This window comes from Thiomicrorhabdus indica (assembly GCF_004293625.1).
GTDB lineage: Bacteria > Pseudomonadota > Gammaproteobacteria > Thiomicrospirales > Thiomicrospiraceae > Thiomicrorhabdus > Thiomicrorhabdus indica.
Genome location: NZ_CP033040.1, coordinates 173,015 through 288,357 on the forward strand (window position 1 = coordinate 173,015; position 115,343 = coordinate 288,357).

98 protein-coding genes and 1 pseudogene (2 of these 99 running past the window's edge) are annotated in these 115,343 nt (G+C 42.4%); 41 read left to right on the forward strand and 58 right to left on the reverse strand.

Annotation, left to right across the window (positions count from 1 at the left end):
* A protein-coding gene (locus D9T12_RS00675) for a methyltransferase domain-containing protein (protein WP_130536367.1) crosses the window boundary here: on the forward strand, positions 1–454 show its 3' portion. 338 nt of this gene lie to the left of the window's left edge; 454 of the gene's 792 nt are visible here — the last part of the coding sequence; the start codon falls outside the window, past its left edge; the stop codon is at positions 452–454.
* 184 nt (positions 455–638) lie between these two features.
* Here D9T12_RS00675 and D9T12_RS00680 read toward each other — a convergent pair whose 3' ends face one another.
* From D9T12_RS00680 to D9T12_RS00690, 3 genes are read right to left on the reverse strand one after another with little or no spacing between them, the layout of a single operon-like run.
* The gene (locus D9T12_RS00680; protein ID WP_206199110.1) at positions 639–965 is read right to left on the reverse strand and encodes a c-type cytochrome; all 327 of its coding nucleotides are present in this window, start codon (positions 963–965) and stop codon (positions 639–641) included.
* A 25-nt stretch (positions 966–990) separates the two neighbouring features.
* Complete coding sequence (locus D9T12_RS00685; protein WP_206199111.1) at positions 991–2,223, reverse strand: hypothetical protein; 1,233 nt, start codon at positions 2,221–2,223, stop codon at positions 991–993.
* Complete coding sequence (locus tag D9T12_RS00690; RefSeq protein ID WP_206199112.1) at positions 2,223–3,626, reverse strand: cytochrome c; 1,404 nt, start codon at positions 3,624–3,626, stop codon at positions 2,223–2,225. Before D9T12_RS00690 ends, D9T12_RS00685 begins: the two co-directional genes overlap by 1 nt.
* 301 nt (positions 3,627–3,927) lie before the next feature.
* On the opposite strand from D9T12_RS00690, the gene D9T12_RS00695 reads away from it, so the two are divergent.
* Positions 3,928–5,334: a sensor histidine kinase gene (locus D9T12_RS00695; RefSeq protein WP_130536368.1), complete on the forward strand. Its 1,407-nt coding sequence runs from the start codon at positions 3,928–3,930 to the stop codon at positions 5,332–5,334.
* The gene (locus tag D9T12_RS00700; protein WP_130536369.1) at positions 5,322–5,948 is read left to right on the forward strand and encodes a response regulator transcription factor; all 627 of its coding nucleotides are present in this window, start codon (positions 5,322–5,324) and stop codon (positions 5,946–5,948) included. Before D9T12_RS00695 ends, D9T12_RS00700 begins: the two co-directional genes overlap by 13 nt.
* A gap of 227 nt (positions 5,949–6,175) precedes the next feature.
* On the opposite strand, the gene D9T12_RS00705 is transcribed toward D9T12_RS00700, so the two are convergent.
* From D9T12_RS00705 to D9T12_RS00725, 5 genes are all read right to left on the reverse strand, one after another.
* The gene (locus tag D9T12_RS00705) at positions 6,176–6,358 is read right to left on the reverse strand and encodes a hypothetical protein (RefSeq protein ID WP_130536370.1); all 183 of its coding nucleotides are present in this window, start codon (positions 6,356–6,358) and stop codon (positions 6,176–6,178) included.
* Positions 6,359–6,488: 130 nt separating this feature from the next.
* Positions 6,489–7,721 (reverse strand): hypothetical protein, encoded by a 1,233-nt coding sequence (locus D9T12_RS00710; RefSeq protein WP_130536371.1) that lies wholly within the window; start codon positions 7,719–7,721, stop codon positions 6,489–6,491.
* Positions 7,690–8,871, reverse strand: a complete 1,182-nt coding sequence (locus D9T12_RS00715; RefSeq protein WP_130536372.1) for a methanobactin export MATE transporter MbnM — start codon at positions 8,869–8,871, stop codon at positions 7,690–7,692. Before D9T12_RS00715 ends, D9T12_RS00710 begins: the two co-directional genes overlap by 32 nt.
* Positions 8,864–10,102 carry a methanobactin export MATE transporter MbnM gene (locus D9T12_RS00720; protein WP_130536373.1) on the reverse strand — a complete coding sequence of 413 codons (1,239 nt, stop codon included), beginning with the start codon at positions 10,100–10,102 and terminating at the stop codon, positions 8,864–8,866. Before D9T12_RS00720 ends, D9T12_RS00715 begins: the two co-directional genes overlap by 8 nt.
* 14 nt (positions 10,103–10,116) lie before the next feature.
* The gene (locus D9T12_RS00725) at positions 10,117–11,742 is read right to left on the reverse strand and encodes an MbnP family copper-binding protein (protein ID WP_130536374.1); all 1,626 of its coding nucleotides are present in this window, start codon (positions 11,740–11,742) and stop codon (positions 10,117–10,119) included.
* A 257-nt stretch (positions 11,743–11,999) separates the two neighbouring features.
* Here D9T12_RS00725 and D9T12_RS00730 point away from each other — a divergent pair, with 257 nt between their 5' ends.
* A complete protein-coding gene (locus D9T12_RS00730) occupies positions 12,000–12,509 on the forward strand; it encodes a copper chaperone PCu(A)C (RefSeq protein ID WP_206199113.1) in 510 nt (169 codons plus the stop codon).
* 15 nt (positions 12,510–12,524) lie between these two features.
* Here the strand turns inward: D9T12_RS00730 and D9T12_RS00735 are convergent, their stop codons facing one another.
* The 3 genes from D9T12_RS00735 to D9T12_RS00745 all read right to left on the reverse strand — a co-directional run bounded on the left by D9T12_RS00735 (position 12,525) and on the right by D9T12_RS00745 (position 15,716).
* Positions 12,525–12,713, reverse strand: coding sequence for a hypothetical protein (locus tag D9T12_RS00735; RefSeq protein WP_130536375.1), 189 nt, complete (start codon positions 12,711–12,713; stop codon positions 12,525–12,527).
* A gap of 188 nt (positions 12,714–12,901) precedes the next feature.
* Entirely contained in the window at positions 12,902–15,178 is a 2,277-nt protein-coding gene (locus tag D9T12_RS00740) for a bifunctional diguanylate cyclase/phosphodiesterase (RefSeq protein WP_130536376.1), read from the reverse strand.
* A 355-nt stretch (positions 15,179–15,533) separates the two neighbouring features.
* Positions 15,534–15,716 carry a hypothetical protein gene (locus tag D9T12_RS00745; protein WP_130536377.1) on the reverse strand — a complete coding sequence of 61 codons (183 nt, stop codon included), beginning with the start codon at positions 15,714–15,716 and terminating at the stop codon, positions 15,534–15,536.
* 247 nt (positions 15,717–15,963) lie between these two features.
* Between D9T12_RS00745 and D9T12_RS00750 the strand changes: the two genes are divergently transcribed.
* The 4 genes from D9T12_RS00750 to D9T12_RS00765 all read left to right on the forward strand — a co-directional run bounded on the left by D9T12_RS00750 (position 15,964) and on the right by D9T12_RS00765 (position 22,019).
* Positions 15,964–16,833 (forward strand): DNA/RNA non-specific endonuclease, encoded by an 870-nt coding sequence (locus D9T12_RS00750; protein WP_130536378.1) that lies wholly within the window; start codon positions 15,964–15,966, stop codon positions 16,831–16,833.
* A gap of 21 nt (positions 16,834–16,854) precedes the next feature.
* Positions 16,855–17,598, forward strand: a complete 744-nt coding sequence (gene cmoA, locus D9T12_RS00755; protein WP_130536379.1) for a carboxy-S-adenosyl-L-methionine synthase CmoA — start codon at positions 16,855–16,857, stop codon at positions 17,596–17,598.
* A gap of 12 nt (positions 17,599–17,610) precedes the next feature.
* A complete protein-coding gene (cmoB, locus tag D9T12_RS00760) occupies positions 17,611–18,630 on the forward strand; it encodes a tRNA 5-methoxyuridine(34)/uridine 5-oxyacetic acid(34) synthase CmoB (protein ID WP_130536380.1) in 1,020 nt (339 codons plus the stop codon).
* Between the two features lie 362 nt (positions 18,631–18,992).
* The gene (locus D9T12_RS00765) at positions 18,993–22,019 is read left to right on the forward strand and encodes an HD domain-containing phosphohydrolase (protein ID WP_130536381.1); all 3,027 of its coding nucleotides are present in this window, start codon (positions 18,993–18,995) and stop codon (positions 22,017–22,019) included.
* Positions 22,020–22,446: 427 nt separating this feature from the next.
* On the opposite strand, the gene D9T12_RS00770 is transcribed toward D9T12_RS00765, so the two are convergent.
* Complete coding sequence (locus tag D9T12_RS00770) at positions 22,447–23,796, reverse strand: OprD family outer membrane porin (protein WP_130536382.1); 1,350 nt, start codon at positions 23,794–23,796, stop codon at positions 22,447–22,449.
* A 275-nt stretch (positions 23,797–24,071) separates the two neighbouring features.
* Between D9T12_RS00770 and D9T12_RS00775 the strand changes: the two genes are divergently transcribed.
* The 7 genes from D9T12_RS00775 to D9T12_RS00805 all read left to right on the forward strand — a co-directional run bounded on the left by D9T12_RS00775 (position 24,072) and on the right by D9T12_RS00805 (position 31,431).
* Positions 24,072–25,046 (forward strand): AAA family ATPase, encoded by a 975-nt coding sequence (locus D9T12_RS00775; protein ID WP_130536383.1) that lies wholly within the window; start codon positions 24,072–24,074, stop codon positions 25,044–25,046.
* On the forward strand, positions 25,030–26,109 hold the full coding sequence (locus D9T12_RS00780; protein WP_130536384.1) for a DUF58 domain-containing protein: 1,080 nt from the start codon (positions 25,030–25,032) through the stop codon (positions 26,107–26,109). Before D9T12_RS00775 ends, D9T12_RS00780 begins: the two co-directional genes overlap by 17 nt.
* Complete coding sequence (locus D9T12_RS00785; protein WP_130536385.1) at positions 26,106–26,633, forward strand: hypothetical protein; 528 nt, start codon at positions 26,106–26,108, stop codon at positions 26,631–26,633. Before D9T12_RS00780 ends, D9T12_RS00785 begins: the two co-directional genes overlap by 4 nt.
* Before the next feature lie 22 nt (positions 26,634–26,655).
* The gene (locus D9T12_RS00790; protein ID WP_130536386.1) at positions 26,656–27,849 is read left to right on the forward strand and encodes a vWA domain-containing protein; all 1,194 of its coding nucleotides are present in this window, start codon (positions 26,656–26,658) and stop codon (positions 27,847–27,849) included.
* Positions 27,846–28,997 carry a VWA domain-containing protein gene (locus D9T12_RS00795; protein WP_130536387.1) on the forward strand — a complete coding sequence of 384 codons (1,152 nt, stop codon included), beginning with the start codon at positions 27,846–27,848 and terminating at the stop codon, positions 28,995–28,997. The genes D9T12_RS00790 and D9T12_RS00795 overlap by 4 nt, the downstream gene beginning before the upstream one ends.
* A gap of 83 nt (positions 28,998–29,080) precedes the next feature.
* Complete coding sequence (locus tag D9T12_RS00800; protein WP_165395016.1) at positions 29,081–29,896, forward strand: tetratricopeptide repeat protein; 816 nt, start codon at positions 29,081–29,083, stop codon at positions 29,894–29,896.
* Positions 29,890–31,431 carry a hypothetical protein gene (locus D9T12_RS00805; protein WP_130536389.1) on the forward strand — a complete coding sequence of 514 codons (1,542 nt, stop codon included), beginning with the start codon at positions 29,890–29,892 and terminating at the stop codon, positions 31,429–31,431. The genes D9T12_RS00800 and D9T12_RS00805 overlap by 7 nt, the downstream gene beginning before the upstream one ends.
* Positions 31,432–31,462: 31 nt before the next feature.
* Here the strand turns inward: D9T12_RS00805 and D9T12_RS00810 are convergent, their stop codons facing one another.
* The 5 genes from D9T12_RS00810 to D9T12_RS00830 form a co-directional block, all read right to left on the reverse strand.
* A complete protein-coding gene (locus D9T12_RS00810; RefSeq protein WP_130536390.1) occupies positions 31,463–31,729 on the reverse strand; it encodes a hypothetical protein in 267 nt (88 codons plus the stop codon).
* Positions 31,730–31,890: 161 nt separating this feature from the next.
* Positions 31,891–32,763 (reverse strand): LysR family transcriptional regulator, encoded by an 873-nt coding sequence (locus tag D9T12_RS00815; protein WP_130536391.1) that lies wholly within the window; start codon positions 32,761–32,763, stop codon positions 31,891–31,893.
* A gap of 101 nt (positions 32,764–32,864) precedes the next feature.
* Complete coding sequence (gene trxC, locus D9T12_RS00820; RefSeq protein ID WP_130536392.1) at positions 32,865–33,287, reverse strand: thioredoxin TrxC; 423 nt, start codon at positions 33,285–33,287, stop codon at positions 32,865–32,867.
* Positions 33,288–33,362: 75 nt separating this feature from the next.
* Positions 33,363–33,812: a hypothetical protein gene (locus tag D9T12_RS00825; RefSeq protein ID WP_130536393.1), complete on the reverse strand. Its 450-nt coding sequence runs from the start codon at positions 33,810–33,812 to the stop codon at positions 33,363–33,365.
* 720 nt (positions 33,813–34,532) lie between these two features.
* Positions 34,533–34,919: a hypothetical protein gene (locus D9T12_RS00830; RefSeq protein WP_130536394.1), complete on the reverse strand. Its 387-nt coding sequence runs from the start codon at positions 34,917–34,919 to the stop codon at positions 34,533–34,535.
* A gap of 218 nt (positions 34,920–35,137) precedes the next feature.
* On the opposite strand from D9T12_RS00830, the gene D9T12_RS00835 reads away from it, so the two are divergent.
* Entirely contained in the window at positions 35,138–36,790 is a 1,653-nt protein-coding gene (locus tag D9T12_RS00835; protein WP_240693264.1) for a Sel1-like repeat-containing protein kinase family protein, read from the forward strand.
* 48 nt (positions 36,791–36,838) lie between these two features.
* On the opposite strand, the gene D9T12_RS00840 is transcribed toward D9T12_RS00835, so the two are convergent.
* Positions 36,839–37,243: a hypothetical protein gene (locus D9T12_RS00840; protein ID WP_130536396.1), complete on the reverse strand. Its 405-nt coding sequence runs from the start codon at positions 37,241–37,243 to the stop codon at positions 36,839–36,841.
* Positions 37,244–37,419: 176 nt separating this feature from the next.
* On the opposite strand from D9T12_RS00840, the gene D9T12_RS00845 reads away from it, so the two are divergent.
* Positions 37,420–37,947 carry an adenine phosphoribosyltransferase gene (locus D9T12_RS00845; protein ID WP_130536397.1) on the forward strand — a complete coding sequence of 176 codons (528 nt, stop codon included), beginning with the start codon at positions 37,420–37,422 and terminating at the stop codon, positions 37,945–37,947.
* Between the two features lie 106 nt (positions 37,948–38,053).
* On the opposite strand, the gene argH is transcribed toward D9T12_RS00845, so the two are convergent.
* Together argH and D9T12_RS00855 are read right to left on the reverse strand one after the other, a co-directional pair.
* Complete coding sequence (gene argH, locus D9T12_RS00850) at positions 38,054–39,448, reverse strand: argininosuccinate lyase (protein ID WP_130536398.1); 1,395 nt, start codon at positions 39,446–39,448, stop codon at positions 38,054–38,056.
* 73 nt (positions 39,449–39,521) lie between these two features.
* Positions 39,522–40,148: a thioredoxin family protein gene (locus D9T12_RS00855; RefSeq protein ID WP_130536399.1), complete on the reverse strand. Its 627-nt coding sequence runs from the start codon at positions 40,146–40,148 to the stop codon at positions 39,522–39,524.
* 265 nt (positions 40,149–40,413) lie between these two features.
* On the opposite strand from D9T12_RS00855, the pseudogene hemC reads away from it, so the two are divergent.
* The 4 genes and pseudogenes from hemC to D9T12_RS00875 all read left to right on the forward strand — a co-directional run.
* Positions 40,414–41,337: pseudogene (hemC, locus tag D9T12_RS00860) on the forward strand (hydroxymethylbilane synthase); the annotation flags it as partial.
* 182 nt (positions 41,338–41,519) lie between these two features.
* Positions 41,520–42,413 carry a uroporphyrinogen-III synthase gene (locus tag D9T12_RS00865; protein WP_165395017.1) on the forward strand — a complete coding sequence of 298 codons (894 nt, stop codon included), beginning with the start codon at positions 41,520–41,522 and terminating at the stop codon, positions 42,411–42,413.
* A 129-nt stretch (positions 42,414–42,542) separates the two neighbouring features.
* Positions 42,543–44,018: a hypothetical protein gene (locus D9T12_RS00870; protein WP_130536402.1), complete on the forward strand. Its 1,476-nt coding sequence runs from the start codon at positions 42,543–42,545 to the stop codon at positions 44,016–44,018.
* 11 nt (positions 44,019–44,029) lie between these two features.
* Positions 44,030–45,223: a heme biosynthesis HemY N-terminal domain-containing protein gene (locus D9T12_RS00875; protein ID WP_130536403.1), complete on the forward strand. Its 1,194-nt coding sequence runs from the start codon at positions 44,030–44,032 to the stop codon at positions 45,221–45,223.
* Positions 45,224–45,270: 47 nt separating this feature from the next.
* Here D9T12_RS00875 and D9T12_RS00880 read toward each other — a convergent pair whose 3' ends face one another.
* The 3 genes from D9T12_RS00880 to xthA all read right to left on the reverse strand — a co-directional run bounded on the left by D9T12_RS00880 (position 45,271) and on the right by xthA (position 47,941).
* Entirely contained in the window at positions 45,271–46,305 is a 1,035-nt protein-coding gene (locus D9T12_RS00880) for a phospholipase A (protein ID WP_130536404.1), read from the reverse strand.
* Between the two features lie 112 nt (positions 46,306–46,417).
* On the reverse strand, positions 46,418–47,098 hold the full coding sequence (locus D9T12_RS00885) for an FAD-binding oxidoreductase (protein ID WP_130536405.1): 681 nt from the start codon (positions 47,096–47,098) through the stop codon (positions 46,418–46,420).
* Positions 47,099–47,122: 24 nt separating this feature from the next.
* A complete protein-coding gene (xthA, locus tag D9T12_RS00890) occupies positions 47,123–47,941 on the reverse strand; it encodes an exodeoxyribonuclease III (RefSeq protein ID WP_130536406.1) in 819 nt (272 codons plus the stop codon).
* 279 nt (positions 47,942–48,220) lie between these two features.
* On the opposite strand from xthA, the gene D9T12_RS00895 reads away from it, so the two are divergent.
* From D9T12_RS00895 to D9T12_RS00905, 3 genes are all read left to right on the forward strand, one after another.
* Positions 48,221–48,646: a rhodanese-like domain-containing protein gene (locus D9T12_RS00895; protein ID WP_130536407.1), complete on the forward strand. Its 426-nt coding sequence runs from the start codon at positions 48,221–48,223 to the stop codon at positions 48,644–48,646.
* Positions 48,647–48,767: 121 nt separating this feature from the next.
* Positions 48,768–49,622, forward strand: coding sequence for a formyltetrahydrofolate deformylase (gene purU / locus D9T12_RS00900; RefSeq protein ID WP_130536408.1), 855 nt, complete (start codon positions 48,768–48,770; stop codon positions 49,620–49,622).
* Between the two features lie 106 nt (positions 49,623–49,728).
* Positions 49,729–52,020, forward strand: a complete 2,292-nt coding sequence (locus D9T12_RS00905; protein ID WP_130536409.1) for a primosomal protein N' — start codon at positions 49,729–49,731, stop codon at positions 52,018–52,020.
* Positions 52,021–52,023: 3 nt separating this feature from the next.
* Here D9T12_RS00905 and bioC read toward each other — a convergent pair whose 3' ends face one another.
* The 3 genes from bioC to D9T12_RS00920 form a co-directional block, all read right to left on the reverse strand.
* Entirely contained in the window at positions 52,024–52,998 is a 975-nt protein-coding gene (gene bioC / locus D9T12_RS00910; protein WP_130536410.1) for a malonyl-ACP O-methyltransferase BioC, read from the reverse strand.
* Between the two features lie 13 nt (positions 52,999–53,011).
* A complete protein-coding gene (gene bioH, locus D9T12_RS00915) occupies positions 53,012–53,800 on the reverse strand; it encodes a pimeloyl-ACP methyl ester esterase BioH (RefSeq protein WP_130536411.1) in 789 nt (262 codons plus the stop codon).
* A gap of 78 nt (positions 53,801–53,878) precedes the next feature.
* Complete coding sequence (locus tag D9T12_RS00920) at positions 53,879–57,154, reverse strand: DUF748 domain-containing protein (protein WP_130536412.1); 3,276 nt, start codon at positions 57,152–57,154, stop codon at positions 53,879–53,881.
* 549 nt (positions 57,155–57,703) lie between these two features.
* On the opposite strand from D9T12_RS00920, the gene D9T12_RS00925 reads away from it, so the two are divergent.
* Positions 57,704–59,056, forward strand: a complete 1,353-nt coding sequence (locus tag D9T12_RS00925; RefSeq protein WP_130536413.1) for an alanine/glycine:cation symporter family protein — start codon at positions 57,704–57,706, stop codon at positions 59,054–59,056.
* 97 nt (positions 59,057–59,153) lie between these two features.
* Here D9T12_RS00925 and D9T12_RS00930 read toward each other — a convergent pair whose 3' ends face one another.
* The 8 genes from D9T12_RS00930 to D9T12_RS00965 form a co-directional block, all read right to left on the reverse strand.
* Positions 59,154–61,292, reverse strand: a complete 2,139-nt coding sequence (locus tag D9T12_RS00930; RefSeq protein WP_130536414.1) for a putative bifunctional diguanylate cyclase/phosphodiesterase — start codon at positions 61,290–61,292, stop codon at positions 59,154–59,156.
* 7 nt (positions 61,293–61,299) lie between these two features.
* Positions 61,300–61,827 carry a histidine phosphatase family protein gene (locus tag D9T12_RS00935; RefSeq protein ID WP_130536415.1) on the reverse strand — a complete coding sequence of 176 codons (528 nt, stop codon included), beginning with the start codon at positions 61,825–61,827 and terminating at the stop codon, positions 61,300–61,302.
* Between the two features lie 365 nt (positions 61,828–62,192).
* Positions 62,193–62,720, reverse strand: coding sequence for a TIGR00645 family protein (locus tag D9T12_RS00940; RefSeq protein WP_130536416.1), 528 nt, complete (start codon positions 62,718–62,720; stop codon positions 62,193–62,195).
* Positions 62,721–62,872: 152 nt separating this feature from the next.
* The gene (locus D9T12_RS00945; protein ID WP_130536417.1) at positions 62,873–63,367 is read right to left on the reverse strand and encodes a hypothetical protein; all 495 of its coding nucleotides are present in this window, start codon (positions 63,365–63,367) and stop codon (positions 62,873–62,875) included.
* Between the two features lie 2 nt (positions 63,368–63,369).
* A complete protein-coding gene (locus D9T12_RS00950; protein ID WP_130536418.1) occupies positions 63,370–64,032 on the reverse strand; it encodes a ribonuclease T2 family protein in 663 nt (220 codons plus the stop codon).
* Positions 64,025–64,309 (reverse strand): hypothetical protein, encoded by a 285-nt coding sequence (locus D9T12_RS00955; RefSeq protein WP_130536419.1) that lies wholly within the window; start codon positions 64,307–64,309, stop codon positions 64,025–64,027. The genes D9T12_RS00950 and D9T12_RS00955 overlap by 8 nt, the downstream gene beginning before the upstream one ends.
* Positions 64,310–64,459: 150 nt before the next feature.
* Positions 64,460–65,017 (reverse strand): DUF2058 domain-containing protein, encoded by a 558-nt coding sequence (locus D9T12_RS00960; protein WP_130536420.1) that lies wholly within the window; start codon positions 65,015–65,017, stop codon positions 64,460–64,462.
* A 182-nt stretch (positions 65,018–65,199) separates the two neighbouring features.
* Positions 65,200–66,717 (reverse strand): diguanylate cyclase, encoded by a 1,518-nt coding sequence (locus tag D9T12_RS00965; RefSeq protein WP_130536421.1) that lies wholly within the window; start codon positions 66,715–66,717, stop codon positions 65,200–65,202.
* 97 nt (positions 66,718–66,814) lie between these two features.
* On the opposite strand from D9T12_RS00965, the gene D9T12_RS00970 reads away from it, so the two are divergent.
* Positions 66,815–68,023: a malic enzyme-like NAD(P)-binding protein gene (locus D9T12_RS00970; RefSeq protein ID WP_130536422.1), complete on the forward strand. Its 1,209-nt coding sequence runs from the start codon at positions 66,815–66,817 to the stop codon at positions 68,021–68,023.
* Positions 68,024–68,145: 122 nt separating this feature from the next.
* Positions 68,146–68,373, forward strand: coding sequence for a DUF2798 domain-containing protein (locus D9T12_RS00975; protein ID WP_130536423.1), 228 nt, complete (start codon positions 68,146–68,148; stop codon positions 68,371–68,373).
* 6 nt (positions 68,374–68,379) lie between these two features.
* Here the strand turns inward: D9T12_RS00975 and D9T12_RS00980 are convergent, their stop codons facing one another.
* The 5 genes from D9T12_RS00980 to dbpA form a co-directional block, all read right to left on the reverse strand.
* Positions 68,380–68,565 (reverse strand): hypothetical protein, encoded by a 186-nt coding sequence (locus tag D9T12_RS00980; RefSeq protein ID WP_130536424.1) that lies wholly within the window; start codon positions 68,563–68,565, stop codon positions 68,380–68,382.
* 56 nt (positions 68,566–68,621) lie between these two features.
* Entirely contained in the window at positions 68,622–68,918 is a 297-nt protein-coding gene (locus D9T12_RS00985) for a DUF1840 domain-containing protein (RefSeq protein WP_130536425.1), read from the reverse strand.
* Between the two features lie 135 nt (positions 68,919–69,053).
* Complete coding sequence (locus D9T12_RS00990) at positions 69,054–69,989, reverse strand: DMT family transporter (RefSeq protein WP_240693203.1); 936 nt, start codon at positions 69,987–69,989, stop codon at positions 69,054–69,056.
* Between the two features lie 142 nt (positions 69,990–70,131).
* A complete protein-coding gene (locus D9T12_RS00995) occupies positions 70,132–70,653 on the reverse strand; it encodes a cytochrome b (RefSeq protein WP_130536426.1) in 522 nt (173 codons plus the stop codon).
* Positions 70,654–70,873: 220 nt separating this feature from the next.
* Positions 70,874–72,277: an ATP-dependent RNA helicase DbpA gene (dbpA, locus tag D9T12_RS01000; RefSeq protein WP_130536427.1), complete on the reverse strand. Its 1,404-nt coding sequence runs from the start codon at positions 72,275–72,277 to the stop codon at positions 70,874–70,876.
* Positions 72,278–72,472: 195 nt separating this feature from the next.
* Here dbpA and D9T12_RS01005 point away from each other — a divergent pair, with 195 nt between their 5' ends.
* From D9T12_RS01005 to D9T12_RS01015, 3 genes are all read left to right on the forward strand, one after another.
* Positions 72,473–73,051, forward strand: a complete 579-nt coding sequence (locus D9T12_RS01005; RefSeq protein WP_130536428.1) for a hypothetical protein — start codon at positions 72,473–72,475, stop codon at positions 73,049–73,051.
* A 98-nt stretch (positions 73,052–73,149) separates the two neighbouring features.
* A complete protein-coding gene (locus tag D9T12_RS01010) occupies positions 73,150–73,689 on the forward strand; it encodes a YaeQ family protein (RefSeq protein ID WP_130536429.1) in 540 nt (179 codons plus the stop codon).
* Between the two features lie 41 nt (positions 73,690–73,730).
* Positions 73,731–74,066, forward strand: a complete 336-nt coding sequence (locus tag D9T12_RS01015) for a VF530 family protein (protein WP_206199114.1) — start codon at positions 73,731–73,733, stop codon at positions 74,064–74,066.
* Positions 74,067–74,113: 47 nt separating this feature from the next.
* Here the strand turns inward: D9T12_RS01015 and D9T12_RS01020 are convergent, their stop codons facing one another.
* The 5 genes from D9T12_RS01020 to D9T12_RS01040 form a co-directional block, all read right to left on the reverse strand.
* Positions 74,114–75,253, reverse strand: coding sequence for an aminomethyl transferase family protein (locus D9T12_RS01020; RefSeq protein ID WP_130536430.1), 1,140 nt, complete (start codon positions 75,251–75,253; stop codon positions 74,114–74,116).
* Positions 75,254–75,864: 611 nt separating this feature from the next.
* Entirely contained in the window at positions 75,865–76,557 is a 693-nt protein-coding gene (locus D9T12_RS01025) for an HIRAN domain-containing protein (RefSeq protein WP_130536431.1), read from the reverse strand.
* Positions 76,544–77,482 (reverse strand): HipA domain-containing protein, encoded by a 939-nt coding sequence (locus D9T12_RS01030; protein ID WP_130536432.1) that lies wholly within the window; start codon positions 77,480–77,482, stop codon positions 76,544–76,546. Before D9T12_RS01030 ends, D9T12_RS01025 begins: the two co-directional genes overlap by 14 nt.
* A gap of 55 nt (positions 77,483–77,537) precedes the next feature.
* Complete coding sequence (metH, locus tag D9T12_RS01035) at positions 77,538–81,377, reverse strand: methionine synthase (protein ID WP_130536433.1); 3,840 nt, start codon at positions 81,375–81,377, stop codon at positions 77,538–77,540.
* Between the two features lie 186 nt (positions 81,378–81,563).
* Entirely contained in the window at positions 81,564–82,826 is a 1,263-nt protein-coding gene (locus tag D9T12_RS01040; protein WP_130536434.1) for a diguanylate cyclase, read from the reverse strand.
* Positions 82,827–83,016: 190 nt separating this feature from the next.
* On the opposite strand from D9T12_RS01040, the gene trmA reads away from it, so the two are divergent.
* The gene (gene trmA / locus D9T12_RS01045; RefSeq protein WP_130536435.1) at positions 83,017–84,099 is read left to right on the forward strand and encodes a tRNA (uridine(54)-C5)-methyltransferase TrmA; all 1,083 of its coding nucleotides are present in this window, start codon (positions 83,017–83,019) and stop codon (positions 84,097–84,099) included.
* A 199-nt stretch (positions 84,100–84,298) separates the two neighbouring features.
* Positions 84,299–85,063 carry a sulfite exporter TauE/SafE family protein gene (locus tag D9T12_RS01050; protein WP_130536436.1) on the forward strand — a complete coding sequence of 255 codons (765 nt, stop codon included), beginning with the start codon at positions 84,299–84,301 and terminating at the stop codon, positions 85,061–85,063.
* Positions 85,064–85,149: 86 nt separating this feature from the next.
* Here the strand turns inward: D9T12_RS01050 and D9T12_RS01055 are convergent, their stop codons facing one another.
* Positions 85,150–85,512: a hypothetical protein gene (locus D9T12_RS01055; protein ID WP_130536437.1), complete on the reverse strand. Its 363-nt coding sequence runs from the start codon at positions 85,510–85,512 to the stop codon at positions 85,150–85,152.
* A gap of 183 nt (positions 85,513–85,695) precedes the next feature.
* On the opposite strand from D9T12_RS01055, the gene D9T12_RS01060 reads away from it, so the two are divergent.
* Both D9T12_RS01060 and D9T12_RS01065 read left to right on the forward strand, forming a co-directional pair.
* On the forward strand, positions 85,696–86,022 hold the full coding sequence (locus D9T12_RS01060) for a hypothetical protein (protein ID WP_240693204.1): 327 nt from the start codon (positions 85,696–85,698) through the stop codon (positions 86,020–86,022).
* Between the two features lie 242 nt (positions 86,023–86,264).
* On the forward strand, positions 86,265–89,150 hold the full coding sequence (locus D9T12_RS01065) for a diguanylate cyclase (RefSeq protein ID WP_130536438.1): 2,886 nt from the start codon (positions 86,265–86,267) through the stop codon (positions 89,148–89,150).
* Between the two features lie 133 nt (positions 89,151–89,283).
* On the opposite strand, the gene D9T12_RS01070 is transcribed toward D9T12_RS01065, so the two are convergent.
* Positions 89,284–89,514 (reverse strand): hypothetical protein, encoded by a 231-nt coding sequence (locus tag D9T12_RS01070; RefSeq protein WP_130536439.1) that lies wholly within the window; start codon positions 89,512–89,514, stop codon positions 89,284–89,286.
* Positions 89,515–89,761: 247 nt separating this feature from the next.
* On the opposite strand from D9T12_RS01070, the gene D9T12_RS01075 reads away from it, so the two are divergent.
* The gene (locus D9T12_RS01075) at positions 89,762–92,329 is read left to right on the forward strand and encodes a methyl-accepting chemotaxis protein (protein WP_130536440.1); all 2,568 of its coding nucleotides are present in this window, start codon (positions 89,762–89,764) and stop codon (positions 92,327–92,329) included.
* Between the two features lie 54 nt (positions 92,330–92,383).
* Here D9T12_RS01075 and D9T12_RS01080 read toward each other — a convergent pair whose 3' ends face one another.
* Positions 92,384–92,956, reverse strand: coding sequence for a TetR/AcrR family transcriptional regulator (locus tag D9T12_RS01080; protein WP_130536441.1), 573 nt, complete (start codon positions 92,954–92,956; stop codon positions 92,384–92,386).
* Between the two features lie 75 nt (positions 92,957–93,031).
* Positions 93,032–94,135, reverse strand: coding sequence for an MBL fold metallo-hydrolase (locus D9T12_RS01085; RefSeq protein ID WP_130536442.1), 1,104 nt, complete (start codon positions 94,133–94,135; stop codon positions 93,032–93,034).
* 284 nt (positions 94,136–94,419) lie between these two features.
* Here D9T12_RS01085 and D9T12_RS01090 point away from each other — a divergent pair, with 284 nt between their 5' ends.
* Positions 94,420–95,229 carry a tRNA 2-thiocytidine biosynthesis TtcA family protein gene (locus D9T12_RS01090; protein WP_130538473.1) on the forward strand — a complete coding sequence of 270 codons (810 nt, stop codon included), beginning with the start codon at positions 94,420–94,422 and terminating at the stop codon, positions 95,227–95,229.
* On the forward strand, positions 95,219–96,133 hold the full coding sequence (locus D9T12_RS01095; RefSeq protein ID WP_130536443.1) for a lysophospholipid acyltransferase family protein: 915 nt from the start codon (positions 95,219–95,221) through the stop codon (positions 96,131–96,133). Before D9T12_RS01090 ends, D9T12_RS01095 begins: the two co-directional genes overlap by 11 nt.
* Positions 96,134–96,182: 49 nt before the next feature.
* Here D9T12_RS01095 and D9T12_RS01100 read toward each other — a convergent pair whose 3' ends face one another.
* The 9 genes from D9T12_RS01100 to def form a co-directional block, all read right to left on the reverse strand.
* Positions 96,183–96,779 carry a class I SAM-dependent methyltransferase gene (locus D9T12_RS01100; protein WP_130536444.1) on the reverse strand — a complete coding sequence of 199 codons (597 nt, stop codon included), beginning with the start codon at positions 96,777–96,779 and terminating at the stop codon, positions 96,183–96,185.
* Between the two features lie 16 nt (positions 96,780–96,795).
* The gene (locus tag D9T12_RS01105; protein ID WP_130536445.1) at positions 96,796–98,247 is read right to left on the reverse strand and encodes a TrkH family potassium uptake protein; all 1,452 of its coding nucleotides are present in this window, start codon (positions 98,245–98,247) and stop codon (positions 96,796–96,798) included.
* 43 nt (positions 98,248–98,290) lie between these two features.
* The gene (gene trkA / locus D9T12_RS01110; protein ID WP_130536446.1) at positions 98,291–99,688 is read right to left on the reverse strand and encodes a Trk system potassium transporter TrkA; all 1,398 of its coding nucleotides are present in this window, start codon (positions 99,686–99,688) and stop codon (positions 98,291–98,293) included.
* A gap of 130 nt (positions 99,689–99,818) precedes the next feature.
* Complete coding sequence (locus D9T12_RS01115) at positions 99,819–101,153, reverse strand: sigma-54-dependent transcriptional regulator (protein ID WP_130536447.1); 1,335 nt, start codon at positions 101,151–101,153, stop codon at positions 99,819–99,821.
* On the reverse strand, positions 101,150–103,354 hold the full coding sequence (locus tag D9T12_RS01120) for an ATP-binding protein (RefSeq protein WP_130536448.1): 2,205 nt from the start codon (positions 103,352–103,354) through the stop codon (positions 101,150–101,152). The genes D9T12_RS01115 and D9T12_RS01120 overlap by 4 nt, the downstream gene beginning before the upstream one ends.
* 15 nt (positions 103,355–103,369) lie before the next feature.
* Positions 103,370–104,326 (reverse strand): DUF4390 domain-containing protein, encoded by a 957-nt coding sequence (locus D9T12_RS01125; RefSeq protein ID WP_130536449.1) that lies wholly within the window; start codon positions 104,324–104,326, stop codon positions 103,370–103,372.
* A 36-nt stretch (positions 104,327–104,362) separates the two neighbouring features.
* Positions 104,363–105,694 (reverse strand): 16S rRNA (cytosine(967)-C(5))-methyltransferase RsmB, encoded by a 1,332-nt coding sequence (rsmB, locus tag D9T12_RS01130; protein WP_130536450.1) that lies wholly within the window; start codon positions 105,692–105,694, stop codon positions 104,363–104,365.
* Positions 105,695–105,720: 26 nt separating this feature from the next.
* Positions 105,721–106,668, reverse strand: a complete 948-nt coding sequence (fmt, locus tag D9T12_RS01135; protein WP_130536451.1) for a methionyl-tRNA formyltransferase — start codon at positions 106,666–106,668, stop codon at positions 105,721–105,723.
* A gap of 141 nt (positions 106,669–106,809) precedes the next feature.
* Positions 106,810–107,313 (reverse strand): peptide deformylase, encoded by a 504-nt coding sequence (def, locus tag D9T12_RS01140; RefSeq protein WP_130536452.1) that lies wholly within the window; start codon positions 107,311–107,313, stop codon positions 106,810–106,812.
* Between the two features lie 61 nt (positions 107,314–107,374).
* Between def and dprA the strand changes: the two genes are divergently transcribed.
* A complete protein-coding gene (gene dprA / locus D9T12_RS01145; protein WP_130538474.1) occupies positions 107,375–108,517 on the forward strand; it encodes a DNA-processing protein DprA in 1,143 nt (380 codons plus the stop codon).
* 163 nt (positions 108,518–108,680) lie between these two features.
* Here the strand turns inward: dprA and D9T12_RS01150 are convergent, their stop codons facing one another.
* Positions 108,681–109,613: an ATP-binding protein gene (locus tag D9T12_RS01150; protein WP_130536453.1), complete on the reverse strand. Its 933-nt coding sequence runs from the start codon at positions 109,611–109,613 to the stop codon at positions 108,681–108,683.
* Between the two features lie 288 nt (positions 109,614–109,901).
* Between D9T12_RS01150 and topA the strand changes: the two genes are divergently transcribed.
* From topA to D9T12_RS01165, 3 genes are all read left to right on the forward strand, one after another.
* Positions 109,902–112,406 carry a type I DNA topoisomerase gene (gene topA / locus D9T12_RS01155; RefSeq protein ID WP_130536454.1) on the forward strand — a complete coding sequence of 835 codons (2,505 nt, stop codon included), beginning with the start codon at positions 109,902–109,904 and terminating at the stop codon, positions 112,404–112,406.
* A gap of 254 nt (positions 112,407–112,660) precedes the next feature.
* Complete coding sequence (argS, locus tag D9T12_RS01160; protein WP_130536455.1) at positions 112,661–114,421, forward strand: arginine--tRNA ligase; 1,761 nt, start codon at positions 112,661–112,663, stop codon at positions 114,419–114,421.
* 132 nt (positions 114,422–114,553) lie between these two features.
* Positions 114,554–115,343, forward strand: partial view of an SPOR domain-containing protein gene (locus D9T12_RS01165; protein WP_130536456.1) — the 5' portion only. Its footprint extends 38 nt past the window's final position; only the first 790 of its 828 coding nucleotides appear in the window; it begins with the start codon at positions 114,554–114,556; its stop codon lies off the right edge, out of view.

Here is a 115,343-nt window from a genome sequence, read left to right on the forward strand (position 1 = left end):
TGAGACGTTAGAATCGTTTGACTTGGTCTTGTTTCATGCGGTTTTAGAATGGTTGGCAGAGCCTAAACAGACATTAAAGGCTGTAGCCGATAAAGTGTCACCGGCCGGTTACTTTTCGCTACTGTTTTACAATCGAAATTCGGTCGTGATCCGTAATACGTTAAAAGGCGGCTGGCGTCTGCCTTATTTAATGAATGATGAGTATTTGGGCAAAGGTAAAAAACTCACGCCGCCAAATCCGCAAATTCCGGAAGAGGTCTGTTCGTGGTTAGAAGAATGGGGTTTCGAAATTCAGGTTCATACAGGTATTCGAGTGTTTCATGATTACATGACCCCAGAAGTGATAGAACAAAGTAGTATTGATGAGCTGTTAGACTTGGAATATCGTTATTGCCGAGAGCCGACCTATCGTAATATGGCGCGTTATATTCATATTTTGGCCAAAAAACCATAGACCTGCGTATGAAAATTGCTAGCAAAAAGATCGACTGCCGTGACAATATGCAAAAAATTCTCACCGCCGAGCAGTTTGAAAAACTCGCTTCAATCTACCCAATGATGTAATTTTTTATCCCTCGAAAAACAAAAACGCCGCAAAGATGTTCTCTGCGGCGTTTTTTATTGCTTTTGGAAAGTGCTTATTTCAGCGAACCAAAATAGGCGCTAATATTGGCAATATCTTGATCGCTTAAAACTTTTGCCATAGGTGCCATCATTAGATCGTTACGACTACCGTTTTTGTAGGCTTTGAGTGCAATTTCCAAGTATTGTGCACTTTGACCATTTAGATTTGGGTAGGTTGGCAAAATCGCTTGGCCATTTTCACCATGACAGGAAAAACACATTTTGGCTTTTTCTTTTCCCATTTGAATGTCTGCCGCATTGGCAACTTGCCCGACAGCTAAGGCGGCATAGACTCCCGCACCTAAAACAACACTCGATAAACGTAAGTTCATTCGGTTCATATTCATTCCTTTATTTTCAATTTATTTACAGTGCGTGGCGCAACCATGTCCAGATGCCGACGAGGAAGAAAACGGCAATCCAAGCAATCATGACTGCGACTGCGGAATCGGCTAATTTAGCCACTTGCAGCGAGGCGGTGTACATGCCTTTGGTGCGCCCGGCTTTATAGAGTGCGGTTAAGAAGAATCCGCCAACCAAGCCACCGACACCAAGTAAAGTCAGGAAGAACAAGATGGTACTCGGAATATCTTCCATCACTTTGTAGTCCATAATGGTGTAGTCAAACGGCAGCATATATTGCACACGAAGTACTTCGCGGAAAATCGCGATCAGTAGCCCCATGATGATGGCCATCATCAAGGTTTTATAGCCGGTTTTCGTATCGCCTTTACCATAGAAAAGCATTGCCGCAAATCCCACCATAAAAGCAAATAACAACCATGTCATCGGATTTAGCCAAGTGAGCATGTCGTGGGGCATATCCAATATCCACCAAGTAAAGGTGAGAATTTGCAGAATAATCCCGACCAGTGCGACCTTATCTCCAACACCTTTAACAAACAGACTGTATTCCAGTGAGTAGTCTTCACGCACCTTGTAATAGTGCGCATAAGCTTGTAAAAAGATACCGACTACGGTCACGCTCATTGCCATAAAGAAGAGAAAACGACTCAGTTGCCAAGCGTGTAAGGCGCTGCCGCTCATATCAACTTGTCCGTTTGGCGCGTACCAATCCATCCACTGCTCAGGAAGCAAAGATTGATATGAAAGCACGTGCATAATAAAACCATCCAGCAGCAACATAGCTAAGCCAAAATAGCCCCACCAAACTACACCGCCACCCGCATTCGGTTTATTTTTGTAGTAGAAAATAAACCAAGCCGAATAGCCAAGAATCAAGGTAAAGATAAAGCCAATCGCCCAAGAGGCCGATAGAATATTGGAGACATACCACAGCGGATCATAAATGACCTGTGTAAACAGTAACGGCGCGACGCCTAATACAATCAGCATACTAACGCTGACTTTGGCCGCCTTGGTCATGCCTATCGACAGTCTTTGCCAAAATGGATTATCACGTTTGCTAAAGCCGTAAAGTGCTATACCGGCACTGCCCAAAGTGATATTGACGAATAAAATATGACTGACCCATGTCAGCACCATTAAAAATTGAAACACCACCGGATGCGCCGGAATCCCAGCCGGATCACGTAACACCTGCAAAGTGGTGGCAATGCTATGAGAATCCATTTCCATTACTGTTCTCCTTTGGCAACAATATAGTCTGAACCAAACTTGGTACTCGCTGTTTGCGTATTCTCTTTGGATAAAGAAGCAAGATATTCGGCAACCAACTGCTGCTCATGTTCCGGTAATGGAATCCGCGGCATATAAGGCACCAGACCGTGATAAAGCGCGCCGCCCAAATAAGCTTTAATTTGCGCCACATCGGTCGAACCATGCAGCTTTTTGACCATTGGTCGTAACCCTGTATCTTCCATACTATGACAGTTCGCACACATTGCCTTAGCGACAAACTCGCCTGCTTGCAAACGATTGGCATCGGTGTAGTTTTTTAATTCTTCCGGCACAAAGGGATGAGTTGCCAGAATGCCTTTCTGCGCCACCATTGGTAAGTTCGATTCAATCTGTTTCCCCGGCACATCACGAGAAATAAGCTGATTGGAGTAAACATATTGCCCTGCGACATAAGGTTTACGAATTGACTCACGCGAACGCTCTTCCGGCCATAGACCGGCAATCGCGATTACCGCTGTCATTGCCCAAGCAAAGCTTTGTTTTAGATAGAGCGGCTTCCAAGCGGTTAGGGCAAAATACAGAATAGTTGCCCCCAATACCGCAAATAATGTTGGGGCGATATAGCCTGGTAGCTGGGTCTGCATAATAATTTTGGCATTTTCAGGTAGCGTTTGGATGTACCACATCCACATAATCATCCCTAAGAAAACGCCTGCCAACCCCATCTTAGAAAGGAAACGTGTGATTTCAATACGAACCGCTTCGTTTTTCATTGTGGATGCCAAAATACCGCCCACAGCACCGGCAATCGCAAACATAAAGGCGGTTCTCAGCCCTAAATGCGCAAAAAAGTTTAGGTTAAAAAACGCATCCATGGTAGACCCCGTTTGATACCAAGAATCATTACCCGGCCACATCATGAAAGACAAAATGCCAACAATCAGCAACATGGTCGCCCATGAAGCCAATGCAAAAACCCACGTTAATTTTAAATGCGTTTTCGGATCGACCTTGCCAATCAAATAAACCAGTGCATAAACACCGATCACTTCCACAGTAAAATAGACCCATTCAGCCGCCCAAACCCAAACAAAGTTATGAATTAAGCCACCCACACCTTTGGGTGAAGCAACGGTAATGGCGTACCAAATACCCGGCCCGGTAATCGAACCGATAATGTAGGAAAACACTAATAAGAAAACACCGTACTTTTTGATGTATTCCATCAGCTCTGGTTTATTTTCCCGAACCGCTTTGGTTTCCAGTAAGGCAAACAGCCAAGAGGCACCAACCGATGTGTGCGATGAGAGCACATGGATGGTACCGATTATCCCCATTACCCAAGCGGAACCGATCACCGGCACATACCAACTTGGATAAAGCCCAAGGGTTTCTAACATGCTTTTTTACTCCTATATAAGATTTTTCTTATTGATATAAAATGAACTTATATCTAGTTGTTTTTATTGAACTTTTTCAGCTCGCGAAAAATCATAGAACAAAAAAACAGGTCAAATATGCGGCAAAATGTCACATGTGGCAAAATGCCGCAGAATTAATGAAGAAAACTTGAATTAATTATTTAGAAAATATGAATCTGTTTAATTCATATAATCATTTTCATGAATTTTTAAGTAATATTAATTTGCAAAAAAGTCGCAAAAAAGTACTTTCACCCACAAACCACATAAACGGCAAGCTATGCTCAAATTCCCCCTCCCACAACGAGAACACCTTCGTTACTACTCCAGCATGCTTATGTTCTTAGGTCTTATCTGGACAGTTACGCTAGGTTGGTTTATCGGGCATTTGAAAATGCAGTTTTCAATCGGCTGGGTATTGTTTTGGTTTTCAACACTTTTATTAACACTTTTAGTAAGCCTATTTCTAAGCAAAACCAATAGCAAAAAACCAAAACAAGAAGGTCGGCGAGATAGCTGGCTCTGGATGTTATTACTGATGTGGGTAATGTTGTTGAATAGCGCTTTACTATATGAAACCGGCGGCACGATAAATCCCCTGATTCACCTGTTATTGCTACCGCTAGCTCTTGGAATGTTACTACTTCCTTCACCGTATTTTATGATTTTAGCGGTCTTTTCAGGGCTCTTATACCTCGTATTAAATTTTTACTACGTACCGATAATGTCCTTGAAAGTACATAGCTTACAAGCTTTTTTCGCGTGGCATTTACACGGTTCTATGCTGGTTTTTATGTTGCTAGTGTTATTTTTAGCACTTTTTATTCTGCCCATGAAAATGCGATTAGATAAACAACAGAGCATATTGCAACAACATCAACGTAATGCACTCGAAAGCGAATACCTTCTTTCAGTGGCTAGTATTGCCTCAGCTTCAGCACATCAATTGAGTACCCCCTTAAATACACTGACACTGCTACAAGATTTACTAAAACAAGAAGTTCACAGTGTAACTGGCCGAGATTATTTAAAAACCATGCAAGAACAATTGAATGTCTGTACTCAAGCACTACAAAACTTGCAAATTCGTGCTGACTACGCGAATAAAAAAACTGCGCAAAGCATTCCTTTTTCGCGTTTTCTCAAAGAATTGAAACAAGAATTTGCACTACTCAACCCACAAAGCTCTCTAAAGTTAACTCCTGAAAATGTCAACCTTGCCCAAGGTTGCATCCTTGCTGATCCAAGTTTGAAACTGGCACTGATGAACTTGCTGGACAATGCCGCACGCCACAGTCCTCATTTTATAGGGCTAGATTGGCAAGTCTTACCGAAAGCCAATCATGGTAACAAGCGCTATACGCAGCTGGTTTTAATTGTGCGCGATCAAGGTGGCGGAATACCGCCCGAACAACTGGATTATTTAGGAAAAGAACCTGTTAAATCCAGTTATGGTCTGGGAATGGGAATATTTTTAACGCGAATGATTGTGCAGCGATTTCAGGGAAAGATTACGTTCAAAAACTATGATTCTCAGCAAATTCCTATTGAAAACCATATTGAAAGCCAAAACGACTTAGACGCTTCAAACAGCGCCTCACCGGTTCTAAACCCATGCGGCTTGTACATCGAGATTCAATTTTCCAATATCATTGTCTCTGAGGAAACTAACCAATGCGAAAACTAGACACGTCCATTTTAGTGGTCGATGATGATGCGACTTTTCTAAGAATTCTTGGTAATGCACTTAAGCAGCAGAAATGTCAAACGGTTTTAGGGGAGTCTCCTGAGCAAGCTAAGAAGATTTACACGTCTCAGCCCATTGAGTATGCGATTTTGGATTTAAACATAGATGGCCAAAGTGGGTTAAACGTTTTACAAGACTTACTGACCCACCAGCCCGATTGCCAAGCTCTGATTCTCACAGGCTATGCCAGCATTACCACAGCGGTAGAAGCCATGCGCTTGGGCGCGATTGACTATTTATGCAAACCTGCTTCAGTGACAGAGATTTTAACTAAACTCAATACTTTCACTCCTGTCGCAGCTATGCATGCTAAAGCACAACCACCTGAAGAACCTCATAAAACCTCAAACACCTCTCAGAGTCAAGGCACTGCGCCAACCAAGCAGACTGAAGTGCCTGAATTTCAAGCCATGTCAGTCAAACGCATGGAATGGGAGCACATTCAGAAAGTTTTAGCAGAACATGAGGGCAATATTAGTGCCACGGCAAAAGCCTTGAATATGCACCGGCGCACCTTACAGAGAAAATTACAAAAGCGACCAAGTCTCAAATAACTACAACATTAAAGAACCTCTGACTGAAGCAAAAGTATTAACTGAAATGGCGCCTATTGCAGATTCTTTCTCAGTTTTAGGCGTGTATTCAAAAATACACCCTTACTTTTTACTTCAATATCCTGTTTTTAGAGAGATTAATCACTTATAGCCAACCTTGCGATAACCGAACTGACATTTGATCATGCGAAATAGGTGTTCAACTCGTGCTCATACATTTGATTGTTTCACTTACGTTGTTTTCCACTTAAGTTGTCATGTTTGGGTTTACGCTTGTCTTTGACTTTCCAGTGCATCGCAAAGGCGCTTGCGCCCCGTTTGTAGCTGTCACTGTTATAGCTCGCATCCCCCAACAACCACTTCATCACTTTCTCGAAGTAGTTCGTGCAGTTGATTGATTTCTGCTTCATCAAGAACCTGTTTTCCTTCAGCGTTCTTGGTGGAAATTAATGCGGCAGTTAGTGTTGCATCAATCAAATTCCTAATAACAGTGACTTTGTATGTTTCTACTTGATATCGAGTGGTTCGATCAGAGATTCCTTATAAAATGTTGTAATTTAAGTGGTAACGTACCAATAAAACTCGGTTTTGATAATCATCCATTTTTTCAACATGGGTTTCTGCAGAAACAAAATGTGCTTTACCTGCTTGATAAGCGAAGGCAACGCCGATAGCGCTTAGAGGATTGTCCGAGTCTATAATTTTCGCTTGCTCAGAAATCAATTGTGCGTTGGTTCCGTTGATCTGGTGATTGGTTTGGTTATATTGCAGACGTAACAATGTCGACAAACGCGAGTTGATCTGCCAGCCAAAATCTAACCAAGAGCCAAAATATTCGCTTTGATAATCCGGTACACCATAAAAGCTGTCAAGCTCCCCTTGCTCTTTTTTGTAGAAAACCTCACTACTTAGCCAGTAATCTCCTCGTTTCCATTTGGCAGAGCCTGTTACTAAATGCACTTCTCCGGCAAAACAAACCCGGTTTTCATCAATCGTTTCACAGGAGGGTAAACTGTGAGTATGACGTTCCGCGCCTATGGTTGAAAGGGCTCGACCCAGCACATCCAAATTGGCATAACCGATTTCATATTGGCTCGCCAATGCCCCTTGCCGCCCTTGCCATCCGAGCTTTGCCGTATAAGTATTTATGGCGGTTTGCGGAATCTCTCCGCCCGGTACAAAACGGTTTGCCCATGCACCTACGCCGAAATACCAAGGTGAATCACTGTCAAAATGCAGATTTATACCGTCACTACGCCAAGAGTCATTGAGCACCGCTCGCATTGCAATCGGCGCAACCCCCATCAACCAAGCGTGTTTTTCTTGCTGGTTTAAAAGTCCAATCGGAACTTGCTGGCGTCCTAATTGAACATCCAAGCGAAAATCTTTTAAGTCGATGCCTTGATACTCAACATAAGCCGCCTCGATTTCCGGTTTTAATCTTAAATCGTGCTTGGCAATGTTAAACACCGCTTTTGCCTGCGGATTAAACACATAACTGGCACCGAGCTCAATATAGGAAAAACGTAAGGTGCGCTCATCTTCACGTTCGCTGCCGGCTTCCAATACACCTGGCAAGCGCGCGATCGGCCAAGGCTTATCTGCGGTCACCCACTGCAAACCGATACCAAAATCAAGATGAAAACCAGTTTTCGAAGGGTGATGATGCTCATGCGTACCATCGGCGAATGCGCTAGTGCCGATACACAGGCTAGCCATCAATGTCAGTGGTAGGGTAGAACTACTCGGCAAAAGGGTTGGAAAAACGTTCATCGCTTAATAATCTCTCGTCAGTTAAGGTGCGTAAAAAAGCGACTAAATCGGCTTTGTCTTGCTCACTTAAATTAATCAAACCAATCAAATCACTCTTGTAAGGGTTCTTGCGACCATCGCCTGCGTACTCACCCTCGGTGATATTTCGGCCTCCGTCGGCATAAAAATCCAAAACCTCTTCCAAGGTAGCAATCGAGCCGTCATGCATATAAGGCGCAGTCACCCCTACATTCCATAAGCTCTGCGCACGAAACAATCCTTTATCGGTTTCTAGCTCGGTAAATGCAAATAACCCCTGATTATCGGGCGGAAAATCACCATGATCGCCGATGTTATAAAGACCAGTGTTATGGAAAAAATTGGGTTCAACTCGAGAGCCGGCAAAAGTTACTTGGTCGTTGAAGTTAAAACTGCCATGACAGTGGAAACACTCTGCTTGCTCGGAATTAAACAACACCCTCCCTCTATCCTCCGAAGGCGACAGTCGAACAATACCCTGCTGATATTGCTCAAACTTAGAATGCCCGGTTAATAACGCCCGTTGAAAAGTCGCGATTGCCTTAATTATCAATTCAAAGTCAATCGCATCTCCGGCCCCGGGAAAGGCGGTGGTAAACATCCGTTGATAGTCTTCGTCTTGACGAAAACGCAACAAAACTTCTTCACGATTAGTATCGTTAATACCCATTTCTACCGTTTTGGTTGCAAACAGTGGCGTTAACATTTGTGCTTCGAGAGTCATTAAATTTGGGTCAACCCAAGTATAGGTACTGTGGTATGCGCTGTTCACCAACGAAGGTGAATTTCGGGTTAAAACATCGCCAGTCGAGCCGATAGAAAAGGCCTTGCCGTCGGTAAAAGCCTTATCTTGGTGATGGCAACTGGCGCAGGAAAAAGTCTGATTACCGGAGAGCCGCTTATCGTAAAACAGGTGACGACCAAGCTGAAACTTAGCCTCACTCATCGGATTATCCTCGGGAACTGCCGGGGTCGGAAAATTCGGCGGCAGCTCCCAACGCCATTCGGCTGTCGCGACATCGGTATCGGTTACCTCGGTACCACCGCCTACACAACCCTGCATGAGCGGAATGCTTAGCGCCAAAAAAGCCATCGGGGAAGCAAAAATCGCTTTAAATGAAAATTTACTCATAAAAATCTGCTTTTGATGAAGTGAAGTCAAGGTGCGTCGTCTCGGTCTGAAAAGGGTTGCTAAAGCGTGCATTCGTGGCAATCGTCGGATCGGTTAAGGTATGTAAAAAGGCCAGCAAATCTTGCTGTTCTGCTGCAGTCAGGTCAATGCGGTTCAATAATGGGTCTTTAAATGGGTTTTCTCGACCATCTCCGGCGAGTTTACCAGCGCTAATTTCCCGTCCACCGGCGGTATAATGGGCAATCACTTCTTCTAAAGTGGCCACCGAACCGTCATGCATATAGGGCGCGGTTAAGGCGATATTACGCAAAGTCGGCACGCGGAATTTACCCATATTGGATTTTTGCGGCATGACTTCAATCAATCCTTGCTGATGCTCGGGATAAGCGCCTTGTCCGTCTAGGTTATATAAACCGGTATTGTGATAACTGCGCTTCACTCGATGGCTGTTGGCATTAAAACTATGGTTGCTAAAGTGAAAACCGCTGTGGCACTGAACGCACTGTGCTTTACCGTAAAACAATTGCTTGCCGCGTTGCTCGGTTGGACTAAACAGCTCCTCGCCGCGCTCGACTCGATCAAACTTGCTGTTAACCGACAACAGACCGCGTTGGAATGCTGCTAAAGCCTTTACCACCGTATCGAAATTAATCGCCTGTGGATAATCAGGAAAAACTGAGGGAAACGCCTGCACATAATAGGCGTCCTCCTGCAAACGAGCCAAGACTTGCGTTTTATTGTTCTCGTTCACCCCCATTTCTACTCCGACATCTTCCACAAATAGGGGCACCATCGCTTGACGCTCTAGGGACGACAGCGCTGGGTTTGCCCAAGTTAAACTGGCGTAATAGGCAACATTCACCAAGCTTTGCGCACTTCGCGCAGTCAGTTCGCCGGTGGAACCGACCGCTTTGGAGCGCCCGTCGCTAAATGCCAAATGTTGAAAATGGCAAGATGCGCAGGCTTGCGTGCCGTTGCCGGAAAGGCGCTTGTCGTAAAAAAGATGCCGACCCAACTGGAATTTGGCTTCTGACATCGGATTATCTGCAGGAACAAACGGTTCAGGAAAACCCATCGGTAAATACGCAGACCAGTCCCAGGTCTCTGCAACAGGCAAGGACGGTTTGGCGGAATCTACAGAATTTGCATCAGAACAACCGCCAAGCATGAAAAACGGAAAAACCGCCCATAAGGCGGCTGAGTTTTTGAAGCTTAAAACTCGTCTAATCATAGGGGCGATCAGACTTATTTAGCGATAACGCTAAATACGGATTGCGCTTGGTCACCCGTTAAGGATTGACCTTTTTCTAGGCTCAAACCAAACTGCTGGAAAATAGCTGGACACTCCGGATCGTTGGTGGCGGACATACAGCCGACTGCACCGCCGCCTTCATAAGTCACATCCGACTTGGCAAACAAAGTGCCTACGTCAAACGCGACTTTCTGTGTTTGCGAGTCAAACTCGGAAAAATTCAAATCCAAACGGTTAGCATTCGTACAGGTCGTCTCATTACCGGCAATGGTCGGATCACCGATGCAACCGGTTGAACCGATATGCACATTCCATTTTGGTGTCGTTGAACCGTCTGGTTTTTCAATTGGATCATTAGGCATAAACTCAACTTTCACAAACTTACGTCCACCTTGCCACGACCAATTCATACCAGAAGCCGTAATGGCGGCGCGGTCTGCATCAAAGGTGCGGTCTGTATGGTTTAATTTTGTCGCCAAATCCGCGCTGCGAATCGGCACACCAACAGTCATTTGCACACCAGTGTATTGTCCTGGGGCAACCATACCGTTGATGTTCATATTGTAGGTCGTTGTACATTCAACCCCACTAGAAGCTGTGTTATAGCCAAAATCCAACAAGGCAACGTTTTGGTACTGGTTGGCATTTGGGGTCAAATAGACTGGAGTCGCGGAACCGTCGGCCTTTGTTAACATCAGGTTACTGACAAAGAATCGTGCATCCACTAACTGACCAGTCGTATCTTGAGAATCACTCGGATCAACTTGGTTGTCGGTATTGATAAGGTTGATCGCTTCTCCACAACGAACCGAAGCACCGTTATGCATCAAATCAAACTGAACATTGACCGCTTGAGTCGCCGCACCGGTACTATTTACAACCGATGCTACGGTCGCCTCTAGCGTGTTAGGCGTTTCAATTCCATAATTTCCGTCCAGCATGGTTTGACTCGCGGCAACGGTTTGTCGTGCCATCGTCACCAACTGCTGCATCACTGCGGCTTTTTGCTCGGCGGCAATTGCGCCCAACGAAGCTAAGTTGGCTTGCATATTACGCACCATTGCCTGAGCCGCACTGTGTGCCGCTTGATACTCAAGCTGAGCATCGCCGGTAGTAGTTTGTGCCATCGCAATGTAGTCTTGGGTTAAATCAACCGTTAAATTCAGTTGCTGCTGGATAGATTGCATTGCCGTCGCCATGTCTTCACCGCTGTTTTGCATCTGCTGTTGCAACATGGTGGTTAGAGGACTGACAAACGCATGTATCCCCGCCGGAGCACTTAGCATATAAGCTTGGCCGACTGCTGACATGGTATCCTCATCAATCGCTGTCTCCGGTACTTCGACCAATATCGGCAAACTGTCTGCATCATCAAGATTCACATCGTCTAAGGTGTAGCGGCCATTTTCACCGGTCACCGCACTGGGTTCATTAACATCGCATACGCTGTTAAGATTCAAATCTAAACAGACCGTCGCGCCTTGTAGATAACCATCAGCGACTTGACCTGAAACACTCGTCGTATTTGTGTTAGATGATGTTTCCGAACTACCTCCACCGCAGGCGGAAAGCAAACCAATGCTCAAAGCACTCAGCGCAAATCTCAATGTATGTTTCATCACTCAACTCCTTTTTGTGTTAAGTCAAGGATTTTATGCCAGACTATAGCGCTTGAACATGTGACAAATTGTCGCGCAAACAGATTTTATGTATACAAAGAATTTATCTATCGTGATAAGTATTGCTTAATGGATTATGATTTAAGGTGTTTCTCACCCACTTTTCATAACATGGGAGAGTCTTATGAAAGTATCTGTTCTCAGCGCCCTAATGTTATGCAGTTTAATTAGGTTGGCAGGCAGCTTTTGCAGCAACCGTGGCCGAATCTATTGAAGTCGAAAATCCGTATGTGCGCATGAGAACGCCCGGCGCACCAGCCACTGCCGCATTTATGACCATTAACAACACCGACGGTAAAGACACCGCTCTACAGCCGGGCGGATTGCACGTGATGCTAATCAACCTAAATGAGCCGATTAAAGAAGGTGAAAAATACCGTGTTGATCTCACTTTTGGTGACGGTTCAACCAAACTGATTGAGCCGATGGGAATGGGGATGAAAAGTGGCAATATGGGCAATGGCCGCAATGTCAACCCAATGCAACTGGTGATGCACGCTAACCCAGCTTTTCCAAACTTAACTAGCATTGCAGTCAAAAACGCCGCCGAACTTAGGCTTAGCGCCGAGCAAGTTAAAAGTCTAAAAGCGTGGGCGGCAAGGTTTCTCCAGTTAAATGTGCTTGTGATGGATAACGATGTTCAAGCTAATTTGAGTCCGATGTTGATTGGAAATGAGCTAATGAAGTCCGAGCAATCGGGCAATTGAACAGGGTATGGAGATTTATGTGCCTAAAACCAAAACGGGCGATTCACTCATACCACACCAAAGTGGATCTGATAGGTTTGGGTCTTGGCGTTCGTTTAGATTGAAATAGAGACCACGGATATCAAGTGGTTGACCATTTTTAGTTGATTCCAAGTCCAGTTCGAAAAATAAGTCGCCGTTAATTTCGGTAACGGTTATGTTCATTTGTGGTGACTTGCCTAAAGGAGGGATGACAAAGGATATAGAGCGGACAAAGGGGAATGATATAACAAATACTCCTTTTAAAGTAGGGTTTTTAGATTCCTCCTCTTATTAAAAGTATGTCAAGCATAAATTTTGGTATAAGTGTAAAAATTACTTATTTAAGTGCATTAAGGTGCTAGCTGATTTATTTATTGGGCTTTCCTGTTTTGAAGGAAGGTTTCTAAATCTTGCAAAGTCAAAGGTTTTGAAAAGTAATACCCTTGGAATATTTCGCAGCCTAATTGCTTGAGCAAGTTAAATTGTTCCTCTGTTTCCACGCCTTCAGCAAGTGGGTTAGCGTCGATTTTTTTAGCAATGTTAATGATAGAAGCAGCTAAGCCTTGGTCTTTTTCATCTTCGTTAATGTGATTGACAAAGCTTTTGTCAATTTTCAATTCACTCAGTGGCAGGTTTCTTAGGAGGCTCAATGAAGAATAACCTGTGCCAAAGTCATCTAACGAAATGGAGACGCCGGTTGATTTTAACTCTTCAAGTAATGGTAGCAACACTTCGATTTCTTCAATAAAAACGGTTTCAGTTACTTCAAGAGTCAAGCGTTTAGGGTTAATCTGGCAGTGAGCTAGGTTGTTTTTAAAGTCAGATAAAAATTCAGGGTCGAGGAGTTGTTTAACAGAAATATTAATCCCTAACTGGAATTCAAAAGAGAGTTTTTGCTGAAGTTTTTCAACTTCTAACAAGGTGTTTTGGAGAATCATTTTTCCAAGTTCTGGCATCATTCCTATGTCTTCAGCAACTTGTATGAACTCATCGGGAGGAACAAAACCAAGTGTTGGATTCATCCACCTTGCAAGTGCTTCTACACCGTGGACTGAACCGTTTGCAAGCATTTGAGGTTGATAGACGAAAAAGATTTCATTGTTAGGTAGTGCCGTTCTGAGCTGTTGTTCCACTGCCATTCTGCGAAGGCTTTTTTGATACAGTTCATCTGAAAAATATTCGAATACGTTTTTTCGGTTTTTTGCAGCGTACATGGCCAAATCTGCTTGTGATAGCCGAGTAGCAAGAGACTGTTGTGAACCTATTGGCACTGAAATACCAATACTAGCTCCTAAAATAAATTCTTTGCCTTCGATAAGGTAGTGCTTAGAGAGTGCGGCAATGATGTTTGCTGCTTTTTCTTTCTCATCGTGTGTTTCATCAACGAATAACAAGAACTCGTCTCCCCCAAAGCGAATTAATCGTTCTTTATTTTCTACAAAATTCGACAATCTTTCGGCAACGATTTGTAAGAGCTTGTCGCCAATCTGGTGACCAAAATTATCATTGATGGCTTTGAAGTTATCCAAGTCGATGAATAAGAGGGTTGATGACATTAAGTTAGAGGATTGTTCATATTCTTTTTCGAGAAAGTTGCGATTCAATAACCCCGTTAGTGAGTCATGGTTTGCTTGGAACATTAAACGTTTTCGGGTGTTTTTTTCTGAGTCAGCGATTATTTTAAATAACCAGAAAATGATTAAATTGGTGACCAATATCATCAAAAAATATTGTAGAACGCTATTAGAAAGTTTTTTATTGAGCGTCGTAGAGGATTCCAAAAGAATGGTCCAAACTTGGTGTTGAGGGTCATAAACAGCGACTGAATCACTGACTTCTTGTAAGAGTTCAGATGGATAACGATAATTGATAGTGACACTTTTATTGTTGTCTCTTATCTCTTTTAAGCTTGTGGAATAGCTGTCTTTTAGAATTTGATTAAAGTCGTTAAGTACTTCATTTTTAAGGGGAGCTGAATATAAACGTGAATAGTCCAATGAATCTTTGCCTGCGGTGTAGATTCGATACTGGTTGATATCATTAATTAGCGCAAATTGTCTATTTTTAGAAAAATTGTTATTGCCCAAGAAACTCCCATTTTCAATTTTTATGCCGGTGGTTATGACTGCAACGACCTTGCCATTTCCATCTCGGAGTGCTTTGCGTAATGGAATGACCCATGATTTAGAAGGGGGGAAATAATATGTTCTTCCTAACTCCATCTTATTGGAGGTTAAAGTTCTTAAAAATGAGTTTCGAGACTCTTCCTGTTCCATGAGGTTTGGGAAGTTAACAGAGGTATCGAAGTTATCACTGGTGGTTATAAAATCTCCATCTGGAGAAAATAACCCAAAACCGAGTAAAGTCGGCTTTCCTTTTAGCATCTGTTTGAGCAGTTTTTGTGTTTGTTCAATATTTTTGTAACGTTGATTTTCTAGCAAACTGTTGCCGAGAATGTCTAGAAGTAGTTCGTTTTGGCTTAAGGTAGATTTAAAGGCGGCGGAGAGCAGTTGGGCGATGGAGGCATTTGAAAGACTTTGCTCTTTATGAAGTGAGTCGTGTTTGCTATAGGTTAGTAGCCCTAGGGCTAATAGACTAATGACTACGATTAAATAATAGGCTGCCCAGAGATTCCGCTTAAAAAACATTGCTTTCTTTTCTAAACCTTTTATGAAAAGTTAGTTCAGACATATACTCGTAACTATCCGTGTCGTTGTCTTGATGTCTGACTAAGCTAATGTACCGAACCTTTTTGGTAAACGGAATACTCTTTTGCAAAAAAGAACTCAGATTTTTTTGATATGACCTCTGAGATAAGAATAAGAGAGGTTTTTGTCTCATCTGAGCAGTGCCTAATGATGAATTGCTAACAATGCTCTTAGTCTTGGAAGTGTTCTTTCTGGACTTGTTGTGCATTGATTGAGTATGTCCGGTGACATGCTTGCATATTTTTTGGCGTGTCGGCATTTTTTGCACATTGAATTCGTGCGTCAATTCGTTCGATTAATTGTTGTTTACCTTTTTCATTCGATCAATTACCGCGGCTTTTCGCTCTTCAAACTTCTGTTGCTTTTGTTCTTTTGTCAGTTTCGGGTCATCTGCAAAATCCCAAGAGGATGCATAAGCTGTAATAGGTGTGCTTAGCATAACTGTAGCTAAAACTGATGCAAAGATTGATGATTTCATAGCAACTTCTCCGTAGTAGGTAGTGATTTGTAGCAATTAGCTGATTCAGCCTAGAGAGGCTTTTGTAGGGGTTATCAATCACTAAGTGTAAAAAGGTTGTTTTCAATCAAGAATTTACAGCTACTCAATTGATATTGCAGAGATGTTTGTCGCATGGTGATTTCTCGTGGATTCTCGGAAGCAGCCTTATTTAGTGTTGGTTTGCGATTATAATACGCAGCTAATGTAAATTGATTGAGACGTTTTCATGAGAGCGAGTGTTATTCGACAACTGGTTTACCCACTTTTTCGATGGTTGTTTCGAAACCCTAAATATTGGGTAGTTGTGCCATTAATTGTCGCGGTTTGGTACGGTTATGACTATTCTCAACGTCCAAGTATGGCTTATATGGGTGTTCCTAAAGTGGAAAAAGCACCGGCCGGTAATGTTGTGAGTCATATTTTGCGCAAAGAGGGGTTTATGCTCGAATATTCGGAGGGGTTAAAAAATCCTCTGTGGGTCACCTATAAAGTGGGGCTTCCGAAATATGATTCTGGAAAGCGTCCAAGCCGTTTTCAATCCGACTGGCGTTCTTGGTCTAGAGTCACACATGATGACTATACGAATTCAGGTTATGACAGAGGGCATATGGCACCCAATTACGTGATTGCCACGCGTTACGGGCGCACAGCCCAAATGGATACGTTTTTAATGACCAACATCACACCGCAAAAAGGCTCGCTCAACCAAAAAGCCTGGCAGCGTTTGGAAGAGGTGATTGCCAATGATTTTTCCCAAAAATTTGGTGAGTTTTGGGTGGTAACGGGGCCTATTTTTGGTGACAAACATGAACGTCTGAATTCAGGTGTCGCTGTACCAGATGCGTTTTTTAAAATTTTGATTAAGCCAAGTTCCAAAGAGCAGCCTGCAAGAGCTTTAGCTTTTATCTTCCAGCAGACAGCCAAACCTCGAACTAGCCTAATGAAATTTGTCACCACAATTGATGAGGTCGAAGCACAGACCGGCATTGATTTCTTCCATGAGTTGGACGATGAGTTTGAGCAGTTACTCGAGTCGAGCAAGACACCGGAAGCGTGGGGTTTGCAAGCGGTTGCTACGCGGCCTTCAAGATATTAAAAGTCACTGAAAGGGGTTTTCATGAAGTTACCTTCAAATAAAGACACCATTTATGCACAAGCTCATGAAGCGGTTGGCGCTTTCCAATTTGATGAATCGGTTGTGGCGGTTTTTCCAGATATGATTTCGCGCTCCGTACCAGGTTATCAAACCATTCTGACTGGCATTGGTGAACTGACGAAATTACACGCAAAGCCTGATACGCGTTTATATGATTTAGGCTGCTCTTTGGGTGCGGCGACTTTGACCATGCTTCGAGCAACCGATGATATCTCTGGGTGTTCGATTTTCGCATTGGATAACTCGCAGGCGATGATCAATCGTGCTCAAGAGTATTTACACGCGTTCCATCACGATACGCCTGTCGAACTCCATTGTGCGGATATATGTGAGTTCGAGATAAAGAATGCTTCGGTGGTAGTAATTAACTTCACTTTGCAATTTATCGACCCTCAAGCTAGAGAAGCTCTGTTAAAAAGAATTTATGAGGGGTTGGTGCCAGGTGGGGTTTTGATTTTGTCTGAGAAAATCCATTTTGATGATGAGGCTTTACAAAAAAGCATTGAGCATATGCATTGGCAGTTTAAGCGTGCCAATGGCTATTCTGAGTTAGAGATCAGCCAAAAGCGTTCGTCCTTAGAAAATGTTCTGATTTCAGATAGTGAACAAGAGCACTTGCAGCGTTTAAAATCTGCAGGTTTTGATTCGGCAGGGATTTGGTTTCAAGCCTATAATTTTGCCTCCTTTCTAGCGATTAAATCTTAATTGAGGTAACGAATGAGCGTCGATCCAGTTTTACAGTCCCATTATGATTCGTTTTGGTCAGCTTTAGATGACGTACGATTTGATGAGTGGAAAACCCAGTTACCTGAAATTCTCAATGAGGCTCTAGACCCTGAGGGAAATGGAAATTTAGAACGTTGGATAAAAGCCTTAAAAGAAATTCAAACATTTTTACCGGCCGGTGAAAAAGACCTGATTGATTTAAATGCTTCAGCGATTACCATCGAATATGCTAAGTCTTTACAAGACATCGAAAAAAATAATTTGATCAACGCCTTAAAAGCGTTGCATCCTTGGCGAAAAGGGCCGTTCAAAATTGATCAAATTGAGATTGATACCGAATGGCACTCTGATTGGAAATGGGATCGTGTTCGTCCGCACTTAAATTCTTTGCAAGGCAGACGCGTTTTGGATATTGGTTGCGGCAGTGGGTACCATCTTTGGCGAATGGCTGGAGAATCGCCTGAATTAGCGGTTGGCGTCGATCCAAGTTTGCTGTTTTACAGTCAGTTTTTGGCGTTAAAGCATTTTATTGGTGAGCAAGTACCGGCTTATTTTTTGCCTTTGACGTTGGAACAGTTACCCGTCTCTCAAAAAGGTGGCGCTTTCGATACAGTCTTTTCAATGGGCGTTTTATACCATCGTCGTTCACCGATTGATCATATTCTCGATTTGAAAGCGCAATTATTACCGGGTGGTCAACTGGTTTTGGAAACACTCGTGGTTCCAGAAAGTTTTGGTCAGTTATTGGTACCGGAAGATCGTTATGCTCAGATGAGAAACGTCTGGTTTTTACCCTCTGTTTCCGAATTGGAGATTTGGCTAGCGCGTTGCGGATTTAAAAATATTCGTTGTGTCGATTTAAATCAGACTTCGATTGAAGAGCAGCGTTCGACTGAGTGGATGGAGTGGAATTCATTGGAAAGCTTTCTGGATCCAGACGACCACAATAAAACCATTGAAGGTTATCCAGCACCACTTCGTGCCGTTATGTTGTGTGACAAGCCGAAGTGATTCCAACTTATTTCAACGAAAGCGGAGCGTTTTCGTTGCAACCCTCACGAATAGATACCGGCCGGTAACTATTATTTTTGACAATTTTCTTCTGATTTTCCAAGTAGCGTAATAGGTCCCATTAAATTAACTAATTGAAATATTTGAAGGTTGTTAATTGAAAGAAATAGTAAATTGAGATAATAAATTCATCTTAAAAACGCTTTGTTTTGAACTTGCTTGTGGGTATTATTGAATAGCTATTCCTATCCGAGCATGGTTCTATAAAGCGTATTTCGATCCGATTGAATATATTGACGCATTTTATTTTATTGATTTTTTTTAGTGCGTTGCTGTTACTCGGTGTTCAGTATTATTTCAATATGCAATCCACCATCAATGCGAGTGAAAAGAACTTTTATGAGCTTTTTGATCGAGTGGACTTCCGTAATGAGAACCTGAATCGCCAAAACCAAACCATTTTAAATTTATTACAACAGCATCCAGATTTGAAAGGTGATTTAAGCACTTCTAAATTACTGCAACTTTTCAGTGAAAGTTTGACGCAGTTTCCAAAAGCCTACGCAATTTATCTAGCAACTTCGGAAAATGAATTTTTTGAAGTGATAAATATGGCGCACAGCGACCGATTGGAGGAACAATTACAGGCACCAACAGGTACTGCTTGGACAGTTATTCAAGTCGATATCAAACGTAAAACAAATAATTACCACTTTCAATATTTCGATGCACAGTTGCGGCTTTTGTCGGAAAAGTTCAGCACCACTGAATACAAAGCCAGTCAGCGGCCTTGGTTTCAAAATGCAATGAAATCTACTGATATCTACCAATCCAAACCTTATCTGTTTTGGCACCTGAAAGCGCCTGGAATCACTTTTTCTAAAAAGGTGAATGACACTCGTGTGATTGCAATCGATTACACAATTGAGCATCTCACAAATTTGTTTAAACACTTAAAGCCGACGAAAGATAGCCAGATTATTTTATTTAACCGCTATGGTGAAAAGTACTTTGAAACGGATGTTTCACCAGATTCGTCGTTACTTAAGTTTGAGGATTTCAAGCTCAGCAAACAAGAAAGTGACTATATAAAAAGCCTGCCTTTATTAAAGGTTTCTAACCAGGCAAATTGGGAGCCGTTTGATTTTGTCCAGAACGGTCATGAAAATGGTTTTTCGATTGCGCTCCTTAAGTCGCTTGCCGAGCGGATTGGGTTGCAAATTCAGTTTGTGAATGATTATCGTTGGGATGAATTTCTAGAAGAGTTTAAGCATGGCAGAATCGATCTTATGCATTCTTTATTGCATTCTGAAGAGCGTGAAAAGATAGGCGTTTTCAGTGATCCTTATTATTCGATTGATAACTTTTTGATGACCCATAAGTCAATTAATAAGATTGAAACGACCGAGCAATTGCTCGCTCTCCGTTTTGCTTTGGGAAGAAGCTGGCAAAGCACTGAATTGTTATTGAATAAATTTCCAAACCTAAATTACCAGCTGTATGACGATCTTCCAGCAATGATGCGAGCCGTTGATGCGGGAGAGGTTGATGCTTGGATTGATAATGCGGAAACCTTTGCCCGAAACCGCCAAAAATACCAGTTGACGAATATTAAGGTCAATCAGGCTCTAGATGCCTTTATCCCTCGTCAGGACCATCTTTATTTTATGGCTCAGCCTAAATATGCTCCGCTCATTGATATTTTGAATCGTGCGATGAATTCGATTGAACCGCGCTCTTTCAAACGACTTGAACAGTCTTGGTATCTGGACGAAAATTTGGAAGCGTTGAAGATTTCGCCCTATGAAAACCTTTTCTTCCAGTTACTGAATAAACTGCCTTCTGATGGTGATGCACATTTTTATAAAACAGAAATTGATGGGCAAGTTTATTTAACCGCAATCAGCGCCATGGATTATGATAAAGAAGCGGCTTATCTGGCAACCTTGGTTCCTCTGTCTTCGCTTTTAGCGCCTTATTACCAAGAGTTTTATCTCTCGCTGCTGGCGATTATTATTTCCTTACTGACGCTTCTCTTGTTAGCGCATTTTTCTAGTGCTTTGATTGTGCGACCAATCAACGAATTGATGAAGCGAAACAAATTAATTGCCAATCGAGCGTTTGACAAGGTGACCCCAGTGGAGACGCATATCAAAGAGCTCGCTGAGTTGTCAGACACTTTGATGACGGTTTCTAAGAGTTTCCAGCAGTATGAAAAAACCCAAGAAACTTTTTTGCAAGGGTTAGTGAAATTGATTGCCGAGGCGATTGATAAGCGTTCCCATCACACCTATTCACATTGTTCTCGAGTACCCAAGTTAGGCATTATGATTTTGGATGCAGCCATTGAACAGAAAGAAGGGTACTTTAAAAGCTTTGGAATGTCTGAAGATGAAAAACAGGCCTTTGAATTGGGTGCTTGGTTACATGATGCCGGTAAAATCACTACACCGGAATCGATCTTGGAAAAAAGTACCAAACTCGACGCTTTCTATAATCGAATCCATGAAATTCGTATGCGTTTTGAAGTTTTATGGCGCGATGCGGAAATTCATTATTATCAACAGATGGCTAAAAGTTCAGATAATCAAGAATTGCAGGAGCAACTTAAGCAACAACTCAATGAAACCCAAAAACGCCTTCAGGATGATTACCAGTTGATTGCTGACTTGAATATTGGAAAAGAGCGAGTGACTGAGGAGAATTTAGCGAAATTAGATATGATTGGTGAGATTAAATGGCACAGCCATTTCGATAAATCATTAGGGTTATCTAAATTTCAGCTTGAGCAACTGCCGAAACAAAATTCGAATATCGAGTCTTTACTTCAAGACTACCCTGAACAGATTATGATTCGTCCTGCAAAAGAACATGTTTATTACAAACAGCAAGATTTTACGATGACTGTTCCGAAACATGAGTTGAATCTGGGTGAAAAATATAACCTGAGTATTGTGCGTGGGACTCTGACCCATGAGGAACGCTTTAAAATGGAAGAACATGTCGTGATGACACTAAAACTATTAGAGCAGGTTCCGCTTCCTCAGCATTATCAGAATATTCCTAAATATGCTGGAACGCATCATGAAAAATTGGATGGCAGTGGTTATCCTCGGCAGTTAACGGCTGAGCAATTCGGTATGCCAGAACGCATTATGGCCTTAGCAGATATTTTTGAAGCATTAACCGCACCTGATCGGCCTTATAAGCGAACGCATAATTTGTCCAGAGCCTTGGATATTCTGTATGAAATGGTTGAAAACAATAAACTGGATAGAGATGTGTTTGAATTATTTTTGCGCTCTGGAGTTTATATGGTCTATGCAAAAGAATTTATCGATCCATCGCAGGTTGACTCGGTCAATATCCATAAGTATTTACGGAACTAGACTCCGACTTGAATTTGACTGGATTCCGGTTTTATTTATCTGAGACGACGCCTTTCTCAGGGAGTCCATAGGGATTATTTTGCTTCGACTGCTTGGCGAAGCATATGTTGAGTTAAGCCGGCTAGACCGGTTAGTTCAAAAATGACTGCTGTGTCTAAAATCAATGTCATTAAATCACTGACTGAGCCAGCCGGTTAGAAAAGTCGCTCCAAATGCTAGCAAGACTCGGTTGGTTTGCGCTACGGCATTTTCAATTGGCAAAAGCGTCATTGTTAGAAGATTTTTTGTTTAAGTGAGGTGTGGGTAAGTTGTGTGTATGATGGTTTTTATCCACAGTATTTAGTGGCAATGCCACAATTATGACGTAAAAAAAGCGCTTGAGAAACTCTCGAAGCGCTTTTTTAAACAAATCGATTTGAGAAGTAATTTAGAACTTCCAAACACCGATAAGACGTGTGTGAGATTGAGTGCGGTCTAGTTTTTGTCCGCCAGCGGTTACAAAATCGTCGTATTCAGAAGTACGCGTTGCATGGGTGATCTTAAGCGTTGTCGATTTTGTCGCTTTCCAAGTTAAGACCACGTCTACTTCGTAAGCGTCGTCCATTGGTGTTAAAACGCCGACACCGGCTTGCTTACCGTTCGTATCAGACTTGCTGTAATTGGCATAGCCTGCTGAAACAATCCAGCTAGGTGTGAACTTATACATACCACCGACTTTGAAAGAGGTGACGTTTTCACGATAGGAATTTCGAGAGAACATCGAGCTTGTATAGGCTGGATCACCACCCCAAGCATTCAGCATCGCCGTATCCCCAGAGCTTTTATTCATTGCTGCATAGGCTTTCCAACCTTTGGTTGCATAAACGGCTTTCAGACCAAAAAGGTTGTAGTCAATTTCATTTGCATAATCCCCAACATCTTTTTGATTTAGGTATTGAGCTAGGATTTTAACCTTGGATTTATTCGCTAGTTTGTAACCTTGAGTGGCTTCTAGATATATAGAGTTGCTGATATTGTCTGCATAGTAATTCCAAGCAGAAATTTTTGTCGCTTTTGAGGGCTGGTAATGTAACTGAATTGTATTGATACCGTTATCGTTATTAGCTCCCCCTGCTGTCATTTCGTCAATATCTAAGAAGGTCGCTTGTTCTGCTGTTCCACCAACAATCATTGGTTTTACAGAAGTCCCCGCTGTATTAGTGCCTTCACCAATTAGGCCAAATTCGGTAACGGTTCTAGCACCTAAAGCCATTTGAGTAATTTGGGAAATTCCCATTTTCCATTGCGGAGACAGGGAGTAATTGAGTCCAGCAACGGTATGAAAACTTGGAAGGGTACTGGTCGCACTGGCGGTTAGTGGCGTTTTATAGTGCATACGCCCTGCAAACGCATCAAAGTTTCCAGCTTTATATTTTAGGAATGCTTCGCCAAGAATGCTCTCCATTGAATCATACTTATTGGCAAACATACCGGCAGCGATTTTATCGCCATCAGCAGTATTTGGCTCATTACTTCCAATCGCTTCACCTACTGAGTAAAAGCCTGCTCCAAATTTGAATCCATTCCAGCTAGGAGTTGTGTATTTCATTTTTAAAAGCGTTGAAGTTCCGTAATTTGGATCAAAGCGATTCTCTTTACCATCAACGACGTGCATCACTTTGACCATAAGATCTAAGTCACCTTTGTTTTCTCCATCAACAGTAATATTTTTTGCCAAGGCATTTTGTGAAATCAGTGCCAGTGCCATGGCACCAATCAGTGGGCGAACAGTTCTCATATAAGAAAATCCTTATTTTTAGTAGTGTTTTTTAGCTTTCAATCAAAGAATACGTGAAATTTCATCGAAACATACACGAAATATTTTTATGGAGATTAAAAATTACTAATAGTTTATGACAAAACTTTCTAATAGATAATTTTTATACCTGATTTATAAAATTTAATGATCTGAGGATTGGATTTCAACAAAATTTAATTGATGAATTAAGAGGTTTGATATTACAAGCCGCTAATGAATTGCGAGAATAAGGGACAAAGAAATAGGAGCGCAAGATGCAGTCTGAATTTTTAGCTTTAAAAAAGCATTTACAAACGGTCATTGTCGGACAAGAAGAGTTGCTTGATCGTCTTTTGATTGCCTTGTTAACGGGTGGTCATGTGTTGCTGGAAGGACCGCCAGGTTTGGCAAAAACGACCGCAGTTAAAGCATTGGCTAACGGTGTGCATTCGACTTTTCAGCGTATCCAGTTTACTCCCGATTTAATGCCGAGCGATGTAGTTGGGAGTGAAGTGCTTGATATGGACTCTCACCAACTACGTTTTTCCGCAGGGCCGATTTTTCATGAAATGATTTTAGCTGATGAAATCAACCGTGCTCCCCCAAAAGTCCAGTCGGCATTGCTGGAAGCAATGGCTGAGCAACAAGTGACAGTTGGAGGCGAAACTCGTCCGTTACCGGAAATGTTCTTTGTTTTGGCGACGCAAAACCCACTTGAGCAGGCTGGAACTTATCCACTTCCTGAAGCCCAAATGGATCGATTCATGTTGCACGTGGTGTTGGGCTATCCAAATGTGACTGAGGAATTAGAAATTTTACGACGAGATAGAGCGCGTCACTTTGGTGAAGACTCTCCTAGCTTTTTAACACAACTGACGCCAGAAAAGGTATTGCAAGCTCGACATAAAATCTCTGAGCAATATGTGTCGCCACCAGTGGAGGGCTATATTGTTGAATTGATTGCTGCAACCCGTCAACTGCAAAGTCTTGATGAAAATCTATCCGGTGTGCTTCAGGTAGGCGCTTCGCCACGCGCGTCAATTGCTTTGTTGCATGCCTCGTGTGCTTATGCATGGTTGCAAGGGCGTGATTTTGTCACTCCAGATGATGTGAAAGCCTTATTACCGGATGTCTTGAGACATCGTCTATTACTGAGTTTTTCAGGAAAATCACAAGGCTGGACAACCGATAAAGTCATTCAAGTAATCCTCAATTCCATCGCGGTTCCGCTTGATGTTGATTCTAAATAAGTCTCTTGTGATTCCCATGTTGCGTTTTTTGAAATTAACCAACTGGCCATGGGTACCGTTTAATTGGTCTGTGGCTCGTGAATCTGACCGGCCGGTGATAAATTCTCAGTACTGGTTGGATCCTTCAGAGCATTCCCAACTTCGCGAAGAGCTTGAAGCCTTGTATGAACCTTGGCATCAAAGTTTAGGGGTTAGCAGTGCTCAACAGCAAGGGAATATCCCATCGCGAGCACTTGGTTCTGGGTTTGAGTATGCAGAAAGCCAAGCTTATCAATCTGGCGATGACATTCGCTTTTTAGATTGGCGCTTAATGGCCAAAAAGCAACAAGCGTTTACAAAATGGTTTGAACCAGAACGACTAGAAAACTGGTGCTTAGTGCTTGATGAAAGTGCTTCTATGCGTTTTGGTACTCGAACTCGTTTAAAAGTTCAGCAAGCTTGCAGAGTGATTGGCAGTTTTGCATTTTTGTCGGAAAAGCGACAATCACAGCTTCGGTTAATGCGTTTTTCTGCTCAAAATAATGAAATTGCCTATTCTCCAGTTTGGACTGGGCGAAATTTATTTGAGCAAGCGATGGCGTTTGTGAGCAATAAAAAGGCGTCATTAGATATAGAAAAGCGTTTGCAAAATACCTCTCAAAGTCACTTATCTGATTCTGTCGAGTCGGAGGTGAATGCATTCAACACCTTGTTGCAGTCAATTCCTCAAGATTTACCGGCCGGTTCAAAGCTTGTTTTTGTCAGTGATTTTCATGCATTGCATAAGCATGCTGCAAAAGTTTTGAACCATTTGAGTTTTTTAGCGCAAACGTTTCAGGTGATGGCGGTTGTGATTGAGGATGTGGCTGAACGGGAGCTTCCTCAAAATACTGGTTTAGAATTGGTGAATTTACAAGGAAAGAATCCTGTGTCATTGGATGCTCAGCAGCAACTCAACTATTCTGTTTGGGCAAATCGTACCTTTGACGAACGTAAATCGTTTATGCAGGGGTGCGGTGTTAAGGTTATTGAATGGCGAACCGATGAGAAAATTGGCGAGCTGTTACAGAGATTGAAGTCATGAATTCATCCGACCCACATACTGAAAGCAGCGTCGAGGCATTGCAGTCAGTTGCGCAGCCAACACAAGCGTTGAAGGATATTATTCCCCCTATGGAACCGGTTTTCGGATTTGATGTGATGTCCGTCATTGGAGTATTGGTTTTTGTTGTCTTGCTGCTTTGGTTAATTCGAGCTGTCGCAAAGCGCTCACAGGGATTGATTTGGATGAATTGGCTTAGAAAACAGAAAAAGCAGTTACAAACTCTAGACATCAATCAACTGGATGAATTTCAAGCATGGCTTTGGCAAACCGCAGCTGAACTCCATAAGTTTCAGCAGGAATTTGAAAAAATGGAGGCTTCTCAGCATTTCATTTCCACTTCGGCACAAAACACGATTAAACAGTGGCAGAACATCGCATTTCAAGACTTTAGACGGTCTGAGAATCGGGTTTCACGTGAAACAATGAATGAATTACTGGATGAATTGCTTAAAGATGCATGGAAAAACGTTTTTAACCGGCCGGTAGAAAAGAGGGTGATTTAAGTTGGAAGCGTGGGTGTTGTCAATGGTTTCAGTGTTTGGCGTAGAGCTTTTTCTTACACCGAGCTGGTTATGGTTATTGTGGTGTTTACCATTTATTTGGCTGCTTTCACGAAACGAGTCTGGAGATGACTGGAACACTTTACGAAAAGGCTCAACGCTTAAGGTGAAACACTCGATGCTAGAGCAGTTTCGGTCGGATGCCCAAAAATTGGATGAACATTCTCCAAAGTCATGGCAGAAAAGAACCTTGTGGTGGGTTAAAAACAGTCTGAGAATGGTGGTTTTGGCACTGTTGATTATCATCTTGGCCGAACCGGTTAATAATGTGAAACTTCATTCAGAGGCGCCGCAAACAACACAGCGTGATTTAGTGTTTGTACTGGAAAGTTCAGCCAGTTTTTTGCTACCGGATTACCAGCAAAATGGACAGTCCGTTTCTCGCATGGAAGCAGTTAAATCGGTGTTGGAGGATTTTATTCGCCAATTATCAGGGAACCGGTTTGGTGTTGTGATTTATGGTGAACATGCCTATAGCTTATTGCCGTTGACGTCAGACGCAAGTGCGGCACAAATTAGTTTACAACGCTTACAACCTTTTTTAGCTGGTCGAACGGATGAAGCAATGGTTGAAGCATTAGGGCTGGCTTTGCAAGCAACACGCTCTTTATCTGTGGATAACGACTTCGAAAATTCAAGTTCTACGAATGTTGACAACAGGCCCCAAAAATCTCCCGCTTATCCTTCTGAGACAAAACGCGTCTTGGTTTTAATCAGTGATGGGTTGTCGGCACAAAGCCCTTATGCAATTGAGGAGGCCATTAATTTGGCGCGTCAGCTTAATACTCCAATCTATACAGTGGGTGTTGGGGCAAAAGATATTTCAGCGGATAAACGACAATTCCAAGGATTGATTTATCAAACCTTGGAGTCGGAAAGTTTGCAAAAAATTGCTGAACAGACCGGTGGTCGATATTTTCATGTCGGTGGCTCAAATGAACTTCAAGAGGTCTTTGCTGAAATTGACCAATTGGAAGGTGTACCTGTCTCTGTGACCAATTTCTCCAAAACATATGACTCATTAAGACCTCAGCTGATAATTAGCTTGTTAGTTCTCCTGTTAAGTTATTTTCTAATAATGGTGTTTTCTGTATTTTTTCGGTTGCGCCAAGAGTCGACTAGGGAGCTCTTTACTTCCAAACCGGAGGCAAGCAAATGAACGGCATTGAATGGCGAGAACCTGCTTGGTTGCTTTTGTTAAGTTTGCCGGTATTGATTTGGTTGTTTCTTAAATGGCGTCAAAATCGTGTTCAGCAAAGTTATGCAGATGCACATCTTTGGCCTTGGGTGAACGGGCAGGCGTTCGAGGTATCGGAGTATGAAGGTGCTTTGAGTGCTTGGCGAAAATGGTTTGTAAAATTTACGCCGCTTAAAGCTTTAGGGTTGGCTTGGCTGGCGGTGGTTATTGCATTAGCAGAGCCGAGAGAGTTGGTATGGGAAGCTCAAACTTCGACCACTCAGGCAGCGGACATTATGGTGGTTTTAGATTTATCGCCTTCTATGGCGGCTGAAGATGTTTACCCAAGTCGTTTCGCTCAAGCAAAGCAGTTTCTTGAGAGTATGGCAGTTAGTAGTAAGCCTTCGGACCGTTTGGGGTTAACGGTTTTTTCAGGTCAGGCACACCTGGTTGCACCTTTAAGCCACGACCGTGCGCTATTTTTACACTATCTTCAATTGCTTGCTCCGGATATGTTGCCAACTCGTGGCAGCGGTGTTGAGTTAGGGATTATGTATGGTTGGCAGTATTTGCAAGAAACCGCACAACAGTCGCCGGCGATGTTAGTGTTATCGGATGGTCGAGCGATGAACTCGGCGATGCCCCCTTTACCCAAAAACGATGAACAAATGCTAAGGCTTTATGATGCTATGTTTAAAGAGTCGGGCTCAGCCATGTCAAACGTGCCACTCGTGATTTTGGGGGTTGGAGGTTCACAACCTAGTGTTTTACCCGATCCGAATGTGTTGCGAGAGCAAGAGACTTCCTTATCTTCGGAAAAGCTGTGGATGCGTAATCAGCAGTTAGTGACTTCTGCATTGGAAAGTGAGTTGTTACAAAGCCTGAGCCAGCAATTGAAAGGGGATTATTTCCCTTTAGATACATCGCAGCTCTTTTTGGATAAGGTCTTGTCAAAATTTGAGCCAGATGCAGTTGAAAAAAAGTCAATGCAGCAAGAGTGGGTGTCATATTCAGATGTGTTTTTAAAAGTGGGTTTGCTCAGCCTGATTTGGGCGTTTTATTCTAGTTCGATTTTAGGGTGGGTTAAACAGGCTAGGAGTCTAGGTAAGAGACGAGGTCAACTGCGATGAATTTCACTCTTTGGAGAAGCTTTTCGTTTTCTTTAACTGGTCAATCCGTTGTTATTTTTATGCTGTTTTACGTGCTGTTGTTAATGAGTCGGCCGCTTTTGGCAAGTTCTGACGATTTGCAACAAGGATTTCAGTTTTATGAGAATAAGCAATATGAAAATGCATTGGAAGCTTATCAGACTGTGGCAGAAAGCACACCAGAAGCAGAGCAATATGAGATGGCTTTGATGGGGGTTGGAAGTTCTGCGTATCGACTGAAGGAATCGGGGCTAGCAATTGAATCGTTTAAACAGGTTGCAAAGGTGGCTGCCACAGATCAAATAAGGGCTCAAGCATTGTTTAATTTGGGCAATGCTTATATGCAGGCGCAAATTGCAAACTATGCGGTTGAAGCCTATCAGCAAGCTTTGATTTATCAGCCTGAATTTCCAGATGCAAAATACAATTTGGCAATTGCCATGCAACAAAAGCTAGCACAGCAACCACAGCAACGGGGTCAAAGTGGTCGTGGTGAGCAAGGTCAAACAGGTCAAGGGCAAGGGGCTGGTGAACGAGAAGGAAAGTTGGATCTTGGCCAAAATTTTATTGGAGGCGCAGGTCAAAAACAAGACGAGGGTGGAAGTCCTGATGAACAAGTTCAATTGCCGGAAAGCCAAAATCGTACGCAGTTTAATTTGCACTCGAAAACCAGTGAACTTCAAGTGAATTCTGCTGAGCAGGCCACAGAGGGAGTGCATCAACAAACGGTGAACAAATTGAAAGCAGAAAAGTTTTTGATGGAATTAGAAACAAAAGATTTCAATCAACAGCTGTTGCTAAAACGATTAATGGAGCGAGAGGAAGGCTTTTTTGCTGATCAAAAAACAGCTCATGAAATACCAGGAGTTGACCCATGGTAGAGTTTTGTTTGAAGACTTTTCGTAATGTCGGCTTTCTATTTGGATTAATTTTAATCAGCCTGAATGTGAAGGCGGCAGATTCAATTGAGCTAAAAGGTTCAGAGTTGGGGCAAGAGTTGGTTTTGGGTGAGGCTCTAACATTGACTGTACGCGGTGAAGACGCGGTTAAAATCTTCGAGACCTACGAATTCGGTGAGCTGAAAAAGAATTTTGTCATCGACACAGTAGACCGTCGCTCCAATCGTTTGCGAATAAAGTTTTATCCTTATCAAGAAGGTGAATATGTTTTCCCAAATATTCGCTTAAATGATGTGAATTTAAAGGAACGGTTGATAAAAGTTGTTAAAAATCCCGATATTAATATTAAATGGCACGAACTTCCTCAGACATTGTTTTTTCAGAAATCTATTGTGCAAACCGCTGAATTGAAACTCCCATCTGATGAATGGCGTTTGATTCCAGAAGCGCATTTAATGAATCAGTCGATGCGTGAAAAATGGCGTTTGGATGTCCTTGATCCTGTGCAGCCACGGGAAAATCAATATCAGTTGACCACCGTTTTTAATTACCGCGGGTTTGTTGAACCTTTGAGTCGGCGCCAAGAGAAAATCCCTAGTACTCATATAAAAGTTCGTCGACCGAATGGTCGTTATTGGCATTTTTTCTCACCAATTAAATCCATCAATTTACATCCTCTCCCCAGTTTTTTACCGGCCGATGCCTTGGTAGCAGATTTGCAGTGGCAAAGTTCGAAACCAACCATTAGTGTTTATCAGGATGTCAATTATTGGTACTGGAATATGCAAGCAGAGAACGTCTCCCCCTCGCATTTAAAAAACTTGGCTCAGGAGGTGGTTCGTCAGTTATCAGAAGTAAAGTCGGTCATTTGGCTATCTCCAGAGATGGCAATTCAGCAAAGTCTAAAGGAAAAAGAGGGAGGCATGGTTGTTCTACAATCTTTGCAACTCACGATTCCATTTCGTCCACAACAGTGGTTTTGGAAGCAACCTGATATTCATTTGCGGTTTGTAAACCCCGATACGCAGAAATGGCAGGTTGAATCTTTACCGGCCGGTTGGAATATCAGTCTACCTAAGAGTGTATTTTGGGCTCTATGGGTTATTGGCTTTGTGTTGCTTATTTGGGTTTTAAAGCAATTTCTTAAAGTGAGTCGGGCTTTTTGGCACTGGCAAAAAATGCGCAGTGATTGTCAAAATGCACAATCGGTTAAACAACTTCTTGAAAGCTTGTTTGTTTGGCAATTAGCTAGACATCCACACGGTAAATACCAAGCAATATCGAGTTATAGCTGTGGGTACTGGTTGGAGGTTTATAAGGTCGATGCGAGCTCAAACGAGGCGTTTGAAAAGGCTCAAGAATTGATTGTATTCGCTCAACAAAGCTTGTATGCAAAATTGAACAAAGATGATGTTGATTGTTTGGAGCTTCTTAAAAACCAATGTGAGCAGTGGCAACAAACGGAATCTGCTTGGTGTCTGGTATGGCGAGCTTTACATACACGCTCTGTTGATTAGATACCGCTTGTCGCCTGTTAGAACAAAGGCTTTATTCGTCTTTGTCGGGAAATTGTTCTGCAAAGGGTTTGATTAACTTTTGGTATTTCTGCCATGCAGTCCATCCGGCATAAAGCCCTGTTGCAATAACAATCGCTGCGCCTGCATAGGCAAGTCCCAGTGAGAAAGTATTGGTGTAGATCAGGCTTGGGATAATCATTAAAATACCGATAAATGCACCGAGATAAAATGTCTTAAGAGCTGTTTTTCGAATGCTTTTCCAAAGTAGTTCTTTATGTTCGACTGAACCGAGTTCCATGCTATTTTCCTAACAAAACAAATTTTTTACAGTTTAACCGGCCGGTTGAGATTACGCACAAAATAATTTTTAAATTGCTCTTTAGATAGCTGTTTGGTACTTAGTCGATTCTGAATAACTGGCTTTGCCATAAATTAAACGAGTTATTCAGAATCGACTACTTAGCCTAGCTTTAGTTTAAGGAAGTCAATGAGTGTGGTAATACGTTTAGGGGTGAATTTGCGAGATAGACGAATGGCATAAAGTCCAGATGTTTGTAGTGAATGTGCTTCTAAAATGGGTTTAAGCGTTTGTTTCTGTATCGACTTTTCGGCAATAAAACGCGGCAGAGCGACTAAACCTAAGCCATTGATTGCTGCTTCACGTAGTGCTTCGCCGTTGTTTGCGCTTAGTCGGCCTTTTAATTGTACGTTAGAGTCCTTCAGGCCCCATTCATAAGAGCGGCTCACCAAGCTGTAATGTAAACATTCATGTTGTAATAAGTCGTCTGGGTGAATGGGTTCGCCATGTTTTTCCAGATAGCTCGGTGACGCGTAATAGCCAAATTCTAAGTTACAAATTTTTGTCGCAATCAACGATGAATCGGCTAATTCTCCGATTCTTAGTGCCAAATCTACTCCGCTAGAGAGTAAGTCTGTTTGATGATCTTCCAATTGTAAATCAATATGCAACGCTGGGTGTTGATGCATAAACTCCGTTAAAAGTGGCGAGAGCACTTCAACACCAAAGCTCATTGGCGCAGCGATTTTTAATTCTCCAGAAAGTTCATTTTGATTATTTTGCAGCTGCTCATCAGCCTCTTGCAGGGCTTCTAAGACGTTTTGCACATCCCCATAATATTGTTTGCCAGCTTCAGTGAGCCGCACTTTCCGAGTAGTTCGGTGAAAAAGGCGAACATCGAGTGCGTCTTCTAGATTTGAAACCTTTCGGCTGACCGAAGCTGCACTGGTGTTCAGTCGTTCTGCCGCTTGGTGAAAGCTATTGGTTTGAGAAACCGCAATAAAAGCGTGTAAGTCAGCTAAAGAATATTTCATTTTCTGCAACAGTTAATCATTTAAAACAATATTTGTTATTAAATATTAAACAATAGTAGTGATGCCATCAACTGACTTTAGACCACGAATTATTTAATGCATCATAGATGTTGATTTAGCCATTGGGTGAATTGACCTAAATCCATTGCACCAGATATGCGAGTGACTTCTTGTCCCTTTTTGAAAATAGCCAGTGTCGGGATGGAGCGAATGCCAAGTTGTGCTCCAAGTTGTTGTTCGATTTCGGTATTTATTTTGACAAAACGTGCGCGAGGTTCGAAATTCATTGCTGCTTGTTGGAATACTGGAGCAAACCCTTGACAAGGCCCACACCAAGGAGCCCAAAAATCAACAACCATGGGTAAATCTGTTTTTTGCATTGCTCTTTGAAATTGCACGCCGGTCATTTCAATGGGTTTTCCGCTGAACAGTGAGGCTTGGCATTTTCCACATTGTGGATTTTGTTGGAGCTTTTCATCAACGACACGATTTAAACCACCACAATTTGGGCACATAATAATCATGATTTTATCCTTACATTCATGCTTGTAACATTCATTTATTAAGGTCTAACATTCGAAGATTCAAGTGGCGACTAGTTACTTTAACCAATGAGGTTTTGGGCTTTCTCGGCCACCTGCGTCAAAACCTTCATTTACAAAACCATGAATGGTTTCATCATGTGCATGAATGAGTTCAATAAGTTTCGGGTCTTCAGCAGTGAGAGTGGCTTCGACACCGGCCGGTATTATTTTATATTCAAACGACATTTGGTCTTTATATTCAAATAGGGCTGCAAATAGCGGGTCCCAAGATCGAATGGCACGATTCATACCAAATCGTTTTTCCATACCAACCGTGTGCTGCTGAATAATTTTTGCTAGTTTGGGGTTTTCAGAAGTGGTTCTGCTGCAAATTCCATTCGCTAGGCGTTGCGTTTCCCGCTTTAATTCGGAATGGTGTTCGAGTAATTCTTTAAAAAGCGCTTGGTCTTTTTTGTGTTGCTCATCTGAGCCATGCCCATGGCGATAGTTTCGATGGTCGTTCATAATCATTTTCCATATTAGACGTTTGTTGAAAATTATGCCGATTCCGATGGATTTTGGTTTGATATCTGATAAGAGTGATTATTTTTCGCAAAAAAAAAGCACTGTATTGGCCGTACAGTGCTTTTCGTGAGGAGCAATATGAGACATCAACATAGGGGAACGTTTCAATCTCGATTATTAGACTACATGAAAACAACTATTAAAGATCGATAAGAAGCGTTTCTAAAAATGCTTGCCTGAACTTTATTAAGTTGAAATTAGTTTACTTAATATGAGTAGGGGCATCAATGACTTAACGTGAAAGAAGTCTTAATAAAGTATTGAGATTTTATAGGGGTATAAGAATTTTCTATAAAAAGGCTTTGTTCATCTGACTAAGATTAAAAGAGAGCTTTGCATCCAAAAGGCATAAACACGAGATAATAAATAACCAAAATTGGCTAAAATCCTGCCGAGCTTTGTTATACCCCAAGGGTACTTCCGTTGGGCGGCATCTTGCGAATAGCTAGCTATTCCCTGCACTTTTTGCCTAGCTCAACAGAATTTTTTCACAATTTATGCTTTAACTCTTACTCGTGTTTATGCCCTTTGGGTGCAAAGCTCTCTAAAAGATATTCATTCAGCCGATTTTTATAGATGCACAAAAATTGTTTTTTATAAATAAAAAGGCTCTCGTTAAGAGAGCCTATTGAGTTTGATTGGAAATCTCTAGTTCAGACATTATTCACTAGCGATATTAGCGTTTTGATTTGCTAAGTTTTCCGTTGTGTTACCTGACATATTGCTAGGTGTTTCAGCCTGCTGAGTCAAAAAATAACTGCTCTGGTTTTGTAAGTTGGTCGCATAAGTCGTACCACTTGAGACCTGATTTCCATCAATCGCCGTTTGTTCAACTTGAGTTGAATTTCGCACAGTTTGCTGGTTATTTAAACCGCTGTAATCCACCATTGTTTGAGGTTGACCGCTACTCAAGGTGACAGTGGTGCTTGCACTACTAGGTGTTGAGGTTTGCACTTCCGCTGACTGAGGCTGAACGGCTGGGTTCACCTGTGAAGGTGATTGCATGCTTTGAACGGCTGATGCCAAGCTAGGATTTATTGAATTCATAGAAAGCCCCCCTCGCGTTTGCTAACTGTATGTTTATTATGGCATATTTTATCTTCACATTGCGAGGTCTTTCTTGAAAAACCTTGAAGGACTGATGGTATAGCGCATTATTCGCAATGCCTACTGTATGGCTCCTAATCAGTGATAAAATCTTTCTATTCGATTCGTTAAATTTTTTGACGAAAAAACCAATTTTAGAGCAATAAAAGTTGAGAAATATGCACCCAAATATGACTTTATTGGAACAGCAGAAAGACCTGCTTGATGTGACCCCAGTAGATTCTTCTCATTCTGTCTATAGAATCAAGCAAATGCTTGAGAATGGTTCGTCGGTCAGCCGATTGGTTAAGGTATTTCCCAATGCTCAAAATTTTTACTCGTTGAAATTACAAAAGCAGTTTTTGTTGGCGAATTTTAGTGAGCAATCAATTGTAGATATTGTGCAAGTGCGAAAAGTCGCAATGCATTATCTGTTTATTTTTGAGGATGCTGGCAAGCAGACATTGTTGACTAAGGTGGCAAAGAAAGGTGTGTATTCGAGTAAAAAAGCCAAATCTTTGTTAAAGAAGGGCGTGCAAGTTCTTAAGCTATTGCAAGCGCAGGGCAGGATTCACAGTAGAATTCAACCTTCTCACTGGGTGGTAAAAAAGAAGGCTGCACAACTTGTGGGTTGGGGCCATATAAGCGATGCGTGTAGCGCTTATGAGCAAGAAAAGTTGCCAGGTGACTATGAAAGTTTGCTTTACAAATCACCAGAGTCTTGGGATGCAAAAGGCACAATTGAGAGTGAAATCTATAGTTTAGGATTGTGTTTGTATTATGCACTAACCGGTGTGCATTTGGTTGAGGCTTTATGGTCTGAAACCGGCCGGTTAAAAACAGATACTCATTCAACGTACTCTAAAAAAACGGGTGGCAAAGGTCATTTTTTACCTGCAACTGAACGACCAACGTCATGGCAGATAGGCTGGCTAAAGCAAAATCTTTGTTTTCCTAAAACGGCAAAGCTAAAAAGCACTTGGGAAAGTTTACTTCGCTGGATGTTGGATCCAAATCCTAAAAACCGTCCATCCGTTGAGCAATTACAAGCTTGGTTGGAAGATAATAAGGTGATTCAGTCAGCGGTGTTGGCTTCTGTCGAAGCTCTCAATATTCCTGATAGTTGGCAAGATTCTGCGATCAAGACCGCAATGGGTGATGCTCACAAATTAATGGCGATATTTGATCATGCAAAGGCTGCCTACAAATCCAATGAACTCGATTACGCTTTTAATCTTTTTGAGAATTGTGTGTTTAAAAACCATTCTCAGTCTGAAGTGATGCTTGGGAAAATGTATGAAGCAGGCGAACCGGTGAGTCAATCTTATGCGCTTGCAGCAACCATGTATTATCAGGCGTTTTGTAAAGGTAATCCTGAAGGGGCATTTTTACTTGCAAGGCTTTTGCAAAACGGTGAGGGCGTTCCTGAAAATCAACAACATGCTGAAATTCTATATCGGTTTGCAGCGATGAGAGGCGTGTTGTTGGCGCAGGTTGCATTGGGTGAATTGTATGCTCAATCTGAAACTTCGCTTGAACTGGCAAGGTTTTGGCTGGTTTTAGCTGTTCAAAGCGGTGCAATTCAGGCGCAGGCTGTGTTATCTGAGGTATTGGAAAGACTTCTTGTTTTAGATCCGAATGGGTTGGAGACAGCATCCAGCGTTCAAGTTAATTTGTTGGATCAGGAAGTTGAGAGCGCAGAGACCGCGATGAACAGCCAAAATGCTTCATTGTTGCCTCTCTCAGAGTTAATTAATCCAGAAAAAGTTTTGCAAAGTGCGCAGGGGCTTGAAGCGAGAATGGAACGTTTAATTGATCAAATGCCGCTTTAATGCTAGCAAAGTCGACCGGCCGGTCATTGATTTGCAAGTCGATTTTCGCTAGGTTTTGTGTAAAAGTTGGGCTTGAGCAATGAGCCAACTGCTTAATTTTGGCATTCGCTCTTTATTCTGACGAATAACGTCCTCAAGCGAATATTGAGTAAGTGGCATGTCGATTAATGTGCATGCGCTTTGAATGAGAAATAAAATTTGTTCTCGGGTCAGGCTGGGGTTGGGTTCAAAAAAAGATAGCTTGGCTAAAAGTGCCGCATGAATAATCTCTGGCCACATCGAATGCGGAACCTTTCGCCCGTCTAATAGATAAGTATCTGGCTCGGGTGTTTTCTGTTGTTCAAAAAAATAGACCAAGGGCCGGCTGTTGAATAAATATTCAGCAATATCTCGTGCGTGAGGAGGCAACTCTTGCAGAGAAAAACGCTCGTAGTTATTTTGATTTAGTGGCATATAATCTCACCCTCAGAATGACTCAAAGTAAAAAACGCTGAAAAGCGACCTCGTATAGACATTAGCATACGCAGTTTTGAAGGTCGCGTAAATACTCAGCTCTCAAACTTGAATTCAGAATTTAATCGTGTGTAAACCACCAGTTTTCAAAGGCCTATCGTAACAAAGGGTATTTTATGTCAAATGAATCGCTTCATCCTTTAGCGCAATATTTAGATCACGTACCGGATTTTCCAAAACCGGGCATTTTGTTTAGTGATATTTCTCCATTATTGAAATCACATTTCAATGAAACGATTGATGCCATGAGCGCGCTGTTTTCCGAAGAGGAATGGAATCAGATTGATTGTTTAGCAGGAATTGAATCGCGTGGGTTTATTTTCGCTTCAGCGTTGGCCTATAAGCATAATAAAGGCTTTATTAAAGTGCGCAAGCCTGGAAAATTACCCAATGTTCATGCCTCGGTGGAGTACGGTTTGGAATATGGTTCCGATAAACTTGAGATGCAAAAAGGCGATGGTAGTCGAGTCGTTTTATTGGATGATTTGATTGCAACAGGCGGATCTATGGGAGCGGCGGCACAATTATGTGAAGAGGTTGGTTATGACGTGATTGGCATGGCGTGTTTGGTCGATTTAAAGGCATTGAATAGTTTTGCCTATAAAGATATGAAAGTACGTTCGGTGATTCAGTTGGCGGATTAACAATAGGATTTTTGTGCATTTCTTTGCGTTGGTAAAGAAACTGCGTTACCGAAAATGTTACCGGCCGGTAGACTTTAAAGGTTTACCGGCCGGTTGATTTAATCGTTTATAAATCTAGATAAGCACGAGCTCGAGAAACAGCTGCTAAGACCTGGTTTGGCGCAGTGCCACCAAAATGGTCACGTGCAGAGACTGAGCCTTCCAACGTTAAGACATCATAAACATCTTCGGTAATGTCTTCACAAAAACCTTGTAGTGTTTCCAGTGACATTTCTGATAAATCTTGTCCGGTTTCAATGCCATGAGCCACGGCTAAGCCAACGACTTCGTGAGAATCACGGAATGCCAGTCCTTTCCCGACTAAATAATCGGCTAAGTCGGTTGCGGTCGAGAAACCACTTTTTGCTGCCGCATAGGTATTTTCTTTTTTCACTTGAATTGCCGGCACCATGTCTGCGAAGGCACGCAAACAGTTTTGCACATTATCGACCGTGTCGAATAAAGGTTCTTTGTCTTCTTGATTATCTTTGTTGTAAGCCAAAGGTTGCGATTTCATGAGCGTTAACAGGCTGATTAAGTGGCCATAGACGCGACCGCTTTTACCGCGAACCAGTTCTGGAACATCGGGATTTTTCTTTTGCGGCATAATCGATGAGCCCGTGCAGAAGCGATCCGGCAAATCGATGAATTGAAATTGTGCGGATGACCAGAGGATCAACTCTTCTGAAAAACGTGATAAGTGCATGAGTAAGGTTGCGGAAAACGCTGAAAATTCAATGGCGAAATCGCGATCTGAAACACCGTCTAACGAATTTTCACAAATTCGATCAAATCCAAGCAACTCAGCAGTCATCTGACGATCAATCGGATAAGTGGTTCCAGCTAAAGCGGCTGAACCTAATGGCGAACTGTTCAAGCGTTTGCGACAATCTTGCAGGCGCTCTTTGTCGCGTTTAATCATTTCAAACCATGCCATCATATGATGGCCGAAAGTCACCGGTTGAGCCGTTTGCAAATGCGTGAAGCCTGGCATAATGGTATCGGCTTCGCGCTCAGCCAAGTCGACTAGGCCTACTTGCAAGCGTTGCAATTCTTTCAAAATTCGATCGATCTCATCACGAAGATACAAGCGGATATCGGTTGCGACTTGGTCATTTCGTGAGCGACCCGTATGTAATTTCTTTCCGGTAATGCCGATTAATGCGGTTAAACGCGCTTCGATATTCATGTGAATATCTTCTTGCTTAATTGACCAGTTAAACTCACCATTTTCAATTTCTTGTTGGACCTGTCCAAGACCTTGAATAATGGCATCCAGTTCTTTTTGGTTGAGAATGCCAACACTGGCTAGCATTTCAGCATGTGCCAAAGACCCTTGGATGTCTTGTTTGTACATGCGGTAATCAAATGGAATGGAGGCCGTGAATTCCTCGACAAACGCGTCCGTTGATTCACTGAATCGTGCACTGGAAAGTTTTTCTTGGTTGTGTTCGTTGCTCATAGTGTGTTCCATTTGTTAGCAATTTTGAATGGCCGATTTTCCATAAAGTTAACCGGCCGGTAAATTCTATTGGTTACTGGGTGGCTTTTGTTTGCTTTTCCAGTTGTTCAGGGGTCGCAGGAATGACCTTATCAATCCCCATGTTTTTATAAGCCTCATTCAGTCGTGCGTGAACAAGTGCACTGAATAAAGTGAGTTCTGAAATGCCGACTAAACGCTCTGCCACTACTTGGCCTCGACTGTCGATAAACAGTATCGTGGGTGTTAAATCGGCATTTAATTGGTAAGCCCATTTTGACTTTTTCAGACGCTCGCCAGTTAACAAAACAAGTGGCTCTGCTTCATCAATGCCAACATGACGAAACAGCCCCAATTTGCCCTCATAAAGGCCGCTTTTCATCATTGGATTGAGTGCGTGTTCTTTTAATACGTCACAGTACTCACACCACTGTGCGCTGAACATTAAAACAATTGGCAACCCTTTTTTTTCTGATTGCTCGGCCAATTTCTGTAAATCTGTCAATTCGATCAGCTTATCCGTTGTGACCTGTTCATTGCTTGCAGTATTTTGTAAAACAGATAAGTCGTCCAAAATATCACTGGCAAACACAATTGGCTGGAAGCTTAAGAAAAAAGCCAGTCCTAGACCGAATAGATGTTTGGATGCTTGGATGGTTTGATTTTGATTCTGCAAGCGCATCGATTCCTTATCACGATTTTTCAGTTCGACAAACGGCCATACGTTTGCCGGTTATTTTATCGAAAACGAGCAAAAATACAGGGGCTTTTTGAGTAGAATAAACGGTTATTTATCTTACAAGAAGCTTAGATAGCAATATGGCATTTTGCTGGTTAATCGTAAACACCTATCTTGGCTTTGAGTTTTATTTTTGCGTTGAAGAAGAATCGCCTTGATAGGTCATTCGATTGCGCATCAGAATTAAAATACAGGAAACTGAGTTTTTATGAAAAAGGTCTTGCGAATCGCTACTCGAAAAAGCCCATTGGCAATGTGGCAAGCGGAATTTGTTAAAGCGGAATTAGAGAAGCATCACGAAGGTTTACGTGTTGAACTGATGCCAATGTCGACCAAGGGCGACAAAATCTTAGATGTACCTTTAGCAAAAATTGGCGGTAAGGGCCTTTTCACGAAAGAGCTAGAAGACCGTATGATGGCTGGAGAAGCCGATATTGCTGTGCACTCGATGAAAGATGTGCCGATGGTATTGCCGGAAGGGTTTGCATTAGGCGCAATTTTGGAGCGTCACGCACCGACAGATGCATTTGTTTCAAATAACTACGCGTCGTTTGACGATTTGCCGCAAGGTGCGATTTTGGGCACGTCTAGTTTGCGTCGAAAAGCGCAACTGAAAGCCAAGCGCCCAGATTTGGATGTGAGAGATTTGCGAGGAAATGTGGGTACGCGTTTGGGGAAATTGGATGCGGGTCAATATGACGCCATTGTTTTGGCGACATCGGGTCTTCAGCGTTTGGAGTTGGATGAACGTATTCGTCATGAGATTTCGCCGGAAGTCTGCTTGCCAGCAGTGACGCAGGGTACTTTAGGGATTGAGTATTTTGCTAAAGATCGTGAAACGCTGGAGATTATTTCTGTGCTCAATCACAAAGAAACCGAAATTCGCACTTTAGCGGAAAGAGCAATGAACCGCCGCTTGGAAGGTGGTTGTCAGGTACCAATCGGTGTGTTCGCTGAATTAGAAGATAATCAAATTACATTGACAGGTTTAGTCGCATCTCTGGATGGTTCAACGATTCTCAAGGAAACAATGACTGGTTCTGCTGATCAGGCCGATGAGCTCGGTACTGAGTTAGGTGATAAGTTATTGTCGATGGGTGCTCGTGAAATCTTGCAAGAAGTTTATGCAAAAGAAGCGGCTCCTCAAAAAGTTTCGACCGATATGCAAGCTCAAGAATTAGCGGATCGAATTGCTGAAATTTTCGTGGATACGGTTGCGGATAAAATGAGTGATCAAATTGCCGACAAAGTAATCGAAAAAGTTTTGCATGCGTTGAATAATAAATCGTAAATGTAGCTAAAAGGCGTGATAAGGTGTCAAAATCGTCAATTTGCTTGTTAAATACGCGGCCTGAGCATCAGAGCCAGCCTTTGGATGAGCTTTTAAATGCAAATGGGTTTCAGACATTACCTTGTCCCTCTCTTGAGATTGTTGGAACGACTATTTCACCAAAACAGCGCCAGTCCTTAGATGAGCTAGTTAGCCAAAAGTCGTTTGACGCGATTTTTATCACCAGTGTGAATGCTTTAGTCGGTTGGGTTAATCAATGCCCCGAGCATTTTGTAAGGAATAACGCGCCTGTCCAAATGAAGGCGAAAGATACCGGCCGGTTAAATTTTGATTTAAAAGATGTGTCATTAGTCCATGAGTTAGCGTGTCCAGTTTTTGCAATTGGTGAAGCAACTGCTCAGGCCGCACAGAATTTAGGTCTTCAGGTGAAGTTGTTTCCGCGTAAGCAATTTGTATCTGAAGATTTAATGCAGCAAATTTTGTTAGACTTTCAAGTGTTTGCTGACGTTCCTCCCAGACGCGTTGCCCTGTTAAGCGGGGTAGGCGGAAGAAATGTGATTAAAACTCAACTGTCCGAGCAGGGTAGCTTGGTTGAAGAATTTGAATTATATCGCCGCCAACCAGCGCAGTTCTGTACTGATAGTTGGCGGGTTTTTGTTAAATCTTCCCGGCCGGTTATTTTGGTTTCGAGTTTAGAAAGTTGGCAAAGTCTGTTTACGTTGTTGGTGGATTGGGATTCTGATTATCAAAGTTTTAAAAACTCCGTTTGGCAATCCATTGAAAGCTGGTTAGTTTTTAGTTCACGTATCAAGCAATTGATGGTTGAACAAGGTGTTCCTGAGGCAAAAATTTGTGTGGTATCAATCCAGAGTAATCAAGGTATTTTGGATTCGTTGCAAAGAATGTCATTGCCTTGATTCTCTATCCTGAAAATGTCTTGTGTATTTTTTACAACTTGATTCTGTCCAAGAAAGCTTTTGATTTATCGGTTAACTCAGAGTTTTACGGTAAACTTTTATACTATTTCTGTTTTGTTGAGGTTGAAAATGACGCAAACCAATAAAGATCATGATGCGATGGAGAAGCTATCCAAATCAGAGTCGACTTCTTCAGATGTTTTGGAAGGCGCTTTGGCCGATGAATCTAGCCAATCATCGCAAGGCGCGTCACCGAATAAACCTGCTCAAAGTACGCTGAAAAAGCACGAGAAGCGTGACACTTCTGAGAATTCTGAATCTAAGAGTAAGCGGAGTGAGCGAGCTTCGAAACCCTCCCAAACGACAGTTAAGTCGGCAAAAACATCACGTTTGGTGTCTTTTGTCCTGCTTTTGTTGGTGGTGTTTAGCGTATTCCTGTTATTAATGGGGATGCAGAATACTCAGGCGTTAAATGAGCTACGAAATGATCTGAACCAAGTTCAGAATAAGCAATTCAATATTATGGATCAGCAAGACGATCTTGTCGGTCAGTTATCTGCTTCAGCTCCGTTGAGTGAAGACAATGCGACCCTTGAAAGATTGTCATCGGACATTTTACAAATTCAGAATGAAATGAAAGCCGTTGATGGCTCCGCTGCAATTGAAGCATTGCAAGCCAAGCAAGCGGCATTTGAGGCAAGTATTCAGTCAGAGTTAAAGCAGGCGTTAGAAACTGTTAAAACCTTGAAAACACCTGTGCAAACTTCCGAAGGAGAAGTTGATTTAGCGCCAGTTTTACAAAAGGTGGCTATGCTTGAACAAGAATTAAATCGTCTCAGTCAGAAAGCGGAAGAATTGATAGCACCGCTTGATTCGACAGGAGTTAAGCAAGTTGAACCGTCGGGAGTGATGCTTGATGCTTCTTTATTGCAGCAATGGATTTTTGAAGCAAATACTCAATGGTTATTGGGTGCTTCTGCAGAAGCGACGATTGATAAGCTCAATGCGATTGAGCAAACGGCTGTGAATAGTGGTTATCCAAATGTGACGGCTCTGGCTCGCTTGATTGGTCAAGATGTTGCGACACTTAAGAAATGGTTTGAACTTTCTAAACAACCACTGCCGTCCTTAGATGAACTTTATGCCGCAATAGCGGCTTTGGCACCACCAAAACTTGAGCTTCAGCAGGCCGAATCAATGCCGCAAGCGAATACTCAAGTTGTGCAAACAGATGCTTTGCAGGTAGGAGAGGTGGCTGAACAAGAAACCGCTTGGCAAAGATTGTTAATGCGATTAAGTGAAATGGTGACCATTAAAAACCGTCAGACAACGGGTGAGCCAACAACGGTAGAAGCACTTCTCCAGCACGACTTACAAAAACAACGTCTGTTATTGTTGATTGAGCGAATGGAATGGAGTGCACAGCATGAATCACAAGTGCGCTATGAACTGTCAATTGATCAAGTACAAAAATTTGTGAATCAAAATTTTTCGGCTTATTCAAAGCAATTTGAAGGGCTTTTACAGCCTTTTAGAGCTTTTGAACGTAAAGGTCGGCAGCCATTAGCCACCGCAGGGTTTCACGTGAAACCTTCAAATAATTAGGAGTTTCGATTATGAGACTGATTGTAATTTGGGCGGTTGTCTTTTTTATTGCTTCAGCGTTGGCGACACTTATGTTGTATGACAATGGCCGGGTGTCCATGGTTTGGGGCGATTGGGTTTTAGAAACCAGTCTCAGTTTTATGTTAGCGTTCGTGCTTGCCATTATTGCGACAGGGTATTTCGTTGTGCAATTGGTCATGTTTTTGTGGCATCTGCCGCAGATAGTTGCTCGACGACGACAAATGAAGCGTTACTCTTCAGCGCAAAATTCAATGCATGAGGGATTGCTGGCACTGGAATATGGTGACTGGCAGAAGGCTGAAAAGCTGCTCATTAAAAGTGCAAAGTATAGTGAATCTGGTTTAGTGCATTATTTGAGCGCTGCTAAGATGGCGCATAATCAAGGAATTGTCGAGCGTCGTGACTATTATTTGCGTGAAGCACGAGAAGCTTATCCTGAAGAATATATCGTTATTGGTTTGGTTGAGGCGCGATTGTTGCAAGAGAAATCGCCTACAGATTCGGTTGCTTTGCTTAAGGCGCTGTTTGAAGAGGATCCAAAGAATGCTGCAGTGGTACGCGAGTTAGCTTATGGTTATCGTTTGACGGAGCAATGGGATGCGTTAGAAGCTTTGCTACCAGCAATTAAAAAATCTAAAGCGATTGTGCGTGAAGACTTGTGGACTTTGGAACGTCAATTAATGGCTGGTAAGTTAACCCTTTGCCTGACATATGATGAGTTGCAAACGTATTGGCAGTCATTGGCGAAAAAATATCAACTAGAGGCAGATATTTTGGCTGAGTATGTTGAGCAAAGTATCAGTTTTGGCGAAGAGTCGGGGTTAAAAGAACTGTTAGAAAAATCAGTCGGTAAGTTATGGAATGATCGATTAGTTTATCAATATGGCCGTTTGAGCTTAGGTCCTGCGTTTGAGCGTTTAAAAATGGCAGAGAAATGGCTGCAGGGGCGAGAAGATAACCCTGTATTGTTACTTACCTTAGGTCGTTTGGCTTGCCAAAGTCAAATGTGGGTCATGGCGCAGAATCACTTAAAGAAGAGTTTACAGCTGTGCCCTCAGTTGGAAACCTTTCATGCCTTGGCAAGTTGCTATGAAGCGGAGGGGAAAACCTCTCAGGCGGCTTTAATTTATAAAGAAGCCATTGAGCGTTTAGAGGATGGTTCACCGAAGTTGATTGAAGCTTAAATATTTATTCTACCGGCCGGTAAAGTTTCCCAGCCGGTCAATTTCTATTAAAACCTATCCACTAAAACAATTCCAAACCCAACCTTTTCTGAGCGATGTTCAAGCTCAATTAAACTGTCTCCATATCCATTAAAATATTGAATATAGCCTTTCAAACGTTTGGTCAGCGGATGTGTAAATTCGAATTTGACGGCACCGTATTGATTCCATTTATAGCTATTTCGAAGCGTAAGAGCATAAGTGTTGTCACCGTCTCGGTGAGCGGCTTCAATTTCAAAATCGCCTAAATACTTGGTGTAGTTAAAACTGTTATCGAATTCATCTTGTTCATCAAATCTTGCCCATGTTTTAAAGTTGAGGGTACTGTTGTCATGCTGCATTTTTGCTTGCAAAAACAGTCGATTCCAGCCGCGAGATAGGGCGTTAGATTGACCATTGGATTGGTGGTTCACACCAAGGCTGACAGTATGAAGATTGAAATCAAAAAAGTCGATGTCGGTGTGCATTTGTGCCCAAAGTTCTGGTTCATGGTTGGTCTCTCGGAAAGGGATGGAATCTTCATCATCAAATAGCTGCCAAAAAGAGCGGTTGGTGTAAGCGCCGTAAATATCCAGTTCTTTGCCTAAAAAATGCATTTGGGTAATGAGTGGGATCTTAAAACTCAACTGAAATTGCATTTCCTGATCTCGGTACTCAAGTGGTTTGCCAGCATCTTCTTCGAAAGGACGTTTGTGAATGCCTGAAGTAAAATGGGTAAACATCGCATAGTTCAGTTTGTGCGGTGTAATGACAAATGGATTGGATTGTGTCGCGACTTCGTTTAAGCGACGCTTTTCTAAAGGTTTAAGCGGTTCCGTTTGTGCAGCAGAGAGCATTTTGCAACTTTGACGAATTTGCTCGAGTGTTGTATGCGAGGATTCGGTCATTGCTGCTCTGAGCAAGCAATCTTGATAGAAGGTTATTTGTTGGGATTTTTCTGAGTCTTTTGAGGTTTTATCGGCTTGTAGGACTGGGTTGTTTGCAGCCGAAGTGAAAGGCGTTAAGCTGATTGCAAGCACTGCGAAAACGATTTGCACAAGCATGAGTACTCCTAAGATTCTGGCATTCAGATATCAGGGTAAGTTTATAGGGAGTTTATGTAAAGATGAATATACCGGTTTCTGAGGTGGGTGAAACCGGCATGGAGTCGTTTTTTTAGGCGATAAAGTGATTTTCAGGTAGGTCGGCACCCAAAAAGTCTTGTTTGGCAGTTTGAGTCATGTCCCATGGACCACAAAGATATACCATGAAGCCTGTCAAGCTCGGGTGATCCTTAAGTACCTGTTGATGGACAAAGCCAGTATTTCCATTCCAATCATGAGTATCGTCAGAGATAACGGGAATATAGTTTAAGTTTTCATATTTCGAGCTTAAATCAAGCATGGTTTGGTTCGCATACAGCTCTTCAGGGCTGCGAGCTCCCCAATAGAATTCAATCGGTTGGGGTGCTTCTTGGCGAAGTAACTCATCCAGTAATGCTTTCATTGGTGCGAAGCCTGTTCCACCAGCGACGAATATGACAGGTGCAGAAGAGGTTTGTAATTGCATTTGTGGTTTAGGCCCTTGCATGACCAAATGATCACCGGCTTGAATGGTGAATAATTTTTGCATCCAGTCGCTGTCCAATTGATTGCGGATGTGGCATTCCAAAAGCCCGTCTTCCCTTGGCGCTGCGGCTATCGAGAAAGGTTTTAACTCAGTTGTATCAAAACCAAGCATTATGTAATCACCTGCTTGATACTTTATCGGTTTTTCCGGCTGAAGTAGTAGCTGGATAATCTGTTGTGTCAGGTGATTGCTCTGGACAACTTTTAAAGGGTGAATGGCATCACTCATAGGGAGATTTCTCCGGCCGGTTAATTATTTAAATTCAGTCCATACAGGGGCATGGTCAGAAGGCTTTTCCATACCACGAATGTCATAACCGACTTCACTGGCAATTGCTTTCGCATTGAGCACTTCTGTTGCTAGGATGGTATCAATACGCAGACCACGTTTGGGTTCACGATCAAAACCTTTGGAGCGGTAATCAAACCAGCTAAATACATCATTTACTTCTGGGTGCACTGTTCTGAAAGTATCTATAAGCCCCCAGTTAATTAAAGTCTGCCACATTTCTCGCTCTTCGGGCAAGAAGCTGGTTTTACCGTCACGTAACCAACGTTTACGGTTTGGCTCACCAATGCCGATGTCGTTATCTGTAGGTGAAATATTAAAATCACCAATGACAGCAATCGGTTGCTCTGGATTGCATTCAGTCTGTAGGTATTCCATTAAATCCTGGTAAAACTTCTGTTTGGCAGGAAATTTTACAGGATGGTCGCGATTTTCACCTTGAGGGAAATAACCGTTGATCACACGAACTTCGTCACCGTTTTCAAGTTTGAAGTCTCCAATAATCATGCGCTTTTGAGCGCTTTCATCATCGCTTTTCCAACCTTTTTGTGAATGAACCAGTTCAATATCTTGACGATAAAGCAAGGCAACACCGTAATGTGTTTTTTGTCCCATAAATAGCGCGTTGTAACCCATCGCTTGGATGTCCTCTATTGGGAATTCATGGTCTTGGACTTTTGTTTCTTGTAATCCAATAATGTCAGGCGCAATTTGATCGGTTAAAGCTTGTAGCTGATGCAGTCTTAGACGGACGCTATTAGTGTTAAATGAGACGATTTTCATGGAAACTTCCCTGTTTTGTCGTGAAATGCCGAAGTTTGTCTGAGAGCGGCTGCGACGAAGAGTGTTTGTGTCTTGAAAAGTAAAAAGTTCTTTAAAAGTTTTAAAATTGTCGAGGATTATAGCCGAAAGGGGGCTGGATTGCGAAAGCGAAACCCTGATGAAAAAGACTTGTTAAGTTTTTTTCCATTTTGTGGGTGTTTTCATAGAAATTTTGCTGATTTTTACGCAATGAAGGGGTATTATTTTTAGTGATTTTTTAAAATTTTTAGGAGCAGGTAAATGTCAAAAGGTTTAATGGATTATGTTCAGGCGGCAATGGCGGAAATCGAAAAATGCGATGTTGAGCAAGCTAAAACATTAATTTCTCAGGGTTATAAAATTCTGGATGTACGTGAACCTGGTGAATATTTAACAGCGGCCATTCCTGGAGCAATCAATATTCCACGTGGTGTTTTAGAGCCTGCCGCAGATTTGAATTATCCTGGTGCTAATCCGGCATTGCGAGATGCGCGTGATGAAAACTGGTTGGTGGTTTGTAAGTCGGGGGGACGCGCGGCTTTGGCAACTAAAACCTTACAAGAAATGGGATTCAAACACGTTGTTAATATGGTGGGTGGCATGGATGCTTGGGTCGAGTCGAAAGGCGAAACGGAGGTACCATCTGGAGAAAATTCAACCGTCATATTGAAGGTACCTTGCGTATAATAACGAGCATTCGTTTATAAAAAGGTTATAGCGATATAACTCTTTAATCTTAACCGGCCGGTAGAAAGTGTTTTTTACCGGCCGGTTAAGTTTTGGCAGACAAATTATTTGAGACATCTTTATGAATCACGTTTACCGTTTAGTTATTTCTTGTCCAGATCAAGTAGGGATTGTTGCCAAAGTCGCACAATATATTGCTGATCAAGGTGGCACTATTATTGAAGCCAATCATCATACAGATGCGGCCAATGGTTGGTTTTTTATGCGCCATGAGATTTTGGCTTCTTCTCTATCATCGGGTTTAGAGGTGTTTGAAGAAGGTTTTGCAGAGCTTGCAGAAGCGTTTCAAATGCAGTGGTTTTTATCGGATTCACAAAAGCCAAAACGCATTGCATTGTTTGCCTCGAAGGAATCCCATTGCTTGGCAGATTTGTTGCATCGTTGGCATGAAAATGAGTTGCCGGGTGAAGTCGTATGCGTCATTTCCAATCATGCAGACTTAGGCGATATGGCAAATTGGTATAAAGTGCCTTTCCATCATATTCCTGTGACACCCGAAAACAAGCCAAAAGCATTTGCAGAAACTGAGAATTTGGTGAAAGAATATAATGCTGATGTAATTGTTCTGGCGCGTTATATGCAAATTCTGCCACCGCAAATGTGTCGTGATTATGCGGGTCAAGTCATTAATATTCACCATAGTTTCTTACCTTCATTTGTGGGGGCTAAACCTTATCACCAAGCAAATGAGCGAGGGGTGAAGTTAATTGGGGCAACATGCCACTATGTCACAGAGGTGCTAGACGCTGGGCCAATCATTGAGCAGGATGTGATTCGTATTAGCCATGCACATACGATTGACGATATGAAGCGTTTAGGGCGTGATGTTGAAAAAACAGTTTTGGCTCGAGGTTTGCGCTATCACTTGGAAGATCGAGTGTTGATTCATGGTAATAAAACGGTAGTGTTTGACTAGAATCTGTTGTGAATTTTCAGTAAACACTCTGGATTCAATTTTGTTCGTCTTATTTCCAAAAGGCTCTATGATGATTTTGTAGAGCCTTTTTTATTTGGAGTCTTTTTTGTCTGCTTCACATCGCATTGTTCAAGTTGCTTTACCAGGCCCTTTTTTATCGCCGCTTAATTATATTCTGCCGGCTGGTATAGAGAATGTTTGTGCCGGTTCACGCGTTAAGGTGCCTTTTAGAAATCAGACCAAAATTGGTTTGGTGATGAGACGGTGTGAAAACTCGGAATATGCTCTGGAAAAACTCAAAGACATTCAAGCTGTGATGGATGAGGTACCTATATTTGATGCGGGGCACTTAGCCTTTTTGGAATGGGCAAGTCAGTATTACCATGAACCAATTGGCGAAGTCGTAATGGCCGCTCTGCCAAAACGTTTGAGAGAAGGTGAGACTGCGACAAAACAGGGCCAAGAGGTGTGGGCATTAGTTGAAGGTGCGCGTATCGAAATTTCCGCTAGGGCTGAGATTCAAAAGAAGCTATTGTGGACTTTGAGTGGCGCTACAGATTCATCTCATCCTTGGCAGGGCGAAGCTGTTTCTTATTCGGTAAGTTCTGATGAGGTCTTAGTAAGGAATGAGCAATTAAGAGCCGTGAGTTCAGCATGGCGAAAAACACTGAGTAAATGGCAAGAGCTAGGTTGGGTCAATCAATCGCAAACCCATTGTTGGCAAGCGACTCAATTACCACCCCGTTTAAAACATCCTTTGAACTTTGAACAGAATTCTGTGGTTGAGGAGGTGTCTGATTGGATTGTTAACCAACGCTTTGGGTCTTTCTTGTTACAAGGTGTGACGGGCAGTGGTAAAACAGAAGTGTATCTTGCCATGATTGAACGGGCGATTTCACAAGGCAAGCAGGCTTTGGTTTTAGTTCCAGAGATAGGTTTGACACCACAAATGGTTGAGCGTTTTCAAGCTTACTTGCAAGTGCCGGTAGCAACCTTGCATTCGGGAATGAGTGACAGTGAACGTCACTGTGCTTGGCAAGTTATTAAAGATCACGAGGTTTCAGTGCTTTTAGGAACGCGTTCGGCAATTTTTGCACCATTTAAAAGTCTTGGGCTATGTATTCTCGATGAAGAGCATGATTTGTCATATAAACAGCAAGATGGCTTTCGCTATTCCGCAAGAGATTTATTGATACGTCGTGCCGCAATGCAGAATGTCCCCGTTGTATTAGGATCGGCAACGCCGTCTTTAGAGTCCTTACATAATGTCAATCAAGGTCGGTTTACAGGTCTTTATCTTCATAAAAGAGCCGGTGAGGCACAGTTGCCCAAAGTCAAAGTTTTAGATATTCGCGGTGAAAGTATTCAAGAAGGGGTGTCAGCGCCATTGAAGTCAGCGATGGAAGAACACTTAAATGCGGGTAATCAGGTCTTGTTGTTTTTAAACCGTCGTGGATTTGCTCCGGTTTTAATGTGCCATGAATGCGGTTGGCAAATGAGTTGTCCGAGTTGCGATGCGAATATGACTTATCATCAAGGTGTTTATGGAGGCTATTTGCAGTGCCATCATTGCGACTATCAAGCGCCTGAACCAACGCATTGTCCAAAGTGCAACAGTTCGGAATTGGTGAAAATAGGGCAAGGCACAGAACGGTTAGAGGAGGCAATGAAATTGTGGTTTCCGGATAAATCGGTGTTGCGAATTGACCGGGACAGTACTCGCTTAAAAGGTTCGATGGAAAAAATGACAAATCTTGCAAAAAGTGGTCAAGCGGATATTTTATTGGGTACACAAATGTTGGCTAAAGGGCACGATTTTCCGCATGTAACACTGGTTGGTTTATTGGAGATTGATCAGGGGTTGTTTAGCTGTGATTTTCGAGCAACGGAACGTTTAGCTCAGTTAATTACGCAAGTTTCAGGACGAGCAGGGCGAAGTGAAAAAAATGGTGAGGTCTTGATTCAAAGTCGTCATCCTCAAAATCCAATATTGACTCAGTTAATTACTGAAGGCTATGCGCAAGTGGCAAAAACGCTATTGCAAGAACGTCAACTAGCGCAATTGCCGCCTTTTGCTTATCAAATATTAATCCGTGCTGAAGCAAATGATGAATCACTTGTACGTGAGTTTTTATGGGCAATCAAAGCTGGCTTGGAGCTCGCGTTGCAACCTAAAATTCAATCAGAAAAGACAGCCTCTAGTTTTCATGTTTGGGGGCCGATTGCAGCACCGATGTTACGTCGTCAAGGGCGATTCCGATACCAATTAATGCTGAATAGTCCGTCGCGAAAGCTTTTGCATCAATTACTTAGCGCAATTGAACCTGCGATTTATAAAAGCCCGCTCACCAGAAAAGTTCGTTGGAGTATTGATGTGGATCCGCAAGAAATGCTTTGAATTCTATTTAAATGAATTTGAGTTTTTCAACTGCTGGCTAAATTCATCCAGTGAAATTTCGACATGATTGGATCGGTCGCGATCAGGGCCTTTGAAAACTTCTTGTGCGGCCCAAGCATGACCGTGAACGACCTCATAAGTTGCTGGTACTTTTCCTTCTTTCCGCAGGCCATCATAGGCGTTTAACATTCTTGCGAATTTGTCTTTGCCTGTCAGGCTATGCTGTCGTGATTGGCTAGCATTGGTCGCTCCAATTGCTTTCAAATCTTTTAACACTCCGATTGGTTTGTCATAGGTCAGCGTAAAGTTTTCAACATCCATTACAGGCTGGCCAAAGCCTGCGCGGATTAACGCATCACCAATGTCATGCATATCGATAAATATGTTTACATGTTCGTAGCTTTCATCGGCTATTTGCCAAGCTTGACGAAGCTCTTTTAAGGTATCAGGACCAAAGGTGGTAAACATGAGTAAGCCTTCTGGACGAAGCACGCGCCGAAACTCGTTAAAAACTGCATCCAAGTCATCGCACCATTGAAGCATTAAATTACTGGTGAGCATATCCAAGCTGTTATCGGCAAAAGGGAGTGCAAAGGCATCTGCATTGATAAGCTGCGCTCCGACTTTATGGGTGAGGTTCTGTAAAGTCTTGTTTTGCTTGAAAATGCGGCCAATTGCACCTAACGGTTTTGATTTTTCTTTGATTAAACGCTTTGATGCTTGCTTGAGCATTTGCTCTGATAGATCAACTGCAAACAAGTGTGCATTAGGGTATCGAACCATTAATTTTTCAGTTAAAAGTCCTGTTCCTGCTCCAATATCGGCAATTTTATTTGCCTCAACTGTTGTCAAATCTAAGCGTTCATCAATACGTTCTGCGACAGTTTTTTGTAAGATAGCGGCTTCATCATAAGTAGGAGCGGCGTGGCTAAAATGCTGTTTTAAATGTTGACGATTGACGTGTGCAGGATGACTCATAAATTTTGGTTTCTTACTGTTTCGTTGTTTGGATGAATTCAATAATAGCGTGCGCCGTTTCAACGGGGTGGGAAATGAACGGGCTATGGGCAGCGCCTGCAATAATGCTTTGTTTAGAATTCATTGCATGTTGGTGAAAGTCGCGAATCGCCTGAGAGGGGATTAAAGGGTCATTTTCGCCTAATAGCCATAACACCGGCAGCTCAAAGCGTTGCGCACTTTGTCGGAAATCAAAATGGTTGAGTAGCCGAAGACCTTGAGTAAGTCCAGTCAAAGTTGGGAGTTTTGAGTTTTGCATGTGTTGAATAAAGTTTCGAACGCTTTTTCTCGGGAGATTACTGCCTTGCAATTGAAGAGCCCAAAAACTTTTTAGAGTTGCCAAGCTATCGGCTTGAATGGATTGCATGAAATCCGCCATTAATTTGGGTGAGACTGCTCCAGACCAGCTATCTGTTTGCGTAAAACGCGGTGTTGATGCCAAGCAAATCAATGATTTAATTTTTTCTGGATTATACAAGGCGATGTTTTGCGCTAAAAGGCCGCCCAAAGACCAACCGAGCAGATGCGTTTTTTCTGGGAGTGAATTCATAATTGCCTGTGTCCAAGCATTCGCTAAATCAGCATCTTCTTTTATATTCTCAATTTTTGGACTTTCTCCAAAACCGGGCAGTTCGATCAAAGAAATAGTGAAATGAGGTGCTAGATATGTTTTAGCCCAATCTTTCCAGACGGAGTTTTGTGCTCCCCAGCCGTGAATAAGGCTAATGGAGGGGCCGGTACCGAATGTATCAACGCTGACCATTTTGAACTCCTAAAAAATCAAGCCATATAGTTTAACAGAGCGCCATTTTTCTTGCTCTAAGGTTGCGCTTAGTTGTGATTAAATTCCCATTTCGACCACGGGCAATCCTTTTGCAGGCGATATTTTAGGTTGGCAAAGAATAATCTGGCTACCTTTTACGCCATGTTTAATCAAATACTGCTTTATTGCATTTTGACGCTTTTTGGCAAGTTTTAATAGCTCGTTATCGCTAATCTTTACAATTTCGGAGTGCGTGGAGTTCTGTTTTGAACTGGTTGTTTCTTTGGATGGTTTAGCATTGATTTGCTTTAAAGCGTTTCGATCCTGTTCATTTGCACCTGTACAAAGTTTGATTTGCAGTTTTGATTTTTCTGCAAGTAAGGTGCTTACCTTGTCAAGGTAGCGTTGCATTTTAGTGCTTAATTGAGGGCTCGCGGCCTCAAATACGATTGACTCAAGTTTTACTGCACTCATTTTGTCAAAGGCAAATTCACCGGCCATTGCTAAGGCGCCAAAAGGTTGTAATGCCAATAATAAATAGGCGCGTGTTGCTTTTCCTAAAGCGCCATTTAACGCTTTTCCTACAATGTCGGTTGCATTGAAATTAGGGTTATTTAAGTCGCCTTTAATTGGAAGTTTGAGGTGGATGTTGTCTTGTTTGTCTTTGAGAAGGCTTAAGCCGACATTGAGTGGCATTTGAAAGTTTTTATCAAAGTCTTCACTTTTGTTGTTGCTAGCTTTGGTAAGAGTAAATTTCGAAAGATCGATACTGTTAGATAGGTCGATAATTCGTTGATTGAGTGAGCCGGAAATCTTTGCAGATAACTGACCGCTTTCTATTTGATAGCCGATATTGTTTTCAGCAAGTGGTGAGTATTCAAGTAGTGACAACCCATCAATTTTCGTATTCGTTATGAGATACAGCGGAGAGGCCAAAGGTGACATCTCTCCTTTGGATGTGATCATGCCAAATTCTCCAACGTTTAATTTCAATTCATAAGGCGTTTTGAAATCGGGTGAAGAGGTGTTGATCGAGCCCACATGTAATCGGTTGAACGTTAGATTTTGTTCAACCAGCTTGTTGCCTTCTTGAATGCTAAGTTTTAGTTGGTTGTTTCCTGTCATCGTCAGATCAGCCAAAGCTATCTGGGGGGGAGAATCGTTTGTCTTCGTTGCTTCAGGTGTCGGAGTTTTTTGGGCTTTTTCCTCTGTTTGAACGAGTAAGCTTTGCTGTAAGACAGTGATTTCTTGCAGAGATTTATCTTGGTTGACCTTTAGGTTTCCACTGACGCCTTGTAGCAGTATGTGACCGACTTCAACATTGATTATTGGCTTGAGTGATAAATTAATTTGGTCTACTTGAGATTGCTGAATAGAAAGAATTTTTCCAGACTGTTGGGAATTGAACACGCTTAAGTTTTGTAGAGAAGGTTGTGATAATTTAATCGTACTCGAGTTTGGGAGATGGATGTGTTCCACATTTAGTTTTGAAAGACTAATAATGGGGGTATTCGTCTTGACCATTGGATGATTTCTGTTTGCCATAAGCTCTAATTGCTCAGCTTCTAAACTGACTTGTGTACTTAATTGAAGTTGCGTTTGCGGTATTTGATTTTCAGGTGTTTCTGACTTTGAGTTTGGAATGGTGACGATCGTTTTGTCTTGCCATGCAATTTGTTGTGCTTTTAGTGTATGTGAGTTTTGCTCAAGTGAGATGTTGGAAAGTTTCGAGTCTGACTTAAGGTCAATGTTGATTGTTTCCGGGGTAATTTGACTTACCAAGTTAATTGCACTCGCAAAATTCTGCTTGATACGAATCGGTGTTGAATCAGGGGAGCTGGAATTGCCAGAAGGGGGGAGTTCGGTGAGAGAGTCGCTGAGTGTGACGTTTCCCGTTGCTTGAATTGAGATTTCATTTGCTTGGCTTTCTTTACCGGCCGGTATTGTTTCTGGGCTTTGAGTTTGGATATTTAAATCGCCTTGCCAGTTGAATTTTGACAAGTTTTGTTTGACTGCGTCGGTCTGAAATTCAAAGTCAGAAAGTCCAATGTTTCCTTTCTGAGAAATGGATAAGCCTGTCGTGTTTTGCAAAACTTTGAGATTGAGTTTGGCCGATAATGATGTGGCCAGTTGTTGTAATGAATCTTGAAATTCAGTTTCAGCAACGTTTAAATCGCCGTTTGCGTTAAGCGTCTGACTCGATGCATCCCACAAGAGTTCACCGTCAAAACTTACAGATTGAGTAGTAAGTTTTTGCTGGTCATTATTCCATGAGAGGTTATTCAGTCGTATTGGGCCAGTTTGTTGAATTTTGATTAAATCATTATCTAGCTGGGCGTTCAGATTGATCTGACTATTCAGGTCAACCGCTAAGGTCTGAGGTGTCGGTGCGTTCTCATTCTTTGATGACAGTTTGGCTTGAAAGTCATTAATGGATGTTTCACCTTGCAGTTTTAGCCCTTTTGTTTCACCCACGAATAAATGTGTGTCACCTTTCCATGAAAAGCTTTGGTAGCGAATGTTTTGTGAGGCAATGTCCGCTTCAAAGTTGTTGATACCAAGTTCTGCGCGTTGATACAGGGCTAAACCATTGACGGTTTGCTCTAGAGTAAAGGTGCTATCGATGCTTGCTGTTCCTTGAAATGATTGAATTTCAGATGGCAGCCAATCTTGAGCATCTTGTAAATTCAAATCTTTTGCGGTGAGTGTGCCGACGATTTTCGGTTGTTTGGCAAATAAGTGTAATTGTAAGTTTGCATTGATCGGTTTTGTATCCAGTTCGCTATCAAGGATTAAGCGCCCAAAATTTTGATCCCAAGAGTAGAGTTTGGTTAATTTTAAATCCAGTATTTGAAACTGATGAGTTGTTTCATTTGCAGACAAATTCAAATGAATATTCTGAAGGTGTAAGCTTTCAATCCCAATAGCAATTGGCAGTTCTAGAGCTGTTGCGCTTTCTTCGGCATTGCTTTTTTGAGGGAGTTTGAAGCCGGCAATAAGTAGTTCAGAATTTTCAGTTTGTCGTTGAATTGGAAGTTGAACGCCTTTTAATGAAGCGTTTTCAAAGAAAAGCTTACCGTCAAGAAGTGAGCGCATTGATAAATCTGCTGAAAAATGATCGATCTGCAGCGGTTGGTTTTGATTTTGTAGCGAAATGTTTTCAATGGTTAAGCGGCCGGTGAAAAGGTTAAAGTCGATATTATCAATGTGTGCGGGTGCTTGCGTGTGTTTGCTAAGCCAAGCACTTAAGCCCCATTGTGTAGCAGTTGGTAAAATGCTAAGCACAATAACGATAAATGTCAGCAATCCCAACAACCAAGGGGATTTTCTAAAAAGCTTTGCAAGCACTTGCATGACTGTCCTTATGATTTGAAATTCTACAGAGGAAGTCTAATCATACTGGATTTACAGGTCATCGTTAACTTTGAACCTTTGAGCTTTATTGATTTTGTCATGAATTTTGAACACGTTAAGTTTGGTTAAATTAAAGCTTTTTAATGGCGTGGTAGGTGTAAAGTAAATTATCGTAGCGACTAGACAAAGTTGGTAAAGCCTTTTAGGGTCTGTTGACAATTCATAATTAAGCTCTGCTCAAACCATTTTTCGTTCCAGCAAGGCAGAAAGAGCGTGGAATAGTTATTCTATTTGAGCGAATTTCTAACACTGCTGGGGCAAAAATGGCTTGAGCCCTACGGGTTGCGCTTAAAAATGTCGCACTCTTTGTTGCTCATCGCTTATTTGGAATAACCAAACTGCGCTCTGAGCGTCGTGATTGCTGCATTTTTAAGCAGCAACAGAGTCAAGTCTGAATTGTCAACAGACCCTAGGGTTGAAAAATGTAATTTCGAATGCAATTTCGGTGTCAAAATTGATGCATTATCAAATAACTTAAAATGGAATCTTATGGAAAGTATTAATCAGTTTTTATCTTCTGCCGGAGCTTTGGCTTGGGGACCGGTAATGCTAGCTCTGTTGTTGGGGACTGGGATTTATTTAACCATTCGATTGAAGTTTTTGCCTTTGCGGCATTTAGGGTATGGATTTCGTTTGCTTTGGAAGGGTAGGCATTCAAAACAGGAAGGGGATATTCCGCCCTTTGGGGCTTTGATGACTGCATTAGCCGCGACGGTTGGAACAGGGAATATTGCCGGAGTTGCTACCGCTTTATTCATTGGTGGTCCTGGCGCGATTTTTTGGATGTGGATGACCGCTTTAATTGGTATGGCAACTAAATATTCCGAAGCTGTGTTGGCTGTGCATTATCGAGAAACGGATGTCGATGGACGTCATGTGGGTGGGCCCATGTACTATATTGAAAACGGCATGGGCAAAAAATGGAAGGGCTTGGCGGTTGCCTTTGCATTGTTCGGGGCGATTGCCGCCTTTGGTATAGGGAATTTGGTTCAAGCAAATGCTGTTGCTGGAGCAATGACTGAAGCTTTTTCGATTAATAACCAACTGACGGGTGTTGTTCTAATGTTGCTGATTGGTTTGGTTGTGTTTGGTGGGGTCAAGCGTATTGCCAAAACAGCCACCGCCTTAGTACCTCTTATGGCAGTGCTTTATATTGGTGTGTCTTTGTGGATTCTTATACTGAACATCGATGTTTTGCCAAATGCATTTGTCATGATTATTGACAGTGCTTTTTCAGGCTCTGCTGCAGTAGGTGGTTTTGCGGGAGCAAGCATTATTTTAGCGATTCAATTTGGTGTGGCGCGTGGCGTATTCTCTAATGAGGCTGGAATGGGTTCAGCACCGATTGCACATGCCGCGGCTAAAACCAATAGTCCAGTTCAGCAAGGTCATGTCGCCATGCTTGGAACCTTTATCGATACAATTATTATTTGTACTATGACGGCCTTGGTGATCCTTGTGACCGGCGTTTGGACTTCGGGGGAAACTGGGTCGGTTCTAACTGCTCATGCATTTAGTCAGGGGTTGGATAGTAATTTCGGCGCGGTTATCGTGGCGTTAAGTTTAGCGGTGTTTGCGTTTACTACTTTACTCAGTTGGAGTTATTACGGTGAGCGTTGCGCAGAGTATTTAATGAGCACAAAAGTGATCACACCCTATCGAGTGTTATGGATTTTAATGATTTTTGCCGGCGCTGCGTTGTCGGATTACTTCAATACAGTACTGATCCTAGCCGATTTGTTGAATGCGCTTATGGCAATTCCAAATTTGATTGCTTTGTTGGTGTTGTCACCGGTCATGTTGAAACTAACCAAGGCTTACTTAGATGGTGATCATAAATGAGGCAAATTAGGGATTAAGCCTTAAAGCTGAACCCGTTGTTGGATATTGACCGGCCGGTAAATGATTTTTTAATGTTACCTTTTGCTGCTCTAACTATTTAAGTGTCGAGCTCCGCGAGCCATTGTGAGTGCTCAATTGGTTTAGCGTATAAAAAGCCTTGGATAATCGGGTTGCCTAGGCTTTTAAGCGTCGCTTCTTGAGCAGCGGTTTCGACACCTTCTGCCACAACTTCTAAATTAAAGGTTTTGGCCATTTCAAAGACTGCTTTTACCAATGTTTGGTCTTCTTTGTCATGTGTGATGTTTTTGATAAATGCTCGATCAATTTTAATTTCATCCATTGGCAAGCGTTTCAAATAGCTTAATGATGAATAACCTGTCCCAAAGTCATCAATTGAAAACCTGACTCCAAATGCTTTTAAGTGTTGCATTTTGCTCACAACCGCGCCGAAATCATTTAAAAAAACATTTTCGGTGAGTTCGAGTGTTAACAGTGTTGGATCTACCTTGGTTTGAGCAAAAATAGTCTGTATGTGTTCAATAAAGTTAGGGTGCGAAAAGTGGTGGCCGGAAATATTGACCGAAATATGCAGTTCTTTACCGAGTGTTTTCTGCTCAGCAATAAATTGACAAACTTGAGACAGCATCCACTTGTCAATTTCAATTATCAGGTGAGATTGTTCGGCCAGTTTGATGAAAATATCTGGTCGTATCCAGCCACGCTGTGGGTGGTTCCAGCGAATGAGTGCTTCTGCTCTAGGTAGGCTCTCTTTAGAGTGGATTTGTGATTGAAGGTAAAATTCAAGTGAGTTATCGCTAATAGCCTTTTCAAGATCTTTTTGCAGTTCAAAACTGTCAGTGATTTGCTTACTGAGCTGTGACTCAAAAATAACCGCTTGGTTACTTCCTAATTCCTTAGAGTTATGCAGTGCAATCATTGCGTCTCGAATAATTTCTGTAGGCGAGTTTTGAAGATCTGTCGGGAAAGCAATCAACCCTTGGTTGCAGCTAAGCATAAGGCTTTCGTTATCGATTTCAAAGGGGCTGCTAAACAAGTTTTTGATTTGGGTAATCGTTTCTTGAAGGAGGCTTTGAAGTGCATCTTCCTCGATTTCAAGGGGGTCAATCAATATGAAAAATTCGTCGGAGCTCCCTCGGTAAAGTTGACTGTTTTCACTGGCAAAATTTTTAAGCCGTTCTGTCACCTCGACTAATATCCGATCTCCAAAGTCATAACCCAAAGCATTGTTAAAAACCTTAAAGCGGTTGATATTCAGCTTAATTAAAATACCATTAAGTTGGTGGTTTTGCGCATTCGTCAAGTGTTGTTGAAGGTCTTTTTTCAATGACTGCATGTTGGGTAATTGGGTGAGGTCATCAAAAAAAGCCAGTTTGAAAATGCGAGCTTCTTCTTGTTTATTCAGCTCGAGTGTCTGTTTAAATTTCAGGACCGCTGTGCCCAAATGTTTTAGCTCGCCGCGAGTGTGTTTAACCATTTTCTTGATGGCATCAAGTTTTGGCACTTCTTGTTTGAATGCAGCTAATTCACGAAGTGAAACTAAAATGATTTGCAGATAACTAGAGAGCTTTGAGGCCGAGATGATAGCCACAATTAGAGCGAATATAAGGCCAGAAATACCAAGTAAATAAATTGAATTTAAGCTCTCTTCGAGTTTTTGGTTGCTCAATTCATAGGTTTCGTTGGTGTATTTCGTGAGAAGTTTTGACAAGGTGTTAGATTCATCAACGAATTTGAAATACTCAGCTTGAGCAGCATCGATGTAGTTTTTGGAGGTCCTCGGATCGATTACCACCATGTCTGAGGCCATCAGTGAAAAGTTTTTAAAATTATTGAAGGTCTTCTGCCAAGTATCCAAAGGGATGTCGAGTTCATTCAGAAGAGTTAGCTGCTTTTTGACGTTGATAAGTTGTGATTCTGTTACCGATAATTTGTCGACCATCTTTGAATGGATAAGGTAAGCCTCTGCATGGCTTAATTGTCCTTTATTGGTAGCGATTAATAGATCATTTAAACGGGAATATTGTTGTCCAACACTTTCAATGAAGCCAATGGTTTTTTGCAGATCCTCTACGGTTTGTTCGACAATCTTTTGATTACGTTCTTTTTGCTGTACATACTCATTCATCGCAAAAACACTGAGGGTGACGACAATGCCTAGCACAATCAGTGCTGGGAGCAGGAAGAGTATGAGGGTAGAAAAACGCAGACGAAGCATAATCCGGTTAATCCACCTTTAAAAGCCTGTTCCAGTCTTGTGGACGAATGCTACCGATGTATTCAAATTGATTATTTCCTTTTGGTTTAAAAATCACCAGTGTCGCTTCAACGGGGAAATAGCCCATTAAGTCCATCATATTTGGGGCGTGAGCAACTAGAATGCGATTGGTGTTTTCAGGTGTCACAGGTGTTGAGACTAAACGGCGAGTATTGGCGATGACCGGTTTTTTTTCTGCTGAGGTCATATTGCCAGTGTACATGAGATTTTTGTCGAGTGTGAAATGTCCAAAAGCATACTGGGCAGAGTTTTTTGCTCGGCACATTGGGCTGGCAAAGACTTCACCTATCGGGATATTCGCTATGCGGACATTTTTACCAACCTTGGTGGCTACTTGAATGCCTTTTAGACTCAGCGTGCGTTGTGTATTACAGTCGTTTAAGTCAACTTTAGGTGTGCGATCTGGGCGGCTATTGTCGGTATTACCATGGCGCATATAAAGCACATAGCCGCCTTTTTGCAATTTTCCAATCATTTGTTGGGTTGCAATGATTTCAACAAACTCAGGATCGCTTTTTTTGTGACTGCAGATGCACTAAATGCTGTTAAAAGTAGTGTAAGTAGAGCTAAATTCCGTAAAAATCGCGATAAGCTTTTAACTTGCATCGTTAATTCCTTATTTGAGTGCGTTAAAGGCGGTTTTATTGATAATAAAGTATATCTTACTAATAAACCCGTTTACTGAATGTTTCAAGTTAATGAAGAATGACTCTTTGGTCAAGATATGAAGCGAAAAAAACTAGTTTTTATGCGGAAATGTTGATGTGAATACTTTCTGAGTAGCAAAAACAGGCAGGAAAATCTCGTGCTACTCAGAAGGTTGGGAATGAGCACTACGTTTTATTCGTCGCTCGATTTGGTTTTTTTTGAACTTGAATGCCCCAAACGATCCATGAGTGCATACATGACGCCAGAGAAAACAAATGTCACGTGAAGTCCAATTAACCAAGCCAGTTGTTTATCGGTGTATTCGTCCACATTCATAAATGCTTTTAAGAGTTCGATCCCTGAAATTGCGACAATCGAACCGATGACTTTGATCTTTAAGTCGGAAAAACCGATATGCCCCATCCATTCAGGACGATCTTCGTGATTGCCCAAATCCATTTTAGAGACAAAGTTTTCGTAGCCGCTGAAGATAATAATAATCAGTAGGTTCATAATCAGTGCAACATCAACTAGGGTCAAAACACCTGTAATAATATTGCCGCTCGTCGCTTCGCTTAAGCTCAATGCCAAGGTCAGTAATTCTTTCCCAAATTTGAATAGCAAAATCAGCATGGCAATGACTAGTCCGAAATAGACGGGTGCCATTAGCCAGCGGCTAGCAAACAGTAGGCCTTCAAAAAACGTTTCAACGCGTTTCATTAATGTCTCCAATAAAATAATTTTGGGTATTTTAGCGGATTTGTTCGCTGGCTGTTAAGAAGTGGTTGCTTCTTTCAGCCTTTCCTTTGAAGGGTCAAATTCAAGCCGTTAGTAAAGAATACCGGCCGGTTATGGTTCCTAAATTCATTAAGTTACATCTCAGTGATTAAGTGGTTCTCTTTAAAAAGGGGCAGTAAATTGATTGGGATTGCTGCCGCAAAGACTGAGAAGCCAATCTGGCGAAGGTAGGCAATTCGATGGCGTCCTTGCTTAATTTTTAAGCGACCTTCAACCAGTGTGTTTTCAAAACAAACTGCCGGAACGCGACCGGTTTGGGGAACCTCTTTTTCCCAGCGTTCGATTTTTTGTCGATGCATTGCGAGTTCAGCTTGATAGGCCACCTCGGTTTTACAGCAGTGTTGAGGAAAGTGCTGGAGATTGTTGGGGACAAAGTTGCACGCATCTTGTTTCCAGTATTCATCCCATCTGGGTAAATTTATCAAAACCGTTTGATAGCGGATGTTAGCTGTTTGATCTGACGATTCAATAAACTCAACAGATTCAATTTTGGCGAGAGTTGACCGGCCGGTAGAGATGAATTGCCATAAAACTTCAGGTTTGTTTGAGGTAGCGATGTGCCAAGTCATCGTTATCGACGTGTTTTAGGGCAGTTCATAACATTAAACTGTTTATCGAAGCAAATGCCGAATTCATTGCGTGTTAGGTGCATCCATGTGTTTTTGAGTTCTGGATGTTGTTTTTTCATCCAAAGCATTGCTGGTTTTGATTTTAAATGGACGGGTGGCATCTTAAAACGTTGGTATAGTTCAAGGGTTTTTTGGTAGTAGGCATTGAATGTTGGAAAATCGCAAGCGCCATGCTTTTCCCATTCACCTTGCAAAAGACGAGTACCTGGGCTCATGCACAAGTAGGGTTCCATTTTTGACAATTCAACCTTAGGCAAGTCGCCTTTGCAAAAACGAGGGTGTCCTTTTTTATCTCCGTTGACATAGGCGGTTTGATTTTCACTCCAAAGACCATGCACGACCCAGCCGAATTGATTCGGTGATTCACATTGGAAGGGGACTTTATCGGTTTGGGCCTTGCGTTGCATGTGTTCACAAAAGCGCTTTGAGTTGGAAAACATCAATAAAAAGAAATCCGTGGAGACGTTTTTGTTTTGATAATCAATTGAATGGTCATAGTTTAGATTTAACCATTTTTGCTGAATCGAGCAGGTTTCCTTGGCATTGGCGCTCAATGCAAAACCTAAGAGAAGCAGTGAGCCCAGTTTTTGAGTGAGCTTATTCATTACGGTTTCGCCACAGTTTACTGACCGCTTTGTCACTGCCTAAAAAGGCGACAATCCAGCAGAGAATGCCTATTCCTGCAAATAAGATCACTGGAAATAAACCGGCCCATTGTTCGATTTTCATGGAAAAGTACAGTCCAACGGCTGAAATAACCATAAATAAAAACCCCATGACTTTGAGAATCGTTCTGTGTGAGGGGCTGTATTCATAAGAGCCTTCGGACTTTTCTAAGGCATTTAGAATAGGAAAGGCAAGTTTTGTCAGCAAAGCTTTCATTGGGTCACCAGTTGTAATGAGTCTTAATGAGTAAATAGGTATAAGCTTATCAGACCCTAACTTATTGAGTTGCTGGTTTTGTAAGGTTTATGACAATTTTGCCGGTCACAAAGCGTGGTTTTTTTGACCGGCCGGTAAAGCTTTTATGATTTACCAAACTAAATCGTCTGGAATTTCAAATTTTGCATAATAGTCTTTGTCTTCTTCCGATAGTTCGGTTTCTAGGGACTTTCCTTTCACCAGTGCATTTGGGTCACGCTGCACAATTTTTTCCACCGCATCTGCACGAACGATGGCATATCCTTGATTAAAGTGCACCAGTTGCAGTTGACCATTGGCTAAACCTTTTTGTGTCTTGGCATTGACGTGTAAGTTTTGCACTTTCTCGCCATCCGCAAAATGATAGCTAATATCCCCCTCAAAATTTGTTAGACGATTGCTTTCAATAATCTGTTTGAGTTCCGCTTGGCGCGCTTTTTGCGCTTGCTCTTGTTGGCGTTTTTGATTCAGCTCTTGATCGCGTTTGGCTTTTTCTGCTGCTGCTTTTTGAGCCAATTTGCTGGCTTCGGATTGTTCAACGGTGCCCTTTTTAGATTTATTTGCCTTCTGTTTTTTTGCTTGTTGTTGTTTTTCGCGTTGTATTTTCTTGGCTTTCTTTTCATCTACCAAGCCAGATTTTTTTAATTGATCGAATAATGAACCCGCCATTGCAATGCTCCTATTTTTTGAGGCGATATTTTACTCGGTTTGAAAAGGTGGATTCAAAAAACGATTGAAGTAGATTTAAAGACGGGAATTTCAACTTATCCTAAGGGCGCAAAGATAGGGTAAAAACGTTCAGTAAAATGTTGGTGGTAAAATCAGGGTTGCCGTCATTTATTACCGGCCGGTTAATATTTAAGAGATTCGTGTTTTACCTGATTTCTACCCGATGCTTTGGCTTCATAGAGCAATTCATCTAGTCGGTGTTGCATGCTTTCAGGCGATTCGTTCTGCTGCAGTTGAACAACACTTAAGCTAATGGTGAGGTGGATATTTTCCGGCCAGCGATGGCTGTTTTGCACCGAGACACGAAAACGTTCGGCAATGCTAATGGCTTGTGATAATGGTGTGTCGGCAAGCAGAGCAAAAAATTCTTCACCTCCCCAGCGAAACAGCTGGTCACCGTCACGGAAATGCGATTTGATTTCTTTTGTTAGCTCTATCAAGACTTCATCGCCGATCAAGTGACCATGGGTGTCATTGACTTGTTTGAAATGGTCGATATCGAAAAATACCATTGAATAGGGTGTATTCGTTAATTCACCACCGCTATAGAGTTCGTCCATTACTTGATTGAAATAGCGTCGATTAAAGGCCTGCGTCAATTCGTCTTTTAGACTCATGTCTGTGACTTTTCGACGATGACGTTCCGAATTACGCAATAGTTCGATCGCTTGATGAAGGTTGTTTTGAAAGCGTTGGAAAACGACATATAAAAACAGTAAGAAAAAGGCGTAAGTTGCTAAGCTCAGGGTGATATACATTTGATTATTGCGTTTGTATTCCGCATAAGACCCCGAAATGTTTTTGATGATTTGAAACTGCAGGATTGGACGGTCATCATAAGAATTTAAAAAGATATTGGATAGCACCAAATAGACGCCATCGTCGTTTTCAATCACTTGTTTTGAGTGTTGATGGTCGATGGATAGTTGATTGAAAATTGGGTCGCTCATGACGACTGAATAGTCATTGATTTGTTTAAAATGTGTTTGATAAGTCAGGCTTTTCAAGCTGGTGGTTTTAACCAGTGTCCGCACAGCGACATCGTTGCGCTGTTTAAGACGTTCTGAGAAATAGGCAGGCCGAACGCCAAATTCCAAAACCCCAATGTGGTGATGTTGTGGATTAAAAACTGGGGTCGTGATGCGATAAGTAATGCCATTTTTACCGGGCTCAAACCCACTCATTTGGGTTTTGGTCCGATTGACTTCATCCACAATCGGTCGAATGTCGGTTAAATCATCGTTATAACTTTCGGGCTTGTGCATCCGCAAAATGGTGACATTTTTGGTGTCAAAAAAATGCATGACATAAAGGTTGGGTTCTTGTTGTTTAAGCGTTTGGTAATCGGCTTCAACTAAGCGTTGAAGTTTGTCACGATTTTTTTGTTCAATGGCTTTAGTGATTTCGGGCATTTGCGTGTAGTGTGCGATCAAAAGGCCAAAACGTTCATTCAAGTCTTCAATCGAATATTGAAACGAATCTTCAACTTTTTGATGCAATGCATCCAGTTCAGAAGCCAGCAAATTTTTGTTTTGGTGATACATAAACAGCATATTAATGGCAAACGCAATGCTCACCAGCACCGAAATAACACTGAAGATGATTGAAACAGAAGGAATTTGGATGCTTTTGTGACTCACAAATTGGATACCTTTAAACAACCAGAAAAATAATAGTACTACGATTTTTTACGAATGGCGCTTAAAATTTCCTATTAAAAACGAGAGAGAGAGAAACATGAAGCAAGCTGCATTGCGCTATCACCAACAATTACCGGCCGGTAAATTATCTGTGGAAATTACCAAGCCTGCAAATACTCAGGATGATTTGAGTTTAGCTTACAGTCCCGGAGTTGCAGAACCGGTGAAGGCGATTTTAGATCAACCGGATAAGGTTTATGATTTGACGATTAAAGGTAATTTGGTGGCGGTGATTTCCAATGGTACGGCCACTTTGGGGCTTGGCAATACCGGCGCTTTGGCTTGCAAGCCGGTCATGGAAGGCAAGGCTTTGTTGTTTAAACGTTTTGCTAATATCGACAGTTTTGATATCGAGGTAGATGAAACGGATGTCGAAAAGTTTGTGCAGGTGGTGAAATCGATTGCACCGACGTTTGGTGGTATCAATTTAGAAGACATTAAAGCGCCGGAATGTTTTGAGATTGAACGTCGCTTAGTTGAGGAACTCGATATTCCAGTTTTTCACGACGACCAACATGGCACAGCGGTGATTACGGTTGCTGCTGTGTTAAATGCGCTGGAAATTCAGCAAAAAACTCTAGCGGAGGCGAAAATTGTTTGCGTGGGGGCGGGTGCAGCAGGCATGGCAATTTTGGATTTATTAATTGAATCTGGTGCGCAAAAATCGAATATTTTATTGCTCGATTCTAAAGGCGTGATTTATACCGGCCGGTCGGATTTGAATGCTTATAAACAGGTGTTTGCGGTGGAAACGGAGAAGAGGACTTTGATGGATGCCATGCAAAACGCAGATGTGTTTTTAGGGTTATCCAGAGGAGGTCTGTTATCGAAAGAAATGTTGTTATCGATGGCTGAGAATCCTGTGGTTTTAGCTATGGCAAATCCTGATCCTGAGATTCTGCCAGAGGATGTTAGGGCAATTCGCACAGATGTGATTATTGGTACAGGTCGAAGTGATTATCCCAATCAAGTGAACAATGTTTTGGGTTTTCCATATATTTTTCGTGCCGCTTTGGACTGTCGGGCAAAAGTGATTAATACGCCGATGAAACTGGCTTGCGTTCAGGCGCTATGTGATTTGGCAAAGCAACCTGTTCCAGAAGAGGTTTTGCAGGCTTATGGTTTGACGGAATTAAGTTTTGGGAAAGACTATATTTTGCCAAAACCAATCGATTCACGTTTATTGGAAGAATTGCCTCCGCTAATCATACAAGCTGCAGTGGATAGTGGTGTTGTCAGTCCATGAAAGGGGGAGCTCCTCGAAGTCAACGCCTGCTATGATTGTGGGAATTAAAAAGGTTGGTTGCAGCTAGACATTAAGTGTAGCGAGTATTACACTTTACGGCTTTGAAATGGAAAGGAGTGATTATGTTCGACCCAAAATATCAACCGGTCTTAATGGCTTTTTTCATGGCACTGTTTATGTCTTTCTTAATGTCTGGTGTCATTAGTGCGATAAATATCGGGATACCAGAGAACTTTCTAGCTATCTGGTTTCATGCTTGGTGGACAGCCTTTGTGGTAGCTTTTCCGGCGGTAATGGTGGTTTCACCGCTTGTCAGACGTGCAACGCTCAAGTTCATTCGAAAAAGTTGAGGTGACTCAGAGTTGGTCTGATTTGTCGTCGATCGACTGCGATTTTTGCAAACGATAACGTGGCGAGTGCTCATAGAGATCCTCCCAACCTTCGTTGGCGATAAGGTCTTCGTCTTGGTTTTTGAGGTTAGGCCGCTTGTCCTCAACCCATTCATAGCCAAACAATCGAAAAATAGCGTTGAGGAATTTCATTCGGGCCTCTCGTTTTTAGGGCGATATTGGGGTTTACACCGGCCGGTCAACTGCTTTTATACTAAGGTATTTTCCCAAATGACATGTTCATTCTCTTGGACAGCATTTTGCAATAAGTCTAGGAGTGGTCGACCGCGATGTGACAAGCTCACTGAATCGTCATCCCAGCTATCGCCTGTTTTTGCACTCGCCGTGCTTAACGCTTTTCTTAAGGTATTCAGCGCAGCTTGAACTTCATCAGCGTTTAATGCGCCTGGCACGGTTTCACTGCGTCCCATAAGGCCGATCAAATTCAACGCATGCTGGTCAAACATGGTGACATCAGCATGATGTTTGGTTTTGAAAACAATCATATTATTTCTCGCCTCTTTTTATTTCCACAATCAAAGCCATCTTAAACAGTATCTTAGCTATTGTTCTGTGACTGATAGCAACATTATATTCCTAATATGCATAGTTGATTGCCGATTAAAAAGCATTGTTTGATTTTAATTGGCCTCTGAACGCGAGGTGTTTGCAAGTTTCAAGGCAGCTCGACGATATTGATTGCGGCCGTGAATGACTAGACCAATACCACCAAGCATTAAAAGTGCAGCCAATATAAAACGCAGCGTGATTGGTTCGGTCAAGAGCCAACTGGCTCCCAATGCGGCCATTAGCGGTACCAGTAATTGTGAAGCAGAAGCCATGCTGGAAGAAAGTTGGGTGAGCGCCTTGTACCATAAGATGTAGCCAAGGCCAGAAGTCACTGCTCCTGAAAACAGCGCTAGCCAGAGGCCATCAGTGGTGATAAAGGTATTTGGAAACAGTATAAGGCTAATGATTGTCGCCAGAACAACAAAGGGTAAAGTACGGTAAAAATTAAACGCGGTATCACGCAACGGATTCTGAGACTTGCGACCGTTCAAGCTATACAGAGCCCAAGTGAAAGCAGAAATGATTACCATCACCAGCCCCCACCAAGAAGGGGTGCTTAGTTTTGGGTACATTAAATACAACAAGCCTAATAATGCCAAAGCCACACCGATCCATTCAGCAAAATGCAGAGGCTCGCCTTTACGAACAGCATAGCCAATCATGGTCAATTGAACGACCACTGCGAGAATCAGCGCACCGTTAGCAGTGCTGATCGCGACATAGCCGTAAGAAAAGGTAAGCGCATAGATAAATAAATACACAGCAGAGCGCCAACTTCCTCGGCTTTCAGGTGTGGTATTTTTTTGAGTGTGCCGATTCACCCAAAACAGAATAGCAAACAGAACCGCTGCGGCTGAACCGAGCCGTATGTTGGTAAAAGTCACTGGGTCAATGAGTTGAGCGTCAAGCGCCCACCGGCAGGCAATCGCATTGGCGGCAAAAGCGACCATCGATAAAAAAGTGAACAGTGCGGTTTGGAAAAGCGTGGTGCGAGTCAGCGGTGTCATGTGAATTCTCAAAAATGGCCAATGCAGCTGAAAGGTATTGTAAGGCTTGTGAGATGCACATAGGTGGGAATTAAATTGAATCGAGGTGAAAAAAATGCCCCATATAAAATGGGGCAAGGGGGGGACTTTTAATGATGTGTCACTACAACATGCGTTGCATGACATCGTCTTTTTTGACAAAACGGTGATAAAGAGCCATTGCGATATGTCCAGCAACCAAAATTAATAGAGCCCAAGCAATCAGTGAATGGATACTGCCAATGGCGGCCATCCAGGCGATTTCATTTTCGCTACCAGCGACGAGTTCGATACCGAATGGATCAAGGCCGTAACCTTTACCAATCATGATCATTACGCCTGTGATTGGCAAGACGAGCATGCCCAGATACAGTAGGCCATGTCCGGCTTTCACGGCAATTCGGCTTGCTGCGTCAGGTTGTGGGCGTTTGTTTTTTTGCTTAATTGCCCAGAAAAGGCGGAAGAGAATGAACAGCAGTATTAAAGAACCAATGGAAACGTGCCAAGACGCTAGGTTTTCACCAATCCAGTGTTCACCTTCATTGATTCGGTCAAAAAACTTCATAAATTGCCAAGTAATTAAAAAAGCCATGCCCCAGTGCAATAAACGACTTAGAAATCCATAACGTGTTTTTGTATCTTGCATACTCTCCTCCTCATGAATTAAGAGCTTAGTCGAGTATACCTGCTGCGATAGGATTCGCTAGACGGTTGGGGAGTATTACTTAAAGTTTGCACAATTGAGGAATAATGACCATGAATTTTTACCGGCCGGTAAAGACCGGTAAGTTAGGCTTATATAGCGAAGTCACTTTTAAAACTTAGTTCAGAGTTCAAGCTTGGATGGCATTAGGTTAGGCACTAGGTTAGTTTAAAAATCGTGCACGAACTTTTCGGCCTTTGAGTTTGTCGTTATTGAGTTTGTTTATCGCTTCTTGGCTGAATTTTTTATCAACGGCTACAAATGAGCGCTGTGCGGTGATTTTGATTTTACCGACTGCATCGCCACTAATGCCTCCATCGCCAGTGAGTGCCCCCAAAATATCACCCGGACGAATCTTATTTTTCTTACCACTGTCGATCATCAGCGTTACCATTGGTGCTTTCAATGGGCGCTGCATCAAGACGGAAGCATCTGGCAATGCTTCTGTTTTTATTTTAATGCCGAGCGCTTCTTCAAGCAGAGCGACTTTATAGTTTTGTTTATCGCTTTGTTTGGTGCTAATCAACGAGCATGCAAAGCCATTTTTACCTGCACGACCCGTGCGCCCAATACGGTGAATATGGACTTCAGGATCGTGAGCTAAATGATAGTTAATCACTACTTCAATCGAGTCAATATCTAAGCCACGAGCGGCAACATCGGTTGCAACCAGAACCGTCGCGCTTTGATTAGCAAACTGAATTAGGGCTTGGTCGCGTTCACGCTGTTCCAAATCGCCATGCAGTGCGATTGAGCTGAAACCATCGGCATATAAATTGTCAGCCAGTTCCTGCACCTCACGCTTAGTATTGCAAAACACGACTGCCGAAGTGGTTTGGTGTGTCATGAGCAGAAGTTTTACCGCTTTTTGGCGTTCTTCTTCGTTTGCTACAGCATAAAAATGTTGACGGATCGCATTGTCACTATGAACAGACTCGACTTTCACGTGTTTCGGGTTCTTTAAAATATGTGCTGACAACTGTTGAATGGACTCGGGAAAGGTTGCACTAAATAACAAGGTTTGCCGAGACTCTGGCGTATGATTAATGACGGTTTCTAAGGATTCCTGAAAGCCCATTTCCAACATGCGGTCGGCTTCATCGAGAACCAATATATCCAAATCGTTTAAGTTAAGGGTGCCTTTTTGCAGGTGGTCTTCAATTCGCCCAGGTGTTCCAACCACAATGTGGGCACCATATTCGAGTGAGGCGGCTTGCGGTTTAAAAGGTGTGCCGCCACAAAGGGTCAGCAGTTTGACGTTCTCAATTTGACTGGCGAGTTTACGAATCTCGGTTGCGACTTGTTCCGCAAGTTCACGTGTTGGGCACAAAATTAATGCTTGAGTGCCCAGCCATTTGGGGTTTAGGTTTTGCAGCAATCCCAAACCGAACGCGGCTGTTTTTCCAGAGCCGGTTTTTGCTTGAGCAATAAGGTCTTCGCCTTGCAAAATAAACGGCACGCTTTGGGCCTGAATTGGGGTCATCTGAGTAAAGTTTAGAGTCTGGAGTGCAGCAATTAATTCAGGACGAATGTTGAGTTCGGAAAAAGCAGTGGAAGAGTGTGTCAAAGGGAAAGCCTGTCGCAATAAAAAGAAAACAATATTGTACTCCTGAACGCTAAATTCGGTGAATAGTTTGAATTAATTCAATCTTTTCTAGACAATGCCAGAAAGCCAAGTGATTTAGATGAATTAAGAAGCCTTGGGTGATAAAAAGTTATAAATAAATTCGTCAGTTACCGGAGAAGCTTTATTGATTCGATAATGTTGAAGGAAGGGTTTAGTCTGCTAGCCATTCTCATTACCTTTGTGGCTTTTTACCCCTATATTCAGTCCATTCGCACGGATACTAGTCAGCCGCACGTTTTTTCGTGGGTAATTTGGGGCAGTGCGACCTGTGTGGTGTTTTTGGCTCAGATGGAAGACAATGCGGGAGCCGGTGCTTGGTCCATCGGTTTGTCGGGCATGATTGCATTGTGGATTGCGTTCATGGCTTATCTACAGCAAGGTGAGATTCGTGCTACTCGTTCCGATTGGGGCTTTTTGGTTTTAGCCTTGTCATCGCTGCCTTTTTGGTACTTCACTGCCGATCCTTTATGGGCGGTGGTGATTTTAACCACTGTTGATGCGTTGGGATTTGGTCCAACCTTAAGGAAGGTTTATCGCTTTCCTTACTCTGAAAAGCTGTTGTTTTTTATCTTGTTAGGCGTCCGTAATGTATTGGTGATCTTGGCGCTTGAGAATTATTCGCTCACGACTGTACTGTTCCCCGTGGTGGTCACATTGGCTTGTCTGCTATTAATTTCTATTGCTGTTTATCGACGAAGAGTGGTTTCGTTTTGAGGAAATCAATTTAAAACATAAGCTACCGGCCGGTAAAGTTTCTGTAATAATCTACGACCGTTTTCTGTTTTAACTGATTTCCAAAGATAAGGCACCCTGTGGCACTGAAACCAATCATTTATAAATTCAATATTTCTCTCTCTGATATGAACCGTGGGCATTATGATGCGTTGAATCTCACCGTCGCCAAGCATCCCTCAGAAAATGATGAGCGCATGATGGCGCGATTACTCGCTTATTGTTTAAATGCACAGGAGTATTTAGATTTTGGCGCGGGGTTGAGTGAGGTTGATGATCCTGCGATTTCAGTAACGACTTTAGATGATCAATTGGCGCTGTGGATTGATATGGGAGAACCGGCTTTTGAGCGTTTGAAAAAAGCGACACGCAAAGCTGAGAAAGTTAAAGTTTATAGCTTCAATAGCAAATCCGATGTTTGGTGGGAACAAGGTCAATCGCAATTTTCTCAACTTAACATGGATGTTTATCGCTTCGATTGGAGTGAAATACAAGCGCTTTCTAGTATGCTTGAGCGCACGATGGCAATGTCAGTTACGATTAGCGGCAACTCAGCCTATATTGCGACTGCCAAAGGTGAATGCGAAGTCAACTGGGAAACTTTGCAAGAGAAAGAGTAAGGTTTCTTGTTCTTTAAATTCGATTATTTAAGGAGATGAAAATGGTCGATAAATCGCAGACGAACCCTCAAAAACCTACAGAAAGTAGTCAAAAAGAATCGCGCGCATCTCGCCCACGTTTGGAGCAGACGTCAAATCAGCGAAATAATCCATTACATGGAATAACCTTGAAGGTCATTGTCACCGAATTACAAGAATATTATGGTTGGCAAGGCTTGGCAGAGAAGACGCGAATGAACTGTTTTAAAAGTAATCCCTCGATTAAATCGAGCCTCACTTTTTTGCGTAAAACACCTTGGGCTCGTGATAAAGTTGAGCAACTTTATCTATTCACTCAACGTGAAATCATGCGCAACCGAAAAGCTAAAAACCGCTAAAAAAGGCCGTTAAAACGGCCTTTTTAGGTTTGAGAAAGAAAGCGCGATTAGCCTTTTGCGGTACGTTTTTTCTTCTCTGGATCATCAAACGGCATAGTATGTGCAATTGCCGATACTTCAAGGCTACCTTTAACTTCTAGAGGCGTGCCGTGTTTTGCATAAGGCAATTCTAGACGAGCAATTGCCATGGTTCTATCTGTTAAGCGAGAGTACATACCACAGGTAATCACGCCGACTTTTTTGCCATCTGCCCAAAGTTCATCACCTTCAGCAGGCGCGTCTTTGCCATCAAGTAACACACCGAAGATGCTAAAGCGCTCTTTGCCTTTCAAGCGGAAGTGTTCAAAGGCACCACAGAATTCAGTTTTGCCTTTAGAGACGGTAAAGTCCAGACCCAATTCCCAAAGCGTGTCACCGGCCGGTTCATTTTCGAACGGATACATTTCTGAGTTGTCGAATGGGAAGAACAATAGATAGCTTTCAGTACGAAGCCAGTCAAGAGTCGTGAACGAGCAAGGGATGATGCCGAAGTCCTTACCTTTTTCCAGAATATTATCCCAGATAGTTACGGCATCTTTAGCCTTACAGAAAATTTCGTAACCCCGCTCTCCTGTGTATCCTGTGCGTGAAATCGTCACTGGGCAACCGAAAAGAGTGGTGTGCATGTGGTGGAAATAGTTCAGGTTACGAATTCCTTCAACATGTTCAGCTAGGAAGTCTACAGCGACAGGCCCTTGCAGTGAAAGATCGTGCAAATCGTCATCGAACAATACAGCGACTTGTTTACCAATCGCACCTTGAGTTAGGCGCTCATAACCGGTTCCGGTACCGTGTACGACCATAAATGAGTTAGGACCCATGCGGTAGATAACACAGTCATCGATAAATTTACCGGCTTCATTCAGCATGGTCGCATAGACGGATTTGCCTGGGTAAAGTTTTGAAATGTCACGAGTGGTTGCCCACTCTAGCAAGCTTTCAGCATGTGGGCCGATGTAATGGACTTTTTTAAGACCAGAAACATCCATTAAACCCGCTTTAGTTCGGATTGCTTCGTGATCGTCGGCTAGGGTGTAACCGCTGTTGCTGTAAGTCCAAGCGGTGGGCATGCCATTCCAGTCTTCCAGATTAGACCCCAAAGCACGGTGTCTTTCAGCCAGTGCCGCCATACGCCATGAATTTGCCATAGTTCTCTCCTTTCGTCGATAAGATTAGCTAAGAGTATTTCTTAAAATTCAATAAAGATTCCTGATAAGAATACCATTTTTATTTTCTTTTGAGAAAAATATTATTCCTGATAGGAAAATAATTTTCATTCTTTATCAAGCAGTCAGGGGAGAACCAATAAATGGCATAAAATGTTTTGAACGCTTTTAGTTCTGGGTTTTTGCTCATAGAAAAATAGAACGCGGCTGTAACGAAGAGGAAGGAAAAGAAAAAAGTAAGGTAAAGTCGATTAGATTAATTAAAGGTGGAATGTAAAAGTTAAAAAGATGTCGCTATTATGATAAGAATTTAATTTTACTCTGCCCCCCAATTATGGACTGTTTAACCACCGTACCCGTACAAACCCAAGCTCAAAATTGAAAAACACGCACTGGCGCATTTTATCGAAGATTGATGGCAACAAACTGTGTGGATAATGAGTGCGCAGGACAGTTGCAAAATTGGCACCAACAACTGCTCAATGACCAAATTGAGCTGGCTGAATTGTTATTGAAAATAGACTAGATTAAAAGCAATGGAGTCTCACTCCATTGCAGCTGTGTTGGAAAGACAACGATTAGAAGCAGTTTGCTTACCTTACTCTGAGCATGACGTAAATGAGGGGTCTGTCTTGAGTCCCTGATTTTTTGGCAATTTTGCACTCAATATTTCTATCCATTAATTTACGAACTGTTGGGCATAAAAGTTTGTTTATGTAACCTAAAATTTTATTATCAATAAGTACTGTAATAGCTTGATTATCATATTCATTAGAGTCTTCAGTTTTAAGCTCTACCACTGAGTTAATATCTAGATTTGATACTTCTTCGTAAGTTAAATAGTAACGAGTGCCAGCAAGTTCCATAAGGTAATCAAACGGTATTGTTGCTTCTTCTAGGTTGGGAATTAAGTCAAATCCATCACTAGGAAGTTGAACTCCTGTGTGGGTGATTAGATCGAAATCACTACCATCGAAAGTTTCGGGTAAGTTATGGTTAGTTAAATATTTTTTAAAATCTCGACGTGAACGTGGCGGTAATCTTTTCATAAAAGTGGCCATCACATCATTGGAAAATGTCCCTTTGTTTAAAGGGAATGCTGGATAGCCTAAAAAACCTTGCTCTAATGCAGATGCATAGTCTTGAGTCTGTGTTAAATATGAGAACTCATGTTTATCGTTTTGTCTTTTAATTTCACCCACTAAGTAACGCTGATGACGATCTTTGTTCGATTGCCATGTTAAAAACAGTGTATTTACATGTATGGGATTATTAATCACTATCATTTTTTAATTCTTCTTTAATTAACTCTAGTCTGATTGTGATGTTTTTTTGAATCCAATTTAACCGTTCTTCACTAAATGGGACGGCTATGTCAATTCGAGTCAAAGTCTCAATTTCAGATAGCATTCTCTCTAAATTTAAGGTTTCTATTTTAGAATTCATGTATTGTCGAAATTTATCGTCAAGATTCGCAATACCACCTACTAAATGAAAGTGTGGAATTCTATTTCTAGTGTCGTCTTTTGTAAATCTTAAATGATGACGGCCTTTATTGATATACTCAATGGTTCGGTTTTTGTTCCATTTAGAAATTTTATCTAAGAATCTTTCATGACCTAGAGATGTTCCGTTATCAAATAGAGGACTTAAACGAGATTTATCGTTGCTTTGAAAAACTACGCCCCAATTTTCTTGGTGTCTATCTGTATTACCAATTAATGCATCGAATAAGGCCATGTCCGCTAACCATTCTATACGATTTGTGACTAAGCCATAATGAACAGAGAGCGTTCTTATAATAAGAGTCATATCTTCAAGGTTGTGTTCTTTGCCGGTTCGATCATCAAAATTAGGTATCAATCTTTTAAAGTATGATCCTGCATGGATGAATCGTTCATCAGTTACATCGTAAAACCACTCGATCAGAGAGCCGCATATTACTTCACCGTCACTAATCATTATGGCTGGAAGAGCCTTTGGAACATCAACCCCTAAATATTTAGAAATGATATGGGCAACAATTTCAGTCCAGAATTGATCGGGATAGCGATTTATTGATTCTTTAAATAAATAGGGCCAATTTGGTTTTAAGCTCTCAGTGTTTATTGAGACAGGAGACCATAACATTTCCTTATCTCGAGCGCCGACAGGAAATATTGCATGGTGCTCATCCTTAGTCCAATTTGTAACATCGAATACTTGAATCAAAAGTTACTACCTCATTCGTTAGGATTCAATGGAGTATATTAAGGGCTTGGTATATCTACTGCGCAAAATCTTCAGGGTCATAGCCTAGATTTGGTGCGAGCCATTTTTCGGTTTCTTCGATTGACCAGCCTTTGCGGTGAGCGTAGTCTTCGACTTGGTCGCGACCAAGTGAGCCGATACCGAAGTATTTAGACTCTGGGTGTGAGAAGTAGACACCGGAAACCGCAGCCGTTGGCGTCATGGCGTAGCTAGACGTTAGCTCTAAACCGATTTCGCTATCCGGTTTTAGCAGTTCCCAGATGGTGCCTTTTTCGGTGTGCTCCGGACAAGCAGGATAACCCGGTGCAGGGCGGATACCTTGGTATTTTTCACGAATGAGTGCTTCGTTGTCCAAGTCTTCATTCGGCGCATAGCCCCATTCTTCTTTACGCACGATTTCATGCAATGTTTCGGCAAAGGCTTCTGCAAAGCGGTCGGCCAACGCTTTGAGCATGATTGATTTGTAGTCATCGTGATCGGCTTCAAATTCTGCTGCTTTTTCATCACAGCCGATACCACCAGAAACTGCGAATAGACCGACGTAATCGGCAATTTCAGTGTCTTTTGGAGCTACATAATCCGACAAGCATTGGTTATAACCGCCGCGTTTTTTCTCCGCCTGTTGGCGTAAGTTGTGCAGTACGGTTAGCACTTCGGTGCGCGATTCGTCAGTATAGACTTCAATATCATCGCCAATTGCATTCGCTGGATAGAAGCCGTAAACCGCTTTGGCAGTCAGCCATTTTTCAGAAATGATTTGTTTCAGCATCGCTTGTGCATCGGCATAGACTTTTTTCGCTTCTTCACCGACGACCTTGTCATCCAAAATGCGAGGGAAGAGGCCGTGTAGTTCCCAAGATTGGAAGAATGGCGACCAGTCGAAACGTTCCAACAATTTTTCCAACGGGAAGTCTTCAATGACACGTGAGCCAAGGAATGAAGGTTTTACCGGCCGGTAATCTTTCCAGTCGATTTCAATGCGGTTTTCGCGAGCCTTATTAATCGGTACTCGTTTGACCTGCTTGGCACGAGCTTTACGCTCTTCGCGCACGGTTTCGTATTCGGCACGAATCTTGGCGGCGAAGTCGACTTTCAGGTCATTGGAAATCAAACTTTGTGCGACACCGACCGCACGCGATGCATCTTTTACGTAAACCACTGGATGATCGTATTGCGGTTCGATTTTCACCGCGGTATGCGCTTTGGAAGTGGTTGCGCCACCGATTAACAGCGGCAAGTCCATATTACGTTCTTTCATCAACTTGGCGACATTGACCATCTCTTCCAGAGATGGAGTGATCAGACCGGAAAGTCCGATGACGTTTGCGCCTTCTTTAACCGCTGTATCAAGAATTTTTTCGGCCGGTACCATTACACCGAGGTCGATGACTTCAAAGTTATTACATTGTAGTACCACACCCACAATGTTTTTACCGATATCGTGCACGTCACCTTTAACGGTCGCCATGACGATTTTTCCGTTCGCTTGACCTTCAGTTTTCGCCGCTAGAAGATAAGGGTCAAGATAGGCCACTGCGCGCTTCATGACACGTGCTGATTTAACGACCTGCGGCAGGAACATTTTTCCAGAACCGAACAGGTCACCGACCACGTTCATACCGTCCATTAGAGGACCTTCGATGACTAATAGCCCTGAACCGAGTTTTTGGTAAGCTTCCTCGGTATCTTCTTCGATATAGTCGGTAATGCCTTTGACCAGTGCGTGTTCCAAACGTTTTTCAACGCTTTCTTCACGCCATTTAGTATCGGCAACCTTGCTGGCTGCTGTGCCGTCACCACGGAATTCTTCCGCGACTTCTAGCAAGCGCTCTCCAGCTTCAGGGTCTTTGTTGAGAATGACGTCTTCAACGGCCAGACGCAGTTTTTCCGGTAGGTCATCGTAAATTGCCATTTGGCCGGCGTTGACAATCCCCATGTCCATGCCTTCTTTAATTGCGTAGTAGAGGAATACCGAGTGAATCGCTTCACGCACCGGATTGTTGCCACGGAAGGAGAAGGAGACATTGGAAACACCACCGGAAATTTTGGCATGCGGTAGATTGGCTTTAATCCATGTCACTGCATTGATAAAGTCCAGACCGTAGTTATTGTGTTCTTCAATACCGGTCGCGACCGCGAAGATATTCGGGTCGAAAATAATGTCTTGCGGCAGGAAGCCAACCTTGTCGACTAGCACGCGATACGAGCGTTCGCAGATTTCGATTTTGCGCTCTAGCGTATCCGCTTGACCGTCTTCATCAAAGGCCATAACAATGGTCGCAGCACCGTATTGTTTGACTTTGCGCGCGTGTTCGATAAAGGCTTCTTCTCCCTCTTTCAGAGAGATGGAGTTGACCACGCCTTTACCTTGAATACATTTCAGGCCAGCTTCAATGACTTCCCATTTAGAGGAGTCGATCATAATTGGTACACGCGAGGCTTCCGGTTCGGAAGCCAATAGGTTTAGGAATTTGACCATGCACGCCTTAGCGTCCAGCATCCCTTCATCCATGTTCACATCGATAATTTGTGCGCCGTCTTCTACCTGTTTAACCGCGATCTCAATTGCTTCTTCGTAGTTCTCTTCGATAATCAGGCGTTTGAATTTGGCAGAACCTGTGACGTTGTTCCGCTCACCGACATTGACGAACAGTGTGCTTTCATCAATGTTTAATGGTTCTAAACCCGATAGGCGACAGGCAGGTTTGACGTTCGGCAAAGTTCGGGCTGGATGTGCCAAAGCAGCGTTTGCCATGGCTTCGACATGATCCGGCGTAGTCCCGCAACAGCCACCAATGATATTGATCCAGCCGTGTTCCGCCCAGTGTTTGATTTCTGCCGCCATTTGTTCCGGTGTTTCGTCGTATTCACCAAACTCGTTTGGCAAACCGGCATTCGGATGCACGGAAACGTAGGTTTCACAAACACGGCTTAACTCTTGTACATAAGGGCGCAGTTCTTCTGGCCCAAGCGCACAGTTAAGACCAACCGACAGTGGTTCAGCGTGAGCCACTGCATTGTAAAAGGCTTCTGTGGTTTGACCACTTAAAGTACGACCGGATGCGTCAGTGATAGTACCGCTCAACATAATAGGCACTTCTGGGAAAGCGCCTATTTCACTCAGCACTTTGTTGGCAGCCTCACTGCGCTGCTCATTAACTTCAGTTAACTCTGCTGCTACTTCGGCTGCCGTCGTGTTCTGAGCGAAATATTCATCTTTCCGCTTATGCCACGCTTCGCGTAATTCGTTTTCCACCTCTTTAACGGCAAAAATCGCGGCTTTGGCATTGAGGGTATCGAAAATGGTTTCAATTAAAATGGTGTCTACACCGCCTTCTAACAGGGCGCGAGTCGCTTGTTTGTAAGCTTCGACCAGTTCGTCAAAAGAGGTGTTGCGGTAACCTGGATCATTGACGTCAGGCGAAATGGAAGCGGTGCGGTTTGTTGGCCCAAGCACACCAGCGACAAAACGTGGTTTGCCGTCTTCTGACTCGGCAATATCGCAGGCTTCGCGAGCGACTTTGGCACAGGCGAGGTTTAACTCGCTGACATAGTCTTGCATGTCGTAATCGGCTTGGGCAATCGTGGTCGCGTTAAAGGAGTTCGTCTCAACGATATCGACGCCCTTTCGCAAAAAGTCCAAATGGATGTCGCGAATCACATCCGGTTTGGTCATCGCCAAGATGTCGTTATTGCCTTTGATGTCCATATGATAATCGGCAAAACGCTCGCCACGGAAATCTTCTTCCGTTAGATTCATATTTTGAATCATAGTCCCCATAGCGCCATCCAGAATGACGACTCTTTCGGCAAGAAGTGATTTTAAAGTGGCGATACGTTGTGCGCGTGAACTCATCGGTTTTTAGCCCCAGAATTAAGTAAGAGCGTGTTAAGCACTCTTGGTAAAAACAAAATTGGGCGCTATTTTAACCGATTTAACCGGCCGGTATAAATTTCGAGTGGCTGAGGGAATGGGCTGATAAGGCAGTATGCCTTATCTTTTTGGTAGATAGGCAGAATAAGATATTGAATCATTCATTGTTTATTTGCATAAATTCACTTGATTACGACCATTCTCTTTAGAGTAGTACAACGCTTTGTCAGCCAGATTTATGGTCTGAAAGATGTCGTCCCCATGAAAACTCATGCCTGCACTCAAGGTGTATGCAATTCCTGTATCAATATCGGATTGGGTTTCTATCGTTTTTAGAAGAAGTTTGGTTTTTTGAGTGATTTGCTCAGTCATGGATTTCGAATCATTCGCGCAACCAAATACGCAAAACTCTTCTCCACCAAAACGTCCAACAATTTCATTATGGAAAATGGTTTGAATCATTTGCGCTGTGTAGCGAATCACTTCATCGCCTTTTGTATGACCGTAGCTATCATTGACCGCTTTGAAATGGTCTATATCAAGCATAATCGTAAAGTATTGCTGTTGATTGTATTGACATTTTTGGAAGCACTCTTCACCAATTTTGTAAAAATGGCGACGGTTATAGAGTTCAGTTAAGGGGTCAATCTGTGAAAAAAATTCGACTTCTTTGTAAGATTCGCACAGTTCAATATTCTGGCGAATTCGCACATGAATTTCTTCTGGACTGGACTGTGTATTGAAAAAGTCATTGACGCCATATTTCATCATTTTAATTGCATTGGCGATGTTTTGTTCAGGCTCACACGCCATCAATGGCAGTTGATGCGAGTCAAACTTCTGTCGGACTTTTGAGAGGAAATTCATGACGTCTGAGCTACCAAGTTTGGTCGAGTTTTCGATGAGAATCATGGATGGAAGGTTTTTACTATCCATGTCATCAAGGTTGGGCAATTGTTCGGTGGCTGTCACTTGGTAGCGATGGCGTTTAAGAAGCGTTTCGAGAAAGTTTCGATAATTGGAGTCTTGCTTTCCAAGCAGTAGAATTTCTCTTTGCGCGTTGCGATAAATGTTCAGTAAGACCTTTATTGCATAGTCGATTGATGCTGGACTGTCTTTCAGTACAAAGTCAGCGACTTGTTTTTTAAGCATCTCTTTGCGGATGTTTTCATTGAAAGTGCCACTCAAAACGACTGCAGTGATTTGATGTTGATTGAGTACATCAATGGTTTCGCCTTTTGGAGCGTCTGGCAAGTTCAGGTCACACAGGCAGACTTCTATTTTAATTGTTGTGTCTGCGATGGTTTGTTCAACTTCAGATAAGCTATGACAAGTGAGAACAGGGATAGGGGAGATTTTTTCTAAATTCTGTTTCAGTAATTGAGCGATGGATTTTTGATCATCAACGATGAGAAAAACGGATTGTGTCATAGAAAACTCAGAGTTGGCAAAACCATTATTTAATAGGAAAAGTCAGTATAGTCTTGCTACGTGTTTTTATCTAGTGCTTAAATGTGTTTATCTCAACCTTAAATGTGCAAGAATTTGGAATCGTCAGCGTAAGCTTGGCACCTCGTTTATAATCTGCAACAGTTTTGCTATTGATAAAGGGTTTTGAATTATGTTGTGCCAAGTCTTTCCTGAAAATTATGCTCAACAGCTTCAAGAAAAAACAACGAGATTGACTGAGTTATTGCCTTCTGTTCCAAATTTTGAAGCGTTTGAATCACCTAAAAGTCATTTTCGAGCAAGGGCAGAGTTCCGCATTTGGCATGAAGAGGATGATTCCTTTTACATCATGTTTGACCAAGAAACCAAGCAGAAAGTTAAAATTGATGCTTGCCCTATGGCGATTCAACCGATTGCCGATTTAATGCAGCCTTTGATGGCGGAAATCAAATCAACGCCGGTTTTACGAAGCAAACTGTTTCAAATCGACTTTTTAGCGACGCTTTCAGGTGAAATGCTGGTCACTCTGATTTATCGTCGGCCGATAGAAGGCGATGATGCTTGGTTGTCCGCTGCGAATGCTTTAAAAGAGAAGCTTCCTATTACCCATATTATTGGGCGAGCGCGAAAACAAAAGATTGTCCTTGACCAAGACTTTGTCACAGAGACATTAAACGTCGATGGTAAGCCGTTTCGATATCAACAGATTGAAAACAGCTTCACTCAGCCGAATCCTTTCATGGCGCAATCCATGTTGCACTGGGCGAGAAAGCAGACACAAAATTGTGGCGGTGACTTGATTGAGTTGTATTGCGGCAATGGTAATTTTTCAATTGCACTGGCTGAAAACTTCAATCGAGTACTGGCGACCGAGATTTCGAAAACGTCTGTGGCATCTGCTCAAGTTAATATTGCAGATAACCAAATCGATAATTTGGTGATTGTTAAGCTTGCTGCGGAAGAGGTGACGGAAGCTTTGAATGGACGTGAGTTTTTTCGGCTGAAAGATGTGGATTTGTCATCTTATGATTTCAGTACAATTTTTGTTGATCCTCCACGCTCGGGGTTGGATGATTTGACGCGACAAATGGTGACGGAGTACGACAATATTTTGTACATCTCTTGTAATCCAGAAACCTTGGCGAGAGATCTGGAAGTAATTTGTCAGTCTCACGAGTTGGTTTCCACGGCTTTATTCGATCAGTTTCCTTATTCGCATCATATTGAAAGTGGTGTCTTTTTGAAACGCCGTTAGATTTTTGTTAGACCTTGATCATTTCTGTTAAAAGAGGCCGGCCGGTCTTGTTTTGATCACTGAAAGGCTGCTTTAACAACAAGTTTAGGGAGAAGGTTGTCTTTTCTAAGGTAAAGTTATGGAAAGCTTATTGTCAGATTGTTGTTATATAAACGTTTTATAATGCGATAAATATTTTATGAATCTTTAGGAGTGAACTATGGTTTTAGCCTGGATTGGCGCCCTCTTTATTGGGATTACACTCGGGCTCTTAGGATCGGGTGGCTCGATTTTGACAGTTCCTGTACTGAATTACGTCGTTGGTCAAGAGACAAAAGTGGCGATTGCCGGTTCATTGATGATTGTCGGAATCATCAGTTTGTTTTCGTTGATCCCTTATGCAAAACAGAAGCTAGTTGATTGGCGAACCGTTTTTATGTTTGGTATCCCTGGAATGGCAGGGGCAGTTTTTGGTGCTTGGACAGCTAACTTTGTCTCAGATGCCATGCAGATGTTGGTCTTCACGGTATTATTGCTGATCGCAGCCGTTCTGATGTACCGGCCGGTAAAGTTGCAAGATGAAGAGCGAGAAGCGCGTGCATTCTACAAAATCGCAATTGATGGTTTTGTGGTGGGCGGTGTCACGGGATTGGTTGGTGTCGGCGGCGGCTTTTTGATTATTCCCGCGTTGGTTTTACTTGGCGGATTGTCAATGCGTATGGCTGTGGGAACCAGTTTGGTGATTATTACAGCGAAGTCGTTTGCTGGATTTGTTGGCTATCTTCCGGTGTTAGAAAAGCTGAATCTGCAGCTCGACTGGAACATTATTTTGATTTTCTCAGCGATTGGTATTTTAGGGGGGTGGATTGGCCACAAGATTAGTTCTAAGGTCGATCAAAATGCTCTGAAAAAAGGGTTCGCGCTCTTTATGGTGCTAATGGGATTGTTCATTTTGTATAAGAATTTACCAGCGCTAATCGGCTAAAACTCAAATTGAGTGAGGCTTAATTTTTTATTTAAAGCAGCCTTTCGAGATTCGATTGGCTGCTTTTTTTTACAGTTAAAAACCTTCTAAGTTATAGAGCGGTTGATTTCATGGAGAAGAATCTTTTGCCAATGGCTTTCAAATTCTTCTTTGCAGAGTTGGTCTGTTTGCAAAAGTTGTAGTTCATGTGCACGAAGTTTGCCGTAGTAACTTTCGATTTGGTGAGGATTTTCTTGATGTTTGGTCAACAGTATTTGTTCAGCCTGTAAAATTTCTTCCACGCTATAGCATTGGATAAGTTTTCGAAGAAAACGATTGAACTTAGAAAGCTTCTCCTTCGGCAGTTTCATGATTTCCTCAACTCTCAATTCTGTTGGTCGAGTATCTGAAAAAGCACTGTCATTGTGTCTGGTTAGCTCTGGAAAGGCTGATAGAAGATCGGATAACATTTCGTTCATCTCTTTGTCGCTTGACTTCAGGAGATGTTCTGTTGGATGTTCTGGCATAGGTTTGTTTTAGTGGTGTTTATTAAACGATATCAGTCTAAATTGTGGCATAAAATGTTTTACAGGTTGTGAAAATTCAGGCTATTTTTAGGTTTGAGTAGGAAAATTTAGGAAAAGGAGAATGATTTGCAATTTTTCCGCAAGGGAACAGGATTTTTATTACTCGCTTGGTTAATGATTGTCATTGGTTTATTGGCGGGGCTGTTTTTTGATTCGATGTGGTTTGCTCGTTTTGGAAGTTTGGTCGTCCTGTTTGCAGTCATGAGCGAATACACTTTGATTCATCAAGAATTTGATACGCTTTATCGACGTTTGGATGAAATTACTGCTAAAGACAATATTCCAGACTTGTCTCCTTCCAAATGGCATCGAAAAAAGGTCTGGACTGCCCATTTCACGGTTGTTGTCGGTACCTTGATTTGGGGGTTTGGAGATTTGTTTTTGCCGTTTTAGAGGAAGTGCCCTGTAGGAATAAAGTAAATTAAGCCCTAATTTTTAAAAATATGTTTGTTTTTTTAAGTATAGTTACTTAGTCGGTTCTGAATAACTGGCTTTGCCATAAATTAAACGAGTTATTCAGAATCGACTACTTACCATTGAATTGCCGAATGAGTGTTCAGAAAGCAAATCGATTTCATTTCAAAATAAAAAAGAATTACCTTATATAAATATGATTTGTTAGGTGTTAAGCAAGGATGAGCTTCTTTAGGAATCGCTTAAAAATTGGTTCGGTTGGCTTGCTGATTGTTTTAATGACATTGGTTTTGGCTATTGGATATCAGCTTCTAGTTGAAAAAGAGCGGCAGCTTTTAGATAAGACCTTTCAGCAAATACAAAAACAAGCAGAACATCAGTTACTCTCGCTTATTGATGAAAAGCAGAGCTCCTCCAAAAGTATAGCTATTTCATTGGCCCACAACTCCAAAATTATTGATCTATTCGCTTCCTCAAACCCTTCAAATTATGTTTTGAAAAACATGGCAAATCAGTTATCTCAAGTGGATGAGTACAAGAATATTTGGGTGCAACTCATTGATCAAAACGGGGTTGCGATTGCCCGAAGTTGGACAGAAAGTGTTGGGCAGAATCTCAGTAAAATCCGTCCGGATTTGCAAAGTTTTCTTGAGCAGCCAAGAGTGCTGACTGGCATTAGTATTGGGAATTATGATTTAAGCTTCAAAGCGATGGTGCCTATATATAATCATAGAGGTGAATTTCTCGGTTTGTTAGAGGTCATTACGCATTTTAACTCGATTGTTGAAAGGCTTAGAAAAGAAGGTTTTGATAGTCTGATTCTTGCCCAGGAAAGCTACTTCTCTCAAATTAAGCATCCGTTCACGAATACATTCGTCGGTAAGCGCTATGTCGCGAACCTTAACGCTAATCAGGAAGATATTGAGTTATTTAATGAACTTAATTTGAATTCGGTCGAATTTGAAAGTTACTTCTATGCGCAAGATCAAAACAGGGTTGTTTTTTCCATTCCTATTATGGGGAAAAACAATGAAAAGCTGGCGGATTACTTTATTTTCAAGCCCATCACCGACATTGATTTCAGCCTTATCCGTGTTCAAACCAATAATATTAAGTTGGCCGTAGCGCTAACATTAGTGGTTTTATTCATTCTTTTTTATGCATTAGGTTTGAAACGCCAACCAAACCTTAAACATCAAAAATCGAAATTCAAAGTTTTTATTGCGCTTTTCATTGTCTTGATGCTTATCAGTGCAGCGGCTTTCTATGCGTCTTATTTAAAAGAACGTGAAGCTTATTTGGAAATGCATAATCAATCCATTAACAAAAGCTATGAAATTATTAAAGACAAATATCAATCGGTTGCATTGACGACGTTACAGCTTCTCATTAATAAACAGAGCGTTATTGATTTAATGGAGCAAGCTTATAATGGCGAGCAGAGTAAAGCTTTTGTTCGCCAAGAGCTACAAAACCTTTTGAACGAGGATTATGAAGTTCTGAGGGGCGGTAACTTACGGCAACTGCACTTTCATCTGAGAAACAATGAGAGTTTATTAAGAATGCACCGGCCGGCGAAATTTGGTGACAATTTAACCGGTATACGCAAAACCGTTGAATATGTGAACCGAACCTATCAAGCCATTCATGGTTTTGAAGAAGGGCGAATTTTTAATGGTTACCGTTATATTTTTCCAATCACTCAGCATGCAGGTACTCCGAGTGAGCAGCATTTAGGCTCCGTCGAAGTCTCTTTTAGTCCATATGCGATTGCACAGGATTTTGCAAAAACATTTGGCATTAACTCTGAGTTTATTATCAAAAAATCAGTCGTCGAGGAAAAAGTGTTTGAAAGCGAGAGGGACAACTATATTCAATGCTTGTTTCCAAACTATGCCTTCGATAGGGAGATGCAGGCTAAGCTAAAAAGCGGTGCGCATTGCGCCAATATTGACAATCAATTTGTTGATATTGGAAAGCTTGAAAATCAAATTGATAAAGGAAAGGTCTTTTCCGTTGAGTCGTTCGATGGACAGAAATTGTTTACTTTGATTCCTTTAAGCAACCCCGTTACGGATAAGGTTGTTGCTACCTATATTTTGGTTGACCAGAATGATGCGTTGCAGAATATTAAATCGCACTATTTGCTGATGTATTTAATCGGCTTAGTCATTATTGCCTTAACGCTTGCCTTTGTTTTCAAGGAATGGATGAATGCTCAAAATGCTCGGCAGATGTCTCAAAAGACCCAACAGATTTTGGATTCGCAAAAATCGATTGTGGTAATCAATGACGGGGAAGATATCATCAATGTTAACCAAGCATTTCTAGATTTTTTTGAAGTTGAATCTTTAGATCAGTTTAAACAGATGAGCCACTGTATCTGTGACCATTTTCGGCGGAATGATCGTTTTTTCCATCTTGGAAAAGTACCCGAAGGTACTTCGTGGTTAGAGTTTGCTATGACGTTGAAGCATTCTGAACGAATGGTGCAAATGGCAAATCATAAAGGGGAAGATTGTATTTTCAACTTTAGTCTTTCAAGATTTTCTGAGGGACGATTTATCATTGGTTTCAATGATATCACCGACACGATGCTTGAACACTTTGAGCTGGAAAACCGAGCGACGACTGACTATCTGACGGGGGCTCGAAACCGAAGTTATTTGAATCATGTGCTTCCTGTACTTCGCGATATAACAAAACAAGCGAACAAGTCGCTCGGTTTGATTTTGTTTGATATTGATTATTTCAAATCCTTTAATGATAGCTATGGCCACAATCTGGGGGATGATATTCTTAAAGAAATCGTCGTCTTGGTAAAACGTACCATACGAGATGAAGATCTATTGATCCGCTGGGGAGGCGAAGAATTCATTTTGGTGGTTAAGATTCATGATATCCAGAGTGCAGAGCGCATTGCAGAAAATCTTCGCCAAGTGATTGCCGCGCATGAATTCTCAGAGGGCTTGAAGGTCACCTGTAGCTTTGGAGTGACCTTGGATAATGATGCGTTTGAGATTGAGGACATGATTCAAATTGCGGATCAAGCACTATACAAATCCAAAGATAATGGCCGCAATTGCGTATCTGTCAAAATCAACTAGCAATAAAAACAGGGTTTTAAACGCTCTTATAACGATGGTTTGACTCAGGGCACTTGAATTAATTTAGGGTATTCAGTAGCCCCATAATTTCCTTATTGAGTCGACTGACTCGCTTTAATTGTGAAATTCCACACTAATGCCCTTCATTATGAGGCGGATCAAACTTTAAATCTGGATCTTGCTTCACCGCTTTTTCAATATCCATGACATAGGCTTTCATGGCACCAGCCAATTCAGGGTTTTCTTTTGCGTAGTTTTCAAAGGCTGCGATGTATGGATCTTTGGATTTATCTGTAGCAGTCGCTATGCTTGGCGTCAGTGCAATAGTGGCTAAGCTTAGTTTTAACCAATTCAAGATTTTCATTGTTTTCTCCTAAACTCATTGTTTGTCATAAAATTTTGTTAAGCGCTGTTTAACAATTCCAATTTTATTGATTGCAGACGGCAGATTATTGAGAAATTTTTGAGGTTGTTTTTACTTTAGCGCTCTAGCTATTTAGTATGTTTTTTATTGTTTTCAATAACACAAAAGAATGATTTAATAAAAGTGTCATTTCGGGGTTATAAAAGTAATTTATGCTCCCACTGTTTTTGAAAGTGGGAGGTGACCAATGAAAAATCTAAGTATTGCGCAACGACTGTGGCTGAACCTGTCATTGGGTGTTTTGATTACATTAGTCATTGTTTACAGTGGTTTGAGTGGACTTTTTAAGGCTCAATCGGCTTCTCAATCGCTTATTGAATTGCAAGCAACGGATGTTGTACCTGTTAACCAACTTACCCATTCTTATCGCCAAATGATTGATCAGATGATGAATGCATTACTCAATCGAACTGATGCAGCACAGCAGGCGTTTTACTCTCGTAGCGAATCTTTTCGAGAAGAGTTGGTCAATTTATTTGAATCAAAAGGTGTTGAGCTGGCTTTGGATAATAATGGTTATTACCGGCCGGTAAAGAACTCAGTAGATTCTCAAAATGAGGCTTCAGAGTTAAATCCAGTACAACTTGAAGCGCAAGCCGAAGTGCTGCTTAATCCCACAAAATCTTTGTTGAATGACGTTTTGCAGGTGGATCCTATTCTGTTGGATTTACGAAAGGTGGTGGCTAGTTATCTTTTTTTGAGAAAAGATATTGAAAATACCTATGAATTCGGTATTGAAACCAGTCTTCGCAATATGGAGAAACAGCTCCAGTCGTTGAGCCTAAGTGACTATGTACAAGACTCATCCGAGCTCCTTTCGTTGTCCGAAACGCTTTTAAACAAGCTTGAGGAATCAAAACGATTAGCGCCTTTGTATTTGGTTTCAAATAACCCAGATGTTTTGCAAAATTTTCACCAGAAAGGCTTAGGAGATTCGGCAGATAAGATCATTGAACAATTTTCTGAATCGTTGGCCAGTGCTTTTTTATTGCAAGAGAGTCTTGAAGGGTTTGTAAACTCTCGTGACAGCTTGGTAGAAAGCATGCATGACATTCGTGATGCGATGCACACTGCACAAGAAAATAATCAGACGATTTATACGCTTATCAATCAAGGGCAGAGCCTTTTTGACAAAGTTAGCGGTGATTACCAGCAAAAGAGTGTTCATGCCTTGGATGAGGTGGAAGTGTTGGCTGGCGATCGAATCGAATGGATGTTATGGATTGCTGTGGTTGGTTTGCTGTTGATGCTGATCATTAACTTTATTTTCTTAAATTCGATTACGCAACCCTTGTCTAAAATGAAAGCTAAAGTGCGTAATATGCAGCAAACAATGGTGTTTGATAGCTGGTCACCGGCCAAAGGGCGTAATGAATTAACGGATATGGAAAATGTAATCGGTGAGCTTTTGCAAACTTTTTCCAGTTCTATGAAGGAAGTGATTTCAACCAGTGAGGCGATGGCGCAAGGTGATTTGAATTTGACGTTATCGAATGATTATCGTGGTGACCTCAAAAAAATGGCAGACCACTTCAATCAAAGCTTGTCTTATATTCAACAGACATTGAATGAAATCGAAGAAGTCAGCCATGCTTTGGCACAAGGCAATTTAAAGTATCAAATTGCCGTTGATGCGTATCCAGGACAATATCAAGTGGTTTTGAGAAGTTTACAGCGAGCTTTGAAACAACAGCGACAGGCAATAGAGGAAGTACAAGTTATTTCCAAGACCATGGAGCAAGGTGACTTTTCTTGCCGAATTGAGAATGAGATGCCGGGAGATTTAGCAAACCTCAAGCTTCACTTTAATGATGCGTTGGATAATTTAGAGTCTGCCATTTTGCAAAAAGTAACCGCATTGCAAGCCTATAGTCAGGGGGATTTCTCGTATGAAATGGAAGGTGAGTTCCAAGGACGTTTGTATGAGCTAAAAGACCACATGGGTAATATGGCAACGAAAATCAGTCTGATGTTAGAAGAAGTAAAAGCCTCAACATTAAAGGCGGAAACAGGAGTGGCGGAAATCAGTCAAGGAAATGAAGAATTGAATCAGCGTGTTCTAAAACAAGCTGGATTTATACAAAAAACCTCAGCGCGAATGGGCACGATGATGACCTTTTTGGAAGGCAGTTATCAGCAGTCGAATGAAATGGCAAAAGCTTCTTATTCGGTAAAAGAATCCTCGAATTCTGGTTTAGCCACCATTGATGAAATGGTCAATGCCATGCAGCAAATTGAAGCGGCCAGTCAACAAATTTCTTCCATGACGGAGGTGATTGACAGTATCGCCTTTCAAACAAATTTATTGGCTTTAAATGCTTCGGTGGAAGCTGCGCGTGCAGGTGAAATGGGGCGTGGTTTTGCAGTGGTTGCGCAAGAGGTCCGAAGCCTTGCGAATCGATCAAGCGAGGCATCGAAACAAATTCGACAGGTTACGGCAGATACCTTGGAAAAAGTGTCAGTTGGTATGGATTTAACCTCAAAAACTCAGCAGATTTTTGGCAAGAACGCACAGAATATTGAACAGATTGCCAACCAAGCATTAAAAATGCAGAATTCGATTGAGCATCAAAACGAGTCGATTTCTGAGGTGAATCAGTCATTGTTGGAAATTGAACAGACAACGCAAGCCAATGCAGAGTTGGTTGAACAAGTGACAGCGACATCGGCTGAAATTATTGATCAAATGGGTGGGTTGCAAGATAAGGTTATGCAGTTTCAACTTAAGGAAAAACCTGCAATGACTTTGTCATAAGGCCAAGGTTTGTCTGAGAGGGTGTTTGAGGGATTAGGTAAGTGAAGATTGCATTTAATGGAAGTTTTGAATAAATAGTTTGAAAATGCCTTCGCTGAGGTACTCAAGTTGATGATGCTTGGAATCGCTACTCGGTAGGAATTCTCGCATAGGTCCAATTTGGACATGAAACATCACTAAACCCATTAGGGTAGTAATCAAAAAATGATGATCCGCATTTGGAGCTAGGTTCTTTAGAATGCCTTCCATTTGTTGACAGGTTTCATACATGACTTCATGCGCTAAAAACTGTAGGCGAGTTTTATCATTTTGGAGTAATTCACGTTGAATCAATAGGCGAAAGTTTTCATCTTCGGTCATTTTGGCAAGGCTAAGTTGAATGACTGACTTTAGTTGCGATTCGGTTGAAGTATCACTATTAAAAACTGAGGTGAGTTGATCATTGTGTTGGCGAAAAACCCATTGTAAGCAGGTTTGGTAGAGGTGTTGTTTGTCTTGAAAGTGGTTGTATAAAGAGGGGGCTTTAATGTTGCTTGCTTTGGCAATGTCTCGCATGGTAACGGCTTCATAGCCATGTTGTGCAAAAAGCTCGGCAGCAGCTTCTAAAATTCGATGATAAGTATCCATCTATTTTCTCTTTAATAGGCTACCGGCCGGTAAATGATACCGGCCGGTAACGTTGTCGATGTTGTGTTCTAAGTTTTATTCAAAACTTAGTCCCATATCTCCCCCTGTTAATTCTTTATAAACATGGACGGCATTTTGTTCAGCGGTTTGTTCGAATACAGGGCGGTCTTTGTAAGCAGATTGGTCAATTGAACCCATATCTTCCTCGGTTCCGCCTTCTGCAATTTTCTTATTCACTTCCGCGTGCAGGAACTCCAAGTAACCAAGCGTATCTTTGGTAATGGTCGCCATATCGGTTGGCGCACCATGACCAGGAATCACTGTGACATCTTCAGGCATTGCGGCTTTCATGGCTTTGAAAGTATCAATCCAGTAACCTGTGTTCGTGTAGGAGAAGAAGGCAAGGGAGCGTGTATTATAGGCAACATCACCGGTGAATAACAAATTTCGACTTGGGATGTAAGCTAAGGTTGACCCTGGAGTGTGGCCTGGTCCAAAGTTTAGAAATTCAATGGTTTCACCGCCACCGACATCGATGACTAATTTATCCTCAAAGGTTGTGAATTTGTCACTGACATTACGGGCAGAGAGTGTAATATTTTCACCCACTCGGCGTGCCCAACTCGCTTTAATCATTTCATAGCCATTATCGAAATCACTGTTTGCCTGCTCATTCGAGTAAAGGTTTTTAACCCCTTTGTCCACCCAGTAACTTGCTCCCAAGTAGGCATGACCTTGAGAGTTTTCTACGGCTACCCATTTGACTGGCTTATTGGTGTGTTTCTGAATTATTTTATGGAAACTTGCAGCAACAGCAGGGTTCGGGCCGGCATTGAAAACGAATACGCCATCTTCAAATTCTACCCAAGAAAGGTTGTTGTTCAGGCCGTAGTTTTCAGGCGTGTGCCAAATTAAACTACCGACCACGGTGTAAACACCGTTCATAACTTTAGTTGGTTGTGGTAAATCTAAGGTTTTGCCGATGTAGCCAGCTTGCTTTTGGGTTTTTTGAACATCTTTGATGTATTGTTCTACTGAACCGCTTAATGAAGAGCTTTCTTTTGCATAGGCGGCAAATCCAGCCAAATAAGGATCTAGCTCTGAAGCTTGAGCATTACCGAGTCCTTGGAGGGCAAGACTTCCGGTTAAAATTGTGCTCGCTATCAATCGCTTATTCATTGTGTTCTCCTCGAGTTGTTTTATTTTTTCGTTTTTGAGTTGGTTTTATGTTTTATGGTTGCTTGCTAACAACTGTTAGTTTCGATTGTAACAACCTTAATTTAAATTAAACCCTAAAGTTTTTTATGCGAAATAAAATTTATTGGTAGGCAAATTGACTCGTAATCGGGAATTTTGTGGTTCTTGAAGCGTTAGCCCATTAAAACCGTTAAAATACGCATTTAAAAATTACAGCCATGAGAGTGCCAGTGATGACGGATCCCAAAGCAGTTGTCGAAAAGCCGATGAAGTTGACTAAAAAAGAACGTACAAAAGATTGGATTAAACCACCGAAAGCCATTATGAAGCCAGTGGGTCGTGCCATGGCGCAATTCAAAATGTTGCGTGATGGTGATCGAGTGATGTTGGGATTGTCAGGAGGAAAAGACTCTTTGGCGTTGTTAGTGATTTTAAAGCACCTACAACGCCATGCACCGGTGAAATTTGAATTGGCTGCTTGCACTATTGACCCGGAAATTCCAGGGTTTGATCCTTCGCCTTTGAAAGAGTGGGTGGAGCAAAAAATTGGTGTGCAGTACTTCTATGAGTCAGAAGATTTGGTTGCTTTGGCTGATAAGCATATGAAAGGGGACTCCTTTTGTAGCTTTTGTTCCCGACAAAAGCGCGGCAAGCTCTATACGACTTGTCGACGAGAGGGTTATAACGTCTTAGCTTTGGCTCAGCACTTAGATGATTTGGCGGAAAGTTTTATTATGTCGGCGTTTAATGCCGGTCAGCTAAGAACCATGAAGGCGCATTATCTGAATGATGATGGCGATATTCGCATTATTCGTCCGCTGGTTCGTGTTCGTGAAAATCAAACGCGCGATTTTGCGACTGCGGCTGGCTTGCCGGTTATTCCTGATAATTGCCCTGCCTGTTACGCGAAGCCACAACAACGCCAAGAGATGAAGCAGTTATTATTGGCACAGGAGCAAAAAAATAAGCACCTCTATGCCAATTTGTGGACAGCGATGCAACCGTTAATTGCTGATGACAATCATGATGGCTTGGCAAATCTTGATGAACTTACTGGGTTAGGAAATGGCAAATAAATCGAGAAAAGCCAGAGATTTTGCTGCAAAAGTCACCATTGGCTTATTAAAGGTTTTGTCTTGGCTTCCGTTATCGGTTTCACAATTTTTTGGAAAATTAACCGGCCGGTTAATGTCAATGACCAACAACAAACAACGCTTTATTGCGAGTGCAAATATCTCCGCAGCTTATCCCAAGCTGAATGAAAATCAGCGAAAATCAATGGTGAACAAGGTTCTCAAACATAATGCCCAGTCGATATTTGAATTAGGGGCAATGTGGTTTTGGCCTGAGAAAAAGATTAACTCAATTATTCGCCATGTTCATGGCAAAGAATACTTGCAGGCAGCCTTTGATCAAGGGCAAGGCGTGATTGTTTTGGCTCCTCACATTGGCAATTGGGAGTTGATGGGCTGTTATTTGTCGATGCACTATCCATCCACTTTTATGTATCAGCCGCCGAAATTAGCGCCGATTGAGCAACCCATGCGCCAGTCAAGAATGCGTTTTGGTGCGGCTTTGGCTCCAACAGATTTGTGTGGAGTAAAGCAAGTAATGAAGGCATTAAAGTCGAATCAGTTGACGGCAATTTTGCCAGACCAAGATGCAGGAGAAAATGGTGTTCATGCTCCTTTTATGGGGCATCCTGTCCGCACCATGACATTAATTAGTCGATTATTGCAAAAAACCAAAGCAGCCTGTGTTTTGGCGGTCGCTTTGCGTGATTCAAAAGGCTCATTTGAGTTGCACTTTATGCCAGCAGATCGAGAAGGGCTAGAGAATGTGGATCAGCTTCAAGCTGCACTGTCTTTGAATCAAGCGGTAGAGCAGTGCGTTGCGCTGGCACCAGAGCAATACCTTTGGACCTATAAACGATTTAAAGGTCAGCCGGAAGGTGCACCTGATATTTATCGAACTTCCTAATTAATTCAAGGTTTTTGATATCTGAAGTAGGTAAGAAGTAGGTAAGTTTTTAGGGCTTTTTACCAACAAACCAACTGTAGCGATATTTCGGTGCGTCCTGTTGAATTGAATCATTCAACCAGCCTTCGCCATTGATCAAGCATTGCAGGTTTTTGAAAGATTGTGTGAGTTCGCCGCTTTTAAGGTAAAAATCTGGATTTTTGGGTGCATTTTCCTGCATGGGTTCTAAAAAACTCTGATAGAACAATAAACCATTCGGCTTTAAGGCTTGTTCAATTTGTTTGAAGAGTTTTCGGTCAAGATAGCGGCTGACGACAATGACATCGTATTGCTGATAAGGCAGAAGCATCTGTTTAAGATCGGTTAGGAGTGGCTGAATCGGCAAGTGATTTAAACTCGCCCAGTTGTTTAGTATGGTGAGAGCGTTATCTGAAATATCCCAAGCATCAACCTTTAGACCGCATTGTGCTAAAAATCGTGCATTTCCACCCAAGCCACAAGCCAAATCAAGCGCTTTGCCATAAAACGGTAAAAGGTGGCTGTGCTCCTTCAATGCATAGCATGGAGTCGTTGGAGTGTTCAAATCACTGTCAGAATATTTCAAATCCCATTTTTCACCGGCCGGTAGAGTTTTGTTTTTTGTCATCGAATGAAGGCCTTGTCTAAGAGCGCCAGAAGGCAGCAGTAAATAGGACTAACAGCGTAAAGATTTCTAGACGTCCAAGCAACATTGCAAAGGTCAGAATCCATTTTACCGGATCACTCATTGTTGAGAAATTTGCTGCGACTTCGCCAAGCCCAGGACCCAGATTGTTCATCATGGCAGCAACAGCTGAGAAGGCGGTCACTTGGTCAACACCCAGTGCCATGACTGCGAGCATGATCACTGCAAAACTGAAAACATATACGGCTAAAAAGCCCCAAACAGCGGTCATGACTTTTTCAGGAATGGTTTTGTTAGCCAGCTTGACCGGCAAAATCGCATTGGGATGAAGTAGGCTTTTGAGCTCGCGAAGGCCTTGTTTAAAGAGCAAAACAAAACGAATTACTTTCATTCCACCTGCGGTTGAGCCGGCGCTTCCGCCAATAAAACTCATGAAGATAAGTAGTACCGGCAAGAAACTTGGCCAAGCAGCAAAATCAGCATTGGCAAAGCCTGTAGTGGTGGCAATGGAGACGGTCTGGAAAACTCCGTAGCGAAAAGCTTCTTCCCAAGTCGAGTAGACGTTTTGCAAGTATAAGTAACTCACCACCACCGTGGTCGCTAAAATTAGTAAAGCAGCATAGACTTTGAATTCAGGATCTCGGTAATAGTGTTTACCGCTCAGGTTTCGAAATGCTGTGAAATGAAGTGCAAAGTTGATGCCGGCAAGGAACATAAAGAAAACGGCGATGGCTTCGATTGCTATGCTGTCAAAGTGACCAATACTTGCGTCATGAGTTGAGAAGCCTCCAATAGCAACAGTGGAAAAGCTATGGGAAAACGCATCGAACCAGTTCATCCCCGCCATCCAGTATGCGACTGCACAGGTGATGGTTAAACCTAAATATATGTACCAAAGCGCTTTAGCGGTTTCTGAAATTCGTGGCGCGATTTTAGAATCTTTGACAGGGCCGGGCATTTCAGCACGATAAAGCTGCATGCCCCCGATCCCTAGAATTGGTAAAACTGCGACCGCTAAAACGATAATTCCTAAGCCACCCATCCATTGGAGTTGTTGGCGATACCAAAGAATTGCATGGGGCATGGAATCAAGCCCACTGAGAACAGTTGCACCGGTCGTTGTAAGGCCTGAAAAACTCTCAAATATTGCATCGGTCAGACTCAAGGGGACTTCGGTTTCAATATACAGAGGTAAGGCTCCTGCAAAGCCTAGTACAGTCCAGAAGAGTACAACGACTAAGAACCCGTCTCTAACTTTGAGTTCTTGTTTGTAATTGCGAACAGGCCACCACATCAGTGAACCGAGTAATAAAATACCAAGCATAACGCTGAGAAATGCCGTCAGACCACCATCTTGATAAATTAGTGAAATCATGACAGGGGGAACAAGACTGAGGCTGAAAATCATGAGTAATAAACCAATGACTTTAGAAATGATTTTTGAGTGCATTTACTGTCTTCGCTTTAACTAGCCGTTATTTTGAGTAGATCGATTAACTCAGCCAAGAACTGTCTTTGGGGTTGACCAGTTCATTTAAGGCATCATTACTGCTGGAATCGGTAATAAAGATGATCATGTGATCTTCGGCCATAATCTCAACATCACGGTGCGCGATAATGACTTTTTCTTCTCGAATAATGGCTCCAACGGTAATGTTGTCGGGCCAAGGTATTTCAGCGATTGTTCTGCCAATGATTTTTGAGGTGTTTTCACTGCCGTGCGCAACGACTTCAACTGCTTCTGCTGCACCTCTTCTCAAAGTGACCGCTTTGATTGTGTCGCCTTGGCGCGTGTAGTGTAACAAGTTGTTGGTCGTAATCGAGTCGGCAGAAATCGCAATATCAATGCCGTTTAACTGAATCATTTCTACATAGGATTGATTGTTGACAAGAGCAATGACTCGACGAACCCCGAGCTTTTTAGCGAGCATCCCTGAGATAATGTTGGCCTCGTCAGAATTGGTGACGGCAATAAACAGGTCAATCTCGTCAATATTTTCTTCTATGAGTAAATCTTTGTCGGCGATGTCACCATGAATAATAATGGTTTGGTCAAGCTTTTCTGCATTTTCTCGGGCTTGTTGCATTGTGTGATCAATCATTTTGACTTGGTGGTCTTGTTCTAGCGCTTGAGCGAGGTGGAAGCCGATATTGCCTCCACCACCAATCATAATGTTTCGAGAAGGTTTGACTCGACGTTTACGGAATTCTTGAAGAATGGTGGGGATGTGTTTGGTCTCTGACAGAAAGAAGATTTCATCACCGGCTTCAATGACAACATCCCCTTTGGGCATAATGACTTGTTGTTGACGATAGATTGCGACAAGTCGCAGTTTGACTGAAGCGGGAAGTAATTGCTTCAAATCTCGAATAGGTTGATGGTTCATTTGTCCATCTGGATAGACTTTCATCGCTACTAAGCGTAATTTTCCATCATGAAAGTCAATAACTTGTAGAGATCCTGGGTATTCAATGAGCTGAAGAATGTAGTCAGTTACAATGCTTTCAGGGCTAATTAAAAAGTCGATGGCCAAAGCATTGCTATTTTCAGACCGGTCAAATAATTGAGGATGTTCTAAGTAAGATCGGCCACGAACACGGGCAATTTTGGTTTGGGTTTTGTACATCATGTGCGCTAATTGACATGCAACGATATTGGTTTCATCGTTTTGTGTTGCGGCAATGAGCATGTCTGCTTCTTCCAAACCTGCTTGCATTAAAACATCCGGATGAGACGCATGCCCTTGAACAGTGCGTATATCAAGACGGTCTTGAAGGCGTTGTAAATGCAATCGATCAAGGTCAACCACGGTAATATCATGGTTTTCATTCGCGAGTTGTTCTGCAACCGAACTGCCGACTTGGCCAGCTCCTAAAATGACAATGTTCATAGGCTAATCTTTGGTCTCATAAAAAAGCAATGCAACAGCTTACTGATTGTTAAATCGTATCTTAATTTGCTTTTAATTTGGGGCTCTTAATTTGAACTAACTTAGGGTTGACTTTATCGACTGCAAACTTTCAAAAAGGGTTTTTGGGATCAATACCCAATGTTTTGAGTTTCCGGTATAAGTTGGTTCGTTCAACGCCGGAACGTTTCGCGGTTTCTGAAACGTTGCCACCGGTTTCACGAAGCAATTGACTGAGATAAGTCGCTTCAAGCCGGTCTTTGGCTTCTTTTAAACTGATGCTAGTATCGATTTCCCAAGCGCTACGGTCTGTGCTGGGTGATTCATGCAGATAGTTTTTGACTTCGTCATCACTAACCTCTCCCTCGCCTAAGATTAATAGGCGTTGGACAAGGTTTTTAAGCTCTTTTAGATTTCCCGGCCAATTATATTGACGAAGTACATTTTGCGCAGGAACACTAAAGTGACGATATTCTAAGCTTTCATGAGTGACGAAATGATTAATAAAAAACTCAATCAGTTCAGGAATATCCTCCGTGTGCTGTCGAAGAGCAGGTACTTGAATTGGGATAACTTTTAAACGTTCGTAGAGCGCATTATGAAAATCTCCCTCAGCAACGGATTTTTCTAGAAGTCCTTTGCTGAGAGCTAATAGTCGAATATCTAAATGAATCGTTTCAGCGTTGATATGCGTTTTTTGGTTTTGGATTAATTCAAATAATATCGTTTGACCGGCCGGTGATAATTGCTCAATTTGAGAAATGACTAAAGTTCCAAAATCAGCTTCTTTTAGACGTTGTAGACTGTTTTGGGCGTCAGTTTCATCGAACAGACGATTGAAATCATTTGCTGACATTTCGACGTAGGCAGAGTTTTTCCGTGAAGAAGTTTTATGAAGCGCTTGTGCAATATGGTGCTTGCCTACACCGGACTCTCCTTCTATCAGAACTGGCATCGTGAATTTCGACAGTCGCTCAATGGTTTCACGCAACTGAATCACTGATTTACTCTTGCCTACTGGCATAAACTGCTCTGGAAAACTCTGTTTTAATTGGCGGTTTTCTTGGTTTAGGCGGCTAGTTTCCATTGCGCGTTCAGCGGTAACGGTCAATTTTGCCAAGGAAAGTGGTTTTTCTAGAAAATCATAGGCACCCAGTTTGGTTGCTTCAATAGCGGTTTCAATGGTGCCGTGACCGGACATCATGATTACTTTGGTATTTGGCAGTGAGGATTCTTGTTGAATTTCTTTAAGTAGGCTAATGCCATCAATATCCGGCATCCAGACATCCAAGAAAATGATGTCCGGGAGAAACTGACGCCACTGAGTGCGTGCTTGTTCACCGTTTGCTGCTGTTTCAACCTTATAGCCTTCTTCTGCAAATATTTCCTGCATCAGGTCACGAATGTCTTTTTCATCATCAATGATTAATAGTTTACCTAGTCTCATTCGCGCGTCTCAGTTAGCGTATTGGGTGCCTTGGCAGGCGTGATAATTGGAAGGTTGATTATAAAGCAGGTACCTTCATTTGGTGAAGTCTTCACGGAAATTGTTCCATGATGTTCATCAATGATTTTACGCACAATAGCAAGGCCTAACCCAGTTCCTTTGGGTTTATCCGTTGCATAAGGTTCGAAAATCCAGTTTTGTGCCTCTTCAGGCATGCCTCGACCATTATCACAAACGGTAATTTGATAGGTTTCCGAGTCTAGCAGTCGTGTGGTCAGTTTAACTTTCGTGTTGTCTTGATTTTCACAGGCTTCGAGTGCGTTTTTAATCATGTTATGGAATAGTTGTCTCAAGCGAGAAAGGTCTGCCATGACTTGTGGTGCAGGCTCAACAAGTTCAAGTTCAAGTTTCCATTGTGAGTTTTGATACATGTCAGCAATGGACGTTAGCAGAGCGTTTAGTTCCGTTGGTTTTAAATACACTTCTGGCGGTTTTGCGTAATCACTAAACGCTTGTACGAGTTTTTGCATGGCGGCCACTTGATCGGTAATGGTATTGGTCATGCGATTAAGCAGGTCTAAATCATCGCCATCTAGCTTGCGACTGAGTTTAAAGTTTAAGCGTTCCGCCGATAGTTGAATGGGCGTTAACGGGTTTTTGATTTCATGCGCTAGGCGACGAGCGACATCGCTCCAAGCTTTGTTAAGTTGTGCTTGAACCAGTTCGGTAATGTCATCAATCAGCAATACGTATCCAGCTGTGTTTTGGGTTTTTGCAGATAAAGATGTGCCGTGAAGCATAAGGATTTTGTGTGCTTGTTTGCAACGGTAATCAAATCTAAGTTCCCAATGTTTTCGTTTGTCTTTGTTGGCAAATTTCGGTTTGATTTCGGTGAACAGCTCTTGAATTGCTTCGTGAAGTTGAGGGCTTTGGCTTGAGATTTCTTCCGGGGTCGCATTTTTAATGTCTTCAAAGCGACAGTTTAAGATTTGTTCAGCGGCTTCATTCATACTGCGAACGCTTTGTCGGCCATCGAAAGTAATTACCCCACTGGAAAGATTTTGAATGACCCCTTGCAGATAAAGTTTTTGAACTTCTGTCTGTTGATGACTGATGCGTAAATCATTTCGGGCTTTGGATATTTTTTCAATCATGTCATTAAACGACAGAATCAGTTCGCCAAATTCATCACGTTCCCTGACTGGCATTTGAATATTGTAGTCTCCTTGGGAAACCGCTCGGGTTCCGCGCGTCAGTACGCGAATTGGCTGTGTGAAATTATCAATGGCGCGAATGCTGAATAGAATAGCGGTCACAATGGTCAGTAATACCACCATGGTCAAAATCAAGGTGAAACTGGTTGTAAGAGGTCCTTTCAGATAGGAAAGTTCCAGGTACTGACTATTTGCTGTCGCGACAGAATCAGCCATTTCCGTGATGTTTTTTGGAATGAGAAAAATCGCTTGTAATGCATAATCGTTATTAAAGTTGTCGTTGAACGGAATAAGGATGCGAATGAAAGATTCTAAACCATCGTCGGACTGCTCAATTGCCGCATAGGTGGTGTTTTGTCGAACCTGTTGAAATAAGTTGTCGCCGGGAGGTTTAGGCAGAATCTGGGCATTGTCACGGCTGCTGAAAGCAATTAACTGTTGGTTGGTTTGATACAGAGCGACTTCTTCTGCATTCAGTAGGCGGCGAAGATTACTCACGCCGGTAATCGGGAAACTTGCTAGAAGATCGCTCTGTTCACGGGTAATGGTCATTGTGAGGTTTAAGCTTTCACGGGTTTTGTTATCCAATGTATAGCGAACAAGTTCAGCAGCATTCCCAAGTGCCGTTTCGGTTTTGACATCAAACCACTGGGTAATCCCTTGTTGGATGAAATTCATTGAGAAAGCAAAAATCGTTATGGCAGGAATGCCCATCAAAAGGGTTGCCAGTAAGCTTAAACGAATGGTGATTTTTGTACCCGGAACTTTCTTTTTCAGCTTGTTATAGAGAGACCACAGGGTTTTTATAAAGAGGCCAAGTAATACAGCGATACCAATCCAAGAGGCAAATAGCAATGCTGAGTAGGCATCGGCAAATTCGGAGGCATTCTGTAAAATCTGGCTCATTATCATCAAGGCAATGACCAGTGCAATAAACAGCAATGTTGTCCAGCCGTATTGTTTTAAAAAACGTCCAAATGTCCTCATAGTGCGTCACTCATTTTATTGCCAACTTTGTGGAGCTTTGAGTGTTGTTTCAAACCAGCCACTGTTGAGTTGCCAATTGTCGGTAAACAGAGCTTCCAATAATAATGGCGTGGGTAATTTCCATATATCCAGAGAGATTCGGATGCGCAAGGTATAAATTTGTCGCGGATGAAGCTCGCTTAGTTCTGCAATTTCAAAAGCTTTAATTGTGGATAGGGTTTCTAATGCGTCATCAATGTCTCGAAAGCTTTGCGTATGTCCATTTCTGGAATTATATAGATGGAAAGTTTGATCAAGGCCTTCAGAAAGTAATTTAACGTGATAATCAATAGATTTTCTTGTACGTTGATAAGGAATACCCAGTAATCGGTTGGCTTCTGTGAGCTGCATCTGTATTTTGAAGTTTAGATTGATTTCATGATTGATTGCGTCAAAAATTTTATCGTTGAGCTGTATTCGGCTATTGGAATCAATTTTTAAAAATTGTTTGTCTCGATAGTCAACGACCTTAAGAATCACTATTTTATTTTGAGTCGGTCTAACTTTTTGTCTAGAGGTTTGTTCCATTGACTCCAGTGTTAAGTTAAACAAGTTTTGTTCTTCGGGGTTTGCAGTCAATCCGTTAGTTGGCAGGTTGATTTTTTGAGTTATAGGGGTTAAAGGGGAGTCAATCAAGTGCTTAATCCCCAGAAGAGGTTCCTTGTCTAGAACTTGTTCAGGTTCGTAGGTGAAAGGTGGAGAGATGAGGTTCTCCATTGGAAAGTTTTGATCAATTTTGAGTTCAAATTCAAGGGGGTCTTCATCGGTACTGCTCAAATATTGTGCGTCGTCATTGGCTGAAGTTTCTTCAACAGTTGTTTCATAGCCAAATACAGCGATAAGACCAAGAATTATGCCCAAGGCTGCGAGGCGTTTCCAAGTTTTTGCTTGGCGATTGCCGGAAGCGTGTTCTGGAATTTCAGTCGAGTGCATAAAAAGCTCTTAATAGTGACTCATGAAACGTTTAATTTACGACGTTGAGGCTTTTTCAAGCAAGCAATAATAAAAACCATCCATGCCATGAGTGCCGGGCAGTATCTGCCGGCCGGGTAAATTTGAAAAGGTTGCCCAGTTGGCGGGGAAATCAATTTGTGTGGCATCTGGTCTGCTCTCCAGAAACTCTGCAATTTGTAATCCATTTTCTTGCGGAAGTACTGAGCAAGTCGCATACAGCAGCTGCCCTCCGGGCTTAAGCGTTGCCCAAAGTGCATGCAAAATCTGTTTTTGAATCTGCACTAACTCGATAATATCTTCTTCCGTTCTGTGCCATTTGATGTCTGGATGCCGACGAATGATGCCGGTTGCAGAGCAAGGTGCATCGAGCAAGATTTTATCAAAGCGATTGCCATCCCACCATTCTTGGGGTTTGGCGGCATCGCCCACTTGATAATCGCATTCAAGCTCTAAACGATAAAGATTTTCTGCCAGACGCTCAATTCGTTCAGGATCCTTTTCCAATGCGAAAATATTCGCTTGTGCTTTGGAGAACTCAATTAAATGTGTCGTTTTTCCACCTGGAGCCGCGCAGGCATCGAGAATACGTTCTCCGGCTTGAGGTTGCAGAATTTGTGCGGCTTGTTGAGCAGCTGCATCTTGCACGCTAAAACCGCCTTCTTCAAAACTCGGCAATTGCGTAATGTCGGTACTTTGCAGCAGTGAGATGCCTTGCTGACAGTCAGGATGTCGTTGAGCTTCGATACCGGAAGACTGAATCGCTTCCAAAAGCGTTTCAGGTGCTTGGTAAATGGCATTGTTGCGCAAAGTCAGTGGCGCAATTTGGTTGTTGGCGCCTAAAATCGCTTCCCAGTTTTCGGGATAGGCTTTGCGCATCGCTTTAAAAAACCATTGTGGGTGAGAAAATTTTTGTGAAGGTTTTACATCTACTTCTTCACAGATTGTCGCTTTTTCGCGTAAAAAGTTGCGTAAAACGCCATTTACGAGTCCTTTTGCCCAAGGTTTCTTTAAACGCGAAACCACTTCGACTGTTGCCCCAACTGCTGCGTGTTCAGGGGTTTCCATATAAAGAATTTGATAGAGGCCTATCAGAATGAGTTGATTGATGTCTTCATCCTTAGCTTTCAATTTCTTTTTGAGTAATTGGCTACGAATGGCTTCTAAGCGCAGCTGCCAGCGAAGGGTGCCTAGCACTAAATTTTGAGTGAAGCTGCGTTCGCGACGGTCGGAAAATTGCGCAAGCCCTTCCGTCAGTACTTGGCTGAGAGAGCGGCCATCTTCAATCACATTCAAGCAAATTTTTAAGGCCACAAAACGGCTGTGACTCGGTGTGTTTTCTGAGCTCATGCCAAGTCCTTTAACGTGTTTTGACATTAATTTAGTTGAGTGCCTATCAGTTGCCTTGCTTGCGCAAAGTTATAGGCGGACATGGCTTTTTTACCGGCCGGTTGCACCTGCGTCAAACACAGTACATCATCCCCCGTCGAGACATAAAGACCGGATTTTTCCAGTTGAATGACTTCACCTGGAATACCTGTGTTTGGTATGTCTTTAGCAACACTCGCTTGCCAAATACGCAAAGGCTTGTCTTGGAATTTGCAAAAAGCTACAGGCCAAGGGTTAAAAGCTTGTATCTTGCGAACAATTTCACCGGCCGGTAAAGTCCAGTCAATTTGCGCTTCGGCTTTAGAAAGCTTTTCGGCATAAGTCACTAAGGACTCATCTTGTTTTTCTGCCTTGGCTTGCAAGTTTTGTAAATCTGAAAGTGTTGCCATGAGAGCGTCAGAGCCAAGTATGCTCAAACGATCATGCAAGCTTTGTGCGGAATCATTTTTGGAAATAGGCGTGGTCACTTTGTAAAGCATGTCACCGGTGTCTAGGCCTACATCCATTTGCATAATGGTCACTCCGGATTCGGCATCTCCTGATTCGATGGCCCGTTGAATCGGTGCAGCACCACGCCAGCGCGGCAATAGTGAGGCATGAATGTTTAAGCAACCGAGTTTTGGCGTGTCTAAAACGACTTTGGGCAAAATCAGCCCATAAGCGACCACAATCATAATATCAGCTTGAAGCTCAGCCAGCTCTTTTTGCGCTTCTTCATTTCGCAGAGACTCGGGCTGAAGTACTGGAATATCGTGTTCAAGGGCGATATTTTTGACAGGACTCGCGGTGAGTTTGCGACCTCGACCAGCAGGGCGGTCTGGCTGAGTGTACACTGCAACCACCTCATGGTCCGAATCAAGCAAGGCTTGCAATGGTGCGACTGAAAAATCAGGAGTCCCTGCGAAGATGATTTTTAATGATTGTGTTTTGTTCATACTCTCTGCGTCTGTGATGAGTGGATGCCAATAAATGAAACGATGCCGGCCGGTGTTTTTGATGTTTTAAACGATGGCCAAGCAGTGATAAAAATGCTGCGAATCTATCAATCGTGTGATGCTCTTTTTATCGCACATCACCTATTCCGGTTGTTGCGCGAGCTTACGGTATTTTTGCAAAGCTCGATTGCGTTTTAACCCGGATAAATGATCAATAAAGAGTTTTCCATCTAAGTGGTCGATTTCATGTTGAATACAAACCGCGAGTAAATCCGAAGCTTCCAACTCAATTGGCTTGCCATCTCGGTCAAGTCCTCGAACCAAAATGTCACTTGGACGTTTTACTTTCGCGTAGATACCGGGTAGGGATAAACAACCTTCTTCCCAAACAATTTCGCCCTTCGCTTGAATAATCTCAGGGTTGATCAAAGCAATCGGTTCATCATTGGTTTCAGAGACATCTACGACCAATAAGCGTTCTTGAACAGCAACTTGAGGCGCTGCAAGTCCAATTCCGGGCGCGTCGTACATGGTTAGAAACATTTCGTCAATGAGATTGCTAATACGGTCATTCATCTGTTCAACGGGCGCGCAAATTTCTCGCAACCCTTCATCAGGGTAGAGAACAATATCGAGTTTTTCCATAAGGCTGTATACTCTAATCTTTAAAATTTTGCTTATTATAACGAATCTCCTTGTGCAAACTATGCCTTCTGCCTTTGATTTAGCTTCACTATTGACCTTGCATCAAATCCATATCGACTTCGAACAGCTCGATAAGGTGACCACTTATTTTGGTTCTTTTCAGAACGCGGTTCAGGCGTCTGATGCCGATTGGCAGGCGAGTCAAATTCTGCGTCCGTCCCAGCAAAAAGCGTTTTTGGGTGAACAGCGTGATTTCTGTCTGCAACGAGCGGATGAAGCCCTGATTTGGTGTGAACAGGACGCCCAAACTTGGCTGACCATTTACGATGAAGCATTTCCTGAAAATCTAAAAAATATTGATAAGCCGCCACCAATCTTGGGTGTGCGAGGCGATGTGGAATGGCTCAAGCAACCGCAGATTGCGGTGGTTGGCAGTCGCCATGCCTCTCAGTCGGGGTTGGAGATTGCACAGGATTTTGCAAAATATTTATCGACTCAAGGTTTAACCATTACCAGTGGCTTGGCACTTGGCATTGATGCTATGGCGCATCAGGGTGGGCTTTTGGGGGCTGGCAAAACCATTGCTGTGGTTGCAACGGGATTAGATCGAATTTATCCTGCAGCCAATCAGCACTTGGGGCGTCAAATTGCTTCAGAAGGCGCCATGGTTTCCGAATTTCCACTGGGAGTGCAACCCAAAGCTTTTCATTTTCCGCAGCGAAATCGAATTATTAGTGGTCTGAGTGTCGGAACTTTGGTGGTTGAAGCGGCGTTGAAAAGTGGTTCTTTGATTACTGCTCGAACCGCAATGGAGCAAGGTCGAGAGGTATTTGCCGTCCCAGGCTCCATTCATAATCCTCAAGCAAAAGGTTGCCACCAGTTAATCAAACAGGGCGCGAAATTGGTGGAGTCTGGGCAAGATATTTTTGAGGAGATTGTTGATGTTTTGCCATTTGAATTATCACCGGCCGGTGAAAAAAATGTTTTGAGTTCGCCGAAATCCAGTCAAGAAAAAATGAATGCTTCGTTGAAAACATCGAGTCAAAAATTGTTGGAGTGGGTTGAGTTTGAACCAATTAGTTTGGATGAATTAGCGGTCTTGAGCAAGATGCCCGTTTCTCAAATACAGGCCGATTTAATGATGTTAGAGCTCAGTGGGCATATTGAAAAGCTCTCTGCCGGAAGATGGCGAAGAATTAAGTAGTTGACTCTGAATTCCAGTTTTCACTCCACTGCGTTAGAACGCTTTATGTTATCTAGATAGCATTGCAGCATTCTGCCTTGATGAGTAAAAAATGGCTTTGCCATAAATTAAATACGTTATTCAGAGTCGACTAAGTAACGCGTTTTACAGATTATCCGCTGAATTAAATTTTAGTGCGAGCAACGGCAACCCGTCCTTCTTCTTCATAGCGTAATTCATCAAAACTGAAATTTTTTGCAATCAGAATGCCACGACCATTGGGACCAGTTTGATGATAGTCTTCAGGAGTAAGATAGCTTTCATAATCAAAGCCATCGCCAAAATCACGGATGCTGAAATCAATGAACCCTTCTGAGAAGGTAACGCTGATTTCAACAAACTGATGTTCATATTCAGGGCTGTACAGCCGTTTTTTTAAGGCGCTTTCGAATTGACCATCATTTACCAGTTTTGCCTTACTTTCAAAATCAAACCCTAAATTGCCATGCTCCAAGGCATTATTCATTAACTCCAATAACCCGAAACTGGTTTTTTCCGGTGTTTGGGTTAAATAGGATAAAGTCGCAGATAAGCTATGAATGTCTTCCGGGGTTCGAACATGAAAAATTGCATGGCGAAACAGGGTGATGGAGTGCTTGTAGTCAATGACAAAACGGTTGATTTCATTGAAATTGGTCAGGCCTCGAAATGATGAAGATAGGATGTCCAATAAGCGTTCTTCGGAATAAGGTTTGGTAATGAAATAGTAAACCCCATGAGACAGCGCCTGTTTGAAAACGGAAGAATCTGGACGGGTTTGCAGAATGATGGGTTGATAATCATTTGGGTACATTTGAGCGAGCTTTTTTAAGAACTCCCAGTCTCCATTGTGCATGTTGTCTTCATCAAACCATAAAATATCATAGGTATCCCCCAGCTCTTCCATAAACATCTGAGCATGATGCGAGTTCCGAGCAAAATCGATTAATAATCCTGGGTAATCTAATGCTTGAGATAAAAAATATTGCTGGCCAGGTGAAATTCCAATCATCAAAATTCGTTTTGGATCTTGAATGTCGAAAAATTCTGAATTCTGGGGAACGAGTGGTACGCTCATTGCGATTAGACCATTGAAGAGTGAATTTTGCCATTGTCGCACTTTTGCATAAGGGCTTCAATGGAAACGCCTTTTATTGACCAATGTGCTGGTATCTCTTTTTGTGTAGTTTAAATAATTCCTGTCGAAATTGATTGCAAATTATAAAAAATTTATGCACCCTAAAAAAATATAAGAATTCATAAGCGTGGACAAAGCAGTTCCCTGAAAAATAAATTAGAGTGTTTAGGAAATGACTGTAGAAAGTCTCCGAACCGCTTCGATAAGACGGAAAGAAGAGTTGAAAGTATGACAAATTTGGTGATTGTGGAGTCGCCCGCAAAAGCGAAAACCATTGAAAAATATTTGGGCAAAGATTTCGTGGTGCGCTCCAGTTATGGGCATATTCGAGATATCCAGAAAAAAGGGATGGGGATTGATCTGCAAAATGGGTTTGAACCCAGCTATGAAATTTCGTCTGATAAGAAAAAGAATGTGACGGAATTAAGAAAACTCGCAAAAGGCTCTGAGCAGGTTTGGTTGGCAACGGATGAGGACCGCGAGGGGGAAGCGATTGCTTGGCACCTTGCGGAAGCTTTAAATTTAGATGTTAAAACGACCAAGCGTATTGTCTTTCACGAAATCACCAAGCCGGCAATTACCCATGCTGTTGATCATCCGCGCACGATTGATATGGATTTGGTGGATGCGCAGCAGGCGCGCCGAATCTTAGATCGTATCGTGGGCTTTGAATTATCGCCAATTTTGTGGAAAAAAATTCGAACAGGTTTGTCGGCCGGTCGCGTGCAATCAGTTGCCGTGCGATTGATTGTGGAGCGTGAAAAAGAGATTGAAGCTTTTGAAGCCAGCTCGGTTTTCCGTGTTCAAGGGGTATTGGATTTATTGTCACCGGCCGGTGAAAAAGTCGGTGAGCTTGATGTGAAGCGCACGGCAACCTTTGAGAATGAAGCCGATGCGACTGCGTTCCTGCAATCGGTATCAAGCGCGAATTTGCAAGTGTTATCGCTAGAGGAAAAGCCAGCGAAACGTGCACCAAAGGCCCCCTTTACTACTTCGACGTTGCAGCAAGAAGCCTCTTCCAAACTAGGGTTTTCGGTCAAGCAGACTATGATGATCGCCCAGCGATTGTATGAATCTGGGAAAATTACTTATATGCGTACCGATTCTGTGAATCTGTCCGAAGTTGCCATTGCTCAAGCCGAAACACAGATTAAATCTGCCTACGGTGCTGAATATTCCAAACCACGTCGATACAAGACTAAAAACGCTGATGCGCAAGAGGCGCATGAGGCGATTCGACCAACGGATTTCTCAACGGAAAATGTTCCGGGTGAACGTAATGAGCAACGTTTGTATCAGTTAATTTGGCGTCGTGCTATTGCTTCGCAAATGGCTGAAGCACAACTCAAACGCACCACGGTGGAAATCGGAATTGATAATTTACCAACCGATAAGTTGACCGCAAAAGGTGAAGTCGTTACTTTTGATGGTTTCTTGAAAGTCTATGACTTTGGTGGCAAGGATGACGATAAGTTGCTGCCACCAATGACGATTGGTCAAGCGTTGCGTTTAGGCGCTTTAAGTGCTCGTGAAAGTTTTGCACGTCCACCGGCTCGATATAACGAAGCCAGTTTGGTTCGAACACTGGAAGAAATGGGGATTGGTCGTCCGTCAACCTATGCACCAACCATTGATACGGTCCAGCAGCGTGGTTATGTGGTTAAAGAAGATCGTGAAGGCAAAGAGCGCGAGTACCGTGAAGTGTTTCTAAATGCGGAAGGGCTTGAAGCCAAAACGTTGACTGAAATGGCTGGTAGTGAAAAAAATAAGCTGTTCCCGACCGATATTGCTGGGATTGTGACGAACTTTCTGACTAAGCATTTTGGTGAGGTGCTGGATTATCACTTTACGGCAAATGTCGAGGAGAAATTCGATACTATCGCGAAAGGTAAAATCCAGTGGCAGCAAATGCTGGAAGAGTTTTACACACAATTCCATCCTAAAGTCGAAGCGGCTGAAGATGTTTCGCGTGAAGAAGCCGGTCAGGCGCGTCCGCTTGGCAATCACCCAGAAACGGGTGAGCCGATGTTTGTCAAAATTGGCCGTTATGGCCCTTATGTGCAGATTGGTGACGGTGAAAACGATGAAAAGCCTCGTTTTGCCAGCTTAATGCCAGGGCAAAAGATGGATGTGATTAACCTTGAACAAGCGCTGGAGCTTTTCAAGTTGCCGCGACATGTTGGTGATATGCCTGAATCTTATTCTGCGACTGCGGTAGATGGCTCAAAGTTTGGTGTAGACAAAGGTCAAGCGCTGATTGCAAAGCAAGGGCCATTTGGACCTTATTTGGAATATGGCACCAAAAAATACGCACCGATCAAAGGATTTGATCCTCTGAGTATTACACTTGAAGAGTCGGTGGCGATTGTTGAGGCGAAAATTCAAGCCGAAGCAGAAAAGATCGTTAAGACGTTCCCTGAAAACCCAGATGTGAAGATTTTGAAAGGTCGTTGGGGGCCTTATATCACTGACTTGACCACCAAGAAAAACGCCAAAATTGCTAAAGATGAGGATGCTTTGGAGCTGAGTTTAGAAGAGTGTGTCAAACGCTTGGACGAAGCACCTGAGCCAAAAAAACGTGGTCGCGCTGCTGCGAAAAAAGCACCGGCCAAGAAGACGGCAGCGAAAAAAACTGCCGCAAAGAAAAGCACGGCAAAAAAGACAACAGCGAAAAAGGCGCCAGCTAAAAAAACAACCGCTAAGAAAACGACCACTCGAAAAACCTCAGAGTAGTTATGGCGTGAGTTTTCACTGTGTCTGTCAGAATGCTAAAAAATGCTATGAACTCGTCTCGAGGAGTTATGCCTTTGGATGGCGGGTGAAAACCTTCCATGGTTCACGATGTTTTTTAGGCATTCTGGCATAGTCTGTTTTTTTGCTAAACGCCATGTTTCTTCATAATCCTTTCAAAATCCACCGGCTGGTGGATTTTTTGTTAAACTATTTGGCTTATTTTTTGCCAGACTTTCAATAAAAGAGAACCTCGGATGAAGCAGCAAATTGCCCAAATTTTGACTCAAGCCGTTCAAACACTGAAAGAGCAGGGAGTGATTCCTGAAGATGCTCAGCCTCGCATTCATGTTGAAAATACGAAAGATAAATCGCACGGTGATTTTGCAACGAATTTGGCGATGATGTTGACCAAAGTTGCAGGAATGCCCCCGCGTGCTGTGGCAGAGAAAATCATTCCTTTGGTGGAAAGCGATCCTTTGGTGACGAAAGTAGAAATTGCTGGCCCGGGATTCATCAACTTTTTTGTGAATGAATCGGCAAAGTTTGATGTTGTTAAAACGATTTTGGATGAAAAAGATGCCTATGGCCGTGTCAATGTTGGCCAAGGAAAATCGGTGCTGGTGGAGTTTGTGTCGGCAAATCCAACGGGGCCATTGCATGTAGGTCACGGTCGTGGTGCAGCTTATGGTGCAAGCGTCTCGAATCTATTGGATGCCGCCGGTTTTCAAGTTTCGCGTGAATATTATGTGAATGATGCTGGCCGTCAAATGGATATTCTGGCGACATCGGTTTGGCTGCGTTATTTGCAAGCTTGTGGTGAAGAGCTCACGTTTCCAAGTAATGGCTATAAAGGCGATTACATTTTGGATATTGCCGGTCAAATTAAAGTGCAGTTTTCTGAGACGTTGAAAAAACCAGTATTTGAGGTGTTTGCTGGTGTGCATCCCGATGAAGGGCAGCCTGAGGGGGATAAAGAGCTACACATTGACGATTTGATTGTTAAAGCCAAAAACCTGTTAGATTCGCACTACGCAGACGTTTTTAAGATTGCAGTGGATTCAATTCTAGCGGACATTAAAGAAGATCTTGAAGGCTTTAATGTGCGTTTTGATAACTGGTTCTCTGAAAAATCTTTAATGGATTCCGGAGTGATCGATGCGGCGTTAGAGAAGTTGCAAGCGGCCGGAAAAATCTATGAAAAAGGTGGCGCTCTTTGGTTTAAGTCAACCGATTACGGGGATGAAAAAGACCGTGTTGTGGTGCGTGACAATGGATTGAAAACCTATTTTGCCTCGGATATTGCTTATCACTTCAATAAATTAGAACGTGGCTTTGATTTATTGATTGATATTTGGGGGTCAGATCACCACGGTTATATTCCTCGGGTTCGCGCAGCAATGGAGGCGATGGAAACTGATCCAACTCAGCTTGAAGTCCTGTTGGTGCAATTTGCGATACTATATCGTGGTGGGGAAAAGCTTGCCATGTCCACTCGCTCGGGAGAGTTTGTCACGCTTAGAGAGTTGCGTGAAGAAGTCGGTGTTGATGCGGCACGTTTTTTCTATGTGCAACGGAAATCAGAGCAGCATATGGATTTTGATTTGGATTTGGCTAAATCGCAATCAAATGAAAATCCTGTTTACTATATTCAATACGCCCACGCGCGAATTTGCCGTGTTTTGTCGCAATCTGTCGACAAAGGTTACCAACTTGACCTAAATGCAGGCTTGGCGAGTTTAGATAAGTTGACCTTAGAGCATGAAGCAGATTTGGCGACGGAATTAGCGAAGTTCCCTGAGATTATTGCTCGAGCGGCAGTGGTGTATGAACCTCATCAGATTGCTTATTATTTAAAAGATGTTGCGAATGCGTTCCACAGTTACTACAACGCAGGCCAGTTTATCGTCGAAGATGATGCTATACGCCAAGCGCGTCTCACTTTGATTTCGGCCACTAAGCAAGTGTTACAGAATGGTTTGACGTTGTTGGATGTTTCAGCGCCAGAGTCAATGTAGAGGCTAACTAGCCCTAAGGAACCTTTGATTCAATCAGAGTTTCCCTAAGCGAGAATGTAATTTTTTACTTGAAACTGCGATATAAGAACCTACCGGCCGGTAGGTTTTTTGTTTATGAGTTAGGAAGGGTGCATGGCTTACGACCATAATCTTCGTCAAAAAAAGAATGCGCAAAAGGCTGCAGAAGATGTGTTTGAACCGAAATCACATCGGGATGAACGTATTCTTTTGAGTCATGCCTCTAAGTCAACTTGGTTGGCGACCATTGGAATTCTTGTGGCGATGGCTGTGGTCTATTGGGTCGTTACGCACTTTGGCACAAAGGGATTGAAAAGCAGTCAGCAAACTCAGCCGATGGTTGAATTGGTGTCTGAAGCGGACTTGGATGCTGAAGTAAGTTCAGAATTAGAGTCTTTGGATAGCATCAATGACGCTCAAGCTGAAACCGAAGGTGTTTCTGTAGAGTCATCAGAAAACTCTCAATCAGCAACCACTTCAGAGCTTGTGGAGGCTTCTGAAAGTCAAGATGCATTGTCTTGGAGTTTTAATGGTTCTGATGACGTTGAATCGCAACCGGCCGGTCAGAGGTCTTCAGGCGTGATTCAGCGTGATTCTCTTCCGCTTCCTGCTGAGGCAACGAGTCAGGCGAAAATGACCTTTTATGAGGAAATGCAGCAAGTTGAAGTGCCTCTCGATGACTCAGAAAAATATCCAATTCAGTTAGAAGTGCCTGAATACATTGTTGCAGGAAGCTTTTATCGAGAAGCGGATGCTCGTAGGGAATTAAAGCGTCTGTCTTCTTACGGCCAAAAATTACTGCTCTCTGAAAGTAGTGGTAAAGGGAATCGGATAGTTTATGTTCTTAAAACTCAGGCGTATGATAATCGCCGTGAATTAGGGGCGCGAAAAAATGAACTGCGAG

Coding starts and splice junctions, on each gene's coding strand:
- D9T12_RS00940 (WP_130536416.1), bottom strand. CDS start 62,720: ATGAAACGCGTTGAAACGTTTTTTGAAGGCCTACTGTTTGCTAGCCGC.
- D9T12_RS00810 (WP_130536390.1), bottom strand. CDS start 31,729: ATGGAACTCGGTTCAGTCGAACATAAAGAACTACTTTGGAAAAGCATT.
- D9T12_RS00795 (WP_130536387.1), top strand. CDS start 27,846: ATGAACGGCATTGAATGGCGAGAACCTGCTTGGTTGCTTTTGTTAAGT.
- def (WP_130536452.1), bottom strand. CDS start 107,313: ATGGAAAAACTCGATATTGTTCTCTACCCTGATGAAGGGTTGCGAGAA.
- D9T12_RS00710 (WP_130536371.1), bottom strand. CDS start 7,721: ATGAACGTTTTTCCAACCCTTTTGCCGAGTAGTTCTACCCTACCACTG.
- D9T12_RS00880 (WP_130536404.1), bottom strand. CDS start 46,305: ATGCTTGTGCAAATCGTTTTCGCAGTGCTTGCAATCAGCTTAACGCCT.
- D9T12_RS01020 (WP_130536430.1), bottom strand. CDS start 75,253: ATGGCAAATTCATGGCGTATGGCGGCACTGGCTGAAAGACACCGTGCT.
- D9T12_RS01005 (WP_130536428.1), top strand. CDS start 72,473: ATGTTGAAGGAAGGGTTTAGTCTGCTAGCCATTCTCATTACCTTTGTG.
- fmt (WP_130536451.1), bottom strand. CDS start 106,668: ATGAACAAAACACAATCATTAAAAATCATCTTCGCAGGGACTCCTGAT.
- D9T12_RS01105 (WP_130536445.1), bottom strand. CDS start 98,247: ATGCACTCAAAAATCATTTCTAAAGTCATTGGTTTATTACTCATGATT.
- D9T12_RS00960 (WP_130536420.1), bottom strand. CDS start 65,017: ATGGCGGGTTCATTATTCGATCAATTAAAAAAATCTGGCTTGGTAGAT.
- D9T12_RS00705 (WP_130536370.1), bottom strand. CDS start 6,358: ATGAAGCAGAAATCAATCAACTGCACGAACTACTTCGAGAAAGTGATG.
- D9T12_RS00750 (WP_130536378.1), top strand. CDS start 15,964: ATGAGAGCGAGTGTTATTCGACAACTGGTTTACCCACTTTTTCGATGG.
- D9T12_RS01075 (WP_130536440.1), top strand. CDS start 89,762: ATGAAAAATCTAAGTATTGCGCAACGACTGTGGCTGAACCTGTCATTG.
- D9T12_RS00955 (WP_130536419.1), bottom strand. CDS start 64,309: ATGAAAGCTTTGCTGACAAAACTTGCCTTTCCTATTCTAAATGCCTTA.
- D9T12_RS01090 (WP_130538473.1), top strand. CDS start 94,420: ATGAAGTTGACTAAAAAAGAACGTACAAAAGATTGGATTAAACCACCG.
- argH (WP_130536398.1), bottom strand. CDS start 39,448: ATGAGCAACGAACACAACCAAGAAAAACTTTCCAGTGCACGATTCAGT.
- D9T12_RS00785 (WP_130536385.1), top strand. CDS start 26,106: ATGAATTCATCCGACCCACATACTGAAAGCAGCGTCGAGGCATTGCAG.
- D9T12_RS01125 (WP_130536449.1), bottom strand. CDS start 104,326: ATGCACTCGACTGAAATTCCAGAACACGCTTCCGGCAATCGCCAAGCA.
- D9T12_RS00975 (WP_130536423.1), top strand. CDS start 68,146: ATGTTCGACCCAAAATATCAACCGGTCTTAATGGCTTTTTTCATGGCA.
- D9T12_RS01085 (WP_130536442.1), bottom strand. CDS start 94,135: ATGAATAAGCGATTGATAGCGAGCACAATTTTAACCGGAAGTCTTGCC.
- D9T12_RS00980 (WP_130536424.1), bottom strand. CDS start 68,565: ATGAAATTCCTCAACGCTATTTTTCGATTGTTTGGCTATGAATGGGTT.
- D9T12_RS00800 (WP_165395016.1), top strand. CDS start 29,081: ATGAGTCGGCCGCTTTTGGCAAGTTCTGACGATTTGCAACAAGGATTT.
- D9T12_RS01050 (WP_130536436.1), top strand. CDS start 84,299: ATGGTTTTAGCCTGGATTGGCGCCCTCTTTATTGGGATTACACTCGGG.
- D9T12_RS01015 (WP_206199114.1), top strand. CDS start 73,731: ATGGTCGATAAATCGCAGACGAACCCTCAAAAACCTACAGAAAGTAGT.
- cmoA (WP_130536379.1), top strand. CDS start 16,855: ATGAAGTTACCTTCAAATAAAGACACCATTTATGCACAAGCTCATGAA.
- D9T12_RS00840 (WP_130536396.1), bottom strand. CDS start 37,243: ATGCCACTAAATCAAAATAACTACGAGCGTTTTTCTCTGCAAGAGTTG.
- D9T12_RS00930 (WP_130536414.1), bottom strand. CDS start 61,292: ATGCTTCGTCTGCGTTTTTCTACCCTCATACTCTTCCTGCTCCCAGCA.
- D9T12_RS00770 (WP_130536382.1), bottom strand. CDS start 23,796: ATGAGAACTGTTCGCCCACTGATTGGTGCCATGGCACTGGCACTGATT.
- D9T12_RS01115 (WP_130536447.1), bottom strand. CDS start 101,153: ATGAGACTAGGTAAACTATTAATCATTGATGATGAAAAAGACATTCGT.
- argS (WP_130536455.1), top strand. CDS start 112,661: ATGAAGCAGCAAATTGCCCAAATTTTGACTCAAGCCGTTCAAACACTG.
- D9T12_RS01025 (WP_130536431.1), bottom strand. CDS start 76,557: ATGATAGTGATTAATAATCCCATACATGTAAATACACTGTTTTTAACA.
- bioC (WP_130536410.1), bottom strand. CDS start 52,998: ATGAGTCATCCTGCACACGTCAATCGTCAACATTTAAAACAGCATTTT.
- D9T12_RS00935 (WP_130536415.1), bottom strand. CDS start 61,827: ATGATTGGAAAATTGCAAAAAGGCGGCTATGTGCTTTATATGCGCCAT.
- D9T12_RS00685 (WP_206199111.1), bottom strand. CDS start 2,223: ATGGAAATGGATTCTCATAGCATTGCCACCACTTTGCAGGTGTTACGT.
- D9T12_RS00715 (WP_130536372.1), bottom strand. CDS start 8,871: ATGAGTAAATTTTCATTTAAAGCGATTTTTGCTTCCCCGATGGCTTTT.
- bioH (WP_130536411.1), bottom strand. CDS start 53,800: ATGGTCAGCGTTGATACATTCGGTACCGGCCCCTCCATTAGCCTTATT.
- D9T12_RS00790 (WP_130536386.1), top strand. CDS start 26,656: ATGGTTTCAGTGTTTGGCGTAGAGCTTTTTCTTACACCGAGCTGGTTA.
- dprA (WP_130538474.1), top strand. CDS start 107,375: ATGCCTTCTGCCTTTGATTTAGCTTCACTATTGACCTTGCATCAAATC.
- D9T12_RS00950 (WP_130536418.1), bottom strand. CDS start 64,032: ATGAATAAGCTCACTCAAAAACTGGGCTCACTGCTTCTCTTAGGTTTT.
- D9T12_RS00775 (WP_130536383.1), top strand. CDS start 24,072: ATGCAGTCTGAATTTTTAGCTTTAAAAAAGCATTTACAAACGGTCATT.
- D9T12_RS00970 (WP_130536422.1), top strand. CDS start 66,815: ATGAAGCAAGCTGCATTGCGCTATCACCAACAATTACCGGCCGGTAAA.
- trkA (WP_130536446.1), bottom strand. CDS start 99,688: ATGAACATTGTCATTTTAGGAGCTGGCCAAGTCGGCAGTTCGGTTGCA.
- D9T12_RS00995 (WP_130536426.1), bottom strand. CDS start 70,653: ATGCAAGATACAAAAACACGTTATGGATTTCTAAGTCGTTTATTGCAC.
- D9T12_RS00700 (WP_130536369.1), top strand. CDS start 5,322: ATGCGAAAACTAGACACGTCCATTTTAGTGGTCGATGATGATGCGACT.
- D9T12_RS00695 (WP_130536368.1), top strand. CDS start 3,928: ATGCTCAAATTCCCCCTCCCACAACGAGAACACCTTCGTTACTACTCC.
- D9T12_RS01055 (WP_130536437.1), bottom strand. CDS start 85,512: ATGTTATCCGATCTTCTATCAGCCTTTCCAGAGCTAACCAGACACAAT.
- D9T12_RS01040 (WP_130536434.1), bottom strand. CDS start 82,826: ATGACACAATCCGTTTTTCTCATCGTTGATGATCAAAAATCCATCGCT.
- D9T12_RS01150 (WP_130536453.1), bottom strand. CDS start 109,613: ATGAGCGTACCACTCGTTCCCCAGAATTCAGAATTTTTCGACATTCAA.
- purU (WP_130536408.1), top strand. CDS start 48,768: ATGAATCACGTTTACCGTTTAGTTATTTCTTGTCCAGATCAAGTAGGG.
- D9T12_RS00835 (WP_240693264.1), top strand. CDS start 35,138: ATGCACCCAAATATGACTTTATTGGAACAGCAGAAAGACCTGCTTGAT.
- D9T12_RS00925 (WP_130536413.1), top strand. CDS start 57,704: ATGGAAAGTATTAATCAGTTTTTATCTTCTGCCGGAGCTTTGGCTTGG.
- D9T12_RS00780 (WP_130536384.1), top strand. CDS start 25,030: ATGTTGATTCTAAATAAGTCTCTTGTGATTCCCATGTTGCGTTTTTTG.
- D9T12_RS00815 (WP_130536391.1), bottom strand. CDS start 32,763: ATGAAATATTCTTTAGCTGACTTACACGCTTTTATTGCGGTTTCTCAA.
- D9T12_RS00830 (WP_130536394.1), bottom strand. CDS start 34,919: ATGAATTCAATAAATCCTAGCTTGGCATCAGCCGTTCAAAGCATGCAA.
- D9T12_RS01120 (WP_130536448.1), bottom strand. CDS start 103,354: ATGAGGACATTTGGACGTTTTTTAAAACAATACGGCTGGACAACATTG.
- D9T12_RS01100 (WP_130536444.1), bottom strand. CDS start 96,779: ATGACAAAAAACAAAACTCTACCGGCCGGTGAAAAATGGGATTTGAAA.
- trxC (WP_130536392.1), bottom strand. CDS start 33,287: ATGATTATTATGTGCCCAAATTGTGGTGGTTTAAATCGTGTCGTTGAT.
- D9T12_RS00740 (WP_130536376.1), bottom strand. CDS start 15,178: ATGTTTTTTAAGCGGAATCTCTGGGCAGCCTATTATTTAATCGTAGTC.
- D9T12_RS00845 (WP_130536397.1), top strand. CDS start 37,420: ATGTCAAATGAATCGCTTCATCCTTTAGCGCAATATTTAGATCACGTA.
- cmoB (WP_130536380.1), top strand. CDS start 17,611: ATGAGCGTCGATCCAGTTTTACAGTCCCATTATGATTCGTTTTGGTCA.
- D9T12_RS00885 (WP_130536405.1), bottom strand. CDS start 47,098: ATGAGTGATGCCATTCACCCTTTAAAAGTTGTCCAGAGCAATCACCTG.
- D9T12_RS00945 (WP_130536417.1), bottom strand. CDS start 63,367: ATGACTTGGCACATCGCTACCTCAAACAAACCTGAAGTTTTATGGCAA.
- D9T12_RS00745 (WP_130536377.1), bottom strand. CDS start 15,716: ATGAAATCATCAATCTTTGCATCAGTTTTAGCTACAGTTATGCTAAGC.
- D9T12_RS00990 (WP_240693203.1), bottom strand. CDS start 69,989: ATGACACCGCTGACTCGCACCACGCTTTTCCAAACCGCACTGTTCACT.
- D9T12_RS00985 (WP_130536425.1), bottom strand. CDS start 68,918: ATGATTGTTTTCAAAACCAAACATCATGCTGATGTCACCATGTTTGAC.
- trmA (WP_130536435.1), top strand. CDS start 83,017: ATGTTGTGCCAAGTCTTTCCTGAAAATTATGCTCAACAGCTTCAAGAA.
- D9T12_RS00875 (WP_130536403.1), top strand. CDS start 44,030: ATGAGACTGATTGTAATTTGGGCGGTTGTCTTTTTTATTGCTTCAGCG.
- D9T12_RS00690 (WP_206199112.1), bottom strand. CDS start 3,626: ATGTTAGAAACCCTTGGGCTTTATCCAAGTTGGTATGTGCCGGTGATC.
- D9T12_RS01080 (WP_130536441.1), bottom strand. CDS start 92,956: ATGGATACTTATCATCGAATTTTAGAAGCTGCTGCCGAGCTTTTTGCA.
- D9T12_RS00805 (WP_130536389.1), top strand. CDS start 29,890: ATGGTAGAGTTTTGTTTGAAGACTTTTCGTAATGTCGGCTTTCTATTT.
- D9T12_RS00920 (WP_130536412.1), bottom strand. CDS start 57,154: ATGCAAGTGCTTGCAAAGCTTTTTAGAAAATCCCCTTGGTTGTTGGGA.
- D9T12_RS00720 (WP_130536373.1), bottom strand. CDS start 10,102: ATGATTAGACGAGTTTTAAGCTTCAAAAACTCAGCCGCCTTATGGGCG.
- D9T12_RS00725 (WP_130536374.1), bottom strand. CDS start 11,742: ATGAAACATACATTGAGATTTGCGCTGAGTGCTTTGAGCATTGGTTTG.
- D9T12_RS01070 (WP_130536439.1), bottom strand. CDS start 89,514: ATGAAAATCTTGAATTGGTTAAAACTAAGCTTAGCCACTATTGCACTG.
- xthA (WP_130536406.1), bottom strand. CDS start 47,941: ATGAAAATCGTCTCATTTAACACTAATAGCGTCCGTCTAAGACTGCAT.
- D9T12_RS01065 (WP_130536438.1), top strand. CDS start 86,265: ATGAGCTTCTTTAGGAATCGCTTAAAAATTGGTTCGGTTGGCTTGCTG.
- metH (WP_130536433.1), bottom strand. CDS start 81,377: ATGAGTTCACGCGCACAACGTATCGCCACTTTAAAATCACTTCTTGCC.
- D9T12_RS00765 (WP_130536381.1), top strand. CDS start 18,993: ATGCAATCCACCATCAATGCGAGTGAAAAGAACTTTTATGAGCTTTTT.
- rsmB (WP_130536450.1), bottom strand. CDS start 105,694: ATGAGCTCAGAAAACACACCGAGTCACAGCCGTTTTGTGGCCTTAAAA.
- D9T12_RS00895 (WP_130536407.1), top strand. CDS start 48,221: ATGTCAAAAGGTTTAATGGATTATGTTCAGGCGGCAATGGCGGAAATC.
- D9T12_RS00825 (WP_130536393.1), bottom strand. CDS start 33,812: ATGAACGACCATCGAAACTATCGCCATGGGCATGGCTCAGATGAGCAA.
- D9T12_RS00735 (WP_130536375.1), bottom strand. CDS start 12,713: ATGAACATAACCGTTACCGAAATTAACGGCGACTTATTTTTCGAACTG.
- D9T12_RS00680 (WP_206199110.1), bottom strand. CDS start 965: ATGAACCGAATGAACTTACGTTTATCGAGTGTTGTTTTAGGTGCGGGA.
- D9T12_RS01095 (WP_130536443.1), top strand. CDS start 95,219: ATGGCAAATAAATCGAGAAAAGCCAGAGATTTTGCTGCAAAAGTCACC.
- D9T12_RS00855 (WP_130536399.1), bottom strand. CDS start 40,148: ATGCGCTTGCAGAATCAAAATCAAACCATCCAAGCATCCAAACATCTA.
- D9T12_RS00870 (WP_130536402.1), top strand. CDS start 42,543: ATGACGCAAACCAATAAAGATCATGATGCGATGGAGAAGCTATCCAAA.
- topA (WP_130536454.1), top strand. CDS start 109,902: ATGACAAATTTGGTGATTGTGGAGTCGCCCGCAAAAGCGAAAACCATT.